This window comes from Bacteroidales bacterium (genome assembly GCA_035342335.1).
Taxonomy (GTDB): domain Bacteria; phylum Bacteroidota; class Bacteroidia; order Bacteroidales; family JAGONC01; genus JAGONC01.
Genome location: DAOQWY010000009.1, coordinates 10,165 through 116,821, shown reverse-complemented (window position 1 = coordinate 116,821; position 106,657 = coordinate 10,165). Strand labels below are relative to the sequence as shown.

Below are 106,657 nucleotides of genomic sequence, written 5' to 3'. Positions count from 1 at the left end.
ACCCATCACCCCTTCCTGAACAAGTACCTCCCCACCCATCCGGCTGCGATCGCGCCGCAAATAGGGGCGACCCAGAACAGCCAGAGCTGTGAAAGGTATGCACCTCCCGCAAAAATGGCCTGACTCGTGCTGCGGGCAGGGTTAACGGATGTATTGGTCACCGGGATGCTGATGAGGTGGATCAGCGTCAAAGCAAGACCAATGGCCAGGGGAGCAAAACCTTTGGGCGCCCTTTCGTCAATGGCACCGATGATCACCAGGAGAAAGAAAAAGGTCATGACAAACTCCGTGATCAGAGCGGAGACCAGTGAATATCCGCCCGGAGAAAGTTCACCATATCCATTGGCTGCAAATCCGCCGACTTCCGTAAATCCTTCCTTGCCGGTCACTATCAGGTAAATGATGACTGCAGCCGCGATGGCTCCAAGAACCTGGACAATGATGTACCCCCATAACTCTTTCAGTTGAAATTTTCCTGCGGCCCAGAGTCCGAAAGACACTGCAGGATTGAAGTGGGCACCGGAAATGTGTCCGACCGCATAGGCCATTGTCACCACCGTAAGGCCAAAGGCAAGGGCAACACCGGCGAAGCCAATGCCCAGCTCAGGAAAGGCAGCTGCGAAAACAGCGCTGCCGCACCCTCCGAGTACAAGCCAAAAGGTACCGAAGAATTCAGCGAATAATTTTTTACTCATGGTTTTTCAAATTAGGTTGGTAAAAAAATTGAATGAAACTTGGTTACTAAGCGAATTTAGGATGATTTACCCTTCTCTCCCACAAAATAATCATCTTTTTCTTCAAACAACAGGTTAAAGGAAGTCAATGAGCCGTAGATGCGTGTAATGTACTGCTGCAACTCTATCTTTTCCACTTCGGGGATCGTACTGCTGTTGATCTTCTGCTCCATCACCCTTACCCTGTCGCGGATCAGGACGATCTTGTGAAAAAGCGCATCAATGGGCATGTCCTTGTTCTGTATGTTCCTGTCTCCGGGTTCAAGAATGAGGCGCCCTCCCTCCCATTTCCTGCCGATCCTGACGGTTTCCTGGATATCGGTCAGCCGCCTTATCAGCTTGATAAAGCTTCTCTCCACCTGTTCATAACTGATCAGATCCATCTCAGGAGCCACGTAGTCCAGAACCTCAAGGTCACTGAAGGTCTTCAGGATCTGTTTCCTTCCATAATCGATGAAGGTAATCTCATAGGAATCTGCATACACTTGTATGACGACACCTTTACCAAACTCCGGATGCTGAACCCGCGATCCGATGCCCATTGTAAGTTCTTCCATAATAATTGTCGATTGTCAGTGGTCAATTTATAATTTTCGATTTGATTTATTTTTTTTGATCTTTGATCTTTGATCTTCGATCTTTGATCTAAAAAGAAGTTCCTCGTGTATCCTGAGTACCTGAGGTATCACCAGGTGCCCGCCGTCGTTAATAATCACGAAATCGGCTTTGCTTGCTTTTTCTTCGTCGCTCCACTGGTTTTTCATCCGCGCAAGCACTTCATCCCTGGTAATCCGGTCACGTGCCATCACCCGTTCCAGCCTGAGCTCCTCAGGTGCTGACACGGTAATGACCGCATCACAGTCGCGGCTGAAACCGCTCTCAAAAAGAATGGCTGCTTCCTGCAAGGTATACGGAACCGATATCCTTTCTGACAGCCAGCGTGCAAGCTTCTGTTTTACCCTTGGATGAATGAGCTCATTTAGTACCCTCAGGGAATGAGGATCATTGAAAACGATTTTGGCCAGTTGTTTTCTGAGGATCCGGGAATTTTCATCCAGGACCCTTTCACCGAAAAATTGAACGATTTCCGACCTGACCTCAGGCTCCTGCAGCAGCAACCGGGCCTCGGCATCCGCGTAAAAGACATCCACACCAATTACTTCGAAAATCCTTGCCACTGTGGATTTTCCGCTTCCAATGCTTCCGGTCAGTCCAATTTTCAACATACGACATTACAAATTGCTTTCCTGCCGTTTCATCAATCCGATATAGACCGTGTCGGGAGAGATCCCGTTTATGGCATTGGCCATCCCAAGCTGTTTTTCAACCTCCCTGATAAGGGGAACAGTGGGGATGCGGATCAGATCAACGGCCCCTGCTTTTTCTAAAGGTAAATCCTTGATGCTGATCAGCAACGGCTCGTGGGACCTGAAAAACCTCTGTCGGATCAGGTCTTTGCCCATCAATTCAACATTCAGCAGCAGGTAATTTGCAGATGCAGATGCAATCGCCTTTCCTTCAGGAAGATCAATGTAGCTGACAGGATACTTGATCAATGAGTAATCTTCTCTTGACAGCATGACACCGATCCACATCATGGAAGCGATGATGAGGCATACCATGAACACCGGAAAATCATCCTTGAAAATATGCCGGATGAACTTTCTCAGCCTGATTCGCAGGGATTCCTGATCTTTTCTCAAAACAGGCGGGTTTAACCGAAGGAATGCGGACTATTTTTTTGTTTCGTCAAGATGAGCGGCTTGATCCATGGCTACCGCTGATTTCTCAATTTTCAGTCTGGTGCCTTCAGAGTCGATGATGAAGGATGTGTCCCTCACCTCGATGATCTTGCCGTGGATGCCTCCGATGGTAACGACCCTGTCGCCGTTTTTCAGGTTTTCCCTGTATTTTTTCTGTTCTTTGGTCCGCTTCATCTGCGGGCGGATGAAGAAAAGATAAAAGATAACGATGATCAGCACCAGGAAAATAAGTGAGCTGTACCCCCCACCCTTCGCTCCCTCCTGAGGAGCAAAAAGTAAAATGCTTAACAGAGTTGTCATAATCATAATTTTTTGGTTTATAATGAATTATCGTTCCGGGATCTCAATTTTTGCTTTGACGGTCAGCGTATGTTTGTTGGGTTGTGCATTGGTGAGCACCGTGACGGTCTTGCTCTGAAATCCTTTTCGGCCTTCGCTGTTGAATGTCACCTGGAGAACGCCCTGTTCCCCCGGCCTGACCGGTTCTTTTGAATATTTCGAAACGGTACAGCCACAGGAACTGCTGACGGAGGAAATGAGCAGGTCACTTTTGCCGGTGTTTCTGAACTTGAATGCATACGTCACGACTTCTCCCTGGATGATCCGGCCAAAATCATGTTCATCCGCATCAAAGGTAATGACCGGTAAGTGATCCGGTTTCGCATCCTCCACAGCAGAATTGGGATTATAGATCATATCCGTGGGGAGCTTGCTGTCGTCCTTTGATTGGCATCCACCCAGGGACGACATCATGAGGATCAGGAATATCAGGGTCCAGGGGTATCGCATAGGCCGTAATTGAATGCAAAAATAGCATTTTTTAACAATCTACCGGTCGAGCAGCCCCCTGCCCGACTTATTTATCCGGTTTTCCAGGGTCAGCTCGCTGATAAGCTTATCGAGGATCCCATTGATGAAGACCTTGCTTTTGGGTGTGCTGTACTCTTTGGATATTTCTATGTATTCATTGAAGGAGACCTTGACGGGAATGGAGGGGAATTCAGTGATCTCGGTCAGGGCCATTTTCAGCAGCAGCATATCCAGCATGGCGATCCGTTCGGTGTCCCAGTTCAGTGTACGCGCGGAGATCAATTCTTCATATTCATCGTTGTGCCTGATCGTCTGTTTATAGAGCACGACGGCAAACTCCTTGTCCTCCTCTTCCGGTAAAGGAGTCAATCCCGGCAGAAGGTCAGTCCGGGCCGCATTTTCCTCCAGGGCTTTGATCGTCTTTTCAATGTAATAGTAGGCCACGTTACAATCGTTTGCCCAGTGCATGTACTTTTCTTCATAAAAGCTCAGCAGGGCTTCGTCGTTCTGGAGGAACTGCCTGAAAAGATCAAGCAGGAACGTCCTGTCGCTCTCATAGGAATCGAGGGGAGATGACATGTAATCCTTATACAGGTCGCTGGTCCGGATCGACTGGTAGAGTCTTCTGACAAGCTCTTCCTCTTCTTTCCAGGATATTTTCAAATGATCCGAGCGACGGTAATAGTCCAGGCTCCCGGCCAGTTGCTGGATGATGCGGTTGTCGACAAAACGTGTATTCGGATGCAGATCCTCTTCCGTCGGAAGGTATTTCTGTTTGGCCTCTTCGAGGCGGTGGAGTGCAAAGTCAAAAATTTCAATCAGGAACGACAGCTGGTAAACATAAAGCTCATGAAGCCGTTGAATGCTTCGCACCAGCTCATCTTCCCCCCTGAGAATGTCCGGATCATTGTTCAGGGTAAAAGCGTACAATGCCTGCATCACTTTGATCCTGATATGTCGGCGGCTTAACATAAATGATGTGAATGAACTCTGTTGAAAGCCGGGCAAATGTAATAAAAATGTAAATATTAACAAAAATCCCTTTCATTTTTGATGGAAATGTTTATTTTTGTAGGTTGATAAAAAAGTATTGGTATGGAAGAGTATGATAATACAGGCAGAAAAGAGGAGATTTTTTCGTTGGCGATCCGGGCAGGCAAAAGAACCTATTTCTTTGATGTGAAAGCTACGAGATCCGACGAATATTATCTGACGATCACGGAAAGCAAGCGTAAATTCAACAACGAAGAGGGTAAGTTTTTCTATGAGAAACATAAATTGTTTCTTTACAAGGAAGATTTCGATAAGTTCCAGAACGGACTTCAGGGAGTGATCGAATTTATCCAGACAGGGAAAAAGCCAGAATTACCCGACCTTGATTCAGGTAGCGCTGTTCACCAGGAACCCGGCAATGATCCTCCGGATTCTCACACAGACGTAACCTTTGAGGATCTTGATCTGGAAGGTGGTCCTGACAAGGCCTGAAATGTTCATAAGTTAATCGGTCAGCTGTCCTTCCGGACAGCTTATTTCGTAATTTTATCCCCGGCAGATGCATCCCTTTTGAATCATCATTTCCCGAAACTGGATCGGCTGAAATGAAGGTGCACCAGAGACCTCAAACCCCCTGGCAATGCCATAAACCAACAAGGACGTTCAATTAGGTGACCATGGGTAAGGTAATAACCATTGCAAATCAAAAAGGCGGTGTGGGGAAGACTACCACCGCGATCAATCTGTGCGCAAGCCTGGCCGTTCTGGAATATAAAACGCTCCTGATCGACGCTGATCCCCAGGCCAATGCCACCTCCGGCGTGGGCTTTGATCCCAGGAACATCAAGACCAGCATCTATGAATGCATCCTCGATGAAGTCGAACCTGCCAACATTATCCTGAACACCCGCACACCCTACCTGGACCTGTTGCCGGCACACATTGACCTTGTCGGCGCTGAAATTGAGCTGATCGACATGCCCAACCGGGAAAAGATGATGCGACGAGTCATCGAAAAGATCAAAAGCAACTATGCCTTCATCATCATTGATTGCGGCCCCTCCCTGGGATTGATCACGGTCAATGCGCTCACCGCCGCCGACTCCGTCATCATCCCTGTACAATGCGAATATTTTGCGCTGGAAGGCCTCGGCAAACTACTCAATACGATCAAGATCGTGCAGACCAGGCTGAATCCGAAACTCGACATCGAAGGGATCCTGCTGACGATGTACGATGCCCGGCTGAGGCTCTCCAATCAGGTCGTCCAGGAAGTAAAAACACATTTCCAACAGATGGTCTTCGACACGGTCATATTTCGGAATATACGTCTGAGCGAAGCGCCCAGCTTCGGAGAGACCATCATCATGCATGATGCTGACAGCAAGGGCGCAATCAATTATCTCAACCTGGCACGGGAACTCCTGCAAAAGAACGGATTGATTTCCAGTCCCGGCCAGGGTATCATGGAACACAATAAATGAAAGAAAAACGAAAAGCCCTGGGCAGAGGATTGGAGGCAATCCTCGATGTGCCCGATACAATGATTTCATCAAAGGACCGGACAGGACAACCTGCCATCGGTGCGGTGACGAACATACTGATCGCAAACATCGAAGCAAATCCTTTCCAGCCAAGGGATTCAATGGAAGAAGCCAGCCTGCAGGAACTTTCTGAATCCATCCGTACACTCGGCATCATTCAGCCACTGACGGTCAGAAGCCTTGGGTACGATAAATACCAGCTGATCGTGGGCGAAAGAAGACTGCTCGCAGCAAAACGGGCCGGACTGCACGAAGTACCTGCCTACATCCGAGTGGCCAACGACCAGGAAATGCTCGAAATGGCCCTTGTTGAAAACATTCAGCGAAAAGAGCTCAATCCCGTCCAAATCGCCATCGGATTCCAGCGCCTGATCGAAGAATGTAACCTGACACAGGAACAATTGAGCCAGCGTGTGGGCAAGAACCGGACTACCATCAGCAATTTCATCCGCCTGCTGAAACTACCCCCTGAAATTCAACTGGCCCTGCGAAATGGAACCATCACCATGGGCCACGCACGGGCATTGATCAGCATTGAAAATGCTGATGATCAAGTAAATATGTTCAGGGTGATCCTCGAAAAAAATCTTTCTGTCCGGCAAGTGGAACAACTTGTGAGGGAGTTGCGAATCCCGGTGACTCCTCCCGTGAAAACAACAAGAGCCCCTTTACCTCAAAAATATGCCGACCTGATGCAATACCTTACCGGAAAGCTGTCGGCAAAAGTTGATCTTCAATGCAATACTAAGGGCAAAGGTTCGATCGTTATTTCATTTGATTCCGATGATGAACTGGAGAGGATCATCTCCCATTTTTCATGATCGCCTCAACGAACTTTGACCGGCTTGATGAAGGCTTACCCAAATAATCATCCTGTTACCAGCTCACGAAGCAGCCAGACGGTCTGCAGATTACAGATCATTTTTCTGCTGGTTCTGTCCTTCTGCCTTTCATCATCCCTTTCCCTGGCCCAGGATACGCTCACGGCTCCTTTACCCGGCAAAGAAACACCTTTGCAAAAAACACACTCCCCTAAAAAAGCATCCATCTACTCGGCGGTGTTGCCGGGGCTCGGGCAGGCCTATAATCACAAATACTGGAAAATACCCATCATTTATGCAGGCTTCGGTGCCTTCGCCTATTTTCTTCATACAAATTTCAACGAATACGAGAAATTCCACGAGGCCTATCTCTGGAAAGTCAAAGGCGACACGATCCCCATAGATAATGAGTACATTTATAAGTACGAAACTGCAGACCAGCTAAAAAATGGAACTGATTACTACCGGAGGAATTTTGAGCTGACCTGCATTCTCACAGGCGTGTGGTATCTCCTGAATATTCTGGATGCAACAGTGGATGCGCATCTGATGGACTATGACATCAATGAGGATCTGTCGGTACATGTTCAGCCAGGCCTGGCCCGGCCAACAACAGCTCCCCGGCAACCCATCGCAGGGATCACGATGACCCTGCGTTTTAAATGACGCCTCCTGAAGTTAACATAAATTAACACGTCTGAGACTTGATGTTTGAATTATTCTCTGTTATTTTGACTGTTTAAACCTCATAAAATGGACCAATCACTTATTCTGTTGCTGATCTTTATCTTTACACCTGTCTTTTGCTGGAAGGTCTTTGAAGATGCAGGTTATCAGGGGTGGACATCAGTCATTCCCTTTTATAATTACTATATCTGGCTGAAGGTCATCAAGAAACCCCTCTGGTGGTACATCTTTCTGATCATTCCTTTTATCAATTTCTTCATGGTTTTCCTTATGTACGTGGAAACCGCCAAGTGCTATCAGAAATACGATCTTGGCAACCAGGCGCTTGCCGTGATTTTCCCGTTCATCTATCTGCCCTATCTGGGCTGGTCGAAGAAAGAAACCTACCTTGATCCCGACAAGCGCCCGCCAATAAAAAGGAGTTCAGCCAGGGAATGGGTGGATGCCATCATTTTTGCCGTGGTGGCAGCTTCGATCATCCGGATGTTTCTGATTGAAGCCTACACTATACCGACCTCTTCCATGGAAAAGTCATTGCTGGTGGGCGACTTTTTATTTGTGAGCAAATTTAACTTCGGGCCTAAACAGCCCACTACACCCCTTTCCTTTCCATTTGTCCACAATACAATGCCCTTTTCAAAAACCGCCAAATCCTACCTGGAATGGATGAAACTACCTTACTATCGCTTTCCCGGACTGGAAAAGATCCAGAACAACGACGTTGTTGTCTTTAATTATCCCAACGGCGATACGGTTGCCATCAAGATCCAGAACCCTGATTATTATGCGTTGGCCAGGCAATATGGCAGAAAAAGGATCTGGAACGACCAGGTGAATTTTGGCAGGGTGATCTACCGGCCAGTCGACAAACGTGAAAACTACATTAAAAGATGCATCGGCATCCCCGGTGACACGCTGCAGATCATTGACGACGTCGTCCATATCAATGGCAAGGAGCTGATCTCCCCGGGAGTCAGACAGTTTAAGTTTATCGTCACCACCAATGGAGACCCCATCAATCCCAAACGACTGGAAAAGCTCAGGGTCACCGAAGAGGTTCGGACCGTCGGCCGGAATCAGTACGAGATCACACTGACCGAAAAAGCATTGGAGGAGATAAAGGGCTATTCCAATGTTCTCAGCATCGTTAGGTCCAACGCTCCCAGGGATAATTGGGCACCCTATATATTCCCTTATGACTCCGCTTACAAGTGGAATGAAGATAATTACGGACCACTGGTCATCCCCAGAAAGGGCATGACCGTGTCCATCAATCTGACGAACCTGCCGCTTTATGAAAGGATCATCGACGTTTTTGAAAACAACGACCTGGACATTGCAGGAAACAAGATCTACATTAACGGTGAGGAAAAAAGTTCCTATACATTTAAAATGGATTATTACTGGATGATGGGCGATAACCGCCATAATTCTGCAGATTCCCGTTTCTGGGGATATGTCCCGGAAGATCATGTCGTAGGCAAAGCCGTATTTGTCTGGTTATCGCTCGATAAGAACAAACCGCTCTTCGGAGGGAAGGTCAGGTGGAACAAACTGTTCAGGGTCATCCGGTAAGGATCACCATAAAATCTTATATCATTGGCTTTAAAAGAAAATAACAGCAGAAAAAACACACTCAGGGAAGAGAAAAAGCCTGCTGCTTCGACAAAAAGCAGAAAATCAAAGTCTGCCGGTAAGGAGAAGGGGCCTGCTTTCTTCCACAATGAAAAGGTGCACCAGGCAGCAGGGGTCATCCTGCTTGCATTTGCGCTCTTCCTTGCCTTTGCATTCGTCTCCTACTTTTTTTCATGGGTAAGGGATGATGCATTAGGAGATATTTCCTTCAAGCGGATACTGAGCGACGACACGATCCATATCAGCAACTGGACAGGCCGTCTGGGGGCAGCACTGGCGCATCAGTTCATCAAGGAATGGTTCGGGGTCGCTTCCTTTTTGTTTATCCTTATCCTTCTCGCCATTAGTCTGAAACTGATCTTTAAAACTTCCATCCTCCCCGTAGCTAAAACGATCATCTATTCGGTGTTTGGCATCCTCTATGTCTCCATCGCAATCGGTTTTTTCATGGATCAGCAGCACGAGCTGTATACAGTACTTGCAGGCTCCTTCGGTTATTGGTCAGTTCAATGGTTCAAAGGTCTGATAGGCAATCCGGGAATCATCCTGATGCTGACCGGGCTTTTGCTCATCTTCCTTATTGTGGCCATTAATCTCCAGATCAAAGAATTCTTCAGACGCAAATCCCGTGAGGAAGGATCTGGATGGCTGAACGGAAAGGAAGTCACTGCCACTGGGCTGGTCCCCGGCAGTGATACTTTGTCAGAAGGTTCAGCTGAAGAACCAATCCGGCAGGAATGGGACCCTATCCGCGAGCGGGAAGAAGAATCAGAGGAAGCGGCTGCCGGAGTGGATGTTAAACCAGCGGTGGAATTCGAGATACGGACTCCACAAGCCGAAAACGAATCTGCTGCCAAAAGCGACAATGGTGATCTGCCTCACTACACAATCGATACCCTTTATGATCCCACACTGGACCTGGCTCATTATCAGTTCCCTCCGCTTAGTCTGTTAAATGACTACAAGGAGCAACAAGCAGGGGTCAACAAAGAAGAGCTGGAAGCGAACAAGAACAGGATCGTCGAAACCCTGAACAATTACCTGATCAGCATCGATAAGATCACGGCCACGATCGGTCCGGCCGTCACACTTTACGAAATCGTTCCCAGCCCGGGTATCCGAATCGCCAAGATCAAGAACCTGGAAGATGATATCGCCCTGAGCCTGTCGGCCCTGGGTATCCGAATCATTGCTCCCCTTCCCGGAAAAGGAACCATCGGGATCGAAGTCCCCAATAAGAACCCTGAGATCGTATCCCTTAAGTCCATTCTGTCGTCGGACCGGTTCCAGAGCAGTAAATTCAATCTCCCCTTCGGTATCGGCAAGACCATTTCCAATGAAAGTTACATTGCCGACCTGACCAAAATGCCCCACATCCTGATGGCAGGAGCTACCGGGCAGGGCAAATCCGTGGGATTGAATGCCATCATTGCATCCCTGCTTTATAAAAAGCATCCGTCACAGGTGAAGTTTGTTCTGGTCGACCCAAAAAAAGTGGAACTTACCCTGTTCTCAAAAATCGAGCGGCATTTCCTTGCCAAACTGCCGGATGTGGAGGATGCCATCATCACCAACACAAGGCAGGTGGTAAGGACACTGAACTCGCTCAACATTGAGATGGATAGCCGCTATGACCTCCTTAAGGATGCACAGGTCAGGAACCTGCAGGAATACAACAACAAGTTCATAGAACGCAAACTCAATCCGAATGATGGACACCGGTTTCTCCCCTACATCGTGGTCGTGGTGGATGAGTTTGCTGATCTGATCATGACGGCCGGTAAAGAGATTGAAACGCCGCTGACCAGGCTGGCACAGCTTGCCAGGGCCATTGGCATACACCTGATCCTGGCCACGCAGCGTCCCTCGGTGAACATCATTACCGGAACCATCAAAGCCAATTTCCCGGCCAGGATCGCCTACAGGGTAATATCGAAGATCGATTCGCGGACCATCCTGGATTCCAGCGGCGCCGATCAGCTCATCGGCCGTGGCGATATGCTGCTCAACACCGGAAATGACCTGGTCAGGCTGCAGTGCGCATTCGTTGACATCGAAGAGGTGGACCGGATCACGGAATTCATAGGCTCACAGCGTGGCTACCCCGATGCGTTCTACCTTCCCGAATACCTGGATGAGGAAGATGAAGCCAACAAGGATTTCGACCCTTCCCAGCGGGATGAAATGTTTGAAGATGCAGCCCGTACCGTCGTTCAGCATCAACACGGGTCCACATCCCTGCTGCAGCGCAAATTAAAACTGGGATACAACAGGGCAGGACGCATCATCGACCAGCTGGAGGCCGCCGGCATCGTAGGCCCTTTTGAAGGCAGCAAGGCCAGAGAAGTTAAAATTAAAAATGAAATGGCTTTGGAACAATTATTGAAAGAACTGCGGGAGAATATTTAAGAGATGAAAAAATCAATCCGGTTCATTGCAGCCTGCATCCCTTTCCTGGCCATTACCTTGTCATCAGCAGCCCAAGGTGACAAAGCCGGTGAGATCCTTGAGGCGCTGAAGAAAAAATCCCAGGCGTATCAGACCGTTCAAGCCGAATTTACCTATGCGATCATCAATCCAAACGAAAACCTGGACGAAACCTTCCCCGGCATCCTGTACATCAAGGGAGACCGTTACCGCCTTGCCATTGCCGGTCAGCTGGTGATCTGTGACGGCACGACAACGTGGACCTATCTTGAAGAAGCACAGGAGGTTCAGATAAACTCAGTCGAAGAAGACGACGAATCCATAACACCAGCAAAGATCTTTACCTCTTTTTTCGATGCGTACAAGCCGACTTTCCTCGGAGAAATCAACAGGGAAGGTAAAATAATCCAAAAGATTGAACTTATCCCACCCGAGGAGAAATCTTTCTCAAAAATGATCCTGGAAATCGAAAAAAACAAACTGGAGATTGTTCAGTTCGCGATTCTGGATAAAAGTGGCAATACCTTCACGTACATCATGAGCAGGTTCGTTACGGACATCCCCATCGGTGAAGACAAATTCACGTTCAACACCCTGGCTTATCCGGATGCGGAAATCATTGACATGCGTTAATGAATCCTTACCTGACCCTGACCAGCCGGTAATTCTCAAACCTGAAAACACTGACATGTTCATTTTCAAATCCACCTTCTCCCTGCCGGTGAAAATCAAAACCTATCTGTAAGCCATCATAAGACAGGAACGGCAGGCAAGCCGTAAAATCAGGACCGAATTCCATCAGCGCTTTCAGGAAATAGAAAACAATGTCAAATCCTTCATAAGCATGCCCATCGGCTGATGGCTCATTTTCATAGGCGTACCTGAAATTAACAATGTAACGTTTGACCTGCTCATCCGAAAAATCAACGAATTCAGAGGCAAAAAGATGCAGGTTCAGTTTCATGGCATAATCCAGGTCAAGATTGTAATCCATCCATTCAGGCATCCCGGTCAGCAAAATCTTATAGGTTCGGCTCAGCGGCTGAATGTACGACATGATATTCGCAACGAAGACCCGTTGGGTTGAAACACAGATCAGGATGTTATCCCGTTCTGCAGATAGCTTTGCAGTCAGTCCGCTGATACCTTCAAGATGATAAAACAGGTCCGTCACCCTGCCACTAGCACCAAGGCTGTCCTCCCTTCCGGCCCAGGAGGGCAAATCCGTGTAAAGTCTGGCCAGGAGCTTATCCTTTAAAAACTGAAGTGTATCCAGATCCCTTGTCTTGGTTTGATGAACAAAGATGTAATTTGCTTCCGGATAGGTAGTTGCCAGGTACTCGGCCATTTGGTTCAGCCGGCCATAGAAGGACGGTTGCACCTTAAACACCCACGGGTTGTCCAGGATCACGTCGTTACGCTTTGAAAAAGGATTGACAATGGGTATTCTTTGCTTCCGTGCAAAATCCGCCACAATTTCAAAGGGTCCTTTGAAAACCGGCCCGATAATCAGATTCATTTTATCGAAACCCTGACCTGAAAGAATGTTATTTACCGGAGTAATATCCTCTGTGACATCATAAACAAATAACTTAACGTTCAGTCCTGATCTTACCAGCGAATCCAGCGCAATACGTGCTCCCTCATAGAATTGTATGAACCTGAAAGCCTTGTACTCCTTCTCAGTTACGGAAACAGCAACCGAGTCATCCGTTTCAATAAAGTCCGTTTCGCCAAGGTATAACGGTAACAGAAGGGCCACACGAAAATAATCCCCGCCATAAACATACTTGTCGCAATGACGATCAGCAACGGAGGCTTCAACAGCAATCTCTTCCTGCACCTCCACAGGCTGTACAGTTGCCCTGGATTTTATGACAAGCGTTCCTGAAGAGGCTTTTTCAAATTGCCGGGGATCTTTGACCGGGATCTTGATGGTTTGCCCTTTTTTAATCCCGTTCCGCAAGATGGGATTGAGCAGAAAGAGCTCATCAATCGTAACATTGTACTGCTTTGACAGGCCATAAAGTGTCTCTTTTTTCTGAACCAAATGGTTGCGGTAATATACCAGGGTATCTTTTTCAACCAGTTCACCCTGATGCGACACAAGGTTCAGGTCACCGGATTCAGAACCCGGACCGGCAGTGGCGGTTGGACTTTTATCCTGTGCAAATGCAGGAACCAACAGAAATTCAAGAAACAACACGAATGCGAAGAGCTTATTTCTCATGCCGAAGTTATCTTCTTATTCCCATTCAATGGTGGCGGGTGGCTTGGAGCTGATGTCATACACAACCCTGTTGACACCTTTCACTTTGTTGATGATCTCATTGGATATTGAAGCCAGAAAATCATACGGTAACCGCGACCAGTCAGCAGTCATCCCATCCGTTGAAGTCACAGCCCTCAATACGACCACATTTTCGTACGTACGCTCATCTCCCATCACTCCAACTGAGCTGACGGGCAACAGAATCGCTGCAGCCTGCCAAACCGTACCGTACAATCCATTTTTCTTCAAACCCTCCACATACAACCAGTCTACCTCCTGCAGCATTTTCACCTTCCCCGGAGTGATCTCTCCGACGATCCGGATGCCCAGACCGGGTCCCGGAAAAGGATGACGGCCCAGCAACTCCTCATCAATGCCCAGGATCGCTCCCACCCTCCTGACCTCGTCTTTGAAAAGGCTTTTCAAAGGCTCGACCACTTTAAGTTGCATAACGTCAGGCAGCCCTCCAACATTGTGATGCGACTTGATCGTGGAGGACGGACCTTTTACGGAGATGGATTCGATCACGTCAGGATAAATGGTTCCTTGCGCTAACCATTTAACATTTAATATTTTACGAGCTTCTTCATCAAACACTTCAATGAACATCCTGCCAATGATTTTTCGTTTTTGTTCAGGATCAGTCGCTCCTTTCAATGCCTGAAGAAAACGGTTGCCAGCATCCACTCCTTTTACGTTGAGTCCATAGTGACGATAGGAATGCAGCACCATGGCAAATTCCTTTTTCCGGAGAAGACCATTGTCAACAAAAATGCAGTGCAGGTTCTTACCGATGGCCTTATGCAGCAAAAGAGCGGTGACCGTTGAATCAACGCCTCCTGAAAGTCCGAGAACGACCTTGTCGTTTTTCAGCGTCGCCTTCCATTCCCTGACTTTTGACTCAACAAAGGAGTCGGGGGTCCAGGATTGCCGGCAGCCGCAGATGGTCACGACAAAATTCCTGAGCAGCGTCATTCCTTCCGTTGTGTGATAGACCTCCGGGTGAAACTGGATTCCAAAGGTCTGTTCACCTTCCGCCTCAAAGCCCGCAATCTGAACATCCGGTGTACTTGCAATGGATCTGAATGCCGCCGGAAGGCTCAAAATGGTATCTCCGTGCGACATCCAAACCTGGCTGCCTTCGTGCATGCCGTTCATCAGGGGACTGATGCTGTCGATATGCGAAAGTTTCGCCCTGCCATATTCTCTGTGGGAAGAAGGCATCACATTGCCGCCTTCGTGAAGCGCCAGGTATTGTGCCCCATAGCACACGCCCAGCAGGGGTACCTTCTTCCTGAGCAAAGACAGGTCGGGTACCGGTGCATTTTTATCCCGGACAGAAAAGGGACTGCCTGAAAGAATGACTCCTTTTACAGCCGATGTCAGGGCAGGAACCGCATGGCAGGGATGGATCTCGCAATACACATGGAGTTCCCTTACCCTTCGGGCGATCAGCTGGGTGTACTGAGAACCGAAATCCAGGATCAGGATCATTTCTTGCATGGGAGCAAAGATAAAATTTATATCAACACCCTTAGGGCATCCACGGGCCTTTCCAGATCGAATTTGATGACCGCCAGCTCCGGTTTATCCCACGACGCATTAAACGCCACCGTACGGCCGATCTGCTGGCTCCAGGAACCTGTCAGCCTTGATGATTCGTGGATATGCCCGTGCAGGGTTAACCAGGGCTGTCTTTTCTCAAGGAATTCCTTGATGGCCATGCTCCCGACGTGGACATCCATGGGTACGTGATCAACCATGATCCCATCCAGCGCAGCCCGGTCCAGGCAGGTGTCATAGGGCGGTGAGTGGAAAAGGAAAACCGCCCGTTCCATTTCTTCTCCGCCGGCAAGCAATTCAAGGTGTTTGCGGATAGTGCTGTGCTCAACATCCTCCCTCTCTTCGACGGTGCGAAAGCCCTCGGTCGGGGAAATGCTTCCTGGATCCACAAATCTTGAAATATCATAGCGCTCCCAGTCCTTCAGGTGGAAAGGAGTGGGTGGAACAAATGAATAACCGAACAGGCTGTAGCCCAGGAAAGATGCTCTTTTGAAGTGGAGGTAATTCCATAGTGAGCTTGATTCACCCTGGATAAAATAGGGTTCCTCTGAACGGGGATCATCATTGCCCATGATCAGGAAAACGGAAGGATAATCCTGATCCAGGTCCACCCTGAGCTGTTCAAACTGCGGAATGAGAAATTCCGTGCTGAAATGACTGATCACGCCATCCCTGTAGTGCATCGGGCGCAGACGATGGGGAAGCAGATCACCGCCCATAAAGACCGCCAGGGGCCTCTCGACCCGGATGAGCTGAAATAATTTTTCGTAGCGGTCAATATGCCCGTGCAGGTCGGATACAAAAAAACATGGGACCATAACCTTATCCATTTCTTAATCTCACAGGTCTTGCCGGGTCGTCCACCGCATTGATCCTGACTGCGAAACTGGTTCTGTCTTTAATGTCCTGATCGGTGATCAGGTGAAGATCAATGATCCCTCCCTGCGTTTTGTAACCTGTCTTCAAAAAGTTCATTTCGGCCAGGCATAAGCTCCACCCTTCGATCCAGGCTCTCAGGATCTCCATTTTACCAGGATCGTCCTGGACGTGTATCATCAGATCAATATCGCTTCCCGGTCCGGCAGTTGCATTTTTTGTACTTCCCAGCACATAGATGCCCATCACTCCGAAACGGTCAAAATCCATTTGACCGGCGATCTGCTCCACCATGTGTAACCTCCAGCGCCAGTGTTCATCCGAATGTTTCACGGTAACAGAATTTGTTTGCGGATTGGTTCAATTCAATAGGTGACCGTGGCTTGATACACCCGGGTATTGTTTTTCCGGTCAGTGACCTCAAGCCGGAACACATTGCTGCCTTTCAGCAGATAACGGTCAAAGTCATAGATCAGCAGGTTGTTCTTTTCATCATATTCCATCAGGATCCATTCTCCATTCAATGTAGGATTGTACGATTCAATTCCACTCTGGTCGTCCTTAATTTCGACCTTAAGCTGCTTCATCCCGGCCAGGCTCTTTTTATCTGTGAAATTGACCGGTTTGATCACTGGCCTGATGGTATCCACCATCAGGCTGAAATTTCCAAACCGAGCCGATTTACCGACCACAAATCCATCCTCGTAAGAACTGCGGATCGCATCAGCCTTCCCATTCTCATCCAGCTGAACCATATAGAGCTTATCCTCCAGTCCTTTTGCCTTTTCCAGGGGCTTTATCCGAAGGGTCATGGATTTGTGCAGGGGCGTGAACCTGTTGTGAACCTTATGCACTTTGGCGACCGTATTTTTCCAGGGACCGGCAGTGGCGTACTGCAGTACAAGATCCGTGTAAAGCGCCCCGGATGGAATCTCAACCTTGAAGTCATCGGTTTCATAGGAATTCGGCAAGTAATACATAAAATGAAAACTGTCGAATTTATCCGGAAAAGGTATAAAAGGCTGAATTGAAGTCACTTTCATGCCTTTGGCATAAAATTCAAGGTGAGACGTATTTCCCTGTACATCCTTGACAATAAAAATCAAATCATAGATCTTATCATCATCAAAGTAGATGATCCCGTTTTCTTTTACCTCATCGTATTCACTGAACTTATTGTTTGGATCAATGGCTGTCCGGATATAGCGCCTGCTGTTTTTTTTGTATTCACTGTAATCATACACGCTGTTAACATAACGGGTTTCCTCAAAGGAGAAGGTTGTGGTGGTGTATTTGAAAATACGTTCATCATCCATCAGGAGTTCGACTGAATAAATGCCATACTTTCTGTCCGAATCGCTCAGCAGATCATAGGTTTGCAATCCAAAACTGATCTTCCCTTTCAGCTTCAGTGTATCCTGCCCGGCAAGGGTGTACCTCTGCCCGGCCTTTTCAGCGGCAATGACAATGGTGTCCGTTTTTCCGTCAATGGTACTGTAGTCATCCATGGCATAGACCTTCAGTGAAGTGATGACCGGTTTGACCAGATCGTTGACAGGTAAACCGAAAAGAAGAGGATTCAGTGGTTGCTGAGTAGCATCGTCCCTTATTTCGAAGTGAAGATGAGGTCCGAATGAATATCCGCTGTTACCTGAGGATGCGATCACCTGTCCCTTCGTAACGGGAAACATCTCCCTGTCGGGAAAAACATCAATCTCGTAGGAGCGTTGATCATATTGCTTTTCGATGACATACTGGCGCACGGCCGGGTTAAAATCACGCAAATGTCCGTAAACGGAAACAAATCCATTGGGGTGCGTCACATAGATCGCCTTGCCATATCCCGAAGAGGTGATCTTGATCCGGGATATGTATCCGTCGGCGATGGAATAGATGGAGCGGCCTTCTACTCCTCCGGTCCGGATATCGATCCCCGAATGAAAATGGTCGGAACGGAACTCCCCGAAGGTGGCCGACAACGACAACCTGAAATCAACGGGAGAACGGAAATAATCTTTTGGAAATTCAGGATTCTGGCCGAAGGACAACCTGGCTGAAAACAAGATGGGCAGCAGCACTCCGAACCACAATAAAAATCTTAAAAAATTCCGGTTAACAAACGGGGCCGTACAGCGCATTCTTATCGACATAAATGTTGGCATCTGCGAAAATAGAACAAATTTTTTGAAATTACCCTGGATCTGATTAATTTCGAAGGCAAATACATCAGTGTCATGAGTCAGTTTTACTTTAAAGAAACACAACGGTTCCGGCAACCCTGGGTGTGGCTGATCGTCCTGCTTACGGCTGCGATCATTGCCTTTTTCTTCGTTACGATGTTTGCGCAGGATGGATCCACGACTGCTGAGGACAAAGCGCCTGTCTTCATCTTGATCCTCATTCCCCTGATCCTGATCGGAAGCTGTGCCCTGCTGCTTATAACGAAGCTTGAAACGGAGATTCGCCGGGATGGGATTCATTACCGTTTCCCCCCGTTCATCAACCGGACACGGATCCAGAGGTGGGAAGACATCAAGGAGTACCGCGTCAGAAAATACAGTCCCATTGGGGAATATGGCGGCTGGGGCTACCGTATGGGAGGGAAAAAAGCCGGTGTGGCTTACAATATAAGCGGAAACATGGGATTGCAGCTGGAGCTGAAAAATGGGAAAAAGATCCTGCTGGGCACCAGAAAGCCCACTGAATTGGAAGACGTACTTAAAAAAGTGCAGAGAACCGAAAATCAATCCTTCTGACTTAAATGATGCGGGAAACGTCCCTGATGTAGTCCCCATCAAGTACCGGGACCACATCGGTACTATCCAGCGTAAAGGTATGCTCCAGGACGTCATCGGCGCCGAGCAGCTTCAGCCGTTTCCGGTGAGAAGTTTTTTCGATGTATTGAAGAAGGTTACCTTTTGCAACGGACCAGAGATCAAGTGCTGCGGATGACGAATCGCACCCGGTGACATACTCTTTCTGTGCAACCAGGGATTCGATCAGGGAACCGCAAAAAACGGCATCCTCCAGGTTGAACTGATTTTTCCAGCCCGCGCACAGGATCACCACCGGTTTTGCCTGCCGTACGATCCATTTGCTCAGCGCGTGACGGTTGACAAAACTTCCGATGGCCACTGTCCCCGCTTCCCTGGCGATCTCTATGGCCCGGGTGCCATTGGTGGTGGTATAGACAAGGATTTTACCCTTCAGTTTATTGGGTATAAAATCGAACGGGGAATTTCCGAAATCGGCAAAGTCAACCTTAGCACCATTTCGTTCCGCGGCCACCAGCAGACCCTTTTCTTTGAATTTCATGGCTTCCTGCAACGTGGCCACTGGCAGGATCTTGATGGCCCCGTTCCGAAGGGCCGAGCAAATGGAGGTAGATGCCCTGAGGACATCAGCAACAACTACGATGCAGTCCTCCCGTGTTTGTATGTACTTGAACAACCTGGGAGAGAAACATACTTCAATGGTAAAGGAGGTTGTGGCCATATTAGGATGCAGATTTCGCGGTTTGCCGCAGTTTATGACTAGGGTTGATAAAAGGGCAGTTTCACGATCTTCGCTTTTAGCGACTTTCCACGGATGTCAATGTAAATCTCCTTGTCCTGGTCCCAGTATCCGTTTTTCACGTATCCCATTCCAACGGCCTTTTTAAGTGTGGGCGCCATCGTTCCGGAGGTCACCTCACCGATCCTTTCCCCTGCTTCATTCAGGATCGGGTAATGCTGCCTGGGAATTCCCCTGTCGATCATTTCAAAGCCTTTCAAGCGCCGTGTCACTCCTTCCTGCTTTTGTCTGAGGAGATATTCCTTATCAATGAAGTTCTTATAATCCGTAAATTTCGTAATCCATCCCAGGCCAGCTTCAATGGGGCTGGTGGCATCATCGATATCGTTGCCATATAAGCAGAAGCCCATCTCGAGGCGCAGCGTGTCGCGCGCTCCCAGACCAATGGGTTTGATCCCGAATTCTTTCCCTGCTTCAAAAACTGCTTCGTAGATCAGGGGAGCGACTTCGTTTTTCATATAGATCTCGCACCCGCCTGATCCGGTGTACCCTGTGGTTGCAAAAAGTACATCCTTCACACCTGCAAATTCAACCGTTCGATGGGTATAATACTCCATATCAACGACAGGTTCAGGCGTCAGTTTCTGCATCGCCTTCATTGCCAGCGGACCCTGGACAGCCAGCTGTGCATATTCGTCAGAGGCATTCACCATCTCCGTACCGGTCTTCAGCCCCATCTTCTCACCATGCAGTTTCACCCAGTTCCAGTCTTTTTCGATGTTGGCAGCGTTCACAACCAGCAAGTATTCCTGATCAGCCATACGGTAGACCAGCAGATCATCCACAATTCCTCCTTTTCCATTCGGAAAACAGGAGTACTGAACTTTTCCGTCCGTTAATCTGGAAGCATCGTTGGAGGTGATGTACTGAATGAGGTCAAGGGACCTTGGTCCCCGGATCCAGAACTCTCCCATATGCGAAACGTCAAACACACCAACACCATTACGAACGGTTTCGTGTTCCACATTCACCCCTTCAAACTGAACAGGCATCCAGAAGCCGGCAAACTCAACCATCTTTGCTCCCTGCTGCTCGTGGAACTTTGTAAAAGCTGTAAATTTCATAATAAGGATTTTAAAGGTTTCTTCAGCAAAAATAAAAAAAATCCCCAAGCCTTTTCAAGAGAGATTTTTCTTAAAGAAACCGGGTCACATTTCCCTGTGTTTCGGGATTAACCAGTATGGACCAAAATGATCAGTAATGACTGTAACATCCCCGAAGCGATCCCGGAAGCAAGCTCAAAGTTCCGTGGAGAAAAACACACTCACGGCCCTCCTGCCCTGCATCCTTATTTTCTGCACGCTCCTGACCTTTTTGCCTGTCATCCGCAACGACTTTGTCAACTTCGATGATGTCAGGTTAATAACCAGCAATCCATTGGTAATCAATGGAAAAGATGTGCTGGTAAAGGATTTTTTTCTAAAGAACCTGTACAGCCCCCATTATAAACCACTGGTCTTTCTTTCCTGGAACATCGAATGCAGGCTCTTTGGCCTGAACCCGAAAGTTTTCCATCTTAATAATCTTCTGTTGCACATCTGCAATGTCATTCTCCTCTGGTACCTGAGCCGTTTACTCATCACCCGGATCCCATACCGGGGCCGGAAAATGACAGTCCGGGAGCATAACCTGCTCCATAAGGGTCTTCCTTTCCTGATGGCACTCTTGTTCGCGCTGCATCCTCTCCACGTGGAATCCATCGCCTGGGCATCGGAAAGAAAAGACCTGCTCTGCACTTTTTTTTACCTTATGTCACTGATTTTCTACACCCGACAGGGGTTGGCCAAAAAGCCGGTCCTGTTGATCCTCTCGGCTTTGTGCTACCTGTTGGTAATTGGTTCAAAGGCAATGGGGATAACGTTGTTTGCCGTCCTTTTCCTTGTTGACCTGATCATTGATAAAAAATTCTCCGCAGGATATATTTTCGAGAAACTCCCCCACCTGGCAGTGCTTATCACGGCACTGTTTCTCTATGGGTTATTGGGCAACTTCACCGCCTATGCCAATGGTCTGACCGATGGCATCGTGAATGACGGCAGTAAAGCATATCCCACCCATCTGGCCGGTCTGTCACCCGGCTATTTAAGGGTGCTGGTCATCTCCACCAGGATCATGCTCTGGTTGCAGCACATCATCCTGCCGGTCAAACTCTCGCCATTATATATGCAGAAAACCATCGTTGAAATGCTGGGCTACGGGATCCACCTTCTGCCGCTTTTACTGATGGTCATCATTCTCCTGACCCTTCTGTACAGAAAAAAGTCGCCTTACTTGTGCATAGGATTCTTGTTTTTCCTGATCACACTAACCCCTGGTCTGGCCATTGATGAGCGTGGGGTGGGCGTTTACATCCCGGATCGTTATACCTACATCCCCTTGATCGGCATTCTGGCATCAATGACAGGGATTGCAGGTCATTTGATTCTGATGAACACAAAGCTTCGTCCCATTGTTCTGGCAACCTGCCTGTCCGTCATTGTCCTGTACGGTATTTCCTCCCATCGCCTGTGCCATATGTGGAAGAACGGGGAAACCCTGTGGTCACACGTGCTGGACAGGTATCCCGGAGAGGCGGCTGCCTGGAACGGAAGGGGCAATTATTACAACCAAAAAGGAGACACTCTTAAGGCATTGAATGACTTCAACCGGGCCATTGCGCTTGATCCGGCCTGCTACTGGGCGTATAACGGCCGTGCCAGGATCTATTGCAGCAGAGGCGAACTTGACAGCGCGCTGCAGGATTATTTGCTGATCACACGGGTCGATCCCTGGTTCACGGAAGGCTTTACAAACCTTGGCGCCGTCTACGGAATGAAAGGGCAATATGAAAAGGCATTGAAAGCACTGGAAAGGGCGCACCGGCTAAAACCCTCCGATCCTGATATATTGCTAAACCGTGGCGTGACCTACCTGAACCTGAAGGACTATGTTCGCTGTATTATTGATCTGCAAGCCTATCTTCAGTACAAACCAGGCAATGCAGATGTCATCAACACGCTGGGTGTTTGCTATCTTCGACTGGGGCAGGTTGATGAAGCGGTGGCGGAATTTCAAACTGCCCTGCAGCTAAAACCGGACTTTGAAATATGCAAGAATAACCTGCGGCTGTGTCAAAGAGAGGAGAAAGGAGAGAGGAGAAATGAGAAATGAGAAATCATCATTTATTTCTCCTCTCTCCTCTCTCCTCTCTCCTCTCTCCTCTCTCAATGTCCGCCTTTCTGGCAGCACTTTGGAAGTTTTGCATAGGCGGTGGGATCCGCTGGAACGTCATCAGCATCATAACCAATCTTTGAAATGGCTACCCGGATCTTTTCTGGTGTCGTCTTATCAGAATTATAGTGAACAGTTACCGTCTTTTCTTCAACATTCACCAGAACATCTTTCACGCCTTTTTCAAATGATAAATCATTTATAATCCTTTCTTTACACATATCACATTGAAGTGATGTTTTAACGATAATTTTTTCATTCTTCTCCTCCTTCTGAGCATACAAATCTCCTGAAATCATCATAAATAATTCAATAATAATCATTGAAATAACTAATCTGTTTTTCATAATCTGCTTTATTTAGATATGTTTTTACTGTGTGTTATCATTAATCTGCAATCGGCAATCTGCAATCTAAAATCAAAAAACTTTGTGCCTTTGTGCCTTTGTGCCTTTGTGCCTTTGTGCCTTTGTGCCTAAAACTTCACCCTCACCCCCGCATACACCTTCCTGCCCACGATCGGCCCCCAGACCTGGGAGGCGTCAAAGTATTCCCCGAAAGGCTGATCTGCAGCGATGATGGGATCTTTCTGTGTAAAACCGGTCAGGTTCTCCACCCCCACGTAAAGGTCCCACTTCCGGAAGAATTTGGATACCTGCGAGTTCAAAATGACATACACAGGCGATTCCCCCGGTCGCCGATACTCCTCAGGGTTGCCCTGCGTGTCATTAAGACGGCTGTCGCCATTGAGCTGCGCCGTGACATCGAACTGCCATTTGTTCAGATTCGTTTTGTAACTGGCAGTGAATAGTCCTTTGTACCTGTTGACCAATGGTTTACGCAGAAGTTCACCGTCATACGTCGCTTTCACGTCATTCAACCTGTAGGCAACTGTTATGTCAAGCCTGTCCACAGGATTGACCGTGACCTCGATTTGAAGGCTATTGGAATACGATTTCCCGTCGAGGTTATAGAAATAGATATGTTGCCGGTCCCTTTCCATATCCATGATGACCTGGTTCACGAAGCTGGTCCTGTAAAAATCTGCGCTCAGTGTCAGTTCCCTGCTGCCGATCTCGAAATGCCGGTTGACGGATATACCAGCAATCCAGGCAATCTCCTGCTTAAGTGGTTCACTGACGGTAACATATCGGGAAGAGAACAGAATGGATGTATTCTCAGCAAAAATATGGGCCGTACGGGAGCCCCGTCCAGCCGAGATCCGCAGCGTTGTATGCTCATCCGGATGGTATTTCAGATGCAGGCGCGGTGTAAAGAATGTACCGTAGCGCGAATGAAAGTCAACGCGCAACCCTGCCAGCAGAGTGAATTTGTCAGGAACAAGGAATGTATACTCCGTAAATAGTCCCGGAACCACTTCTTTGCTCCGGAAGATACTGTCGTTGTATGACTCATTGAAATCGTCGTAGTTCACGCTCCAGCCTGCGTTGATCTTATGGTCAGCCGTACGGATAAACGTACTGAAAATGAAATTGGAATGCCAGCTCACCTGGTCACCAACGTAGGTGTTCAATCCGGAACGCGTTTGCTGGTCGTGATAAGAGAAGCTGTTAATGAAGCCAAAACTCGTTTCCCTCCGTTGTTCAAAAACCCGCCCGATCTTGGCAAAAGCTTCATAACGTCGGGTATCGATTTCGATTCCATAGACATCCGGCTGTTCCTCCTGAGGAAGGTTCTTGTCGTACTCCATCTGGCCGCTTAACCGGTCTTCGTCGAGGATCTTTGCGCCGAACTGGATATGCCAGGGGGTGGAACCCTGGTATTCCCAGCGGTTGAAAAAGCTGAACTGCCTCACCAGCGGCTGGTCAATGAACGCATCGTGGTTCATGTCCTGCCTCACAAAACGCTCGTCATAATGTCCGAAGACTGCTGTGCTCCAGTGGTCGCTCAGCTTTACAGCCCCGTTTGCGTTGGCTTCCAACCTCCCCATGTGATCTCCGAACAGGTTAAGGTAAAATTTTTCACTGCCGGATGGTTTCTTGTACTCAACATTGATTTGCCCGGTGATGGACTCATAGCCATTCAAGACAGAAGACGCACCTTTGGAAACCTGGATGGACTCCATCCAGGGGCCAGGAACGTACCCGAGTCCAAATGCAGATGCCAGTCCCCTAAGATTGGGAAAATTTTCCGACATCATTTGGGTGTAAATACCTGCCAGCCCAAGCAGTTGAATGGTTTTGGCGCCGGAAACGGCATCCGCATAATTCACATCCACTGATGCGTTCGTCTCAAAACTTTCGGAAAGGTTGCAGCAGGCCGCTTTGAGCAGTTCCCTGCTGGTGATGACCTCGGTGGCGACCGGGTTCATCCTTGATATGTACTTATCAGGTTGCCAGCCGGTTATGATCGTTTCAGGCAGGCTTGTCACTACCGCAAGGATGACATCGACGTATTGCTGGTCCGCTTCAATGGCAAGGGTGTCATTCTGGTAACCCACGTAGCTGATCACTAGCGTATCATTCTTCTGATCAGGCCGGGGAATCTCAAAATACCCACGCAGGTCGGTAGCGCTGCCCTGCAGAGTTTCCAGCCAGTAAACATTTGCCCCGGGCAGTGGATTCTTTTTGCTGTTTTCATCCAGCTCAAAAACCGTCCCCGTAAGATTCTGGGCCCGGAGGGGAAGGGCTGGTTGCGTTGTCAGGACGATTGACAGGAAAGTGATGATCAGGTGTTTCATGGTTATCAGAGGCACAAAGGCACAAAGGCACAGAGGCACAAAGTTTATTTGATTGAAGATTTTTAATTGAAGATTTCGATGGCCGATAGCCGATCGCAGATAGCCAATTGATTTAGCAATCTGCTCGCAGCTGATGAAGCGTGATCAGCAGGAATTTTCCATATGATCGAACAGGAATGGACGAATAATCTTTTACGAAGGTGGTTGACAAGAAAGTAGCTGCAGGATCTTCGGCTGATAAATCAGCAACAGCGACAGAAGTTGGATGTATGGGATTCTGCTTAACCTGGAAATCGAGATCGGTATTCAGTTTGAGGTAGATAAGCTGTGTGGAGCAACATTCTGGTCTGTTCAGATGTTCCTCCGTGCAATCCGTACTTTCATTGCTGCAGCAGGAGGTTGCGTTCGGGGATACCTGACAGCAGGCGGCCTGGTCCTCGCGATGGTCACAGCAGTCTGGCCCGGCAAGGGCAGTAACGTACCGGATACCTTCGCACGAACAGTGATGCAGGTACAGGTTGAATCCACTGACCGACGTCAGCAGTGTCACGGCCAGGAGAATGAACAGGCTATTTTGGAGAAATCGTTTCATTTCTTATACGCCACAAATATAACAGATCAAAACAGAATAAGTTGTTATCAGATTGTTAACATTTTAAAAAACCTGCATATTCCATCACCCCAGGTTGACATAAATGAATAAATCGTTAATTTTGCAATTCTTTTGAAAGCAAGCCAGCATTATCATTTGCGGATGTGGCGGAACTGGCAGACGCGTCAGACTTAGGATCTGGTGCCGAAAGGCGTGGGGGTTCGAGTCCCTTCATCCGCACAGGGGAAAAAAGCTGCTATCGGCGATCGGCGATCTGTAATCGGTTAGCTTGCAGTTTGCAGTTTGTAGTTTGCAGCTTGTCTCCCCTAATGCACAAAATCGTAAAACCCATACCATGAACATCACCCAGGAATCAACCGGTCAGCTTACGGCAACGATCCACATAAACCTTGAAGAAACCGACTATCAGGAGAATGTCGAAAAAACGCTGCGTGAACACCGCCGGAAAGTGACCATGCCGGGTTTCCGCCCTGGCATGGTGCCGTACGGGATGATCAAACGCATGTACGGGAAGGCAATTCTGGCAGAGGAGATCCAGAAGCTGATCAGTGAAAACCTGGAAAAGTACATCAAGGATCATCAGCTGGATATCCTCGGTCAGCCGCTTTCAAGCCAGGAGCGAAACGAAAAGATCGACTTTGAGAACCAGACATCCTTTGATTTCTACTTTGATATTGGCCTGAGCCCTGAAATTGACCTGGAGTTGAACGACAGCCTGGAAGTTCCGTACCATACCATAGCGGTAGATGACAAAATGGTGGATGATTCCGTCAGCGACATACTTCGCCGGCACGGAACCCTGGTGGATACGGAAACCGCCGGGCAGGAAGATACGGTCAGGGGTGAGATCACTGAGCTGGATGAAAACGGGGAGCCAAAACGGGATGGGATAATTCATAACACAATCATTGCAGTGAATTATGTCAAAGATGACAGCATCAGGGAACAGTTCATCGGAAAAGGCAAGGGAGACGTGATCGTTTTCAATCCGCTGACAGCGACGGGTGATGCCGTTGAAACTGCCCAGATGCTCGGGATCAAGAAAGAGCATGCAGAGATCCTTACCTCCGATTTCCGGCTGACGATCGACCAGGTCCAGCGCCTCCAACCCGCGCAACTGAATGAGGAATTATATCAACAGCTCTTTCCCGCGGAAAAAATCGCCACGGAAAAGGAATTCCGTGAACTGCTCCGGAAAGACATCGCCCGGTCGATGACACCGGAAACCGACCAGCAGTTCATGAACGGCGTCATCCGGATGTTGATGGAACGATCGAATATTCAACTGCCCGATGAGTTCCTGAAACGTTACCTGCTTGAAGCCAACGAAAATAAAGCCAGTAAGGACGATATTGAAAGAGATTACGATAAATACGCCAAAAGCCTTAAATGGCAACTGCTTGAAAACAAGCTGATCCGGGAGCACAACCTTGGGGTATCGGAAGAGGAGATCCGCGACTACATCCTGGGCTATTTTAAAGCACGGTACCCGGAGGAAAAACACGAGCACGAACACGGGCACGAACATGAAACCGGACTCGAGGAAGAACCGGCAGCTGAATCCATAAGCCCCGGGGAAAAAGATGACGATGCAAAGTATCGTTCCCTGGTGGATTATGTAATGAAAAACGAAGAGGAAGTCCGTAAGATCAACGACCACCTCTTCGATCTTAAACTGAGGGAACTGTTTAAAAACAAACTGAAGGTCAATTACAGTGAAGTACCTATCAGTGAATTTATTCGTTTGACCGAGGAAACAAAAAATCAAAACACACGCCTATGAACAAGGATGAATTCAGAAAATATGCAGTCGGACACAAGGGAATAAACAGTCTTGCCCTAGATAAATACGCCTCAACAATCGGGAATTACATCTCCCCCACGATCATCGAGGAACGGCAGCTGAACATCGCCACGATGGATGTTTTTTCCCGGCTGATGATGGACAGGATCATTTTCCTGGGTGTACCGATCGATGACTATGTTGCCAACATCATCCAGGCACAGCTGCTGTTTTTGGAGTCAGTGGATTCCCGCAAGGATATCCAGATCTATTTGAACACCCCGGGGGGACAGGTCTATGCCGGGCTGGGCATTTACGATACGATGCAGTACATTGCCCCGGATATTGCCACCATCTGTACCGGGATGGCAGCTTCCATGGGAGCCATCCTGTTATGTGCCGGTACCAAGGGAAAGCGCACCGCGCTGAAGCATGCCCGTATCCTGATCCATCAACCTATGGGCGGCGCACAGGGACAGGCTTCGGACATCGAGATCACGGCGAAGGAGATCCAGAAGATCAAGAAGGAGCTCTACGAGATCATTGCCCTGCATACCAATCAGCCCTTTAAAAAGATCTGGAAAGATTCAGACAGGGATTACTGGATGACGGCTGAAGAGGCAAGGGTCTATGGCATGATTGACGAAGTGCTCATTAAGAACAAGAGCTGAACCGGCGGGGAACCTTAATCATTTTTTTACGTATTACGGATTATGGCCAGGGATTACGAAAAATGCTCTTTCTGCGGCAGGTCAAAGCGCGAGACCAACATGCTCATAGCGGGGATGGATGCCCACATCTGTGATTACTGTGTAGCACAGGCGCAGGCCATCATTGCCGAAGAAATGACCAGCCGAAGCCAGGATCAGATCTCCTCGCTGGAAGTCCACAAGCCGGCAGAGATCAAGGCCTACCTCGACCTGTACGTCATCGGCCAGGAAGAAGCCAAGAAGGTCATCTCCGTGGCGGTCTACAATCACTACAAGCGCATCATGCAGCAAAGGGGTGCCAAGGAGCAGAGTGATGTGGAGATCGAGAAGTCCAACATCATCCTGGTCGGGGAAACCGGTACGGGAAAGACCCTGCTGGCCCGGACCATTGCGCGGTTGCTGCGGGTCCCTTTCTGCATTGCCGATGCAACCGTGTTTACGGAAGCCGGATACGTGGGGGAAGATGTGGAGAGCATCCTCACGCGCTTGCTGCAGGCCGCCGACTATAACGTTGCTGCCGCAGAGCGTGGCATTGTTTTTATCGACGAGATCGACAAGATCTCCCGCAAAAGCGACAATCCCTCCATCACACGCGACGTTTCAGGCGAAGGCGTGCAGCAGGCCCTGCTTAAACTGCTGGAAGGTTCCATCGTTAACGTTCCGCCGCAAGGCGGACGTAAGCACCCTGAACAAAAAATGATCGCAGTCAATACGCAGGACATCCTTTTCATTGCCGGCGGAGCGTTTGACGGTATCGATAAAAAGATCGCCTCCCGGCTCCAGACCAACCTGATCGGCTATAACGTCAGCAAAGAAAAAGAATCCATTGACCGCGATAACATCTTGCAGTACATCGCCCCCCCGGATCTGAAAAGCTTTGGTCTGATCCCGGAGATCGTCGGACGGCTCCCGGTGATTACCTACCTTAACCCGCTCGACAGAGAATCTTTGCGCCGCATTCTCACAGAGCCGAAAAATGCGATCATCAAGCAATTCGTTAAGCTCTTCGAAATGGATCACATCCGGCTGACCTTCGAGGAAGCCGTTCTGGATTATATCGTGGATAAATCAATTGAGTTCCGGCTGGGTGCCCGTGGTTTGCGTTCCATTCTTGAGGCCATCATGACCGATGCCATGTTCGAATTGCCTTCCGACAAATCAATCCGGCAACTCAATGTCACAGCAGCCTATGCTGAAGAAAAGCTCAGGAAGACGAATCTATCCCGCCTGAAAGTGGCATAAAAATTGGTAATCCTGTCCTAATAATCTTTTTTAGTGTCAAATGAAGAGATCACTCTTTTTTCTTTCAATGGCAATGATCATTGTAACAACAGGTTACGGACAGGGAACCAAACAACTTATTGCCAGGGCAACCGTTGAAAATGGCGATACGATCATCGTGATGAACCTGCCCACTGTTTTTATTTATGCTGACTATGCGTGGGGCCGCAAGCATCAGAAACTAATACGAAATATCCGGAAAGTTTACCCCTATGCGCATCTGGCCGGTCAAAAACTCAATGAATACAGCGTGATCCTGGCCGCTGCCACCGATGAAAAACAGGTCAAAGAGATCACTCAGCAGGCTGAGGAAGACCTCAAGAAACAATACAAGCAAGAACTTGAAAAGCTGACCATTTCACAGGGCAAAATCCTGATCAAGCTGGTTGACCGCGAAACAGGGCACTGCACCTATGAACTGGTGCAGGAATTGCGCGGTGAGTTCAGGGCCTTTTTCTGGCAATCCTTCGCACGCATCTTCGGCTATAACCTTAAGACAGACTATGATCCGCTTGGAGAGGACCGCGACATAGAAGAGATCGTCTGCCTGATAGAAAAAGGACTCCTATAATTGAGAGGAGAGAGGAGAGAGGAGAGAGGAGAGAGGAGAGAGGAGAGAGGAGAAATGAGATATATTTAATTTAATTTATTTCTCATCTCTCCTCTCTCCTTTCTCCTTTCTCCTCTCAGAATCATTTCCCCCTACCCTGAATTACGATCATTACTGTGTAAATCAGTATCTTAAGGTCCGTTGCGATGGACATGTTTTCGATGTAAAGGATGTCGTATTTGAGTCGTTCGATCATCTGTTCTACGTTTTCCGCGTATCCGTACTTCACCTGCCCCCAGGAGGTTATGCCGGGTTTTACCTTGTGAAGCACGCGGTAATGAGGGGCGCGCTTCACGATCTGGTCAATGAAGAACTGCCTTTCAGGCCGCGGCCCCACCAGACTCATATCACCGATGAGCACGGAATAGAACTGGGGAATCTCATCCAGGCGAACCTTGCGCATGAACTTGCCAAAGGATGTGATACGGGAATCGGATTTCGATGAAAGCATGGGAGTACCCTTTTCTGCATCGCGTAACATTGAACGAAACTTATGCATGCGAAATGGTTTGCCATGCAACCCGATCCGCTCCTGAGAATAAATGATGGGACCAGGAGAGGAAAGCAGGACACCTATGGCCGTAAAAATGTAAAGAGGGCAGAGCAGCGTCATCGCCAAAAGTGCCACTGCAATATCCATGATCCGTTTGATCGACACCTGCCAGGCGGGCATAAGCTCCGTGGTAACCTGAATCAGCGGAGCGCCCCAGATGGCCGAGGTCTTGACAAATCCCATCAGAATGTCACGCATATCCGGGATGATCTTGATAATGACCCCGGTTTCCCCCAGCAGGGAAATGATGTCATCCACACTGTCCTTTTCAGAACGTTCATTGGCAATGATCACCTCCTCAATCTTATTTTGCCGGATAATTTCCCTGAGATCCCCTATGTCACCCATACAGGGTAGGATGCCCGTCAGATGGTCGGGTTTGTCACCGGAGATCCGAACAAATCCGTTGAACCTGTTACCGCTTGATTTTACCTGGTTCTCCACGTCGTGGTAGATATTCACCGCATTCTTCCTGCTCCCAATGAGAAGGGTATTGAACCCGATCTTCTTGTTATGGATCCTGCGTACCGTTATGGTCGTCAGGATCAGCCGGAAAAAATACGTCAAGCAGAAATGCAGCCCGTACAACACCAGAAAAGATTGGTAATAGGTCCGGTAGGAAATGATCAAATCGTCGAGGATGAAGGCAAAAAAGATGCAAATGGCCCCCACCAGCGTGGTCAGCAAGGTCTGACCGAGTTCGTGCAACCGTGATTTTCTGTAAACATCCTTGTAGGCGCCGCTGAGAATGTACAGGATCAGCCAGAAAAGCGGTATGATGACAATACCCAGGTAAAAATTCGGATCCGAAAAAATAAGGTCAGGTTCCTTAAAAACATACGCATAAAATGAATATTTTCTGTAAATAAAGAATAAGCTCCATGCCAGGACTGCTGCAATGAAATCAGCAATCACATATTTTGCAACCTGTGCTTTCTTGCTCATCGTCTCCCCTATTTATGGATCAGTTTCACATTATCGATCAGGATCAGCGACGCCTGCAGCTCATCCGGTTTTTGGGCTGAAAAAAATACATTAAAGCTAATAGCCGTCGTATACGTACTGACAGCATTTCTCAGGCTGACATAGATCTTTTTCCACTCGTCGGTCTCATTCAGGATAACGACAGGAGCCAGGGTGGATTCCGTCAGAAAATTGACCATCAGCCCAACCACAACTTCCGTATTGGTCCTGAAGTCCATCTCAAGGTAGACTTCGGTGCCCTGACCGGGAAGATCAAAGGCCTGGGAGGAGTAACCTTCGTAAAAGAACCGCTCGCTGTCCAGCGAAACCTTTCCGGAGTACTCCTGCTCAAAGACTTCCCCGGGTTGAGAGGTGACGGTCAATGCCGTATCGCTCCTGCTTGAGCTTTGGACCGACACAGTGGCGTCCTCAAAATCTTCGAGCCAGACGAATGAGCAGAAATCAGCATATTTAAAAGAAGGCCGTATGTCAAGAATACTGTCCCTGACCAGATTGACCTGTGTCCTGAAATCCGTATAAAACGGGTACTCGCCCCTGGTTTCGGCGATTCCGTTCACCTTGATCCCTGCCCGGATCAGGAGTGTCCAGGCCCCCTCTTTCAGCACGGGGAATGTTACCGGTAGTTCAAAGGCACCGATGAATTCCTGTTTTGTCTGGTCTTCAACATAAACCCAGATATCGGTGATCTGGTGCGACAGCGAACCATGCAGGTATTGATTCGAAGGATCGGGAAGCAACACAACCTCGTTGACGCTTATATATGAAGGAATGAGCGAATCATCATCCTGGTTACAGGACACCAGCCAGGGGGTTGTTGCTGCAAAGATCGCCACGCAAAGGGCTCTGAATGAAGCCGTTGATGAAATTCTTGTCCTGTTCATAGGCTGATGGAGGCGTGGTTGATCTTATCCATGATCCGGTGTGCGATCTCAAGTGCGTTGTAACCATCAATGATGGTCACAGGAGGAGGGGTGTCATTGATAATGGAAAGTGCAAATGTTTCCAGTTCGTACCGGATAGCATTGACCGGTTTGATTTCCGGTTTTTCAATCAGCAACTCCCTTGAGCCCCTGTCAGCACCCAGGTCGATCACCATGGCCAGGGGATGGGTGTTTGCGGGGTCCATATCCCTCATGCGGATGATCTCCAGTGATTGTTCCAGAAAGTCAACCGAGATATAGGCATCACGCTGAAAGAAGCGTGATTTTCGCATTTTCTTCATGGAAATCCGGCTGGCCGTAAGATTGGCCACACATCCGTTGTCAAACTCCAGCCGCGCGTTGGCGATGTCGGGCGTGTCGCTTAAAATGGGCACTCCGCTGGCACTGATCTTTTGCACGTTCGACCTCACGACGCTCAAAACAATGTCAATGTCGTGGATCATCAGATCCAGAACCACGGGTACGTCCGTACCCCTGGGATTGAAAGGTGAAAGCCGGTGTGTTTCGATGAACATAGGGCTCTGGATGAATGGGCGGGCCGCCAGGAAAGCAGGATTGAAGCGTTCAACGTGACCCACCTGCACTTTGACATTGGCCTCCCGGGCTATTTTGATCAGCTCCATGGCTTCCCACGGAGTGGTCACGACCGGTTTTTCAATGAAAACATGTTTGGATTGCTTCAGCGCCAGGGAAGCACACTGAAAATGACTGACCGTGGGCGTGACAATGTCAATGACATCCGACTGCGCGATCAATTCCTCCAGCGACATATACGGCTTAACTTGAAACTCCCCGGCAACTTCTTTCGCATTCGACTCATCCGGGTCATAAAATCCCAGCAGATCATACTTATCAATCTCACGGATACACTTCAGGTGGATCTTCCCAAGATGTCCGGCACCCAGAACACCAATCTTCAGCATGTTTATAATTTTTTACAAATGTACCTTTTTGCTCCTTGAAATTAGTAAATTCGCCCAAAAAATGTCAATCCTGCCCGGTTATGATCGATTCCTTCAAGCACCAGGGACTGCGCAAACAACTGATCGAACTTATTCGGCGCAAGGGAATACGTGATGAAAGAGTGCTGCAGGCCATGGAAAGCGTCCCCCGTCATTTTTTCTTTGATTCCTCTTTTCACTCCTTTGCCTATGATGATAAACCGTTCCCCATCGGTGCAGGGCAGACGATCTCTCAACCCTATACCGTAGCCTTCCAGACCGAATTACTCGACGTCCGCAAAGGAGACAAAATACTGGAAATTGGTACCGGTTCGGGTTACCAGGCCTGGATCCTGTCAAAAATGGGGGGACGTGTTTATTCCATCGAACGCATCAAGAGCCTGTACCTGAAAACCAAGGCCTTCCTGCCAACCATCGGCTGTACGCATGTCAAGGTCTTTTATGGTGACGGCTATAAAGGTTTGCCGGCCTATGCTCCTTTCAATAAGATACTGATCACCGCCGCAGCCCCCTATGTTCCCGACGCTCTCATCACTCAGCTCACCGTCGGCGGGATCCTGGTCCTGCCCCTGGGAAACTCCGATGTGCAGATCATGACAAGGATCATCAAGGCTCCCGATGGCAGTTACAAAACGGAAGACCACGGATATTTCAGGTTCGTGCCGCTGCTGGAGGATAAGGAGGATGACCAGGGGAACCTTTACAACTAGGCATTCAACTTATTTTTCACCGCTGAGGCACAAAGGCACAAAAATCATTGATCCTTCCTGGGAAGAGAATGGTAAAAGAGCTCGTGAATCCCTGTACGTAACTGTTGATCAATCAGTTTGTTGTTGGAGATATCAGGATACACGCGGTTTGACAGGAATACATAGGCCAGGTTATTCTCAGGATCAGCCCAGATATAGGTACCGGTGAATCCTGAATGGCCAAAACTACTATCCGAAGTGCTCGGGCACGCCGGACCGTTTGTAAGCCTGTCAGTTTCCGGTTTATCGAATCCAAGTCCCCGCCTGTTATTGTTCAAAGGGAACTGATAACGGGTGAATTCCTCGATGACCTCCGCATCAAGGTATCTTTTCCCTCCGTACTCGCCTTTCTGAAGAAGCATCTGAAGGATGACAGCCAGGTCACTGGCATTGGAAAACAATCCTGCGTGGCCCGAAACGCCACCCAACAGAGCCGCACCCTGATCGTGAACATCACCGTGCACCAGGCAGTGCCGGAACTCCCTGTCGAACTCGGTCGGAACGATTCGGGAGAGCGGGAACCGGTCCCTTGGACGAAAGGTCATCGTCGAAAGTTCCAGCGGCGCATAGAAATACCGGTCTACATAATCCTCAAACGGTATGTTCGTCACGTTCTCAATGATCTGGAACAGAAGATAAAAACCCAGGTCACTGTACTTGTAGCCTTGACTTTTCAGCAGGTCTGACCTGACAATCGAATCAAAGATCATATTGGAATAGTCCCTGTGGATGTAAAGTCCCTCACAGACCCGTACGGGAAACTCTTCCGAGATCGTATGGCTGAAAACGCTGGTATCGGGCAGCCCGTCCTTCAGAAGGCTTCTGTAGAACGGTATCCAGGGAACGAATTGTGCCTGGTGTGCCATCACATCACGAATGATGATCTGGCTCTTATCCGTACCCCTCAAATAGGGCAGGTACTCTCCCAGCATATGGTCAATGTCGATCTTGCCCTCCTGGTAGAGTTTCATGACCGCCAGGGTCGTTGCCAGAGGTTTGGTCAGTGAGGCAAGGTCATAAAGATCCGTCGGCTGCACCTTACGGTCGCCATCATACGTGTGGTATCCAAAACATTTGTCGTAGAACACCTTCCCGTCTTTCATCGCGAGTACCTGGCAACCGGGGAATACCTTTTCCCGGATCGCCTGTGCCAATACAGAGTCAATCCTGCGCAGCGTGTCCAGGTCAATGCCCAGTTCCTCAGGTTCAACATACGTTATCTTGCCGTTCGCAGCCGTGCTCAGTCCGGTCTGGACAGGGAATTGTCCTGAAGCAGAGACCGGCAACTTACCCCTGAACGGCAGGCTGCCAAAGATCATCTGCGCTGTGATCTCCTGTGCGGCGATTCCGTCCTGATAAGCCACAATCATACCCGAAATGTTATCGAGATCCCTGACAGAAGATAAATAGTACGGATGACCAAATACGACCAGAATGACCGGTTTTCTTTTGGTTAGGGTCTGAAGGACAGTAAGTACCTGATTAGTAAGGTTCTTGTTCCAGGCCGACAGGTTATGCAGTCCGACGATGACCGCGTCGCAGGTAGGCAGGTTGCGTATGAGCGGATCATTCAGCGAGAGAGCTGAACCTTCCGGAAGGACAAAATGTTCCACATCCGCATAGTGATCCATCATCCGTTGGAAAGCGGTGATCCTGGAAGCGCCGATGCTCAGGGAAGCCAGGTGAAGATCGCTGAGATTGTTCAGTGGAAGCATTGTATCGGGATCCCAGACAAGAGTGACCCCTTCTCTGTAAACGGCCCGTTCGATCATTACGTTCTCAGGGCCGTTCAACCGGTCGTTCAGTCCTGTGATGACTAAAGGCTGATATTGGCTGAGTCCTGCCCTGTACTTGTACTGCAGGATCTTCCTGCAGTGTCCCTCGATCATTTCCAGCGTTACCTCGCCATCCTTGAGAGCCTTCAGGATTCGGCTGATGGCCAGGGGCACATCAGCAGGCAGCACCAGCAGGTCGTTGCCTGCCTGAAGTGCCTTCAGTTCCACCTCCCCACCCGGAAAAGCGCCGGTGACACCTTTCATATCCATGGCATCTGTCAGGATCAATCCGTTAAATGTAAGAGAATTACGTAATAAGCCGGTAACGATCTTTTCAGAAAGTGTAGATGGAATCCCCGATGATGTGTCGATCTGCGGAATGGAAAGGTGGGCAACCATTGTTCCCTCCAGGCCGTGGTGTATCAGTTCGCGAAATGGGTACAATTCCACCGTATCGAGCCGCTGCCGGGTATGAGGTATGACCGGCAGGGTGTGATGCGAGTCGGAGTCCGTATCCCCGTGCCCGGGGAAGTGCTTGGCCACGGCAATGACGCCGTTGTCCTGCAGACCGTTCATATAAGCGATGCCTTTCCGCGCGACATTGGACCGGTCTTCCCCGAACGAGCGAATATGGATGACGGGATTGGCGGGGTTGTTATTGATATCCACCACCGGCGCCAGGTTCATGTGGACGCCGATGCTTTTCAGCTGCCGTGCAATTGCCGCTGCCATAAGAGCTAAGGGTTCCTCGGTGGTCATGGCGCCGAGGGTCATCTGATACGGAAAGCTGAATGTGCTGTCGAGGCGCATGCCCAGTCCCCATTCGGCATCCAGTGAGACGAGCAGCGGTATGCGGGAAATTCCCTGGTAGAAGTTGGTGAGCTGGGCCTGCCGTACCGGTCCACCCTGGAAGAAGGTCACCCCTCCGATGCCATAGTTGCGCACAAGGTCAGCGATGGCATTGATGTGATCCTGATCCCTGTTGGAATAAGCCCGTACGCTCATCATCTGTGCAACTTTTTCCCCGGGTGTCATCGTCGAAAGGACCGAATCCACCCAGTGCTGTTCCGAAGGTGATGCGAACCAGGTGGTTTGGGCGGTGGAGGACTGGGAAAGTGCCATCAGGAGTGCACTGAATAAAAGCGACAGGATGTTATGGGATCTAAGATTCATACAGGTCAGGTTTGGTGCAAAGGTAGGAAAATTTTACCCACCCCCTCGAGTCGTACCCACCCCCTCAATCCCCCTCCCTGCGGGCAGGGAGGGGGAGGAATGAAAAATTTAATACCTTCCCTGCTGCCATTCTACGAAATATTGTAATTTGCAGACCGTTATTATATTAAACCTCATTTTGCTGTGATGAAGCTGGCCCGGTATGTTCTGGTTCTTATTTTAACACTTTCGGCAATGGTGTGCTGGCCGCAGCAAACTCAGCCCGGACAGGAATTACCAAAACCCACGACCAGGATACTGTTCGTATTTGACGCTTCCCAGAGCATGTACGGGCAGTGGCAAAGCGCTGAAAAGATCAAGATCGCCCGTGAACTGATGATCCACATCCTCGACAGCCTGAGGACCACCCCGAATCTGGAGATGGCCCTGCGTGTCTACGGGCACCAGAAGCCATACCCGCCGCAGGATTGTGACGACACCAGGCTGGAGGTGCCCTTTGGGCAAAATAATGCCGGAAAGATCATCAATGTGCTGAAAACACTCATTCCAAAAGGAAGCACACCCATTGCCCGTGCACTGGAACAGACACAAAACGACTTTTACCCCTGCGATAATTGCAGGAACATCATCGTGCTGATCACCGACGGCATTGAAGAGTGCGGTGGAGATCCCTGTGCCGTTTCACAGGCTCTCCAGAAGAATGGCATCGCAATGAAACCTTTCATCATTGGCATAGGCAGGAATTTCCGGAGTGACTTTGAATGCGTGGGGACCTATTATGATGCCTCCAATGAAGAAGAATTCCAGAGTGCCCTGAACATCGTCATCTCACAGGTCCTGAATTCAACAACAGCACAGGTCAACCTGCTCGACACGCAGGGCAACCCGACGGAAACCAACGTAAACATGACCTTCTACGACCACGTTTCAGGGCAGGTGAAGTATAACTTCATCCACACCATTAACAACAAAGGTCTTCCCGATACGGTCAGAATTGACCCTTTGCTGACCTATAACCTGGTGGTCCACACGCTTCCCCCGGTCACGCTCGACAGCATCAACCTGACCCCGGGCAAACATACGATCATTGCACTGGACGCTCCGCAGGGCACACTGGATCTGCGGGTCGGAAAAAACGACCGGACGATCAAGGACCTGTACTGCATCGTGAGAAAGGCAGGAGATATGCAGACACTCAACATTCAAACTTTCGGCGTCCCATCGAACTACCTGACCGGCCTGTATGACCTGGAAGTACTTTCTCTCCCGCGCATCCACATCAAAAATGTTTCCATCAGGCAAAGTCATAACACCCAGGTGGAGATCCCACAGCCCGGCATCCTGGTCGTGTCGAAATCCGTCAATGGGTACGGAAGCCTCTATCTGGAAGACGGAAATGAGTTGAAGTGGATCTATGAACTGAAAGAAAACAAACTGCAGGAATCGCTCGTCCTGCAACCTGGAAGTTACCGGATCATCTTCCGGTCAAAGTACCTCAACCAGACACTCTACACGATCGAGAAAAAATTCAGGATCGAACCGGGGGTGACGTTGAATCTCAAGATCTACCAGGCTTACTGAGTATGACAGATACCGAGCTTCTTTCTCTTATACGCAACCAGCAAACGAGCCGCTACGGTTTTTCGCTTCTGGTGCAGCAGTACCAGAAGCAGCTGTACGGACATATCCGCCGGATGGTGATGGACCACGAGGATGCCAACGACCTGGTGCAGGAGGTCTTTATGAAAGTGTGGAAAGGGCTGGGAACGTTCAGGGAGGATTCCACCCTGTCCACTTGGTTGTACCGGATCGCCACGAATGAATGCCTTAGCTTCCTTAGGAAAAAAAGGCTGCAAACGGTGTTGCCTATGCTGGAGCCCTTCCGGCAAAAAGCCGAATCCCTGGCCGATGATCCCTTTTTTACCGGTGACCAGATCCAGCTGAAGTTGCAAAAAGCGTTGATGAAGCTTCCGCCCCGGCAACGGCTCGTGTTCAACATGCGCTATTACGATGAGATGCCGTATGAGGATATTTCGGCAATACTGAAAACATCTGTTGGTGCGCTGAAGGCCTCCTATCACATTGCTGCAAAAAAAATTGAGGATTCACTGAAAAAGGATTAAACCCCGGGGAAGATCCAATGTCTAACAAAGAAATGAAGAATTCAGAAGACAAGGCCATTTTGAGGAAAGAGGACAAGGATGAAAATCCGTATCCGCTCCTTGAAGGATTGCGCGGAAAAGATCCGTTCGCTGTCCCGGAAGGTTATTTCGACCGGCTTCCTGCTGAAATACTGGATAACATATCCGAAAAAGATGATACCGGGAGGGATGTCATCCGGACGGTCATTGAATGGAAATGGCCCTATAAGGTTGCGCTGGCCGCATCCGTGATCTTCATCGCATTTACGATCGCCTACATTGCACAGCGACCTCAACCCCTACAGCCGCTGATCAGTGAACTTCAACAGATCACCGCAAGGGAGCTGATGGAGTTCGACGGCTACCTGGTGGACCTGGACGAATCCCTGTTTGACGACTGGATCGCCCAAAAGGGAGAGCAAGTCAGCGCCGAAATGCTCTCCATGGAAGGGCTTGACGAACTGACTAGCGATGATATCGAAGAGTACCTGCTCTCTGCGTACGCACCGGAGGAATTGATGATTGAAGAACCATACTGAAACTTAACCAACAACAGATAAAATAAGATGAAACGAGCCTTTTTAACCGCAATGCCCGGCCTGTTTTGCCTGGCGTCATTCTTACTGACCGTCACCGTTGCCGGTCAGACCAGCGACAAACCCGACACCAGGCGGGAGGTCGTACAGACACACAAGATCGCATTTATGACGGACCGGCTATCCCTGACCCCGGCGGAAGCCGAGCGGTTCTGGCCGGTTTACAACGAATACCAGGACAAACGCGAAATGGTCATGAAAGAAATGTTCAAAGGTTATGACATCCGGGGCCTGGACATTGATGCGCTGACAGACGAAGAAGCAACAGAGATCGCTGATAATCAGATCATTAAATCACAGAAACTCCTGGATGTCCAGAAAGAGTATTACATTCATTTCAAGGAAGTTCTTCCGATCAAGAAAGTACTGAAATTGTACCAGGCTGAAAAGGATTTTCAGCACGAGCTGCTTCGGAAGATCCGTGAGGACCGGTCACCCAGGGTACCGCAGCAACCTGAACAGCGGTGGTAAAAGTTCCTATTGGTTCTTCTTCCACGCTTCATAATCCCCCGCCAGACTGACGGTGGTCTCATCGGGCTGTGTCACCCCGGTAGTCACCGTCATCAGGGATAATCCCTCGGGCCAGAAGACCACCGGCATAGCGTCGCCTCCGAAATCACCGTTGGAAGCAATGAAGGTCTCCGTATCGAGGAACGAACCGATGTTCAGCATAAATGGGCCGGCCGACTTGTAGCGGAACAGTTTCACCGCCGACAGGTCGTTGAATTCCATGACGAGCTTTCCGCACAGGACACCGTTTTCCACGAACAGCTGTTTATCGACGAGTACTGCATCGGGATAATCCGTTTCAATGGTCTCACCGTAGAGGTAATTGGTTAGCAGCCCTTCAAAATCTTCGCCGGAAACATCCAGGGTGTCGTCCATCACCGACATGATGTTGATGTATTTGATGGTAAGTTTCCCCGAATTCGTGCCCGTGAGCTCAAAGGTGTACTCTTTCTGTTCAACCGTAAGGCATCCGCTGAGAGTGAAAACAAGGAGTGCGATAAGCATGAGAAGAAAGCCTGTTTTTTTCATGGGGAGGAATTTAAATTAAGATTGTAATTTTGATGGATCAAAGGTAGTGAAAATTTTCAATACCTATACCCCTCCCCCGTCCCCTCCCCTGCGAGCAGTGGAGAGGTGCCGGAGCAGGGTACATTGATCAGACTTAGATGAACGATATAATCAGTGAATTGACTCAAAATATCCTCGATACCAGCTGGATCGAGTATGTTGCCGTCATCTTCGGGATCCTCAGCGTATGGTATGCCCGGAAGGAGAACATCCTGGTCTACCCTGCCGGCATCATCAATGTGCTGATCTTTGTCTACTTGTGTTACGATGCCGGCCTTTACGCCAATATGGGCATCAACGTGTTTTATTTTGGGATGAGCGTTTATGGCTGGTACGCCTGGACAAGGAAAGATGCAAATGAAAAGGTGCTTGCCATTTCACGTTGCAGCCTTCCTTATGGTGTGGTCATGATGGCCCTGCTGATCATTTTTTTCTTCCTGCTCCGGTATGTCCTGATGCACCATACGGACAGCACGGTTCCCGGCATTGATGCCTTTACCACGGCCATTTTCATCATTGGCATGTGGCTCATGGCGCGCAAGAAGGTTGAAAACTGGATTGCCTGGATCATCGGGGACGTCATTTGCATTCCACTGTACGCCCACCAGGGGCTCATCTTTTCCAGTCTTCAGTTTTTGATCTTTCTGGTCATTGCCATCCTTGGTTTCATTTCGTGGCGCCGGAAGCTACGTTCAGCAGACATCAGATGATGCGGCGCATTTCCATCACCGGTCCCGAGTCGACAGGCAAGTCGATGCTGGCGCAGCAGCTTGCCGGGCGTTATCATACAGCCTATGTACCCGAGGCAGCAAGGTCGTATCTGGCTTCACTCGGGAGGTCCTATTCCTACGATGATCTTTTGCTCATCGCACGGGAGCAATACCGTCTTGAGCAGGAGATGGCCAGGAAGGCCAACCGCTACTTGTTCTGCGACACGGATTTCATTGTGCTGAAGATATGGAGCATCGACAAGTTCCAGCGGTGTGATCCGTGGATCCAGGAGATGGTGCTGCATCACCGGTACGATCTTTACCTGCTGATGGACACCGACCTGTCGTGGGAGCCCGATCCGCAGCGCGAGGATCCCGACAGGAGGGAATTTTTATTCAGCCTGTACCAGGCGGAACTTGACAAATTGGGGGTAGATTATTACATTATTTCAGGGATGCAGGAGGAGCGCGTAAGGAATGCGGTGCGGGTGATTCCCGCTTTGCAATGACAGGCTTCCCGCTACCCTTTAAGCACTCCCCTCTTAATCCTGGCCACATGCCCCCGCCCTAACGCTTTAATTTCACAGCCAAGCTCGAAATACCGCCTGATCTGTGCATCTGTCAGAATGCCAAATCCGTCAATGACTGCCACCGGCCCACCTGCCCAGGCAACGATATCATCGGGATTAAGGTTAAGGTAATGTTTGTGCGGCACAGCGAGGATCACTGCAGCAACGCCTTTCAAGGCTTCAGGAAGGTCCTTCTGGACGGTGATGTCCTTCAGCTTTTCCTGGTTCAAAAAGAACCGCTTCCAGCTTGATCCCGATGCCGGGTATTCATCTTGCTTTTCGAGCTCAAACCAGTGGTCCACATATGGATCATGGACGCTAACCTCAGCGTTCATTTCAGTGAGCTTGCGTACCACCAGCTCGCTGCCGCTGTACCGTGTATCGCCCACATCCTGTCGATAACTGGCGCCGCAAAGCAGCACCTTCAGTCCGGCGATGTGACGGCCCATGTTGCGCAGGGCATCCCGGGTAAGACTGGCCACGTGGAGGGAACGGGTGTCGTTGATGTCAATGGCAGTTGGTGTAACCCGAAAGATCTTGTCACCATCGTCAAAACCCAGGATGTGTTCGTAGGCCCAATAGCCCAGCCCGCCGTCCTTGGGGAGACAGTAGCCTCCGATGCCGGGGCCGGGGAAGATGATGTTGCTATGGGTTGGGCGTATTTTGATCGCATTGATCACCTTGATCAGGTCAACGCCGTTGCGCTCGGCAAAGAGGCTCCACTCATTCAGGAAAGCGAGAATGGTTGCACGATAGGAATTCTCCACAATCTTGGTGGTTTCCGATTCGATGGGACGGTCCATCACCGTCAGGGGAAAGTCGCGGGTGTTGAGCACCTCACGAAGGAACTTCTCAACGCGCTGACGGGCCTCGTCATCGCAGCCTGAACAGACACGCCAGAAGTCACGGATGCTCGATACGTAATGTTTCCCTGGCATCACCCGCTCAAAGCTGTGGGCCAGCAGAGGAACGTCCTTGAGGCCCCGGTCACGGAACGCTGTCTTCAGGATGGGCCAGGCAACGAACTCGGTCGTACCGGGTGCCACGGTGGTTTCAATTAACACCAGGCAACCGGGTTGTATCTTTTTGCCGATGGTACGAATCGTGTCTTCCAGGGCGGTCATGTCGGCTTCACCGGTGCGCATGTTGCCCAGCTCCTTCTTGACGAAGTCGCACTGAACATCAACCACCACGCAGTCGGCAAACTGCAGGCAATCGTCGTTGAAGGTGGCGCTCATGGTTTTGTCATGAACGACGCAATGGTCTATCAGCACGGCCACTTCGGGATCCTCGGCCTTGACCGGAGAGATGCCTTTATTGATCATCGGGATCTTCCAGAAGGAACGCGTGCTCGGCCGCTGGCAGCCGATCACGAATTTGGTCTTACGGCCCGAAGCATCAGTGGTATTTGCCACAATGGCGGCCATCACCACGCCGACAAAGCCCAGGCCCATGACGACAACGATCTCCTTGTTATCCTCCCGGGCATCTTTGACCAGTTGTTCCAGGCGGGAGAACTCGGATTGGTAATCGGATCCGACAGGGAGAGGGAATTTTTGTCCCTCCGGAGAAACTGAATATAGTAATGTATCGTGCATAAGAAGCGATGTTGATTTTTAAGGATACGTTTTAATTTTAAAGAAGGCAACAAAAGTAAAAATTAATACAAATCATCCTGACTCCTTTAGTTTAAACGAAGATACGTATTTTTACAAAAAAGAACGCCATGATATCCCAGCGCGAACTATTTTTCCGGCACGTCGGGCTGCCTTCCCGCAGGCCTCTGGCTTTGGAGATCGAACGGGCGGAGGGCATCTACCTGTACGATACGGAGGACAGACGGTATGTCGACCTGGTTTCGGGCATATCCGTGAGCAACCTCGGTCACCGGCATCCCGTTGTCATAAGAGCCATTGAAGATCAGCTCGGAAAGTATATGCACCTGATGGTGTACGGCAAGTACATACAGTCCCCGCAGGTAAAGCTCGCCACACGGCTCGCCGACCAGCTACCTGAGGACCTGAAGACCTGCTATTTCGTCAATTCCGGCAGCGAGGCCATCGAGGGTGCCCTGAAGCTGGCCAAGCGATACACCGGCCGAACGGAGATCATTGCTTTCAGGAATGCTTACCACGGCGGCACGCAGGGAGCGCTGAGCATCCTGGGGCACGAATCGCTCAGGAACGCCTTCCGGCCTTTGCTACCCGATATCCGTATGCTGACCTACAATTCGATCACCGATCTGGACAGCATTTCGGAACGAACGGCCTGCGTGGTGGTGGAGCCCATCCAGGCCGAAGCGGGGATCATTCTTCCCGTACCCGGTTTCCTGCAGGCACTCCGGGCGGAATGCAGCCAGACGGGAGCCCTGCTGGTCTACGACGAGATCCAGATGGCTTTTGGCCGGACCGGCAAATTATTCTGCCTGGAGCACGAAGGCATCGTTCCCGACATCCTTTGCCTGGCCAAGAGCCTGGGCGGCGGGATGCCGCTGGGAGCCTTTGTTTCATCACGTGAGGTGATGCAATCCCTGTCCTGTGATCCCGAACTCGGTCACATCACCACCTTCGGCGGGCACCCGGTATGCTGCGCTGCAGCCCTGGCCAGCCTGGAGGTGCTGACATCCGGAGATCTCATCCGGCAGGCACAATCCAAAGGGGAACTTTTTTATCAGCTTTTGAACGATCATCCCCTGATAAAGGAGATACGGTTTAAGGGATTGATGATGGCGGTGGAGCTTGGTGATGAGGAAATTACGAATAAGGTTGTGCATTTGTTAGCGCAGAATGGTTTAGTCGTTGACCAGTTTCTTTTTCGCCCCGCTGCATTCCGCATCGCACCGCCTTTGATCATTGAAGAAAATCAAATCAGGGAAGTCTGTAAGGTTATTTTGGAGTGTTTGGATGAAGTTGGATCTCGATATTGAAATATTTCAATGTTTTAACATTTGTCCATTCATCTTATTCTTAGACCTCTTACTTTTCTTTGTCTTGAAACAAAGAAAAGTAACAAAAGAAAATTCAAGGCTGCTTGAAAATTGCCTGAAATCCAGTTCGTGTCGCTAAAATTCAGGAACTCACTCGCTCCGCTCGTTCAAACAGCCTGAATTTTTTAACGCTCCACTCACTGAATTTCCGGGCGGCAATTTTCAAGAGGCCGGTCCTTTTTTTCTTTTGTATTTGTATTTAAAACGGCCTTGGACTTCGCAGGCGGGGTACCCACACGGCGAAAATGACGTGGCCGAAGGGCAAATGAAAATATGTTTGAGCCCCGACTGAAAGGAGGGGCGAGTTTATTTTCATTTAGTCATTGAGCCGTATGTGGGTCGCCGAGAAGTCCAGCCTTGAATTTTCTTTTGGTACTTTTCTTTGTTCCAAGACAAAGAAAAGTACATGCTTAAAAATAAACTCTTCCCATTAATTGCAACAAAGTAAAGAAAAGCAAGTAAAAAAGGAATAGATAATTTTGCAGAATGAACGAAAAAGAAAAAACCTATATGCGCGAGGCGCTGCGCCTTGCCAAAGAAAACGTCACAACCGGTAAAGGCGGCCCGTTCGGGGCCGTCATCGTCAAGGACGGCACCATCATCGCCCGCGCCGCCAACGCCGTGGTCCGCACCAACGATCCCACGGCCCACGGCGAGATCGTCGCCATCCGCAAGGCCTGCGCCAAACTCGGCACCTTCCACCTCGACGATTGCGAGCTCTACACCAGCTGCGAGCCCTGCCCGATGTGCATGGGCGCCATTTACTGGGCGCGCATTCCGCGCGTTTACTTTGCCGCCTCAGGCGAAGACGCCCACAAAGCCGGTTTCGACGACATAGCCTTCTACGAGCAGATCGCCCTCCCCTACCCGGAACAAAAAACGGAAGTCAAACAGATCCTCCGCGATGAGGCAAGCCATATCTTCGATGAATGGAACAACTCGCAGAATAAACAGGGATACTGAAGCGCAAAGCCGAAATGAACAATCTAAGAAAGAAAGATTGCCCGCTTTGCCTCAGTCCGCAGCATACACCTCCTCACCTGCAATGAATGTCTTGAGCACCTGTGTCCTGAGGAGATCCTGCCCCGGACAGGTCGTGATATCCCTGTCCAGAACCACCATATCCGCCCATTTTCCCGGCTCAAGGCTCCCGATTTCGTTTTCCCAGAAACTTCCCCTGGCCGCCCAGATCGTCACGGACCGAAGTGCCTGCTCCCTGGTCAGTGCATTTTCCATCTGGAATCCTTCCGGGGGGTAACCCTGATGATCTTTTCGTTCGACCGACGCATAAAATGTATGGAGGGGATCAATGGATTCGATGGGAAAATCGGTGCCATTGGGCAGCCAGCCATTTTCACCCAGCAGACGCTGGTAGGCATACGCACCCTTGATCCGTTCGGCTCCGACGCGCTCTACCGCCCAGGTCATATCCGAAGTGGCATGGGTGGCCTGGATCGAAGGAATGATGGAATGCGCTCCGAACAGGGCAAAATCATCCGGATGGACGATCTGCGCGTGTTCGATCCGCCAGCGCCGGTCGTTTTTCCCCTGGAGAAAGGAAGCATAAACATTCAGCACAAACCGAACGGCCGAATCACCGATTGCATGCGTATTAACCTGATAACCACTATTATAAGCTCTCTGACACATCTCCCGGAAAAAAGCGGGGTCCGTAACCATCAATCCGGTCTTTCCGGGCGAATCCGAATACGGTTCCAGCAAACAGGCACCCCGCGAACCCAGCGCCCCGTCGGCGTACAATTTGACGGATCCGACCCGAAGCCGCTCCGTGCGATAGATCCCTCCCGGAAAATACGCCTGCAGGTTGTCCTCACCGGGACTCAGCATCGCATCCAGACGGATCATCAACCGCAGGGACTGCTGAAGGGAATCAATGAGGCCGATGATGTCTTTATCCAGTCCGGCATCCACAACGGCGGTCAACCCCGCTGCCAGACAGTTTTCCTGCGCTGCGAGCAAGGCATTGACCTGTTCCTGCTGATCCGGGGAGGGAATCACTGCTGACACCCTGTCCATCGCATTATCGATCAAAATGCCGGTCATTTTGCCGTCCTTAACCTCCACCTCACCGCCGGAAATCTTCATTTCCGGTGTAATACCTGCCCTCCGAAGCGCTTCGGAGCTTGCCAGGGCAGCGTGTCCGTCCACCCTGCGGATGTAAACGGCAACGCCCGGAAAAAGGCTGTCCAGCCGTGCGTTGTCCGGAAATTCCTTCACCGGCCAGTCATTCTGATCCCAGCCTCTCCCCTGCAGCCATTCGGAAGGATGCTCCCGGTAATGTTCCATTAGACGTTGCAAAACCTCTTCAAACGACTTCGTTCCATCCAGGTCGGCCGTGTGGAGTAATTTATGGCCATAACTGCAAAAATGGCAGTGTGCATCGATAAAGCCCGGATAGATGAACTTTCCGGTCATATCGGCCTGGTTGACCGAAACATACTGATCCAGGATTTCACGGTTCGATCCAGTGGCCAGCACCTTTCCGTTTCGGATGGCAATGCTTTCAGCGGTCGAGAATGCCGAATCAACCGTGTACAGGGTTGCGTTATGCAGGATCAGGTCAGCTTCTTTCTTCATTTCGTTGCAGGAAAAAAATAAGGGTACAAAAATTGCAAGGAGGGCCGTTCGATTCATATCCATAAATGTTGGGGATCAAAAATAGTCATTAAACCTGAACGGTGAATTTTTAATTCACGGGCAGGCATCACGATATCGTAAATGATTCCTATATTTGTTCATTCAAAAAAACAGAAAACGTATGTTCAAAAAGATCTTCACCACCCGGTTGGCAGTCATCGCAGGCATCATTCTGGCAGCGGCCCTGTTCCGTCTGGTCCCTCACTGGCCCAACTTCACGCCTGTGGCGGCCATCGCCCTTTTCGGAGGAACGTATCTCCATAAGAAATACCTTGCTTTCCTGGTGCCGCTCACAGCGTTGTTCATCAGTGATCTGATCCTTGGATTCCATCCGGTAATGGGATGGGTCTACGCTGGATTTACGGTCACCGTTGGGATCGGACTTCTGTTAAGGAGAAATGTCACCGTCCTGAACATTGCCGGTGCTTCGCTGCTTTCCTCCGTGCTGTTCTTTCTTGTAACCAACTTCGGCGCCTGGCTTGCAAGCCCCTTCTACCCGGATACGTTTGCCGGACTGATTCAATGCTACGTTGCCGGACTGGCCTTCTTCAATAACGGCAGTTACGGTATTTCATTCTTTTTGAATGAAGTGGCCGGCAGCCTTTTCTACAACACGATCCTGTTCGGAAGCCTTTACCTTTTGGGACAACGGTTTCCTGCACTGGCAAAAGGCTGACCTATGGCTTTTACATTCTTCCATACCCCAAAACCAAAGCAATTCGAGTTCAAGCCAAGGTACTATGATCCGAAGAAAGAAGAACTTGAGCAGCGCAAAAGAGCGCTGGGACTATCGGGCACGGGTGATGCGGAATCAAGGCTGAGGTCTCAGATGCAGCAAAAATGGAGAAATGACCGAAGGGAAACAAAAAGGAAGGCCAGTTCCCAGCGGCTGATCTTCTTCATCCTGCTTGCCTTCCTGTTGATTTATCTCCTTTTCATCCGGAAATAATGCCCGATATCATTCAACTGCTACCCGACGGCGTTGCCAACCAGATTGCAGCAGGGGAAGTCATCCAGCGACCGTCATCGGCCCTGAAAGAAATCCTTGAAAACAGCATTGATGCCGGCGCGACGGACATTCAGGTCATCATCCGTGATTCGGGCCGGACACTGATACAGGTGACCGATAACGGGTGCGGAATGAGTCCCACGGATGCCCGAATGTGCTTTGAACGGCACGCCACTTCGAAGATCCGGGATGCGAATGACCTGTTTGCCATTCGGACCATGGGATTCCGGGGTGAAGCCCTGGCCTCCATCGCCGCAGTCGCCCAGGTGGAACTGAAGACCAAGCGGGTGGAAGACGAAACCGGAACCTGCATCCTGATCGAAGGGTCCCGCGTGAAGGAACAGGCCCTGTGCGCGATGGGCAACGGCACCTCCGTCGCGGTGAAGAACCTGTTCTTTAATGTACCGGCCCGGCGAAAATTCCTGAAATCAGATGCAGTGGAGCTGAGGAACCTGATGGAGGAATTTCAGCGCGCTGCCATCGCACACCCGGAAATCATCCTTTCTTTCTATCAGGATAACAGGATCACCTACAGGTTGCCGGTTTCCAACCTCAAAACCAGGCTGGTCAACATTTTTGGGTCCCCTTACAATGAACGCCTTGTGCCGGTGAAGGAAGACACCGAACTGATCCGGATCGGGGGCTTCATCGGGAAGCCGCAGTTTGCCAGGAAAACCCGGGGAGAACAGTACTTTTTCGTCAACCGCCGCTATATCCGGCACCCCTATCTTCATCACGCCGTTGATGAAGCCTACGCGGAACTGATCCCCGATGAATCATTCCCTTCGTATTTCATAATGCTGGAAGTTGCTCCGGAGACCATTGATGTGAACATCCACCCCACCAAGATCGAGGTCAATTTCCTGCACCAGCAGGTGATCTATTCCGTTTTGAAGGCTGCAGTCAAAAAAGCACTGGGCATCCATAACCTCACACCATCACTCGATTTTGAACAAGAACAAAGCCTGCCGTTTACCTCCGCACCATCCGGAGGTGCGATCAAACAACCCGGGATCACCATCAACCCGGATTATAATCCTTTTAACAGGCCATCGCCGGCCGAAACGGCACCGGGCACTTTTCAAAAGCAGGACACACGTAACTGGGAGCAGCTCTATCAGCAGCAGGACCAGGAAACCGACGACATCAGAAGGACGTTGCAGATTCAGGACCAGTTCATCGTAAGCAGCATAAAATCCGGTCTGCTGGTCATGGACCAGCAGGTAGCTCACGAACGGATTCTTTTTGAGCGTTACCTGTACCTCTTTTCTCAGCAAAAAGCTGTATCCCAGCAACTTCTGTATCCCCAAACCCTGCACCTGTCACCCCAGGACTTTGAGTTGATCCATTCCCTCCTGGCCGAGATCCGGCATATTGGCTTTGAGATCAGCGAGTTTGGAAGGAACATGTTCGTGATCACCGGCGTACCGGCAGGCATGGGAAGTCAGAACATAGAAGAGCTGATTGAAGCCGTACTGGAAAATTTCAAAAAAAATAAAGACGACCTGGTACAGGATAAAAAGATTAATTTTGCTCGCTCCTTATCACGGCAGCAGGCAGTGAGGGCAGGGAAAAAACTTTCAAAGGAAGAAATGAACAATCTGATCGACGAGTTGTTTGCCTGTGATGTACCGGAGATAGGACCTGACGGGAAAAAGACCTACATCACACTGAGCTTTGATGAGCTCTCCCGGCGATTCAAATAAGAGAGACCGAACGCTATGGCATACGAACAATACCGGCCAACGGGTTTCAGAGTCCTGCCGCCCGTCGTAAAGAACCTGATCATCATCAATGTGCTGATGTTCATGGGCACCTACGCCGTGGGTTATGCCTTCGACATCAATCTGGTCGATTATCTTGGCCTCCATTATGTTCAGTCGGAAAAGTTCAATCCCTTTCAGTTCATCAGTTACATGTTCATGCACGGGGGATTTTCGCATATTTTCTTTAATATGTTTGCCCTGTGGATGTTTGGCAACGTGCTTGAAAATGTCTGGGGAGGAAAGCGCTTTCTCACCTATTACATGGTGACAGGCATTGGAGCTGCGCTGATTCAGACCTTCGTCACCTGGCTTGGATTCAACGGAATTGACCGGGATGTCAGCAACTATTTAGTGTCACCGGGGCCAGACGCATTTGTTGCTTTTGTCAATGAGCACTTTCCGCTCTACTACAATCAGATCAGCGGATTTGTTTCGTCCTGGAATGCGAACCCTGCTGATGGCGCAATGGTCCAGAATTCCATCCAATACATTCACGAACTGATCCAGTTGAAAATGGACATTCCCACCGTTGGCGCGTCCGGTGCCATTTTCGGGGTTCTTCTGGCTTTCGGCATGATGTTTCCCAATTCCCTCCTCTACGTCTTTTTCGCCATACCCGTCAAGGCAAAGTATTTCGTGATGGCTTACGGAGCACTGGAAATCTATCTCGGCATTGCCAATAATCCAGGTGACAATGTGGCACATTTTGCCCACCTGGGTGGAATGGTCTTCGGATTTTTCCTGATCAAATATTGGAACAAACGTATCCGGTACCGATAAAAACCATGCCTGCTCCTTATTCTTCCCCCTTTGATTCGATCAGGACCTTCTTTAAAAGAAGGTCCGCACTGTCGACCCTGATCATCATCAATGTTGTGGTTTTCATTGCGGTGAACCTGGTCAACCTTTTTCTATGGCTGTTCACCATAACCGTTGAAATGGAAGGGATCACCGGGGCAACACGGATCACGCGCTGGCTGGCCGTTCCCTCGCACCTGGATGCCCTGCTGCAGAAACCGTGGACCCTCTTCACCTATATGTTCACGCAGGAAAACTTCATGCACATCCTCCTGAACATGGTGATGCTTTATTTCGGAGGCCGTATCTTTCTGGAATACCTTGACGAAAAACGGCTCGTGAACACCTATGTCTGGGGCGGCCTCGTCGGAGCCTTATTTTACATTGCGGCCTTCAACATCTTTCCGGTTTTCCGCGACAGCGTTGTTCTCTCGGTGGCATTGGGATCCTCCGCATCGGTCCTTGCCATTTTAATTGCCATCGCCACCTTTGTGCCAGACTACAGTGTCAACTTATTGCTTCTTGGAAGGATAAAGCTCAGATACATCGCCATCCTTTTTGTCGTGCTGGATATACTGAGCATCAACCGGGGCAATCCCGGCGGGCATATTGCCCATCTCGGAGGAGCATTCTGGGGCTATCTTTCCATCATCCTCCTCAAAAAAGGACATCCGAATCCCCTCCTGATCAACTGGTACGGGATAAGGAACATGACAAGGTGGTTCAGGAGGGGACCAAGAGTAACGTATTACCATAAAAAGACGGGAAGCGGGAGGCAGGAGGCAGGAGGCGGTAGGCCGGTGACCGATGAGGAATACAACCGTATGCGCGCGGAAAAACAAAAAAGGATCGACATAATTTTGGAAAAGATTTCCCGTTCAGGATACGATAGCCTCTCCAGGGAAGAAAAAGAACTTCTTTTCAAGGCAAGCAATAAAGATCAGTGACCAGGCAAAAAAAACAGCATAAAAAAAAGGGAGTGCTGAAAGGACTTCTCCTCTCCATCAATCTGGTTCTTGTTCTTGCTTTACTGGTCGCATACGCAGCTCCCTTCATCAATCCTGAGAAATTATGGGTCCCTGCCTTTTTCGGACTGGCTTTCCCCTACCTGGCACTGCTCAATGGACTTTTTGTTCTGATCTGGATGATCGCAGGAAAATGGCAGCTTCTGATCTCACTGATCACCCTCCTTGCCGGAATCCCGCAACACGCACTCTATGTCCGGTTCGAGCATAAATGCACGGTTGACCCGGTCAGGTCGGAAGTTAAAATACTGTCTTTCAACACCCATAACCTGACGGAGAATCCACTTCCCGCATCCGACAATCCTTCCAAGGTGGCCATTTATGATTTTCTGGACCTGGCCGATGCCCAGCTGGTGTGTCTTCAGGAATTTACGACAACAGGAGCAGGTCACCTGGATGAGATCAAGGCGCTCGGCAAACGCATGGAACTGCCTTACCATTACCTGTGCAACTATTATAAAAGCAATCCCAAAAAAACAAACGGATTGATCACCTACTCGCGCTATCCGGTCTTAAACACCGGAACCCTGCGCGATAACAGGAACAAGGCTTTTTCCATCTATACCGACATCCTGATCGAAAGGGATACCGTACGGATCTACAACGTCCACCTTGAGTCGGTCCATTTTCAGCGTGAAGATTATGACCTCGTAAAAGACATCACGACACCCGGCCGGACTGACCAGAATATCAGGAAGCGATCCGTCACCCTTTTAAAAAAGATGAGAGAGGCCTTTCAGAGAAAAGTAGGACAGGTCGGGCTTTTGAGGGACCATATGGACCTTTGTCCCTATCCGATCCTGTTATGCGGTGACCTCAATGTCACGCCAACCTCCTATACATACAGGCAGATCAAAAAGGGAATGAAAGACATGTTCTGCGAATGCGGGCAGGGATTTGCCCGAACGTTCCGGAATTCCATCCTCATACCCCTGCGGATCGACTTCATCATCACCGACAGGTCATTTTCCTGCTGTGGTTATAAAACGGAAAAATTTTCCATTTCGGACCATTTTCCCATTTCCGTTCGGGTTTTTATCCCTGAGGGAAATCGTTCCGGCAAATAAGCTAATTTTGCCTTATGCTATTCCGTCTGACTTCCGAATTTGATCCCACCGGCGATCAGCCTGAGGCCATACAGCAGCTTTTAGAGGGGCTTGAGCGCGGAGATCCCTTTCAGACACTGCTCGGTGTGACCGGTTCAGGGAAAACATTCACCATCGCCAATGTCATCGCCAGGATCCAGCGGCCCACGTTGATCCTCAGCCATAACAAAACCCTCGCGGCGCAGCTTTACGGTGAATTCAAACAGTTCTTCCCGGATAATGCAGTAGAGTATTTCGTTTCGTACTACGACTATTACCAGCCTGAAGCTTACCTTCCCGTTACGAACACCTACATCGAGAAAGACCTCTCCATCAACGACGAAATCGAGAAACTGCGCCTGAGCGCCTCATCCTCCCTCCTTTCGGGACGCAGGGATGTCATCGTGGTGTCGTCCGTTTCCTGCATCTATGGCATCGGCAATCCGGATGACTTTTCGTCCAATGTCATCTACATCCAGGTTGGTGAAAAAACAGAACGAAACCGGTTCCTGCACAACCTGGTCGATGCGCTGTACGCACGCACCGAGGTGGATTTCCACAGGGGCACCTTCCGGGTAAAGGGCGATACGGTCGACATCTTTCCCGCCTACGCGGATTACGCGTTCCGGGTGGTATTCTGGGGCGACGAGATCGAAGCCATCGAATCGTTCAATCCGGTGACAGGGCAGGGGATCGACAGCTTTGAAAGCAAGACCGTGTTCCCTGCCAATATCTTCATCACCTCCAAGGAAAAAATGAAGGAGGCCCTTTTTGAAATCCAGCAGGATCTGTTCAGGCAGGCGGACTACTTCAGGGAAAATGGCCGGCCCCTTGAAGCCAAGCGGCTGGAAGACAGGGTCACCTATGATATTGAAATGATGCGGGAACTGGGGTACTGCTCAGGTATCGAGAACTATTCGCGGTACTTTGACGGGCGCGAGCCGGGAACCCGCCCATTCTGCCTTCTGGATTATTTCCCCGACGATTTCCTGGTGGTCATTGACGAAAGCCACGCCACCATTCCGCAGATCAGAGCCATGTATGGCGGCGATCGCAGCAGAAAACAGGCCCTTGTGGAATATGGCTTCCGTCTGCCGTCGGCCATGGACAACCGGCCCCTGAAATTCGATGAGTTTGAGGCCCTCCTGAGCCAGGTGATCTTTGTCTCAGCGACACCCTCGGATTATGAACTCAATATGAGCGAGGGCGTTCTGGTTGAACAACTGATCCGTCCAACCGGGTTGCTTGACCCAACCATTGAGATCCGTCCCAGCCTCAACCAGATCGACGACCTGTTGGAAGAGATCGACCTGACCATCAGGCAGGGTGACCGCGTGTTGGTGACCACCCTGACCAAACGAATGGCCGAGGAGCTGACCAAATACCTCCTGAAGATGAACATCAAATGCAGGTATATCCACTCCGAAGTCCAAACCCTCGACAGGGTGGAGATCATGCGTGACCTGCGCCTGGGGGCCTTTGATGTGCTGGTGGGCGTGAATCTGCTGCGCGAAGGACTGGATCTCCCTGAGGTGTCGCTGGTGGCCATCCTGGATGCCGACAAGGAAGGATTCCTGCGGTCGGCCCGATCCCTGACCCAAACGGCAGGAAGGGCAGCACGTCACCTGAACAGCAGGGTCATCATGTATGCAGATACGGTGACCGACTCGATGAAAAAAACCATCGAAGAAACCGAACGCAGACGCGAAAAGCAGCTGAGATACAACGAGGAGAACCATATCACACCGCGGCAGATCGTTAAATCCACCCAATCCATCCTTGGCCAGACTGCCGTAATGGATGTGAGCGGGAAATTATCCAGGGCTTATGTCGAAAAGGAATATGCGGATGCTGCCGCCGATCCGGTCATCAGCTATATGGATGAAGGCCAGATCCGGAAGGCCATTGACAAGGCCCGCAAATCGATGGAAGCCGCGGTGAAGGAACTGGATTTCATCGCCGCAGCCAAATACAGGGATGAGGTTTTCGCGCTGGAGGAGCGATTGAAGGGGGAAAAAGCCCAGGGCTAAAGCCCCGATTTTGTTGTACTTTTCATACCCCACCCCCGTCCCCTCCCCTGCTGGCAGGGGAGGGGTACATCAAGACGAATGGATAAGTCATACATTAAATACCTCAATGTCGCCCTGACTGCCACCCTGAAGGCAGGGGCGGCCATCCTTGACATCTACCGGCAAGGTGACTTCCAGGTGGAGATGAAAGCCGATTGCAGCCCGCTCACCCTGGCAGACCGCAGATCACATCAAATCATCACGGATCATCTCCGGCGGACCGACCTTCCGGTCCTGAGCGAGGAAGGGAAAGAGATCCCTTATGGGACCAGAAAAAACTGGGAACTTTTCTGGCTGGTCGATCCACTCGACGGCACAAAGGAATTCATCAGCCGGAACGGGGAGTTCACCGTAAACATTGCGCTGATTCACCAACAGAATCCTGTTGCAGGCCTTATCTTCGCCCCCGTGCCGGACCTCCTTTACGCTGGCATTGCAGGCAAAGGAAGTTACAGGATGACGAATGCGTCCGGAGCGCCTGCCGGATTTGACCTGGACCATTTTCAACAGCAAGCTGAAGCGCTGCCACTGGTGCAGCCCGGTAAAAAATTCACTACAGTTGCCAGCCGCTCCCACTCGAACGAAAAGACTCAGACATTCCTTGAAGCTCTGCGAAGGGAACACGGTGAAATTGAAATAAAATCAGGAGGAAGCTCGCTGAAATTCTGCCTGATAGCCGAAGGCTCCGCCGATGTCTATCCACGGTTTGGTCCGACTTGCGAGTGGGATACCGGTGCGGGACAGGCGATCGTTGAGGCGGCGGGCGGACGGGTCTGTGAGGCAGGGAGCGGAAAATACATGCTCTATAATAAGCAGAATCTATTAAATCCGGGTTTTATTACGTATGGGAGCCGGTAGGATGGTCTTCAGGTTCTCGGGTCTCCGGGTCTTAAGGTTGCAGGAAGCGGCAGGCGGGACGCGGTATTGGAAGATAATAAGGAGAGGCTGCTGAATCCGGAGTTTATGGCGTACTTTAGGCAACTGGCTGAGAGTGGGTCTCCGCTTTCGCGGAGATGACGGTTCCAGGATGTAAAACAAAAGGCAGGGCTTTAAAGTACAAGCACTTTATAGCCCTGCCTTTTCTCTCTACAAATTAACTGCGTCATCCCCGCGTATGCGGGGATCTCAATCCTGTGCTCTGAGCCCTGCAACATGAGCCTATTTAAACAGCGAATCTACAAACTCTTCCCGGTTAAAGATCTGCAGATCCTCCAGCTGCTCCCCGATGCCGATATATTTCACCGGAACCCTGAACTGATCTGAGATGCCGATGACCACGCCACCTTTGGCGGTTCCGTCGAGCTTAGTGATAGCCAGTGCATTGACATCCGTGACCTCCGTGAACTGCCTGGCCTGTTCATAAGCATTCTGTCCCGTGGACGCATCCAGGATCAGCAGGACTTCCTGGGGGGCCGTGGCGACCACTTTCTGCATCACGCGCTTGATCTTGCCCAGCTCGTTCATCAGGTGTGCCTTGTTGTGCAGCCTGCCGGCCGTATCGATGATCACCACCTCTTTCTGCTGCGCAACGGCCGACGAAAGGGTGTCGAAGGCTACAGATGCCGGGTCGGAGCCCATCTGCTGGCTAACCATCGGCACCCCTACCCTTTCTGACCAGATCCTGAGCTGGTCGATGGCTGCAGCACGGTAAGTATCGGCTGCGCCCAGCAACACCTTGTAACCGCTCTTTTTGTACTGGTAGGCCAGCTTACCGATGGTTGTCGTTTTCCCGACACCATTGACCCCCACCACCAGGATGACATAGGGTAGGTCGGCGGATGGAATGGAAAAATCCGTAAACCGCCGCGACTCGTTCTCTGCCAAAAGTCCGGCGACTTCCTCCTTCAGGATCGTGTTCAGCTCAGCGGTGCCGACATACTTATCCCGTGCGATCCGATCCTGGATCCTGTCGATGATCCGCAGCGTGGTATCCACTCCCACATCGGATGTTACCAGGATCTCTTCCAGGTTGTCCAGCACATCGTCATCCACCTTGGATTTGCCCACGATCGCCTTGGATATCCTGGAAAAGACGCTTTCCTTGGTCTTGGATAGACCCTGGTCGAGTTGCTGTTTTTTTTCCTTATTGAAAATGGAGAAAATACCCATGATGAATTTATATACCGTTATTCATGACCCCACCCCTATCCCCTCCCCTTAAGGGGAGGGGCTGAAGAGAGGTAAAAAAAAAAGCTCCTTCTGCGTCAGAAAAAGCTTTTCAGGTTCCCGGAGCAGGGATGGATCATTTCTCTGAAAGGAATTCCTTTACCTGGTCGTTGGGGACAATGCTTTCCTTAAAACTATATGCGCCCGACTTGGGAGATTTCACCATCCGGATCACCCTGGCAAAATCCTTGCCGGTGGATGTTTTCAGTGTTGCAACAACTTTCTTTGCCATGGCTTCGCTTATTTAATTTCCTTATGTACGGTTACCCGCTTGAGAATGGGATTGTACTTTTTCAGTTCCAGCCGCTCGGGTGTGTTCTTTTTGTTCTTGGTCGTAATGTACCTTGACGTTCCAGGCAGACCACTGTTCTTATGCTCGGTGCATTCCATGATCACCTGGATGCGGGCATCTTTTGACTTCTTCGCCATTTTTCAGCTTTTTTTTGGAGCGGCAAAATTATATATTTTACTTGAAATATCAAAATTTACAGAATAACTTTTTCGCTACAAACTTCAAGCCTCAAGCTAATGACTATGAATAACGCGAAGCGCGAAGCGCCGGGCAAATAACTACAAATGACTATTAAGCACTTTGTCGTACTTTTACGCCATGGGATCCTGGGAATCGTATATCAAAGGATACAAGGCGTACCTGCAGCTGGAAAAGTCGCTTTCAAAAAATTCGGTGGAAGCGTATCTGCACGACATTGAAAAGCTGCAGCACTATATCGGTTTTGTCGCTGCCGATGTTTCACCAGCACAGGTCACCAACGACCATTTGAAAGATTTTCTGAACCAGATCAATGAAATAGGGTTGGAAGCCAGGAGTCAGGCACGGATCCTGTCGGGCCTCAAAGGATTTTACAAATACCTGCTTCTGGAGAACGCAATCGCAAAAGATCCCACCGAACTGATCGAATCGCCAAAGATCGGGCGCAAGCTTCCCGAAACACTTACGGTGGAGGAGATCGACCGGATGATCGAGGCCATTGATATGAGCAAACCGGCCGGCCACCGCAACAAAGCACTGATTGAGACGATGTACGCCTGCGGATTGCGGGTCTCCGAATCGGTCAACCTCCGCATCACTGACCTTTACTTCAACGAGGGATTTATCCGTGTCACAGGGAAGGGCGACAAGGAAAGGCTGATCCCCATCGGGCAGTCGGCCATCAAGTTCATTGCGATCTACCAGGAAGAGACCCGCCGCCATCAAACGGTGGTGAAAGAAGCGAAAGATATCCTGTTTCTGAACAAGCGGGGCGGCAAACTGTCGAGGGTCATGGTCTTCAAGATCATCAAGGACCTGGCGGCGAAATGCGGAATTCAGAAGACCATCAGTCCCCACACCCTGCGCCATTCCTTTGCCACCCACCTGGTGGAAAGGGGAGCTGATCTGCGGGCCGTGCAGGAGATGCTGGGGCACGAATCCATCACGACGACCGAGATCTATACCCACCTCGACCGCAGGTATCTGCGGGACACGATCATCAGTTACCATCCAAGGTATAAATAGGCGGAAGGAACCTGATAAAATCTAAATTCCAGCAGCCAAATTCCAAACCTGCCACTCGCTTCCCGCATCCTGCTGGCTGCTGACACCAGACTGAAAAATATTTTACTTTTGTATTGCTTTTAGCCTTTATTTATCGTATTTTTATCAATTATTTTCATTTTCGTGACCATCACAATTCGCTCGGAAAATAAATGGTCTGATTAGACTGGTCGATAGTCATTTCTGTCGTGGTCGTATTTCTTAAAAAAGTAAATCCATGAAAACAAAACGGCTTCTTATCATTATGAGTGTCTTGGTTGCTGCCTTGTGCACGAAGGAGGCCCGTGCCCAATGGTCCTATAACGGGGTTAACATTTACAACACCAATTCCGGCTATGTGGGGATCGGGAACAGCACGCCCGGATCCTTGCTCTATGTAGCCAAAAATATGGGCGAACCGGCCATCACCATCCATAACCTGGGAGGAGGCGGGGGTGCAACCTATTCGATGACGGATGATCTCAGCGGCGCTGACTGGAAATTCAAGGCAACCACTTACGGAGGCTTTAAGATCCGCGACCACGCCAGTTCACTGGATGTGATCACCATTGAGAAGAACAGCGCTGCCAATTGCATTTATATCAAAGCAGGAGGCAATGTAGGTATTGGAACAACAGGGCTAAATCCACCTGCTAAACTTACAGTCTATCAGACTACAGGCACGAACTACAGCATATATGGGTTGCATGAATCCACAGAGGGAGCTGCAGGTTATTTTCATGCTGACGACAATGATGGAACAGCTGCAGGTGTTTTAGGAAGAGCTGATAGCGATGATTCCTACGGTTTGGCCGGGCATGCATTTTATGCCGGCACCGGTGTGGGGGCCTGGAGTTATTCAGGTAGACTGATAGAAGCCTATGCTGGCGACTACCCGGGTGGAACACTGAAGTTCTATATTACCGGAGTCGGGAATGTATATGCCGATGGAGGATACAATACCTTCAAAAAAAGCAGGATGCCCGGGGAAGAGAATGTGTATCGGGCATTTAACTCTCTCCAGGCAACGGAAAGCTGGATAGAGGACATCGGTTCTTCCGAACTGAGGAATGGAGAAGCCACTGTCGCCATCGATCCTGTTTTTGCGCATACAGTCGATCTGCAGGATGACTACAAGGTCTTCCTCACACCTGTTTCGGAAGAAATGGTCTTTCTGGTCGTCACCCATAAAAGTCCCGACCACTTCCGGGTCAAAGGCACAACCCCTGACGGAAGGCCCGCTTCCTGCAGTTTTGATTATCGGATTGTGACAAAAGACCACGAAAACCGAACTGCAAGGATGGAAATCGTGCACATTCCGGATCCCGTTGAGGTTCCGAGAGACGAATGAAGGTGAAAAAGCAAAGAGCTGAAAGCAAAGATTAATCATTTATCATCATTATTCGAGTAAATCCTTCGATTATGAAAAAAAATGCATCAAAGATCACAATACTCATCGCTTTGCTGATCTGTTTAATGAGTTACACTGTACTGTCCCAGGCACCGCAGTCCTTCAAGTACCAGGCTGTGGTGCGGGACAGGACGGGACAGGTCCTGCCCGGCCAGGACATCAGCCTGCAGATCAGCATTCTGCAATCCAACACGGAAGGACCGGAGGTATACCGTGAAATGCATTCCGTTACGACCAGCGAACTGGGCATGGTCAATATTGAAGTGGGTAAAGGTAAAAGCCTGGCAGGCAGTTTTACCGCCATCAACTGGAGTGCGGGCAATCATTATCTTCGCATTGATATGGATCCCGCAGGGGGAACCAACTTTGAGCTAATGGGCTTTTCCCAGTTATTATCCGTCCCGTATGCCCTGTATGCCGATAGGGCAGGCAGCGGGGAGCGTGGAAACGACTTTGACTGGCAGATACTTGGCCCCGACGTGGTCACCGGCCACGGGGGAGACTATCCCGGCGGGTATGTGGGCGTTGGGAACAATGCGCCCCAGACATTGCTGTATGTTGCGAAAAACATGGGCGAGCCCACAATCACCATCCGGAACCTGGGAGGTGGCGGCGGAGCAACCTATTCCATGATTGATGACCTGAGCGGGGCGAACTGGAAATTCAAGGCAACCACCTATGGAGGCTTCAAGATCCGCGACCAGGCCTACGGATTGGATGTGCTCACGATGGAACCCAACAGTGCGACCAATGCACTGTATATTAAAACAGGCGGTTATGTGGGCATTGGGAAAAATACACCCAACGAAAAATTGGATGTCGCCGGCAGGGTGCGTTCTGATCAGGGATTCAATGTCAATGGTACGAACGGATTGAACGACACCAGTAATCTGGTGACAGCCTTTGATTTAGCAAGTAATAAGTTGAAATACAGGACCTACATCCATTCCGGAGGTATTTTGATATATGTAAGTGTGGAATCGGCTTGGGTTTCTGGTGTGGGTAATTATATATTGCCATCACTACCTTTCGTGTGCGGAAGCTCTTTAGTTGACGCCCGCGACGGGCAGTCATACGCTACCGTTCTGATCGGCTCCCAATGTTGGATGGCTCAGAACCTGAATGTGGGGACGAAGATCAATAGCACAGTCAGTGGATCCCTGCAAACAAATAATGGTACTGTGGAAAAGTATTGTTACGATAATGACATAACCTATTGCGATACTTATGGTGGTTTGTATGAATGGACGGAGGCAATGCAGTATGTAATCACGGAAGGGGCACAGGGTATTTGTCCTGATGGTTGGCACATACCTACAGATAATGAGTGGAAGATACTGGAAGGAGTTGTCGACAGTCAGTATCCTGTCGGTGATGCCGAGTGGGACGCAACAGGTTTCAGAGGATTGGATGCAGGAGGTAATCTAAAAGAAGCAGGTTTAACGCATTGGCTTACGCCCAACACAGGTGGTGTCAATACCAGTGGCTTCACGGGCCTTCCCGGAGGGGTTCGCTATAAAGTTTCAGGGAACTTCAGCGCTCTTGGCCAATATGGTAATTTTTGGTCCTCTACACAGTATAATTCAAATGACGCCTGGGACCGTTATCTGTGGCACCAAACTGCTCTCGCGGGACGGGCCAGCACTAATTATAAAGAAAACGGATATTCCATACGTTGCCTGAAAGATTGATCTACGGAGGATTAGGCTCATCTTCCTGACTTCGATCGTTTACCTGTTTACGTTAAACTTTTTTATTCACTGGTCATTGTCAGATGTGATCAGTTTACGGAAATATTTTATTTTTACCAGGAGTTAAACGGTCATGAAGTCATGGTGCTGATCGTCAATTTATGTAATGAATTCGTTCATGAGTTCCCACAAGTATGAAACGATTCCTCTGCTGGATCATTCCGGGCATACTTTTATTTGCTGACACCCTGAATGCCCATACGGTGGACAGCGCTGCGGTTCTGACAGTTGCGCAACATTTTTATTATGAATACACCGCATTGGCAAAAAACAGTTCCCTGGAATCGGTGACTCCACGGATCCATTCTGTGAAAAGAAACAGGGAACTGAAGCCGCTGTTGTATTTTGTCAACATCGAAACCGGCGGATTTTTAATCATCGCGGGTGATACCAGGGCTTATCCGATCCTGGCGCATAATGAATACGAAACGTGGACGGATGACCGTATGGAGAAAATAGCCCCAGCTGCAAGAAGTCTGATCCTTTCCTACGCTGATCAGATCGAGATGATCATTGATTTGGAACTTCCGGAGGACGAAATGACCCTGCAATTATGGTATACATACCAGAATGGGCCGGGCCGTGTCCAGCGGGACTATCCTTTATCAGAGCTGCCGGGGATGGAGAGCATGCACTGGAATCAGAATATGTATTATAATCACCTGTGCCCCAACACCGGAGGCATTCACCCTCCGAGCGATGAGGGCTTTGATAACAGGGTTCCAACTGGTTGCGTGGCTGTCGCCATGGCACAGATCATGAATTACTGGGACTGGCCGACCAGTACATTGGGGTTCACTGGATATTGGGATCCGGATAATGCCGGCAGATCCGGATGCCAGCTCGCGGATCCATCCTATGGATACTTAAGCTTTGGCTTTTCATCGTATGATTTTTCAAACATGCCGGATGAGTTGAATGATTTTGATCATGATGATGTGGCCCTCTTAATTTCTCATGCTGGTCAAGCTGCCAAAACAGATTATGTCTATTGCTCTTCGGGTTCTAACATCAATAAAGCGCTGGATGCCTTGGTCAATATATTTAAATTTGCATCAGTTGCTGATATAAAAGAGAAGGACTGGTATGAAAGCTGGATGCATTGGGAAGGACTTATGGTGAATGAAATAGACTGCGGGCGCCCCTTTTATTACCGGGGTACCAGGGACAATGGCAGTGGTCATGCATTTGTGGGCTATGCATACAGATATATTGATTCCTTCTTTCAATTCAAGTTCAACTGGGGCTGGGGAGGATATGATAATCCGACATGGTATACGATCAGGAGCGTAGCTGGTTATGAATTAATTAACTACCACAATGACCAGATGATGATTACGGAATTGTACCCCATCTGCCTGAACTGTCCCTTTTGGAATTACCATATCTATCCCACCACCAGCTGGCAGACACATTTATCTTCCACCCAGTGGTATGGATGCATGGTATATAAGGTTAATGTTATCGACGGCACCAGTGTCACCCTGGTCGCCGGGAGTCAGATCTTTCTCAAACCCGGCTTCCACGCCCAGAACGGTAGCTACTTCCATGCCTATATCAGCGAGGAAGGCTGCAGCGAACCACTGAACCCGGTCACGATCATTTCGGCAATGGATGATCAGGCGAACGGTGGTGATACACTATCGGAATACATATTGGGAACTGAACACCCTGCTTCTGAACGATCAGTAATAATCTATCCAAAACCCACAAATGGACTTGTCAACGTTGGGGTCCAACCGTTGGATCCAGGACGAAAGTTCATGATCTTATTGTATGATCTCAGGGGAAGGATTTTATTCCGGCAGGAAATGATGAGCCCCGGGAAAACTGAACTCAACTTATCCTCCTTTCCGCGTGGCATGTACATAATGAAGATGAACATTGGAGAAAAAACAAAAACTGTCAAAGTGTTGAAATACCCCTGATCCCAAATGCTGCTCCGCAAGATCCTCCTGGTTTTTCCCCACAATCCCTTCGAATTGAGAAGCGGGATTCATAAGCGGTATTTTGAACTGATAAAGTACCTGAAAGAACGGGATTTCTCAGTTGATCTTCTTGGCCTGAAAAATTTTGAAAGCAAATGGGATCCGGCATCCTATCCTCCTGATTATAATCTTATTGACCATCTTTTTCTTTATGATCACCGGAAAGGATTACTGAAAGATCCCGTGGAAGCTCAACGGTCTTTTCCTGATTTCTTCCGCAAATATTTCAGCGTGTATACACGATCAAACCACCTGCATGATTTTGCTTTTAGAAGTCTCCGGAAATATTTCGATTCGCTGATGAAAAAGGGAGAATACCATTTTATTGTGATCAGTTATGTTTACTGGGCTAACCTTGTACGAACAAATGTTCCTGAAGGTATTGTGAAGGTTCTGACACTTGAAGATTTTCTTACGTTGACCCAATTTGACGCACTGCACGGGAAAATCAATACCGGCAATTACCTGGCAGAGGAAACTGAGCGCGTTAATCTGTTTGATAAGGTAATCTGCGTTTCGGCGGAGGAAATGCAATTCTTCTCCCGGTTTGCCAGGAATCCTGAATACTATCATATTCCTGTGTTCATGGAACCGCATTTTTCAGCAAGTCAGGACCCGGAATATGATATGGTTTTCATAGGCTCAGCCAATTACAGCAATAAACGGGGAATGGAGTGGTTTTTCAGGGATGTTTACCCGCTGCTGGATCCCTCCCTCCGGTTGCTCATCGTCGGTAGCATTACGGAATCCATCCCACAGCAGCCGAACGTGACCTGCATAAGGTACGCAGAAAATCTCAGCAGTGTCCATTCCAGGTCGCGCATCAGCATCAATCCGTTGCTGGATGGAACGGGAATGAAGGTAAAGGTGGTGGAGGCACTGTCGTTCGGGATTCCGGTGGTGAGCACGGCCAGAGGATTGACCGGCATGCCGTATGAAGTACGGGAGAAATTGCTGGTTGCGGATCAGGCAAAGAATTTTGCGGAGGTGATCCATAAGCTGATCAGCGACAATACATCATATCAACAACAAATAAAAATATCAAAAGAATTATTTAATAAGTATTTTGATAAAAAAATTATATATAAGGAATTGGATAAAATCTTTTTGCATCCCTCCACTGCACCCCTCCACTGCTAGCAGTGGAGGGGACGGTGGAGGGATATATTTCCAATGCTTACACAGGAAAATGATTCCCGTCCCGATATCAAACAGATTGCCCCGGGGCTTATATCAGGAATTACTACAGCTCATTGTCATGGATTAAAAGCATGGTTTGTGGTATGTATATGATGCATCTTTTACGCTCCTACCGGGCGAAGATCCTGTATGCCCGGGCGATGAGTTTCATTAACCGGATGTCAGGCCGGTCGTCAGGATCATCAGAAACGCTGTCCTCTCAACCATCTCTTCAGGGAATATCGTGTAAAAGGATCGCTTTCATTGATCATTCACTGCATCAGAAAACGGGCTCCTCAGATTTTTTGATCCGCCTGTTGAATCAGAAGCATCAGATTGACCTTTACCAGGATCCTTCCTGGAAGGGAGGACCTGCTGTCAACTGGAAAGGGCTGGATGCCAACTCAACCGATGTCGTCATCCTGTTCCAGACCTTCTATTATCATCCCCCTCACAAGCTGGAACAGTTGAACTGCCAAAACATCGTTCTTGTCCCTATGTACGACGACACCCATAATTTTCCTGATAAGGTCTGGAAAAACTACCATCGCTTCAGGTTCATCAATTTTTCGGAGCACCTGCACAGTAAGCTTGTATCGCTGGGATTGACTTCCCTCCATTTGCACTATTTTCCTGATCCGGGACTTCTGCCAGCCGGTAAAAATGATTTCGCTGAGCTTCACGGCTTTTTCTGGCAGCGAACCAATGATATTACCTGGGATCACATCCGGCAGCTGATCCGTGGTACGCCGTTCAAAAAATTCCATATTCACCTTGCCCTGGATGCAAAGTGGTACAAAGAAGTATTACCTACCCGGCAGGAAATGGAAAAGTACAACATCACGCTCACGCACTGGTTCGACAGGAGAGATGCCTATCTGGAAGCCGTGAACCGGGCCAATGTCTTTTTTGCCCCGCGTTTGTTTGAAGGGATCGGGATGCCGTTCCTTGAAGCGATGGCCATGGGAAAGGTAGTGGTGGCCGCCGGTCAGCCCACGATGAACGAATACATACGGCATGGCGAAACCGGCATCTTCTACGACATCCGAAAGATCGTTCCTGTCGATCTGAGCGATGCTGCCAGACTATCAGGAAATGCAGAGGAACATTGCCGGGATGGATTCGGTCAATGGAAGAATCAAAAAGAAGATCTCCTGCAATGGATCATTGATCCCAACTTGTAGCACACGAATTTAATGCCCGGGGTGCCTGGGTTATCAGAATGGATAAAAGCAATACCATTCCAATTAGTAATCGTGTTCTTTTCGTGGCATAGGATTTAAAGCTCCATCCACTGATGGCCAACGTCAATTCTTCAGGCATCGGATGGAGAAACCGTTATCTGAATACCAGAAATACCTGTCCACACGGGCCTGTGCATTGTAAAGTCTCCGCATATATGCACCAAAGTTACTCCAAGGTGTAGAAGACCAGAAATAACCTTCAATGCCAAGGTTATCGAAGTTCCCAGTGAAGCTGGCGCGATACCCCCATGGAAGACCAGTAAAGCCACTGGAATTCGTGGCGCCCTCATTGGGTGAATTCCAATGTGTGGTACCTGCTTCTTTCAGCTTACCTCCCGCATCCAATCCTCTGAAACCTGTTGCATCCCACTCGGCATCACCAACAGGATACTGACTGTCGACAACTCCTTCCAGTATCTTCCACTCATTATCTGTAGGTATGTGCCAACCATCAGGACAAAGTCCCTGAGCCCCTTCCGTGGTGACGTATTGCATTGCTTCACCCCATTCATACAGGCCTCCATAGGTATCACAATTCGCATCAGTGTTGCTGAAACAATATTTTTCAATGACTTCATTGTTAAATTGCTGAATCCCGGGATGAGTGCTGTTGATCTTTGTTCCCACATTCAGATTCTGAGCCATCCAGCATTGTGTTCCAATAAGAATAGTAGCGTATGCTTGCTGGTCACGGGTATCGATCAACGTATCCCCGCAGGTGAAAGGTTGCACAGACAGCAGATAATCACCCACACTGTCAACCCACGCGGATTCCACACTTGCGTACATCAAGATACCTCCGGAATGGATGTAGGTCCTGTATTTCAACTTATTACTTGTAAAATCAAAGGCTGTCACCTGATTAGTGGTGTCGTTCCATCCGTTCGTACCATTGACATTGAATCCCTGATCAGAATGCACTCTGCCGGCGACATCCAATCTCTCGTTGGGTGTATTTTTCCCAATGCCCACAAAACCGCCTGTTTTAATATATAGTGCATTGGCCGTACCGATGGGTTCCATCGTGAGCACGTCAAGTCCCCAGGCATGGTCACGGATCTTGAAGCCCCCATAGGTGGTCGCCTTGAATTTCCAGTTCGCCCCGCTCAGGTCATCCACCATCGCATAGGTTGCCCCGCCGCCACCTCCGAGGTTCCGGATGGTGATGGTGGGCTCGCCCATGTTCTTGGCAACATACAGGAGCGACCCGGGTGCATTGTTCCCGATGCCGACATTACCAAGAGGATAGCTTCCTCCGTGACCTGTCACCACATCGTAACCGATCACCTCCCAATCAAAATCTGCATCCCGCTTCCCGCTTCCCGACTTCTCCGCATATAAGGCATAGGGAACCGATAATAATTGAGAAACACCCATCAGTTCAAAGTTGGTTTCCCCTGCGGGATCCATCTCAATGCGAAGATAATGACTGCCGGCGCCCCAGTCAATGGCCGACAGGCTGCCTGTCGGATTTTTACCGTTTCCGATCTGGATGCTGATCAGGCCCAATTCGCTGGTCATTACGGTTTGCAGTTCACCGTAAACCTCCGGTCCATCAACTGCCGATTGTAAAATGCTAATCCTCAGATTAACGTTCTGGTTACTTAGAACCTGCCCGGATTGTTCCTTTATCACCGCCTGGTATTTAAAAGCCTGGGGTGCCTGGGCCATCAGAACGGATATAAGCAATACCATTCCAATTAGTAATAATGTTCTTTTCATGGTGGTGTAAGGAAAACGAAGCAATATATTCAAAATATTCCAAAATTCCAAAATTTTGGAGGTGTATTTAAGATTGCAAACACGAAACCTGGTTCAGGTACGACAGGGCAGTGAGGATTTGGTTTCCGGGTGTCAGGATTCAGAAAGGCTGAAGGCTCTTGTAAATTTCCGACTCCAACAGGCTTCTGCGAAAATGTTCCCCGGAGAGTTTTTCCTTCAGTGGATGCTCCAACAAATAACGATGCGTCCGGTAAATGAGATCTTCATCCTCTGCCTTGGCAGCTGCCTCTTTCAGCGTTGTAAAATAAAACGGATAATCCAGCCCGAGGTGCTCCACAATGGGCCCGATCGGGTTGACCAGAACCGGCGTACCACGGACAATGCACTCCACGATGGCATTGTTGGCGCTGGAATCATACAGATCCAGAAAAACAATGCTTTCAGCCAGCAAACGGTCGTAATTCCTGTTTGAAAGATAATGGACGGTCTGCACACTGCGGAGAATGTCATCCGTGATCTGCTCCCTGTTTTCCATATTGACCAGCTCGGCCTTCATCAACGCCACCATGTCGCCGTCCTCTTTCCGCAAAAAGACCTTTTTCGACTGCTTTACAGGCAAAAGATAGATCGAATACAATTTCCTGAGCCACCACCCCACCTGGACGACCTTCTTTTCGCCACTTCTGCGGTAATTTTCCAAACTCCATTTCAGTGCCGGCGTTTCGGTAGGATGAATGAGATGATTGACCGGAAGATCGAATTTCGGCTCAATGTATTTTTTATGGTAAGCGGATAATGTAAACAAACCGCGGCAGTACGGCAAACTCTGCTTCCAGGTCTCCTGCTGAAAGATCGCCTGGTTGGATTGCCGCTGATCAAACCATTCGGGAATATGTGGCGGAACGTGGAGGAATCCGATCCATGGCTCCAGGTGAGGGCGTTTTTCCCGGTTTGCGTACCAGGTGAACGACCGTTCAATGAATGCATCCAGGTAAACGCCCCGCGGATTGTGAAGATCACGGATGGATCGCAGGGCATATCCCCAACCGCTTCGGTGCATGCCGTACAGCACATCGGCCTGCTCCCGCAGATTGATCCTTCCCGTATATTTTTTGTGCAGGATATGAACGTCCACAAAGGTCTTTGCGGGGTACTTCAATGCAGCCAGCCGGTCGGTCCAGATGGTCCGAATGATCTGTGCCATTTTTCGGATACCTGACATAAATTGAATTTGGCAGCGAACCACGAAATAATTTTCTGTCTGTAAAAATACACCGGAATAAGGAGATTCTCAGTGCTTTTCTTATTTTTGGTGATAAGATGGATAAAAGAATACAATCTTTCATTGACCAAAATTTCACTGAAAGCAAATCAGACCAGAGATATAGGGAGATCCCCCTCATTCTGCTAACGGGCAACCCAAAGACAGGAACAACAGCGTTATTTTACTCAATTAAGAATGCTTTGCCGCAAAATTCTGTTTGCATCTTCGAACCGGAAAACAGTGGCGCCAGACTTCCGGAAAAAATTACCGTTCCCGTGCTGGTCAAATGCTTTATGGGCTTAGCCCGGGAGTACGACCATTTTAACAAAAAAATACTGATCACCCGTGATCCCAGGGACCAGATCATTAGCCAAATGCTTTACACACCCTACAACCTCATCACACGAAAATTAATCACTCCTGAAGATAAACTTGAAAGGGCATTGGACCGTGCCGTTCAATTATTGCTGCAAAAAGAAAAAAACCCAGCCGGAGTCACCATACAAGAAATCCGCGAACTAATGCTGCTTGACGAAGGCATAAGCCCACAGGAAAAACTGATCAACTATCATTATCACCATCCAGATATAATGGTCTTTAGATACGAAGATTATGTTGACGGGAATTTTGACCGGTTAAATAAATACCTCGGTCTGAATATCGAAAAAACAGATGATGTAGCTGAAAAACGCGTTATTCGCTCGAAATCGTACGGATTCTGGAAGGACTGGTTCACTCCATCAGATGTTGACCATTACAAAGCTCGTTTCGGGTCCTATATGAAACTCTTTGGCTATGAAGATAACTGGAAAATAAATCCGCTGCAAACCATTGATCCTTCAGTTAGTTCACACTATGTAAGAAACCTGATCGACGAGGCAAAGAATTCTTTAAAATCATAAGATAACCAAAGAAACAATTGCCGCAAGAGCCCAAGGATCAGAAAGCAGCAAGTAAATTAATCAAGTGATCTCATCAGGAAAAAATCCTTTTCAGTTCCTCACAGGGCCTCCGGTTGTAGGCGGTAGCAAACCGGATGGCGCCTGCAGCTATTTCCGAATGATAACCGGGTATGCTGAATAACTCCTGAAGATGTGTCCTGAATCGCTCCGGGTCATCGGCAACCAGAAAAGCATTGCCCGCACCCGATTCAAGCCCCTCGGCTCCGACACTGGACGATATCAGCACCTTTCCAAACCCAATGGATTCGATGTTCTTTATCTTCAGCCCGGTACCGATGGTGATCGGATTGACGACAAGGTCGGCCACGCGGTAAATGTTACTTATGTCATTGACTTCGCCCATTTTGATGATCCCCGGCCGATCCTCCACCCTTTCACAGATGTTACCCGCAACATACAGCTCGATCCCGGGAAAATGCTCCAGCAGGGATGGCCAGTAGAATTGAATGAAATCCGTGATCGCATAATAATTGTTCGGATTATTGGACCCCAGAAACAAGAGTCTTTTTCGGGGAATGTCAATTTTTTCGGGACGAATGACGCTGACAAGATGCCCGATCGTTACCACTTTCTTACGTGTAAGCTTCCTGTAAAAGGCAGCTTCCCTGTCCTGGATGGCCATGACGACATCAGCACGGTCAACGCCTTTTTTTTCCTCTTTACGTGGAGTGGAATACCAGACTGGTTGCTTCCCTGCCTGCTGCCAGAGCTTGTGCCGTTTGGTCATCCTGTCGTGGGTGTCGACCAGCTTCAGCACTTCAGGGCCGAAATTCAGCAGACCCCTGGTGTTGAAGATATACTCCGCGATCACGGCTGTAAAGCGATGTTCCTTATGCAGTTTACGGATCTCCCCATCCAGGGATACGTTGTAGTGATCATCCACCCTGGAATAATACCGGTAGTTGGAATTCAATGCGGTCAACCATACGGGATATGGCCTCGGTTCAGGTTTTTGGTAGGGCAGGTAGTGGAACCGCTCTCCCCAGAAGGACTGCATCGCCTGCAGATCCCCTCCTTCCTGATCGGAATACAGGAAATGCACCTCATGTCCTTCTTCGGTCAGAAAAGTGGAATAAACGAGGATCCGTGCCCGGTTGCCTGCATTCGTGGGATGGGTGGGTGTGGGGGAAATGATCAGGATCTTATGTCGCATCATTCATAGGATTTAGATTGCGGTCGGTGTGTTTTTAACCTCCCGGATGGCCTCCAGGTATCCCCTGCCCCACAGGGCGTCCGGCTCCAGGTAATTGCCTTCCGCCCACTCGTTCCAGGATTTCACAAGGATCATCTTTTCCCCGGCCGTCCGCCTCAAAACATACTGAACTCCTTCGAGCAGATGCTTTTTAAAGGATTCCGGCGTTGACCCCTGAAACACCACCCCTCTCCTTCCACACCGCGGTGTGTTGTCCCAATTCGGTATAAGGGTGGGGATGAAATCCTTGCCTGAAAGCAGGCTGAAATCATACGCTTCTATCAATTTCCGATAGTGGTATACTTCCGGCCATCCCAGCAGCACCCGCCTCTTCACAATGCCAGCAAGCCGGCGAGACAGCTTTCGCTCATACGTATGAATGTAATGGAAAGGCTGGTGTATGGTCTTTTCATCAAAACCATCCTTTTGATGGTCCCAGTCAATGTAATGGACACCGATGAAGTAGATTCCAGAAAAACCATTTTTCACCGCCAGTTCGTTCCAGAATTCCGTAAAAAAATTAGGATCAGGAAGTTGATCAGGTATGTACACAAAAACCAGTGGCTTTGACCGGATCTTGATATAACGCGCATCTTCAAAGGCAGGAAGAAGGTGATAGAAATGCTTCTCATCATCATCCCTCCCCGGATAGGTCTGTTCGACGATGATCTGGTCATTCAGTCCATGCCATTTGCCGGTCCACGACTGGTTGGCCCAGGCCACGCAAAACGGAAAATCCGGTTTCCCCGATGCGAGCACTTCCCGCAGGGGTCTCTCCAGCAATGTTTTTCCGCCGCCAAACCAGTAATGCCAGTAACAAAATCCATCAATGCCAAATAACTTCGCCAGCTGAGCCTGGGCCTCCCTGGCTTCAGCATCCCTGAGATCGTAATAACCAAGCCCGGCGGGTATCCTGGGCTGAAGATGCCCCCTGTACAATGGCCGTGCCTTCTTCACATTCGTCCATTCCGTAAATCCTTCTCCCCACCACTGATCATTTTCCGGGATCGGGTGGTACTGCGGTAGGTAAAAGGCCAGTATTCTTACGGGGATCGTTTCGCTGTTCACGGGTTATCCTCTAAGTCGTTTTGAATGATCGAATACGCTTTTTCTTTTGAAAAATTATCCCTTACGTACATCACCGAGGCTTCAGCGAGCTTTTGCAGTTCGCCTTCATTTTCATAAAGACCAATGATCTTCCTGGCGAAAGCCTCTGCTTCATCGGCGACCTGGAGAATGGATCGCGCCCCGTCCAGTCCCTCAGCGCCAATGGTTGTCGTAACCACCGGCATTCCGTAGTACATGGCTTCCACGATCTTCCCTTTCAACCCGGCGCCATAGCGCAGTGGCGCCACCACGAGCCTGCAGGTTTCATACAGAATTTCCAGTTCTTCGTCGCTTACCAGTCCTACAACCCGGATGGTTTCTGACTGTCGTTCCAGGATGGCTTCCGGGGGATCGGAACCTGCAATATAAAACTGAATTCCAGGCAGTTGCGCAGCCACCTCAGGCCAGATGTCGTTCAGGAACCAGTTCACGGCATCCACGTTGGGCGGATGGTGGAATCCTCCCAGAAACAGAATCCCCTTCTTTTTACTCCAGTCGGCTTGCCTCTGGGGAAACGCATCGTAAATATACGGAACAATGGCCCTCACCGGCCGCGTTATGTGAAATTCCGAGCGAAGGATATCAATTTCCGACTGCGATGGATAATAGATTACATCACACGACTCAAAAAGTTTCTTTTCCATCGCTCTGAACCTTTCGGCCTCTTTCAGCTGCCCTTTTCCGCGCTCGAGCTCGTAACGTCGAAATGCCCGCAGGTAATGAAGATCGTGACCGTAATAGATGATCTTTCCGGTCGTGAATTCTTTTACCCATCCCAGGTACTTATCGGCTATGACCGGCCGGCTGAGGAATATGACCGAAAAATTCTTTCCATTATCGGAAAGCCATTGACGCAAATTCGCCTCGTAAAAGGCCCCGTGAAGGACTTCCGTCCCCTGCTGTTCCATCGGTGATACCAGCCTGGCAGGAGGATAGAAGTAGTCGCTGACAAATTTGATCAGATATCCCTTCTCCGTGAACAGCTGAATATAGCACTGCATCGTTCTTGATCCTGCCGAAACATCGTACATCGGAACATTGTAATCGATCATCAGCAGGTACTGTCTGTCCTGGCCGCGCTCCCTGGCAATGAAAACATTTTCGGGACCCTCCGTCAAATGGTGTTTCTCCAACTGGGTTTTCCAGCGGTTACAAAATAGTTCCGAAGCCTGTATACCTGATGTATTTTGCTGCTGATCACCCAGTAGCAGCCGTGCAAGTGGTTGATAAACGACTTTTTTTTCCGATGCACGGGATTTCATGGCCAGATCGTGCACCGAAAAAGGCCAGGCACTGAAGGGCAGTGGCGCGTCCTGGATCCATTCCAGGAGCAGCTCCCTGTCAACCACAGCAAAATGATCGGAGGAATCCACTTCTTTGAGATAATTGAATTCGGGTGCCCCGGGATCCCCTCCCTGCCCGTAGCGGGTATAAACGCCGTCGTTCCATAGGATGGCCCCTGCGGACTCCAGGGTGTACTGATCAACTAACACCCGGGGAACGACCATCCCGGTCTTTTTGTCCCTGCCCAGCGTTGTCAGGCAGGTCTGGACGGTTTCCGGCTGAAGGACACTGTCCCCGTCCAGCAATCCTATTGAGTGGAGGGATGGATGATGAAGGACATAGGATGGCAGCATTTGTTCATCAAGGTACCGGATCCCGCTCAGAGCCTGGCCTGGCGCAAATTCCCTGCAATCCCCCGAGAGAATGATCCTGTAAGGAATGGAGACGGTCTGCACCAGTGATTTTATCGAGTTGAACAAGGAATTGGCGGAGCCAGGGTGAGCATAAATGAAAAGGATTTCCGGTTGTTCGTGGTCAGGAATTTGAAGTCTTTCCCCTGGAGAGTCTTCCATTTCAGGGGCCGTTTCTGCAACCGCCATCGTCTCTTTGCCGGGATTCAGTGCTTCTGTGGCTTTCCGATCGTACTGGATCCTGTTCTCATTGAACAAGGCACGGATATACCCCCCGAAATCCTGCCATTTGAATGATTTCACATAATGCCAGGGGTGCCGTAGGATCCTGAATGCCGACTTCAGTAGCATCCACCGCCTGGATCCGTAGGGAAAAAATACGTATAATGCCCTTAGAACGATCGGTGACACATTATAAACAGGTTTAAGACATCCAACGAATATATTGGTCAGACTGACGCAATCCTTCTTCAAAAATACCTAAATTTTTACATTATGCGAGATAAAACTACGGCCGGTCCAATTCAGCAATTTATTATCTTAGCACCAGATTCATTTCGTCGTCACAACATGCCCCAGCCAGGAATATCGGTTATCACCCCGACCTTCAATGCAGCCAAAACACTGGAAAAATGCATTTTAAGTGTTGCACGTCAGAATTACCCTGCAATTGAACATATCATCATGGATGGAAATTCGACCGACGAAACAGTTGCCCTGATCCGTAAACTCCAGAAGCAGTTCAGCCACATCCGGCTGTTCTCCGAAAAAGACAGCGGAGTGTATGATGCCATCAACCACGGAATGGAGCAAAGTAAAGGGGAATGGCTTTATTTCCTGGGCGCTGATGATCTTTTATATAACGACACCGTTCTGAACGACCTGGCCCGCGAAGGGGTGTTTGCAACGGAAAGGGTGATTTATGGTAATGTATACGTTGAAGGACAGACAAGCTGGGCAAATGACCAGGCCGTGTATGACGGGCCCTTCACACTGGAAAAACTTCTAAGGAAGAACATCTGCCACCAGGCATTATTCTACCCCCGAAGTGTCATTCAAACCGTCGGGTATTTCAATACAAAGTATTCAACCACAGCCGACTGGGATTACAACCTGCGGTGTTTTACCAGGTATGAATTCTTTTTCGTTGACCGGATCATCGCTTTCTTCCACGCAGGCGGCATATCAACAGACAAAACCGATGATTCCATTACGGGAGACTTTCCGGAGAACCTGATCAGCTATTTCGGCATCAATCCGTGGAACGGTGAACAGTACGACCGGGATTCTCCCTTCTTCTACCATATGGCACAATACAGGGAGAAGGCGTATCAAGACAGGATCAAAGAGCTTATACAAAAAAATTCTGATCTTGAAGATGATCTGGCAAAACTGCAGAAATCCTGCTTGGAAAAAACCAATCACCTAAATGCGGTGATCAGTGATCTGCAGGAACAAGTACGATCATCCCAGCAGAAGAACAAATTGCTTCAGGACGAACAGAGCGATCTCCTGGAACAAATAAAATCATTACAATTAAATATCCAAGGGCTTCAGGACGAACAGAGCAAAATGAGCAGGCAAAATCTCTTCCTAACAGGTGAACTCGACCGAATCCGTGCGAAAATGGGCGAACTGAATGCATTGATCGAAGAAAGGCAAAACAGGATCGAGACGATCCTGAAGTCCTACACCTGGAAAACCGGAAACCTCATCCTTGCTCCCCTGAAATATCTGTCGGACCACACGAAAAAGAACAAAGGGACGTAAATGTGCCAGGTGGTTGCCCTACCTTCTTTTTTTTGCAACCAATCCCAAAAAAAGCCGGAGAGGGACCGCAATGATGCTGACAAGGACACGACCGATCCTCCACGTCCAGGACCGATGCAGCTGGTTGATTTGATCTTCAAGGTTCACGACCCTCTCTTTTTCCACTTCAAAATCAGCACTGACAGCTTTCAGTTCACGCTCAACACTTTTCAACAATTGTTGGAGCGTGGCAGCCTCCTGGCTGTAATGGTGAAGCTTATTTTCAATGGCATGCAAAACCGTTTTAACGGTGCCGCCTTTTTCATCACTTATGTAAAGGTGATAAAGCTTTTCAAGACCGCCATCTTCATCGCCGGAAAAAATTTCAGGCAAAAGGCTGAATCCCAGCTGGTTCATCCGGTCTTTGACTGCAACGACCCTGCTGATCTCCCAGAGTTCAGGAGGGATCACCCTGTTGTCATCTATAAGAGGATCGCATAGAATATGATTATCCCCCCGTTGTTCCATTCTGAAATCCCTCATCGTTTGTTTTGACGACCAGGGTTCCATCTGCCGGCTGATGTATCGGTTCATCAGGATCTGAATGACAGCCCGTTCGGAGTCGGGTAGCGAAAACAGAGCCCGTGTTGCATCCTGGTGAATGGTGCGGTGCTCGTGTTCGATATGGTGCAAGGTATCGTTGCTGATGTCCACACGTTTAAGTCTTTGTGCCTGCAACCGCCCGTACAGGTCGTCGTCGTCCCACCCGTACATCTGGATGAACTCGTTGTACCCGTTCACCCTGAAAAAATCATCCCGGTACAAGTAGACCATTCCGTTGAGGTACTGCTCGTTTTCATTCCGCTGGTTGATCCAGTTGCCCGCATAGAAAATTCCCGGCTGAAGAATGTGATGTTCAAAAAATCCGGTCAGGATCTCAACGTCTGCATCGATCTTGAAGATTTTATCGCAGGTCGTGAGCCGTGCTGCAAGGTTGAAGGCCTGGGTGAGGATCCATTTTTTCTGGTTACTGACAACGGCCAGGACGATCCTGCCGTCCTGGTAACGTTCAACCAGAGGTTCCAGGGACAGATCGGAGGCCCAGTCGACAAGGATGATCTCATCGATCTCCGGAAACCTCAGCCAGGTTTTCAGCGCCTTTTCAAGGTTCTCGCCACGGTTCTTGCAGGCGGTGAACAACGAGATCCCCTCACGGATTTTAACGGTCGTACTCTTTATGCTCTCGGTCATCTCTTCTTTCATTCAGTCAGGATCTGTACCCAAGGGCAAGTAATTCGCGAGTTCACATAATCTTCTGTAAACAGACACTGTCCGGGCCGGCACCCTCCCCGACGCCACCGTCCGGTTCAATTTTTCATCGATCCAATCCTTTTGAAGGTCACAATCCAGGAAATCCTCTGTTTTAGGCAATATATCTCCTGAAAGCAACTGCCGGTAATGAACATAGAGAATATCCATACGTCCAGTAAAATTACTGAGAATATGCGAATACAAATTATACAGCAATCGGAATGCGCTCTTTCTTGTGATGTATAGATCGCCAAGGTATTCATGTCTGGCACATGCATCGAGTATGCTCTGCACCGTAACATCCGGTTCCCTGAACACACAGATGAAACGTGTACCCTGCGGCAGGAATTTTTCCCAGACCGGATAGGTATAACTGAATCTGGGATCCTTGAAACAAAAGGGCTCTTTCCGGAGAGCCGACTGGATCCTTTCTTCAATGGAAGCATCCTCACAGGTGATGGTAACGGCCGGAGGGACCGAGGTCAGCCAGCGCTGGTCCCTGACCGGGAATTTATTGCGGGACCTTGGAAACACTGAATAATAGAAATTCCTGTCGGGCCTGACATTGTATTTCGCCAGGATATCCTCATTGATGCCGTTGATCTCGGCACATTCAAAAAACCCCTTTGGATTGGATTCCAGGGGGGCGTACAGTTCCTCTCCCATATAATAACCTGCATTGTACAGCAGTCCACCCATCAGGCTGGTGCCACTTCTGCCGGAACCCATGATCAGGCAATTTTTCATCGTTTGAACCACTTTGCGAATGAAAAAACACAACGCCTGGCGGCCGGTGCATATCCCAGGTCCTTCAGGTACAACGCATTTTCGTGTTCGATCTCCCGGATCTCTTCACTTGTGAGCCCTTTCCTCCAGGCATTTGCCCTTCGTCCGGAAACGGGCTTGAGGGTCATTGCGTGCCAGCCAAGTCGGTGCCTGGGCACCAGTTCCCTTTCACGGTTGATCCTGTGAAAATCCAGCATCGAAGGATCGTAATCTACCCTGAGGAACGAACAGACCTCTTTCATCATCTTTTCAGGATGTCGAACCAGCTCCTCGTAATGCAAACTGAAATAATTGCGGTCACCCAACAGGCCCGTATGAACTTTGTGAACCTGCTGATAGCGTTGCCGGACAAAATCGGTCAAGGGCTCACTGATCTCCCATTGCTTGCGGATGGTCTCATCCTTCAGTGAATGATAGACGGCACGGACATCCCGGATGATATGAAGGATCCTGGCTTCCGGAAAATGCCGCTTAATGACGGATACGTGGAAAAGGTTGTACGGATTCTTGTCGCCCCAGATCAATGCCCCGGGGGCATTCATCTCAACGTATAAAAGGTAAACGTTCTTAACGACCGTCGCATAATCAGGATCGCTAAGGCCGTGAAGCCTTTCTGCCAGGCGATCCCTGTCCAGTTTCCAATCCCTGAATTTCCCATCCTGGTAAAGGGATGTGATGAATTCTTCCAGCTGACCGCTCATTTGCAGGCTGCCGGCGAAGCGGGACTCATTGAGCGGGAAGAACAGGCTCTCCGGAGGGATGCAGATCAGCGGGTGTGAAGTCAGCAGCAACCTCAGCAGCGTGGTTCCGGAGCGGTCGGCACCGATGACAAAAACGGGTCTGTCCTCCATCGTCCGTTCATTCATAACGAGAACATATTACCGTGAACATTGGATTGCCGCATTGACCTACATTTTAATGCGTTTTATGGTAGCCGACTGGTGGAAATGGGTAATGCCGCAGAATTTTCTCTCCCCGTCGGGGAGCACCTTGAATACACAGGCATCCAGGATCCTGTTCAGTACGACCGGTTCACCGCTTTCGTGGCTCCTGACGCCGATGTTGATGTAATAGTTGGCCGGCAACAGTTGGCAAAAGAAGTTCCACTCAATCTCCACGGCCTCACCCGCGTTGATCTCATCCATATACTTATTTTCCGCAGGTGTGTTCACACCGGAAATCAAAAGTCCCGTTTCGGTCCTGATCGCAAGGCTGAAATTGACCTGCCTGACCGTGACATCGAACTTCACCTGGCAGGAGATCGCGTACTCGCGGTTCATCACCAGTGCATTCACCTTTTCACCTCCCAGTGTACGGATCGCGATGTTCTCAATATCCACGTCATAGTTCCGGGTCACGACCGGCTCCTTCGAAAGAAAATCCGGGATATAAAGCGGCGACTGAACGTATCCATCGTCATTATCAGCAAGCCGGAACGACTCTGTGGTAGAAAAAGGTGATCCCGACCTCCTTTTCTCACTGACCGAGGAAATGACCTTGGGTGCCGATCCGTCGGCAGCAAGATCACGTATCTCCTGCCTGATCCGTGTCCTGTCGGACTTTTTGGAAAAAAGCAGCTTCTGGTACTGGTTGGTCACGAATTTAGGCTCACCGTCCAGAATGAGTTCCCCGTCATCGAGAAGGATCACCCTGGTGCACAGTTCGTTGATGGAATTGATCATATGGGATACATAGATGATCGTCTTCCCCGAATGAAAGAATGCTTCCATCCTGGCAAAGCTTTTCCGGCGGAAAAGCTCATCGCCAACCATCAGGATCTCATCCAGGATCAGGATATCCGGATCAATGTTCACCGACACGGCAAAGGCCAGCCTGGCTTTCATTCCGCTCGAATAGGTCTTCAGGGGCTGGTTGATGAACTCGCCAACCTCGGCAAAACCGAGAATATCGTCCAGCTTTTTTTCAATTTCCTTCCGTGAAAAGCCAAGCAGGGAGCTGTAGAAAAAGATGTTCTCCATACCCGTGAATTCAGGGTTGAATCCGGATCCCAGCTCCAGCAGAGGAACAATGTTTCCGTTGGTGGTTATCTTCCCGGTGGTTGGAGTCAGTACACCGGCGATGATTTTGAGCAGGGTGGATTTTCCGGAGCCATTTTTTCCGACAATGCCCAGTATCTCACCCTTTTTAATGTTGAGGTTGATGTCGTTCAGTGCGTAAAAATCCCTGTAGTATTTCTTCTTGAGGGGATTGAACGCTTCCTTCAGCCGGTCGGTCTTGTTTTGATACAGCCGGTACTTCTTGAAAACTCCCTCGAGCTGGACGGCGTAAGTGTCTTCGTAGATGGGCTGTTCGTTCATTTGTACAGGCTAAGGATCGATGCACTATCAGACTACATCCGCAAAATGGGGCCGTAACTTCTTGAAAACCATCGTGCCAATGACCAAAAACAGGAAGGTCAGTCCCCAGAAATAAGGCGTCAGCACAGGGTGTTTCCAGAAACCGACCTGGAACAGAAAACTATCCCTGTAACCGTTCACAATATAATATAGCGGATTCAATTTCAATATATTAACATACGTCTCCGAAAATCCCCAGGTATACCAGAAGACAGGGGTCAGGAAAAATAACAGCATCGTAACGATGCTGATGATATTTTTCAGATCCGGGAAAAAAAGGCTCACGGAGGATGTGATCCAGGCCAGACCCAGCAGGAAGGCAAAAAGTGAAAGAATGTAATAGAATACCTGCAGCCAGTACCAGGAAGGGTAAACATGATTGAAGAGCAAAAAGATCACGGCGATGACCAGGATCACGGCGTGGAGCATCAGGTTCGACAGGATCTTGACCAAGGGCAGGATCGCCACCCTGAAGTTGACCTTGTTGAGCATGAACGAATAGGCGCTGATGCTGTCGGTGGCCTGTTCGAGTGTGGCCGAAAAGAAATTGAAGGCAATATAGCCGGTGATCAGGTAGGCAACATACGGAGTCCCTTCGACGTCGCTGCTGCCGAATTGTACGGAGAAGACAAAATAGAGGATCAGGATGAAGGCAAGCGGTTCAAAGATGGCCCAGACGATGCCGAGGTAATTTTTTATGTACTTGTTCAGGAAGTCGTGCCGTGTCAACTCCAGGATCAGATCCTTGTTGACATAGATCTGGTGAATGAAATCCCTGGTTTCGGCAAGAATGGTCCGTAGCGTCATAGCCTTGCATCTTGGTAGTCAAAATTAAGAAAACTATGGTTTTTGGGAAATAAAAAATGCAAATTACGTCCGGAAATAAAAAAAGCTGACCTGAAGCAGGCCAGCTTTTTCATTCATTCTTTTTATTTTAGCTGACTTTATGGATGGAGACATAGGTAAAAACCCCGTGCGGGTCACCCTTGACAAAGACCGGGAAGGGAACCCACCATTGACCCGGTCCGGCTAATCCCACCAGAAAGACACAGATCTCGATATAATCGTTTTGACCGTTACAGTAGACCACATCGCTGACATTGGGGGCGTTCATGAACCAAAAAGCCGAGAATTCGTGCGTGGGTTCCATCATTCCAGGATAAAAGACCTGGTACTCTGAATTCAACTGGAAATTATTCCCCTGAGCGTACAGTTGTCCATTCAGGAATATACCGATCGACAAGAATATGGGCCACGGAGGTGTCATCAACCGGGAGCCTCCGCCGTCCTCGCGGATGGGGCCACCGCCCTCGGGGATCAGTTCCCAGATCCACCCTGAGGAATCGATGGGTATCTCAAACCGGGCATTGACCTGATAATATCCTTCCTCCTTAGGCATAAAGAAGGAAGTCAGGAACCCGGGTGGAGGAGGAGGAATGGGTGGAACTGGAGGAGGCACCATTATGATAAACTCCGAGTGTTCATCAAAGGCAGGCTGAGGAGCTATGACCTGAAATGGAATCGGGAGCCAGGGCCGGCCGTACCAGTCCCAGTAATAAAAAAGCGGAGGCCCAGGCATGCCGAGTGGAAAATTCGCGGGCATAAAAGCCCTTGCCCTTGACTGATGGTTAAAATCGACGATCCCGTTGTTCGCCGAGGTACTGTGGATCCGCATCATCGTATTGCCATCACCGTACAGTGTACCGGTCAGCTGGTTGGTGTTGGTGATCTTAAAACACTGATTATCGTCATTGTCGATGCCGAGGCTGATGTTGGCCGGGGGATTGAAGAACCGCAGAGCTGCATCACCGGTGGCATTGGCGTTATTGATCAGCAGCTGTGGAGTCGTCGTCGCCGTATTCTGGAAGAGGTGCAGCCTGGTTGATGGCGTTGTGGTTCCCATTCCGATATTGCCGCCGGTCAGAAAGTACAGGGCATTGGCGGCACTGTTGGCCTCTATGGTAATGACATCCAGCGCATTGGCCTGGTCACGGATCTTAAATCCACCGTAGGTGGTCGCCTTGAATTTCCAGTTCGCCCCGCTGAAGTCATCCACCATGGAGTAGGTTGCCCCACCGCCGCCCCCGAGGTTGCGGATCGTGATGGTCGGCTCGCCCATGTTCTTTGCCACATAAAGCAATGTTCCGGGCGCATTATTCCCGATACCGACATTTCCGGAGGGGTAACTCCCGCCGTGGCCGGTGACCACGTGGCCGCCTGTGATCTCCCAGTCATAATCATTGCCCTGCTCCCCGCTGCCGCTCTTTTCAGCGTACAGGGCATACGGAACGGATAACAGCTCGGAAACCCCCATCAGCTCAAAATCAGTTCCCCCTGACGGATCCATTTCGATACGCAGGTAATGACTTCCGGATCCCCAGTCGATTTCCGACATATTGCCAAGAATCGTACGACCCGAACCTACCTGAAGGTTGATCAGACCAAACTCACTGGTGGTAACGGATTGGTGTTCCCTGTAAATCTCCGGGCCACTGTTGCCGGATTGCAAAATACTGATCTGCAGACTGACGTTCTGATTCGACAGCACCTGGCCTGCCCTGTCACGGGCCACTGCCTGGTACTTGAAAGCTCGGGGTGCCTGAGCGAAGAGGGTAATAGTCAGCACCCCCGTCAAAACGAGTGTAAGGAAAGCTTTTTTCATAACGAGAAGATTTTAGTAATTGACCTTATGGATCTTAAAGGACTGAGTAAGATGCGAATTCAGGTTGATGACCCTCAGAACGAACAGTGATGAGCTGAATGGACTGACATCCAGTTGTTCTTTGTGCGTCTGGGATCGGACAGTTTGATCATAGATCCGCTGACCGACAAAATCGAACAGCTCAAGCTGGATCTGCGGATCTTTCTCAAGGGAAGTAATTTCAACGGTCAAAAGGTCATTCACAGGATTGGGATATACGGCAACATCCACATCGGGATCTTCCGGAGAGTCAACTTTCAGGATCTGCAGGAAAGATTGCTGAAATCCCTGCGTGAGCAGGCTGTTTTCAGAAGAAATGGTCTCGGTCACCGCCTCGCCCAGTGTCCAGCTCAAGGAACCGTTTTTTGAGGTAAAAATATCCCCGGCACTGGCAATGACTTCGGGGATCAAGGATTGTGCCTGTGAAAAGAAGGCCAGGCCAGCAATCAGAAACAAGGAAAGGATTGAATGTTTCATCTGGATTGAGTTTAGGAAATAATGAACGGGATCAGATCAGGTATAAATAAAGTATGTAAAAATAATCACTCTGAAAACAGAAAGCAATAGGGAACGTTAAATTGAGGAAAAAAAGTGCCTCTGAGGTATTAAGGATCATTATTTTTTCAGCGTGGATATTCTGGCTTTCAGCGCCTCATTCTCTTTCTGAAGTTCGATCAGGTACAGTGTCAGCTCTTCGATCTTCTGCAACAGGATTGCGTCCATCTGACCCAGCTTTATGCCATTCGATCTCACTTCCTCGGCTGATGGAACACCCGGAAGGCGCCCGTGTTGCTGTATATATTGATCCAGCTCGGTTAATGATGGAAGGTCGTAGCCTTCATCAAAGACAAAATCCGACCAGCCGGTCTCCTTTACCTCCACTTCCTTGCAGGTGATGCTGCCGTTGACAGCCAGCTTCGAGGAAGGATTCACCTCGCCAATGCCAATGTTGCCGGAACCATTGATGTAAAGGACATTCGCTGCACTATTGGCCTCAATGGTAATGACATCCAGCCCATTGGCCTGGTCACGGATCTTAAATCCACCGTAGGTGGTCGCCTTGAATTTCCAGTTCGCTCCGCTGAAGTCATCCACCATGGAGTAGGTCGCCCCGCCGCCGCCCCCGAGGTTGCGGATCGTGATGGTCGGCTCACCCATGTTCTTGGCCACATAAAGCAATGTACCGGGCGTATTGTTCCCGATACCGACATATCCGGAGGGGTAGCTCCCGCCGTGACCGGTAACCACGTGGCCCTCCGTGATCTCCCAGTCGTAATCATCGCCCCGCTCACCGGTGCCGCTCTTATCGGCGTACAGCGCATACGGAACGGATAACAGCTCGGAAATCCCCATCAGCTCAAAATCTGTTCCCCCTGACGGATCCATGTCGATACGCAGGTAATGACTTCCGGATCCCCAGTCGATCTCCGACATATTGCCAAGAATCGTACGGCCCGCACCTACCTGAAGGTTGATCAGGCCAAACTCACTGGTGGTAACGGATTGGTGTTCCCTGTAAATCTCCGGGCCACTGTTGCCGGATTGCAAAATACTGATCTGCAGACTGACGTTCTGATTCGACAGCACCTGGCCTGCCCTGTCACGGGCCACTGCCTGGTACTTGAAAGCGCGGGGTGCCTGCGCGGAAAGGGCAAAGGCCAGCACCGCCGTGAAAATGAGTGCTAGTAAAGCTTTTTTCATAACAAGAAGATTTTAGTAGTTGACCTTGTGGATCTTAAAGGACTGAGTAAGATGCGAATTCAGGTTAATGACCCTCAGAACAAACAGCGATGAGCTGAATGGACTGACATCCAGTTGTTCTTTGTGCGTCTGGGATCGGATCGTTTGATCATAGATCCGCTGACCGACAAAATCGAACAGTTCAAGCTGGATCTGCGGCTCTTTCTCAAGGGAAGTGATTTCAACGGTCAAAAGGTCCTTCACGGGATTGGGATATACGGTAACACCCACATCGGGATCTTCCGGAGAGTCAACCTTCAGGATCTGCAGGAAAGATTGCTGAAATCCCTGCGTGAGCAGGCTGTTTTCAGAAGAAATGGTCTCGGTCACCGCCTCGCCCAGTGTCCAGCTCAAGGAACCGTTTTTTGAGGTGAAGATATCCCCGGCACTTGCAATGACTTCGGGAATCAAGGATTGTGCCTGTGAAAAGCAGGCCAGCCCAGCAATCAGAAACAATGAAAGGATTGAATGTTTCATCTGGATTGAATTAAGGAACCAATGAACGGATTCAGGTCAGGTATTTAGTATACAAATATAATCACTTAAATAGCGAAAAGCAATGCATCAATAAAATAAGTGTAAATTTATTTCAAATTCAGACGATTGCCGGTGGATACCCCTCTTCAGCCCGCCTCCTTAGCGCTGTCATGATCATGCCCAGCGATACCTTGGTCATGTAGTGGGGACTGTTGAAGATCGTTATGGAAGAGATCCCTCCCTGGCGTTTCTCCCGACTTTGACACTTTGATTTTGTAACTATTTTGTTAACAACACAGAAGGACCACCAAACCAGGTTTGTGCTACTACATTTTTTGAATTTTCAGAGTATTTTAGGGGGTATTCTCATATTCATCACTTTCAATAAATTTTGAGCATTTACTGGTATATCCGTCCTCACCCAGATCGTATGCGATTTTATATTTACAGGTATTGTCAGGACGTTATTTAATTCTTCCATGACCATTGCTACTGTCAGTGGTCTTGTTTTAATGGATTGTCCTTCAATCGCTTTTGATTCTAATCTGTCATGTTGTTCCCGAAGGGCTTTGGTCATAGTAGCTTCACACAAATAGGAAAGGAAGCAAATCATCAGATGTCCGATGATCCGATGATCGGTCCAGTGCAAAACCGGGCGTGATCTCAGGCTGCCCTTGAGTTCTCCAAAAGCGCCTTCGATTTTCCACAGTTGCTTGTAATTTAACACAATGTCTTTGGCTGAATTATTGGTTAAATTGGTGATAATGCCAAAGAAACCATCTTTTTCAAAGGTGTTTCCCGGATGAACCTCAAAACTTAACGGAATGCCATCTGTATCGGTTAACAATCCAAAAACCACCTGCGTTCAATCTGTCCGCATTTCCTTGCTGGATCCAAACTTACGCAATTGCCCCAGGTCTTCACGGGTACTTTCAAAGCGCAGAGTGGTAAAATCATAAAGCACGATGTCAACATGCATACTGAAGAGATCCTTTTTGTAATGATACAGGACCATCTCCATTTCTTCTTTATGTCGGGCCAATAGATCCAGGCTGCGGTAAATATGCTGAAGGGACAGATGGTGATTTACCATAACCGGATAAAGTCTTTCTATCCATCGCTCGTATAAAGCAAGCTTGGAAACAGGCTTGACAAACCTGGACGATACCAGGGTAAAGATCACTTTCTTCAGATCATATGAAAGCCTTTTATGCTGCCTTTACACTTCATCCAGCACTTTGGTTATGCCAAGCTCCTCCATCAACCTGTCCAGAAGAAGCAAAGAACCATAAAAATAGGCTTGCTTTATATCAAATTGCTGTAATTTTATCACGATGCTTAAATATATAAGACATAATCAAAAAGTACTATTAACAATCATTTTGTTAATGAAATGTCCACTGCATTCTCAGAAAATTAAAACAAGAAATCCGCATTTTCAAGGGTTTCAGAGCATTAAAAGCTCAACAAGTGTCAAAGTCGGGATTTACTGCTAACCTTCAGAGGACATGTGCTTCGCATGCGTATCATACCACCCGGGTACTGGCCTTTGTAAACGTTTCGACAAGACATTCTGAATAGTATGACCAGCCTTAAAATCCTTCAGGATACCATAATCGCCAAATAATTTGTACAGCAAGAATATGCCTCTGTATTCATTTATAATATTTCTATAATTTTTCCACTCACCTGGAAGTTCCTCGCCAAAAAGGCCACTTGAACCTTCCTGAAAGTGGTAATCCACGTAAGGCCCTACTTTTGTATCAAAAGGCACCAGCTGTTTTGAAATGCCCTCCTGCTGAATCGCCTTGAACCGGTCGTAACCGAGCCGTCTTAAAAGAGCAAATTCTACCTTAAGCTTCTTAAAATGTACTTTTTCAGATTCTATCGACACATAACTTGGCTTAAGGGTAAAAGTCAACAATGTTTTCAGACACACTGTATCCATACCCTCAATATCAATCTTTAAGTAGTAGGGAATGCCATATTCTTCAATACATTGTGAAAAGCTGATGACCGGAACATCAATTATTTCAGAAGATGTTCCTAACGTAGCATTTCGGTCAGCCCATTCACTGGAAATGGTTCCCCATACACTGTTGTTTATGTTTTTATAAAATTTTACAGTTGTACCCATCGTTTCTCCTGCAGGCATATCCGTAATTGCACCATCGACAATATGAAGCTGTGAAGCTTTAATTTCTTCTGCAAACTTTGCCTTGCAATGCATAACGAGGTCGGGATCCGCCTCAAAGCCAATTACCCTGAATCCACGTTTAAGGTAATAGGCTGTGTCTTCACCTCTGTGCATTCCAACATCAAATATAAGATCATTGTATTTTTTAATATATTGTTTATTAGACATTTATGATATCATTTTTATAAGTATTCTTTTTGTTTGGAAAATGCCCTGCTCCTGCCTTCCTCCGGTAAACCTGTGATAAAGAGCATTTCTATCTGGCGATTCCCGGTCTCAGCGCCGTCATGATCATGCCCAGCGAAACCTTGGTCATGTAGTAGGGACTGTTGAAGATCGTGATCGAAGAGATCCCTCCCTGGCGTTTCTGCATTGAAGTGGAAACTTCTTTGATACGGAAATGATTCCTCCCCAGCAGAACGACTGCCTCGGGCTCGGGATAATCACCGGGATAACGGTCGGCAAGGAATTCGATGGCCCTTCGGTTATAGGCGCGAAATCCCGACGTGGGATCCGTGATCCGCTGATGGATCAGCAATAAACCTAACCATTCAAAGATGCGGATGCCAAACCGCCGGCTCCAGGTGGACCTGTACCCGTCGTTCTTTTCCAGAAACCTCGACCCGATCGCAACATCGGCCTCATCACTCAACACGGGCCCCAGCAGCTTGCTGATCTCCTCAGCCTGATGCTGTCCATCGGCATCAAACTGAACGACATACGAATACCCGCTCCGGCAGGCATATTTAAAACCGGTCTGTATCGCCCCCCCAATGCCCAGGTTGAAGGGCAAATCAATCACCCCGGCCTTTCCTCCTATCCCTGCCAGCTCCCCTGTCCGGTCTTCCGAAGCATCATTGATCACCAGAACGTCCCACCCTCTCCCTTCCTCCGTGAGCATTTCCAGCACCTGCACGATGTTTGCCTCTTCATTGAATGCCGGGACCAGTATCAGAATCGGATTCATAGGTTTCGATCAACAGAATGAATGTTTTAACTTCCCTTCCGTTCTTCCAGCTCTTTGATCTTTAAACGCAAAATGCCCACCTCCTGGTTCAGCTTTTTGCTCTGATCGGAAAGCCTGGAAATGATGACGGAAAACTGAATCAGGATAAAAAAAATCGCGATCAGCAGCAACAGGAACAGGGCCGCGGGCGCATAGGCAATGCCAACCACCCGGGCCAGGATCTCCAGTGCTTCCCTGAAAACGGAAAAAACCAGGAAGACAATCCCGAAGATCAACCATAAAAGGGAATATTCCTCTTTAATCTTTTTGTTCCGGATCAGTACAAGTATCAGTGCAAGCAACAAGATACTGCCGGCGATGGCAATGTACTGGATCCTGCTGGTTTGAACCTCCGAGAGGATCAGCATCTCATTCATGGCAATGTATTTGGTCAACTACCGAAAAACTTCATGATCCGATACAATCCGATGATCTTCACCGTGTTCAGCTTATGGATGAAGCACACGAACCAGCCCTTGTCCATTTTTTTCACCACCTCGTACCCTTCGAGAAACTGCTTCCGGAAATCCATCTCACTTTTGGTGCCTGCATGACGACGAAAACAGGCCAGGTACGAATGGATCACGCCGGCAGGATAAATGGCTCCCATACGCAGCCACATCTCGTAATCCATCGTATAATGCAGGTCAGGATTGGTATGCCCCAGTTCTGCCAGCACCTCTTTCCTGAAAAATACGGCAGGCTGTGAGATATAGTTTTCCATCAGCAACCATTTATAGCTGAACTTTCTGGAAATCAAGTTTTTATAAAAAGTAACCATCCGGCGGATCTCCCGGTCATTTTCATCAATGATCCGGCACCGCCCATACACCCATTTTTTTTCAGGATGCTTTTGAAAAAAATCCTTCACTTTTTGCAACGTCCCCGGCAGATAACAGTCATCCGAGTTCAACCATCCGATGATCTCCCCGCCGGATAGGGCCAAACCCTGGTTGATGGCATCCGACTGCCCATTGTCCCTGGCAGAAAACCACCGGATCCTCCCCTCGTAACGCTTTAAAATATCCAGCGTCCCGTCGGTGGATCCCCCATCCATCACAATGTATTCAACCCCGTCATCCGCGGCCTGGTCCAAAACGCTCCGGATAGTTCTTTCAATATACCGTTGCTGGTTGTAGGAAGGCGTTATAATGGTTATCATAAGTTCCGCTGGCACTTTCAGGATGCATCGTTCCAAATCCGTCACGAAAACTAAACGTAAAGGTATAACATTATTTTTTCGCCAGGCAAAAAACACATCGCGGAGGTAAACGATTTCCTGCGAAGCCTTCACCCGTGATCGATCAGAGTGAAACAAAAAAATTTTACATTTGACACGACGTAAATGAATTGGCAATAATCAGTCTTTTCTCTGAATAACGATCACCGTGGTTAAGACATTGGCAATGAACAAATGGATCGTTCTGTTCCTGTTGACCGCCGCAGCATTTATGATCTATGCCACCACCATCCGTTCGGAGTTCCTTTTTGATGACATTTCGGGGATCACCGCCAAACCGAGGCTGACCACGTTCAAAACCTTCACCGAACTCAGCTACTGGACGAACCTCGACCACCGCCCGGTGTCGGAGCTGACTTTTGCCGTGAATTATTTTTTCGGTAAATACAATGTTACCGGTTACCACCTGGTGAACATCCTGATTCACATCCTCAACGGATGGCTGGTTTACCTGCTTTTGTCAAAGCTGCTGTCTTTTAAAACACTGATCGATAAAATACCCTTTCAGCACAGGCACCTTGTCGCACTTTTCATCGCCCTGTTGTTCATAACGCATCCCATTCAGACACAGGCCGTCAGCTACACCATCCAGCGAATGACCATCCTCTCGTCGTTGTTCTATCTTCTGGCAGTTTACCTTTACCTGCAGGGACGGCTGGAGTACCTGCAAAATCAGAAACGGGCCAAAAGCGTTGCAATGCTCGTTCTCGCCTTGTTTTCCGGCTTGCTGGCCATCCTTTCCAAACAGGACGCCATCACGTTCCCGGCTGCCTTTGCCCTGGTGGAGCTGTTCTTCATCCGGACAAAAGACGGAAAGCCCTGCCGGAGGTACCTCACCGCATTCCTTTCCTTCATTGGCCTGGTACTGCTTCTGATCGTCATCACCGGTCATCTCCCCTCCGAAACGGAAACGATCACGCGAAAAGATTACCTGCTGACCCAGTTCCGGGTGATCATCAAATACATCCAGCTTCTATTCGTTCCTGTCAATCAGAATATTGACTACGATTTAGAGCTTTCGACGACCTTATGGAGCTTCCCTGTCATCGCCAGTCTTTTGTTCATCCTTGCGTTACTGGCAGCAGGAGTGATCCTTTACAGGAAGAAAAGGCTGATCTCCTTCGGGATCATCTGGTTTTTCCTGACCCTTTCCGTCACCTCTTCGTTCATACCGATCAATGATGTCCTGTTTGAGCACAGGTTGTACCTGCCCATCATTGGCTTCAACATTGCCGTGGTGTATGCCGGTGCATATTTCCTGGCCGCGAAACACAGAACGCTCCTGGTGGTCCTTCTGACACTGATCGTGCTGGCCTGTTCCGCCGGATCAAACCGAAGGAACCAGGTTTGGAAATCAGAATATGCCCTCTGGAAAGACAGTGCTTCAAAATCACCGCGGAACCCAAGGCCCTGGAATAACCTGGGAGTGGCGCTTCAGCATATGGGCAGGACCGGGGAAGCCAAAAAAGCTTTTAAACATTCACTTCAGGTTGACTCATCTTATACATTGGCAATCAATAATCTGGGATATCTTTATTATACAGAAGGAGACCTGCAGACTGCCTTCAATCTGTTTTCCAGTGCCATCCTCCTGGATTCAGCCTACACCGATGCATTGAACAACGCCGGAGGAGCCCTGGTCAAATTGAAACGCGCACAGGAAGCAATCGTCTTATACGAAAGGGCGATCCGGTCGGCAGCCGATTATGGCAATTCCTACCATAACATGGCCATAGCGTATATGCATATGAATGAATTCGGGAAAGCCCTCGAAACCATCAACCGGTATCTCGCCATCAAGCCCGATGATCCCGACGGGCTCGTCTGGCTTGGTGAATGCTACTATTATATGCAAAAATTCCCGGAGGCAATTCAGGCATACGAGCGATCCATTCGGCTGGCACCGGAATCCCCTGCCGGCCTCACCGGTCTGGGCAATGTGTACAGGGCGATGGGAGATACCGGTAAAGCGCGTGATTGCTACATCCGTGCCCTGCGGATCAATCCCACCTACGAGCCTGCGCGGTCGGGGTTGGAGCGGATGGGGAAATAGTTGGCGGTCGGCAGTCAGGCTTAACGCGTGGCGTAAATAGTCATGCGGTGCAGGATGGGACATCATTTAAAAGGCGAATCGGGCTCCTTGGCCATATGCTCGTAGGCCAGCCTGTCGACCAGGGAAGGGCAGAACTTGTTGAGGAACACGGTAAACTTACCTTCCAGGAATGTCAGGATCAGCGACCGTTTTCGTTTTTCGATCGCCCGCACGATCCGCCGCGCCGCCTCTTCCGCGGTCATCATCTTTCCTTCATCGCGTGGCGTCGTCCCCTGTGGCGTTCCATCGGCGGTAAGCGACAGGTTTCGGATGTTGGAACTGGTAAACCCCGGAGCGGCCACCAGCACGTGCAGCCCCTTTTTACGGTTCTCGCACCGCAGCGTATCCAGAAAACCGCGTATGGCAAATTTGGAAGCCGCATAGCCTGTGCGCCCCGGCAGCCCTATGTACCCCGCAACCGAAATAATGCCAACGACCGATCCCCTTGACTGAAGCAAATGTGGCAAGGCGTACTTGGTACAATAAACTGTTCCCCAAAAGTTTACATCCATCAATTGATGCAACACTTTAAGGTCCAGATCCTCAAACAGCGCCCGCATGGAAATGCCCGCGTTGTTGATGAGCACATCTACGCGTCCAAAGGCTTCGACCGTTTTCTGCACCAGGTTCCGGCACTCGTCTTCCCTGGACACATCGGTTGGAACGGCAATGGATGTGACGCCCCGGCGGGAGAAGTCGCGGACCATTTCCTCCAGTTTTTGGCCGTTTCGGGCTCCCAGGGCGAGTACGGCCCCCCTTTGGGCCAGTTCACTGGCCAGCGCGAAGCCGATGCCCGAGGAGGCACCGGTGATGATGATCACGTTATCCTTCATAGAAGATCAAATAGCAAAGAGTAAAGTTCAAAAATCAAAATTTATATAGTCACGATATACTTCCCGGATTCCCTCTTCGAGTCCGATGCTCGGGTGCCAGCCGAGGTTGTTTATTTTCGAAACATCCATAAGCTTTCTTGGTGTACCGTCGGGTTTAGAGGGATCGAAACGGATCTCTCCCCGGAATCCGATGGTTTCGCTGACCAGGAGCGCCAGTTCTTTGATGGTCAGGTCGGTGCCGCTTCCGATGTTCAGGTGGCTGTACACCGCTTCCGGCCGCCCGTCCCTGTCCCGTATCACGGTCCGGATGTCGCCCGCGTGGAGCTTTTCCATCACGAACAGCACCGCTCTTGCCAGGTCGTCCACGTGGAGGAATTCCCGCCGCGGCGTCCCCGTGCCCCATAGCGTCAGCGTCACCGCGCCGCGGGGATCTTTCCGGATGCCATAGGCCGATAGTGTCACAAGGATGTCTTCTGCATGCTGCAGATCCTTTGTCGCTGCACTCCTCAGGACACGCTCCTGACTTCCGGCTGCTGATCCCGACTTTCGTCGGGACGTCGCTTCGCTCCGCTGCTGACCTGCCGACCGTTGACCTGCTGACCGCTGACCTGCCGACCGCTGACCTGCTGACCGCTGACCTGCCGACCGCTGACCTGCAAGATCTCTTTGGATTGCGGTAAAATCACCTTCCTCCAGGCACCGTGCAAGGTAGATCTTACGGATGAGGGCGGGGAGGACGTGGGAATGCTCGAAATCGTACTGATCGTTCGGGCCGTAAAGGTTGGTGGGCATTACCGGGATGAAGTCACAGCCATATTGATCGTTGTAGGCCTCGCACATCTTGATGCCTGCGATCTTGGCAATGGCGTAGGGCTCGTTGGTATATTCCAGCAGTCCCGTAAGCAGTTGCTCCTCGCTGATCGGCTGGGTGGCATATTTGGGATAGATGCAGCTGCTGCCGAGGAACAGGAGTTTTTTCACTCCGTGCACATAGCTCTGGTGAAGGATGTTGTTCTGGATCATCAGGTTCTCAAAGATGAACTGAGCACGGTAGGTATTGTTGGCCACGATCCCCCCCACCCGTGCTGCTGCCAGAAAGACATATTCCGGTTTTTCCTTTACAAAGAAAGCCGCCACTGCCTGCTGATCGGTCAGATCCAGCTCAGGGTGGGATCGCATCACCAGGTTCCCGTAACCGCTGCCGGCCAGGCACCTGACGATCGCCGACCCTACCATTCCCCGGTGTCCCGCGATGTATATTCTACTTCTGTGATTCATAGCAGTCTTATGTTCAATCGGCAATCGGTAATCTGCAATCGGTAATCTGTAATTTCTCTCTCCTCTCTCCTCTCTCCTTTCTCCTTTCTCCTCTCTCCTCTCTCCTTTCTCCTCTCTCCTTTCTCCTCTCTCCTTTCTCCTCTCTCCTCTCTCCTCTCTCCTCTCTCCTCTCACTCAAAGTATCCCATCACCTCGTACCCGTGATCTTTCAGGAACAGTTCTTTCTTCATCAGGGCAATGTCCGATTCCATCATTTCCCGCACCAGGTCCGCAAGCGTGCATTCCGGTTCCCAGCCGAGTTCACGGCGGGCTTTCGAGGCGTCGCCCTGGAGGATATCCACTTCCGTGGGACGGTAATATTTTTTATCAACCTCAACGACAACGGTGCCTTTATCCAGCTGATATTCAGGATTATGACAGGCAATGACGATCCCGGTCTCCTCCTCACCCCTGCCGGTGAATTCAAGCTCGATGCCTATTTCGCTGAAAGCCATCCTGACAAGTTCTCTAACCTCCGTAGCGACGCCCGTGGCGATGATGTAATCATCCGGCTGGTCCTGTTGCAGCATCAGGTGCATTGCTTTCACAAAATCCCTGGCGTGGCCCCAGTCGCGCCGTGCCGAAAGGTTGCCCACGAACAGCCGGTCCTGAATTCCGAGTGCGATGCGCGCCGCGGCGCGGGTGATCTTACGGGTGACAAACGTCTCGCCGCGGATGGGTGACTCGTGGTTGAACAGGATCCCGTTACAGGCAAAGATCCCGTAGGCTTCCCGGTAGTTCACCGTGATCCAGTAGGCGTAGAGTTTGGCCACGCCATAGGGGCTGCGGGGACAGAAGGGCGTTGCCTCGGTCTGGGGGATCTCAGCTGCATTGCCGAACAATTCCGATGTGGAGGCCTGGTAGAAGCGTGTCTTCTTCTCCAATTTCAGCAGCCGGATGGCCTCCAGCAGGCGGAGTGTCCCCAGTGCGTCGGCATTCGCCGTATACTCCGCCGTTTCAAAGCTCACCTGGACGTGCGACTGGGCGGCCAGGTTATAGATCTCATCCGGCTGTATCTCCTGTACGATGCGGATCAGGTTGGTCGAGTCCGTCAGATCGCCATAATGCAGGATGAAGTTCTTATTATCCAGGTGCGGATCCTGGTACAGGTGATCGATGCGCTGGGTGTTGAACATCGAGCTCCGGCGCTTGATCCCGTGAACCGTGTAATTCTTTTTCAGAAGGTATTCTGCCAGGTACGCGCCATCCTGGCCAGTTATTCCGGTGATCAGTGCCACTTTCATCAGTGCGGTTTTTTGGGGATGAAGGCGCTAAGATACGAAAATAATGAAAGAACCTGGTTTCGCGTTTCGGGTTTCGTTTTCAGGATATTGCGCAGGGTGCAGGTGTTATCTTACAGGATTTCGACGCTATTATTTCATTGCAATAAAAAGAGGCCTGAGCCCTCCTAAATAACCAAATCTCGATGACCAATAAAAAATTACCTCCACGCTTTCAAATCCTATTGCATTGGTGTCGTATATGAATTGCCAGCCAAAATTATGAAAGCAAAGACTGCCTGTACTTATTGGATCACCGTGCCATTCCTCAGGGAGTATATGAACAATATTGCCATCATCATCCAAATATGCTCTTAAAATATTATTTTCCTGATAGGGATAAAAAGGAATGGAAAAAAAAAGTGTGCCATCTTTCTTTAAACACCGGAAGCACTCCTTCAATGCTTTTTTATAATCGTAGATATGTTCAAAACAATCAAAGGTCAGAATATAGTCAAAGGCATCCCGGTCGAACGTGAGGTCACAAAGATCCTCATTTCTGATTCCCGGAAAATTGTCAGCGATGAATTTCCCTGGCTTACCCAGAAACTCACTCCCTATTACATAAGGAAATTTTCTTTTCAGTAATCTGAATAAGGGGGTTGTTTGTTCGGTTATATAGATGCTGGAAGTTGTGTCAGGATTTATTTTGGTACATAAGAAATGATAAATTGACCGCACTCTGGCATATAGGAGACAATGGGGACAAATTAACCGCTCTCTTAAATTTGGAATGAAGATCCCATTACGAAGAAATGAATATTCATAATCAACAGATAAATCGACTGCTTCATTGCAAACCCAGCAAATCCCATTAAAAGTATATTGATCATTCTTATTTTCTAACAGGGTATTTTCAAGTTGCTCAATTTTATTGATTAAATCTTTTTCTTTCGAACACAGCATCCTGAATTCAGCAAAATCATGAACACTGAATGCATATAATTCATCATTTATACAATCAAAATATTGATTTTCATTCAATTGCATAAATTTGAATTTGGTTTGATATTGTTTTCCACCAAACAGTAGCACAAATATACATTGATTCTATTTTAAGATGCCACGCAAACTTTTAATCCCGGACAAGGACGAGAATCGGGTCACATTTCTCCCTTTTCCGTATTAACAGTTATAAAATCGGCTATCTGCTATCAGCAATCTGCGATCTAATCGGCGATCTAAATCGGCAATCGGCTATCAAATCGGCAATCGGCAATCGGCTATCGGCTATCTAAATCGGCCATCGGCTATCAGTAATCTGAATTGACAGACTGCAAGTTACCCATAGCCGATTGCAGATTTAGCTTGCCGATTGCAGATTTAGATTGCAGATTACAGATTTAGATTGCTGATTACAGATTGCTGATCGCCGATTCAGATTGCCGATCGCCGATTAACAGGGTCACATTTCCCCCCCTTTCCGTATTAACAAATATAAACCGGGTACAATTATTCCAAGTCCTGTGAAGAAAAAAAACGATAACACGAATAAGTTATCATTTAAGTACGTATATTTGTACTTATTTAATAACTTATTGAAAAAGAAAATGAAAGCGACCAATTTCACAGAGTTCAGGACTCAGCTGAAAAAATACCTCGATGAGGTTGAAAATGATAATGAAATCCTGATCATTAAGCGAAGCAACGGCGATGGCGCTGTCCTGATCTCGTTAAATGAGTACAATTCGTTAATGGAGACCGTTCATCTGCTGAGTTCAAAAGCCAATGCGGATCGGTTATATGAATCTATACGGCAAATGAAGGAAGGCGATGTTGTTCACAAAGATTTAACAACAGACTGATGCGAATCACCTTTGCCCTTAATGCATGGGAGGATTACACCTCATGGCAGTCGGAGGATAGAAAGATCCTGAAAAAGGTCAATGAATTAATTAAGGATATTGAACGATCTCCTTATGAAGGCCTGGGAAAGCCGGAGCCACTGAAATATGACCTGGCCGGATTATGGTCACGCCGCATCGACCGGGAGCACCGGCTGGTTTACAGGGTGAATGACAATGAGATCCTTATTTACAGCTGCAGGTTTCATTACGATTGACCCCGGGGAACATTTCCCACTCTTTCCGGATTAACAATTATAAAACTGTTAACTGTAAACATGACACAGGATAAAAGTCGACTTATTGTACCGGATGAAGTCGTAATGACCAAAATATACTTCATCCGAGGAGAAAAGGTAATGATAGACAGCGACTTAGCTCAACTATACGAAGTTGAAACGAGACGCCTTAATGAACAGGTCAGAAGAAACAGGGATCGATTTCCTGAAGATTTTATGTTCCTACTGACACAAGAGGAATTTGACAACTTGAAGTCGCAAATTGCGACTTCAAGTTGGGGAGGCAAACGGAAATTACCCTATGCGTTTACAGAACATGGGGTACTTATGTTATCCAGTGTCCTGAACAGCGACAGAGCAGTGAAAGTTAATATTCAGATCATGCGCATCTATAGCAGATTACGTCACTTGCTGCTTACACATAAAGATGTTTTGTTAAGACTTGAAAAAATTGAGCACACACTTGTGGGTCATGATCGTAAAATTCTCTTGATATTCAACTATATCAAACAATTAGAAAAATCACGGCAACAGCAGGAAGATCAAACCAATCGTAAAAAGATTGGATTTAAGCGGTAATAAATCGGCTGTCAGCAATCAGTAATCAGCAATCAGCTATCAGCAATCTGCGATCTAATCGGCGATCTAAATCGGCAATCGGCTATCGGCTATCAGTAATCTGAATTTCCAGATTGCTGATTACTGATTACTGATTACTGATTGCAGATTTAGATTGCCGATTACAGATTGCCGATTGCAGATTTAGCTTGCTGATTACAGATTGCAGATCGCCGATTGACAGGGTCACATTTCCCCCCTTTTCGTATTAACAGATGTAATTAACTGCGAACAGCAAACCTCGATTTCGCAGTTTTAAATAAAGTATTACAGATGAGATATTAACTAATTAGTTAATTTTGTTATGAAACGATCTATTTACGTTTTCAAAAATTACTTTCTGGAGTTCTTTGAAAAACAAGATCTTAAAACACAAAGGAAAATCGAGATCACGATGGATTTAATCCGGTATGAGGAACGAATTCCGGCGAATTTTTTCAAACACATCCGAGGCACAAATGGAATTTATGAGATCAGGATTTCAACATCCCATCGGAATATCCGGATATTCTGTTTTTTTGACAAGGATGACCGGATTATTATCATGAATTGCATCGTCAAAAAATCAGGAAAAATACGTACAGGTGAACTGAAACAGGCAATTTTAATCAGAAGGAATTATTTCATGGAACAATCCAATATTGACAGAAAATGAAAAAAATTACAGATTTCGAAGAATTGTTAACACGAAAATACGGACCCAGAGGCACACCGGAAAGAGAGCTTTATGAAAAAGAAGCACTCGCGTTTCGACTGGGAATTATGCTTAAAGAAGAACGTAAGAAAGCGAAACTCACCCAGCTTGATCTTGCTAATCGAACCGGCACCAGGAAAAGCTATATTTCAAGAATTGAAAGAGGGAAAAGCGACATCCAGGTATCTACTTTTCACAGGCTGGTAGAGTACGGACTGGGAAAAAACCTGGTAATTGAAATTGTATAAATCAGTGTCAATCCGCCCAACTGATCAGGATGGCTCAGGGTAACATTTTCTATCTTTCCGGATTAACAGATATGAATAATTGCGAACTGCAATCCTCGCTTTCGCGAGGACAAGCAGCAAACTGCAAATCGAAGCGAATCGGAGATCCCGACTTGCCGGGATTGCAAATTGAAGTTTGACGTTTGTCGTTTGCAGTTCGCTGTTCACCGTTTTAAAAATAGTTATTGTTAAATTGTAACTTATTAGTTACATTTGCAAAGGAGCCGAGTTGGAAAGGATACGGCATATTGTCGCTTATAAGGACCATTTTGAAAAATTCCTTGTCAAGCAACCAGAAAGAGTCAGGATTAAGATTTATAAAATCTTAAATCTTATAGAGTATGAACAAAAGGTACCAGAAAAATATATTAAACATATTGAAGGAACAAATGGTCTTTATGAAACCAGGGTTTCAATTGGGAATCAGCAATGGAGAGTGTTTTGTTTTTTGACAGTGGTAAGCTGGTGATTCTTCTAACCGGCTTTCAAAAGAAATCTGCAAAAACCCAAAAAAGAGAAATTGAAAGGGCTTTGCGACTTAGAAAAGAGTATTTTAAAGAGACAAGAAATGAAAAATAAAAAATCAAACGTAACCACTTGGTCAAAGATCAAAGATCGTCAGTTCGGTAAAATCGGCACACCGCGTCGTGATGAGTTAGAACGGGACTTTGAATCGTTCAGGATAGGGATACTCTTGCGGCAAGCCAGAGAATCAAAACTCATGACTCAGGAACAGTTGGCACAACGAGTGTCCAAAAAAAGAAGCTACATTTCACGTATCGAAAACGATGTAAGCAATATCACGATTAAAACACTTTACGAAATCGTAGAGATCGGACTTGGAGGAAAAGTTCGGATAGAGATTGATTGGAACGAAATTGACCGTTTTAAACTTCAAACTGCGAATAGCGAATAAGAAACGCACCCCTCCCTCCCGCCGTTATCCTTATTTTGGCCGGTTATTACCAGATAGAAGATGGTTGCGGTTGACATTTTGTGCCCCTTTCCAACTCCCGGCTTCAATCGGGACAGGCGGCGATCCCCGCTTCCGCATTAAACTCAATCGGAAGATTATGACAAATGCTATTCTTTCAAGAAACTACATTCCATTGATTTTTGAGCTCAGGGGAATGTTCGTCATGCGGGATGCTGATTTAGCCGTTCTGTACGGGGTTGAAACAAAACGGTTAAAAGAGCAGGTCCGCCGAAATCTCAAGCGATTCCCTGCGGATTTTATGTTTGAGCTTAATAAGGACGAAATTGAATGTTTGAGGTCGCAAATTGCGACCTCAAAACGCGGAGGGACACGGTATGCGCCAATGGCATTTACCGAACAGGGAGTTGCCATGCTTTCTTCCGTTCTGGATCAGAAACTGAACAGGGTTTTTTAAATACCTGCTGGACAAGATCTACGCACTGCACCAGAGAAGTACTGAAAGGAAGCCGGTTGGATTCAGGATCAAAAAATGACGGTCGGCGGTCAGCGGTCAGCGGCCTGTCCCGAGGAACGCAGTGACGAGGGATCAGCAGTCGAACTACCGCGTAGCGGTTAAAGTATTGTAGTCAGCGGTCAGCAGTCGAACTACCGCGTAGCGGTTAAAGTATTGTAGTCAGCGGTCAGCGGTCAGCAGTCGGATTACCGCGTAGCGGTTAAAGTATTGTAGTCAGCAGTCAGCGACCGAACTACCGCGTAGCGGTTAAAGTATTGTAGCAGCAAAAGCGAATAACCCAACCATTTGTATTCCCCGGAGGGGATGGAGAAGGACAGAAAATTATCAGAACTACTCCAACAGCTACGGGATATTAACTATTTCTTTCGTAAAAATATCAGGAACACTATCAAGATATAATGTGTCTGGACACAGATCAAGTTCATTGCTCCACTGGATGCTGCCAAGAAATGGCCGTACTGAATTAAATATATGAAGATCCTTTAATTCAGTAAATTTCCCCCTGTCAAGATAAGGCTTCAGGTCAAAGATTTTAACTTCCTCATTATCAAAAACAAGCAATAAGCGATAGTTTATTTGCGGTTTGACACTTTTAACTCTTGGGAGCATTGAACAGATTATTTTAATGGTTCTATTTTAAAAATATTTTCACCTTTCATCGCCAGTTCCCAGTTTGCCAGAAGTTCTTCCTGATGTATCTCAATCCAGGCCTGAACAAGTTTCATTTTGTTTGATTTAAGTGTTCCTTCTATCAGGGTTCCTTCCGGAATTGAAATAATCGCCTCTTCTTCCTGGTATTTTACATGAATGTGAGGAACATGGTGACGTCTGTTATCAAAGAAATAAAGCGAAACAATAATTCCATAGAACATTGAAATAATGGCCATGTAATAATGATTAATACACAAAATTAAGTATAAAATCAATTTTTTATGAAATATGTCCGGAAAAATTCTGTTTCGACCTTGCATGTCCGAATGCTGGTTATTCAGGGAGGGGTAACATTTACCCCCTCGTTCCAGATCAACAGGTGTATGATCAGCGTTCGGCGGGAGGCAGGAAGCGGGAAGCGGTAGGTGGCCAGCAAACCGAACTACCGCGTAGCGGTTGAAGTATTGTAGAACCAAGCGTCGGATCATTCCATGTCATTCCCCGGAGGGGATAAAGAAGACACATAAAAATCGCAAATTCCATCCCGATTGCAATCGGGATCAAATTCCAAACAAATCACAAGATCCAAATTCCCTGGCTGCTTCATTTTTGCTCCACGGCCGCTTTTTAATTCGTACTTTTTTGAGACCAAAAAAGTACCAAAAAAGTCTTTTTCAGGGCGAGGTTCTCCCGACACCTGGCGGTGTCGGGACCGGGCAGCTCACCCTGCCAAATCCCCGTCGCATGGCTCCGGGTATTTGGTACCACCAGGGCTTCGCTGCCCTGAACTGCGCCCTGAAGTTCAATACATTTCTTGTTCTTTCATCCTTCCTTTCGAATTTCTCCCTGGCCTTCACCTCGATGAATATCCATAGCTGATTGCCGAGGGAGAGGTGGAGCGAGAAGTAGAAGGCGATTTGCGAAAGGAGATCAGATATCAAAAATATTTCTGATCTCCTATTTCCTTTGGAATCTCTCCCTCGCCTTCCACCTCGACTTCTATCTCTGCAATCGTTGATGGACATTCGCTCGGGCCCTGCGGCCGTGGAGCAAAAATGAAGGCTGCCTCGAATTATGAGTCAGCACTCAGCGGCCTGTCCCGAGGAATCCCGCCTGCGGCGGGATGACGAGGGATCAGCAGTCGGCGGTCGGACTACCGCGTAGCGGTTAAAGTATTGTAGTCAGCGGTCGTGCTACCGCGTAGCGGTTAACGTATTGTAGAACAAGGGCGTCGTTTGGAAAATCTCACAATCGGCTATCGGCAGGGTAACATTTTTCCCTTTTTCGTATTAACAGAAAGAAACCTACCGGTAACCATTTTGAATTTTACTTCAAATGTCACTTGAGGCAAGGTGTTGATTATTTTTGCATAAATTACAAATGTCATGGATTCGTCAGAATTAAAAATCGAATTATTCAGAAAGATTGATTCGCTCAGCTCAGAACGATTAAAAAAAGTTTATGGGAAGATCCTCAATTTTCTGAACAGTCAGGATGACACGGAGGAGTGGGATGCACTCACAGGAAGTGAACAACAAGCTCTTCTCGATGGAATCCATCAGCTGGAACAAGGAAAGGTAGTTCCACACGAACAAGTCATAAGGGAAGCCAGGGAAAAATATCAGAAAAATGAAGAGGAAAGTTGAAACGAGCATCGAAATTATCCGGCTCTTCGATACCCGGCAGGATCCCCGGGAACTTAAGTTCAAATAGCGTTTTGCCACGCAGCGCTATAAAATCCCAAATTCCATCCCGATAGCAATCGGGATGGAATTTGTAATTTTCTTATGGATTTGTATCAATAAAGTAAATTTTTATTTACTTTTGCATGAAATGTTCAGAATTATACCGGATTCTGATAGATGATGGCTGGTATGCGATTTCACGGAAAGGATCGCATATCAAAATGAGGCATCCAGTAAAGAAAGGAATCATTGTTTTTTCCGACCATGGCAGTCAGGAAGCCGGTAAGGGCCTTGTACGAAAGACTTTGAAAGTGGCAGGGATCGCCAGACGAAAAGAATCTTAAGAATCACAGACGTGAAGAAACAAACATTCATCATTGAAATAACCGGCACTGGTTTTTCAGCATATGCAGCCGATCTGCCTGTATTCACTACCGGCCGGAATCTCCATGAGTTAAAACTGAACTGCCTGGAAGCTCTTCAGTTATACTACGAAGACATCCATGAGTCCTGTTCCCTTCCAGATATCTCCCTGGAAGTCGATCTGCAACAATTCTTTAAATATTACCATATCATCAATTCCCGGTTTCTTGCCCACCGCATCGGAATGAATGCATCGCTCCTGTCACAATATGTCATGGGGCATAAACACCCCTCTGCAAGACAGACTGAGAAGATCCTTCGTGGTATACAGGAAATTGGGAAGGAGCTGTCGGATATCGGTGCGTTGAGAAGATCCCGGGTGTAATCCCAATAGTGCCGGTGGGCAAATCGCAAATTCCATCCCGATTGCAATCGGGACCAAATTCCAAGCAAATCACAAAATCCAAATTCCCTGGCTGCTTCTTTTTTGCTCCACGGCCGCTTTTTAATTCGTACTTTTTTGAGACCAAAAAAGTACCAAAAAAGTCTTTTTCAGGGCGAGGTTCTCCCGACACCTGGCGGTGTCGGGACCGGGCAGCTCACCCTGCCAAATCCCCGTCGCATGGCTCCGGGTATTTGGTACCACCAGGGCTTCGCTGCCCTGAACTGCGCCCTGAAGTTCAATACATTTCTTGTTCTTTCATCCTTCCTTTCGTAACTCTCCCTCGCCTTCAACCTCTATTTCTACCTGGGTAATCGTTAATGGCTATTCAAGGAGGCCCGTCCTTATGCTTATTTTAGCCGGTTATTGCCAGGATGTTGAATGGCACACCGGGAACATATGTCGCACGTCGCTTTATGAAACAAATCCCGCTGTTGGCCGTAAAAACAGCAGGGCTCGTAAAAAAAATCACGGAATATTTGTATCAGTTGTCAAAATATCTTACTTTTGGCTAAGAAAGTATCACGAATCGAACTTATAAAGATTGATGAGTTGATTTTTGTTATTCATCCATGGGCATGGTGGAGCAAAATGTCAGTCTGACAGAATCGCAGAAGCAGTAGTAGGCAAGAAGTTGGTCATCATTTAACGCACTGTATCGAAGAAAAAAGGACGCACATCGGTTTTTTATCTTCTGTCGTTCCGCATTTTGATTTGCCGGAGCCTTCCAACAATTCAGTGATTTCAGCGTATTTACCGTTGGAGTCGTTGAGAAAGGCATCATGAGGCAAATTGGTCATCGGTATTTATTCCGCACCCGTTTTTCCGGTGGCTTTCCCATCGTTTTCCCGTGGAGTATTTTTGCACGCACGCGTGATCGTTTCCGCCATGCCCGGCGCGCGAACCGATTAATCTGCAATCGGCAATCGGCAAGCGGCTATCTAAATCGGCAATCGGCTACATGTCCTGAGGGCGAAGCCCGAAGGATCAGCAATCGGCGATCTGAATTAACAGATTGCAGATTACAGATTGCCGTTGGCAGATTTAGATCGCTGATCGCCGATTGCAGATTGCAGATTAGATTGCTGATCGCTGATAGCAGATTGCCGATTTATATTGCTGATAGCAGATTGCCGATCATTTAATTCATCCGCCCCTTGTCCACCACCCAACATACGAAACACTCAATCGGGAATCGAGCAGACGGACGAAATAGATCCACTAAGATCGGTTGGGAATATTTTGTTATTTCAGTTTGGGTAGTTTTAATTTTTATAGTATTGCCACCTAGGACTCTTGGGTATTCTAGTATTTTAAAACATAATTGGATTACTAATGATCGATTAAGAAAAGAAATAAAGATAAATTATTTTGATTACTACCTTGGTAACAATAAAGGTGATGATTGTTCTGTTGATGCCGGCGAGGGAGGAATAATTGGGGAATGTAGCGATCAAATTTTCCAAATCAATGCTTCAGTTACAGGTACGGAACCATATACATATGAATGGACAGGGGATGGAGTCAATTACCTGAACTTCACAACGATCGAAGACCCTATCTTTGGCCCTGCCCCAGATGGATCCTATACCCTCACCCTGACTGTAACCGATGATTATGGATGTACAGCCTCCGATAATGTCACAATCATCGTTGCCCCTGCTCCAACAGTTGAGGCCGGTACCGGAGGAACCATTGGCGAATGCGCTTCGGAAACATTCCAGATCGCTGCCTCATCAAGCGGAACAGGACTCGAATTTGCCTGGACAGGTACGGGCACGGCATACCTGAGTTCAACAACGATCGAAGACCCTATCTTTGGCCCTGCCCCAGATGGATCCTATACCCTCA

General features: G+C 48.8%; 101 protein-coding genes, 1 tRNA gene and 2 pseudogenes. 52 read left to right on the top strand and 52 right to left on the bottom strand.

Annotated features, from left to right (window positions below; all coding sequences use genetic code 11):
* Positions 1–5: 5 nt before the first annotated feature.
* The 7 genes from aqpZ to nusB are packed head-to-tail and all read right to left on the bottom strand — an operon-like array spanning position 6 to position 4,279.
* Positions 6–695, bottom strand: coding sequence for an aquaporin Z (gene aqpZ / locus PKI34_06575; protein ID HNS17467.1), 690 nt, complete (start codon positions 693–695; stop codon positions 6–8).
* Positions 696–751: 56 nt separating this feature from the next.
* Positions 752–1,291: a hypothetical protein gene (locus PKI34_06570; protein ID HNS17466.1), complete on the bottom strand. Its 540-nt coding sequence runs from the start codon at positions 1,289–1,291 to the stop codon at positions 752–754.
* A gap of 27 nt (positions 1,292–1,318) precedes the next feature.
* Positions 1,319–1,960 (bottom strand): dephospho-CoA kinase, encoded by a 642-nt coding sequence (gene coaE, locus PKI34_06565; protein HNS17465.1) that lies wholly within the window; start codon positions 1,958–1,960, stop codon positions 1,319–1,321.
* A gap of 6 nt (positions 1,961–1,966) precedes the next feature.
* Positions 1,967–2,437, bottom strand: a complete 471-nt coding sequence (locus PKI34_06560) for a hypothetical protein (GenBank protein ID HNS17464.1) — start codon at positions 2,435–2,437, stop codon at positions 1,967–1,969.
* Positions 2,438–2,467: 30 nt separating this feature from the next.
* Complete coding sequence (gene yajC / locus PKI34_06555; GenBank protein HNS17463.1) at positions 2,468–2,797, bottom strand: preprotein translocase subunit YajC; 330 nt, start codon at positions 2,795–2,797, stop codon at positions 2,468–2,470.
* Positions 2,798–2,824: 27 nt separating this feature from the next.
* Positions 2,825–3,286 carry a DUF1573 domain-containing protein gene (locus PKI34_06550; GenBank protein HNS17462.1) on the bottom strand — a complete coding sequence of 154 codons (462 nt, stop codon included), beginning with the start codon at positions 3,284–3,286 and terminating at the stop codon, positions 2,825–2,827.
* 39 nt (positions 3,287–3,325) lie between these two features.
* A complete protein-coding gene (gene nusB, locus PKI34_06545; GenBank protein ID HNS17461.1) occupies positions 3,326–4,279 on the bottom strand; it encodes a transcription antitermination factor NusB in 954 nt (317 codons plus the stop codon).
* 123 nt (positions 4,280–4,402) lie between these two features.
* On the opposite strand from nusB, the gene PKI34_06540 reads away from it, so the two are divergent.
* The 7 genes from PKI34_06540 (at position 4,403) to PKI34_06510 (ending at position 12,047) form a co-directional block, all read left to right on the top strand.
* Positions 4,403–4,792, top strand: coding sequence for a DUF3276 family protein (locus PKI34_06540; GenBank protein HNS17460.1), 390 nt, complete (start codon positions 4,403–4,405; stop codon positions 4,790–4,792).
* Between the two features lie 185 nt (positions 4,793–4,977).
* Entirely contained in the window at positions 4,978–5,784 is an 807-nt protein-coding gene (locus PKI34_06535; protein HNS17459.1) for an AAA family ATPase, read from the top strand.
* Complete coding sequence (locus PKI34_06530) at positions 5,781–6,665, top strand: ParB/RepB/Spo0J family partition protein (protein ID HNS17458.1); 885 nt, start codon at positions 5,781–5,783, stop codon at positions 6,663–6,665. The genes PKI34_06535 and PKI34_06530 overlap by 4 nt, the downstream gene beginning before the upstream one ends.
* 27 nt (positions 6,666–6,692) lie before the next feature.
* Positions 6,693–7,331 (top strand): DUF5683 domain-containing protein, encoded by a 639-nt coding sequence (locus tag PKI34_06525; protein HNS17457.1) that lies wholly within the window; start codon positions 6,693–6,695, stop codon positions 7,329–7,331.
* Between the two features lie 87 nt (positions 7,332–7,418).
* Complete coding sequence (lepB, locus tag PKI34_06520; protein ID HNS17456.1) at positions 7,419–8,927, top strand: signal peptidase I; 1,509 nt, start codon at positions 7,419–7,421, stop codon at positions 8,925–8,927.
* Positions 8,928–8,951: 24 nt separating this feature from the next.
* Positions 8,952–11,396 carry a DNA translocase FtsK gene (locus tag PKI34_06515; protein HNS17455.1) on the top strand — a complete coding sequence of 815 codons (2,445 nt, stop codon included), beginning with the start codon at positions 8,952–8,954 and terminating at the stop codon, positions 11,394–11,396.
* A 3-nt stretch (positions 11,397–11,399) separates the two neighbouring features.
* Positions 11,400–12,047, top strand: a complete 648-nt coding sequence (locus PKI34_06510) for an outer membrane lipoprotein carrier protein LolA (GenBank protein HNS17454.1) — start codon at positions 11,400–11,402, stop codon at positions 12,045–12,047.
* 7 nt (positions 12,048–12,054) lie between these two features.
* On the opposite strand, the gene PKI34_06505 is transcribed toward PKI34_06510, so the two are convergent.
* Genes PKI34_06505 through PKI34_06485 form a run of 5 tightly spaced genes read right to left on the bottom strand, consistent with a single transcriptional unit; the run spans position 12,055 to position 18,203 of the window.
* Entirely contained in the window at positions 12,055–13,644 is a 1,590-nt protein-coding gene (locus PKI34_06505; protein HNS17453.1) for a LysM peptidoglycan-binding domain-containing protein, read from the bottom strand.
* Between the two features lie 15 nt (positions 13,645–13,659).
* Positions 13,660–15,189, bottom strand: a complete 1,530-nt coding sequence (guaA, locus tag PKI34_06500) for a glutamine-hydrolyzing GMP synthase (protein HNS17452.1) — start codon at positions 15,187–15,189, stop codon at positions 13,660–13,662.
* Positions 15,190–15,206: 17 nt separating this feature from the next.
* A complete protein-coding gene (locus tag PKI34_06495) occupies positions 15,207–16,067 on the bottom strand; it encodes a metallophosphoesterase (protein ID HNS17451.1) in 861 nt (286 codons plus the stop codon).
* A gap of 4 nt (positions 16,068–16,071) precedes the next feature.
* Positions 16,072–16,458, bottom strand: a complete 387-nt coding sequence (locus tag PKI34_06490) for a nucleotidyltransferase domain-containing protein (protein ID HNS17450.1) — start codon at positions 16,456–16,458, stop codon at positions 16,072–16,074.
* Between the two features lie 32 nt (positions 16,459–16,490).
* Positions 16,491–18,203, bottom strand: a complete 1,713-nt coding sequence (locus PKI34_06485) for a M23 family metallopeptidase (protein ID HNS17449.1) — start codon at positions 18,201–18,203, stop codon at positions 16,491–16,493.
* Positions 18,204–18,359: 156 nt separating this feature from the next.
* Between PKI34_06485 and PKI34_06480 the strand changes: the two genes are divergently transcribed.
* Positions 18,360–18,881, top strand: coding sequence for a hypothetical protein (locus PKI34_06480; GenBank protein ID HNS17448.1), 522 nt, complete (start codon positions 18,360–18,362; stop codon positions 18,879–18,881).
* 1 nt (position 18,882) lies between these two features.
* Here PKI34_06480 and PKI34_06475 read toward each other — a convergent pair whose 3' ends face one another.
* Positions 18,883–19,620 (bottom strand): 2-phosphosulfolactate phosphatase, encoded by a 738-nt coding sequence (locus PKI34_06475; protein HNS17447.1) that lies wholly within the window; start codon positions 19,618–19,620, stop codon positions 18,883–18,885.
* 38 nt (positions 19,621–19,658) lie between these two features.
* Positions 19,659–20,762, bottom strand: a complete 1,104-nt coding sequence (gene gcvT / locus PKI34_06470; GenBank protein HNS17446.1) for a glycine cleavage system aminomethyltransferase GcvT — start codon at positions 20,760–20,762, stop codon at positions 19,659–19,661.
* Positions 20,763–20,898: 136 nt separating this feature from the next.
* Between gcvT and PKI34_06465 the strand changes: the two genes are divergently transcribed.
* Positions 20,899–22,848: a tetratricopeptide repeat protein gene (locus PKI34_06465; GenBank protein ID HNS17445.1), complete on the top strand. Its 1,950-nt coding sequence runs from the start codon at positions 20,899–20,901 to the stop codon at positions 22,846–22,848.
* 53 nt (positions 22,849–22,901) lie between these two features.
* Here the strand turns inward: PKI34_06465 and PKI34_06460 are convergent, their stop codons facing one another.
* The 3 genes from PKI34_06460 to PKI34_06450 form a co-directional block, all read right to left on the bottom strand.
* Complete coding sequence (locus PKI34_06460; GenBank protein HNS17444.1) at positions 22,902–23,255, bottom strand: heavy metal-associated domain-containing protein; 354 nt, start codon at positions 23,253–23,255, stop codon at positions 22,902–22,904.
* 128 nt (positions 23,256–23,383) lie between these two features.
* Positions 23,384–25,609, bottom strand: a complete 2,226-nt coding sequence (locus PKI34_06455; protein HNS17443.1) for a TonB-dependent receptor — start codon at positions 25,607–25,609, stop codon at positions 23,384–23,386.
* Between the two features lie 112 nt (positions 25,610–25,721).
* Entirely contained in the window at positions 25,722–26,201 is a 480-nt protein-coding gene (locus tag PKI34_06450) for a hypothetical protein (GenBank protein ID HNS17442.1), read from the bottom strand.
* 158 nt (positions 26,202–26,359) lie between these two features.
* Between PKI34_06450 and PKI34_06445 the strand changes: the two genes are divergently transcribed.
* From PKI34_06445 to PKI34_06425, 5 genes are all read left to right on the top strand, one after another.
* Positions 26,360–26,441 (top strand) — tRNA-Leu (locus PKI34_06445).
* Between the two features lie 115 nt (positions 26,442–26,556).
* Positions 26,557–28,005 (top strand): trigger factor, encoded by a 1,449-nt coding sequence (tig, locus tag PKI34_06440; GenBank protein HNS17441.1) that lies wholly within the window; start codon positions 26,557–26,559, stop codon positions 28,003–28,005.
* A complete protein-coding gene (gene clpP / locus PKI34_06435) occupies positions 28,002–28,676 on the top strand; it encodes an ATP-dependent Clp endopeptidase proteolytic subunit ClpP (GenBank protein HNS17440.1) in 675 nt (224 codons plus the stop codon). The genes tig and clpP overlap by 4 nt, the downstream gene beginning before the upstream one ends.
* Before the next feature lie 42 nt (positions 28,677–28,718).
* Entirely contained in the window at positions 28,719–29,957 is a 1,239-nt protein-coding gene (gene clpX / locus PKI34_06430) for an ATP-dependent Clp protease ATP-binding subunit ClpX (GenBank protein HNS17439.1), read from the top strand.
* Positions 29,958–29,997: 40 nt separating this feature from the next.
* Entirely contained in the window at positions 29,998–30,567 is a 570-nt protein-coding gene (locus tag PKI34_06425; protein ID HNS17438.1) for a DUF4294 domain-containing protein, read from the top strand.
* 121 nt (positions 30,568–30,688) lie between these two features.
* Here PKI34_06425 and PKI34_06420 read toward each other — a convergent pair whose 3' ends face one another.
* The 3 genes from PKI34_06420 to PKI34_06410 are packed head-to-tail and all read right to left on the bottom strand — an operon-like array spanning position 30,689 to position 34,007.
* The gene (locus tag PKI34_06420; protein ID HNS17437.1) at positions 30,689–32,104 is read right to left on the bottom strand and encodes a sugar transferase; all 1,416 of its coding nucleotides are present in this window, start codon (positions 32,102–32,104) and stop codon (positions 30,689–30,691) included.
* A gap of 8 nt (positions 32,105–32,112) precedes the next feature.
* Positions 32,113–33,024: a hypothetical protein gene (locus PKI34_06415; GenBank protein HNS17436.1), complete on the bottom strand. Its 912-nt coding sequence runs from the start codon at positions 33,022–33,024 to the stop codon at positions 32,113–32,115.
* Entirely contained in the window at positions 33,021–34,007 is a 987-nt protein-coding gene (locus PKI34_06410) for a Gfo/Idh/MocA family oxidoreductase (GenBank protein HNS17435.1), read from the bottom strand. The genes PKI34_06415 and PKI34_06410 overlap by 4 nt, the downstream gene beginning before the upstream one ends.
* 80 nt (positions 34,008–34,087) lie before the next feature.
* Here PKI34_06410 and PKI34_06405 point away from each other — a divergent pair, with 80 nt between their 5' ends.
* Entirely contained in the window at positions 34,088–34,756 is a 669-nt protein-coding gene (locus tag PKI34_06405) for a protein-L-isoaspartate(D-aspartate) O-methyltransferase (protein HNS17434.1), read from the top strand.
* A gap of 44 nt (positions 34,757–34,800) precedes the next feature.
* Here PKI34_06405 and PKI34_06400 read toward each other — a convergent pair whose 3' ends face one another.
* Positions 34,801–37,743, bottom strand: coding sequence for a glycoside hydrolase family 3 N-terminal domain-containing protein (locus PKI34_06400; GenBank protein ID HNS17433.1), 2,943 nt, complete (start codon positions 37,741–37,743; stop codon positions 34,801–34,803).
* 186 nt (positions 37,744–37,929) lie between these two features.
* On the opposite strand from PKI34_06400, the gene PKI34_06395 reads away from it, so the two are divergent.
* Genes PKI34_06395 through PKI34_06380 form a run of 4 tightly spaced genes read left to right on the top strand, consistent with a single transcriptional unit; the run spans position 37,930 to position 40,951 of the window.
* Positions 37,930–39,324 carry a VWA domain-containing protein gene (locus tag PKI34_06395; protein HNS17432.1) on the top strand — a complete coding sequence of 465 codons (1,395 nt, stop codon included), beginning with the start codon at positions 37,930–37,932 and terminating at the stop codon, positions 39,322–39,324.
* Between the two features lie 2 nt (positions 39,325–39,326).
* Positions 39,327–39,866, top strand: a complete 540-nt coding sequence (locus PKI34_06390) for an RNA polymerase sigma factor (GenBank protein HNS17431.1) — start codon at positions 39,327–39,329, stop codon at positions 39,864–39,866.
* A 17-nt stretch (positions 39,867–39,883) separates the two neighbouring features.
* Complete coding sequence (locus tag PKI34_06385; GenBank protein ID HNS17430.1) at positions 39,884–40,423, top strand: hypothetical protein; 540 nt, start codon at positions 39,884–39,886, stop codon at positions 40,421–40,423.
* 27 nt (positions 40,424–40,450) lie between these two features.
* Positions 40,451–40,951, top strand: coding sequence for a hypothetical protein (locus PKI34_06380; GenBank protein ID HNS17429.1), 501 nt, complete (start codon positions 40,451–40,453; stop codon positions 40,949–40,951).
* 6 nt (positions 40,952–40,957) lie between these two features.
* Here the strand turns inward: PKI34_06380 and PKI34_06375 are convergent, their stop codons facing one another.
* On the bottom strand, positions 40,958–41,518 hold the full coding sequence (locus PKI34_06375; GenBank protein ID HNS17428.1) for a hypothetical protein: 561 nt from the start codon (positions 41,516–41,518) through the stop codon (positions 40,958–40,960).
* Positions 41,519–41,655: 137 nt separating this feature from the next.
* On the opposite strand from PKI34_06375, the gene pnuC reads away from it, so the two are divergent.
* Positions 41,656–42,267, top strand: a complete 612-nt coding sequence (gene pnuC, locus PKI34_06370) for a nicotinamide riboside transporter PnuC (GenBank protein ID HNS17427.1) — start codon at positions 41,656–41,658, stop codon at positions 42,265–42,267.
* Positions 42,264–42,776, top strand: a complete 513-nt coding sequence (locus PKI34_06365; protein ID HNS17426.1) for an ATP-binding protein — start codon at positions 42,264–42,266, stop codon at positions 42,774–42,776. The genes pnuC and PKI34_06365 overlap by 4 nt, the downstream gene beginning before the upstream one ends.
* A gap of 11 nt (positions 42,777–42,787) precedes the next feature.
* Here the strand turns inward: PKI34_06365 and PKI34_06360 are convergent, their stop codons facing one another.
* A complete protein-coding gene (locus PKI34_06360) occupies positions 42,788–44,434 on the bottom strand; it encodes a UDP binding domain-containing protein (GenBank protein ID HNS17425.1) in 1,647 nt (548 codons plus the stop codon).
* A 128-nt stretch (positions 44,435–44,562) separates the two neighbouring features.
* Here PKI34_06360 and PKI34_06355 point away from each other — a divergent pair, with 128 nt between their 5' ends.
* Complete coding sequence (locus PKI34_06355) at positions 44,563–45,762, top strand: aspartate aminotransferase family protein (protein HNS17424.1); 1,200 nt, start codon at positions 44,563–44,565, stop codon at positions 45,760–45,762.
* Positions 45,763–46,308: 546 nt separating this feature from the next.
* Positions 46,309–46,785 (top strand): nucleoside deaminase, encoded by a 477-nt coding sequence (locus PKI34_06350; protein ID HNS17423.1) that lies wholly within the window; start codon positions 46,309–46,311, stop codon positions 46,783–46,785.
* 51 nt (positions 46,786–46,836) lie between these two features.
* On the opposite strand, the gene PKI34_06345 is transcribed toward PKI34_06350, so the two are convergent.
* On the bottom strand, positions 46,837–48,420 hold the full coding sequence (locus PKI34_06345; protein HNS17422.1) for an amidohydrolase: 1,584 nt from the start codon (positions 48,418–48,420) through the stop codon (positions 46,837–46,839).
* A 181-nt stretch (positions 48,421–48,601) separates the two neighbouring features.
* Between PKI34_06345 and PKI34_06340 the strand changes: the two genes are divergently transcribed.
* From PKI34_06340 to cysQ, 8 genes are all read left to right on the top strand, one after another.
* On the top strand, positions 48,602–49,156 hold the full coding sequence (locus tag PKI34_06340; protein ID HNS17421.1) for a hypothetical protein: 555 nt from the start codon (positions 48,602–48,604) through the stop codon (positions 49,154–49,156).
* A 3-nt stretch (positions 49,157–49,159) separates the two neighbouring features.
* A complete protein-coding gene (locus PKI34_06335; protein ID HNS17420.1) occupies positions 49,160–49,429 on the top strand; it encodes a hypothetical protein in 270 nt (89 codons plus the stop codon).
* Entirely contained in the window at positions 49,429–51,195 is a 1,767-nt protein-coding gene (mutL, locus tag PKI34_06330; protein HNS17419.1) for a DNA mismatch repair endonuclease MutL, read from the top strand. The genes PKI34_06335 and mutL overlap by 1 nt, the downstream gene beginning before the upstream one ends.
* A 15-nt stretch (positions 51,196–51,210) precedes the next feature.
* The gene (locus tag PKI34_06325; GenBank protein ID HNS17418.1) at positions 51,211–52,035 is read left to right on the top strand and encodes a rhomboid family intramembrane serine protease; all 825 of its coding nucleotides are present in this window, start codon (positions 51,211–51,213) and stop codon (positions 52,033–52,035) included.
* A 5-nt stretch (positions 52,036–52,040) separates the two neighbouring features.
* The gene (locus tag PKI34_06320; protein ID HNS17417.1) at positions 52,041–53,000 is read left to right on the top strand and encodes a rhomboid family intramembrane serine protease; all 960 of its coding nucleotides are present in this window, start codon (positions 52,041–52,043) and stop codon (positions 52,998–53,000) included.
* The gene (locus PKI34_06315; protein ID HNS17416.1) at positions 52,997–54,145 is read left to right on the top strand and encodes an endonuclease/exonuclease/phosphatase family protein; all 1,149 of its coding nucleotides are present in this window, start codon (positions 52,997–52,999) and stop codon (positions 54,143–54,145) included. The genes PKI34_06320 and PKI34_06315 overlap by 4 nt, the downstream gene beginning before the upstream one ends.
* Before the next feature lie 14 nt (positions 54,146–54,159).
* Positions 54,160–56,193, top strand: coding sequence for an excinuclease ABC subunit UvrB (gene uvrB, locus PKI34_06310; protein ID HNS17415.1), 2,034 nt, complete (start codon positions 54,160–54,162; stop codon positions 56,191–56,193).
* A gap of 78 nt (positions 56,194–56,271) precedes the next feature.
* Entirely contained in the window at positions 56,272–57,090 is an 819-nt protein-coding gene (gene cysQ, locus PKI34_06305) for a 3'(2'),5'-bisphosphate nucleotidase CysQ (protein ID HNS17414.1), read from the top strand.
* Between the two features lie 300 nt (positions 57,091–57,390).
* Here the strand turns inward: cysQ and ftsY are convergent, their stop codons facing one another.
* The 3 genes from ftsY to rpmG form a co-directional block, all read right to left on the bottom strand.
* Complete coding sequence (ftsY, locus tag PKI34_06300) at positions 57,391–58,341, bottom strand: signal recognition particle-docking protein FtsY (protein HNS17413.1); 951 nt, start codon at positions 58,339–58,341, stop codon at positions 57,391–57,393.
* 133 nt (positions 58,342–58,474) lie between these two features.
* Positions 58,475–58,630, bottom strand: a complete 156-nt coding sequence (locus tag PKI34_06295) for a DUF4295 domain-containing protein (protein ID HNS17412.1) — start codon at positions 58,628–58,630, stop codon at positions 58,475–58,477.
* 8 nt (positions 58,631–58,638) lie between these two features.
* Entirely contained in the window at positions 58,639–58,827 is a 189-nt protein-coding gene (gene rpmG, locus PKI34_06290) for a 50S ribosomal protein L33 (GenBank protein ID HNS17411.1), read from the bottom strand.
* Between the two features lie 181 nt (positions 58,828–59,008).
* Between rpmG and xerD the strand changes: the two genes are divergently transcribed.
* The 6 genes from xerD (at position 59,009) to PKI34_06260 (ending at position 67,445) form a co-directional block, all read left to right on the top strand.
* A complete protein-coding gene (gene xerD, locus PKI34_06285; protein HNS17410.1) occupies positions 59,009–59,914 on the top strand; it encodes a site-specific tyrosine recombinase XerD in 906 nt (301 codons plus the stop codon).
* 256 nt (positions 59,915–60,170) lie between these two features.
* Positions 60,171–61,283 (top strand): hypothetical protein, encoded by a 1,113-nt coding sequence (locus PKI34_06280; protein HNS17409.1) that lies wholly within the window; start codon positions 60,171–60,173, stop codon positions 61,281–61,283.
* Between the two features lie 71 nt (positions 61,284–61,354).
* Positions 61,355–63,034: an FISUMP domain-containing protein gene (locus PKI34_06275; GenBank protein HNS17408.1), complete on the top strand. Its 1,680-nt coding sequence runs from the start codon at positions 61,355–61,357 to the stop codon at positions 63,032–63,034.
* Positions 63,035–63,228: 194 nt separating this feature from the next.
* Positions 63,229–65,022 carry a C10 family peptidase gene (locus PKI34_06270; protein HNS17407.1) on the top strand — a complete coding sequence of 598 codons (1,794 nt, stop codon included), beginning with the start codon at positions 63,229–63,231 and terminating at the stop codon, positions 65,020–65,022.
* Between the two features lie 6 nt (positions 65,023–65,028).
* Positions 65,029–66,222, top strand: a complete 1,194-nt coding sequence (locus tag PKI34_06265; protein ID HNS17406.1) for a glycosyltransferase — start codon at positions 65,029–65,031, stop codon at positions 66,220–66,222.
* Between the two features lie 143 nt (positions 66,223–66,365).
* Entirely contained in the window at positions 66,366–67,445 is a 1,080-nt protein-coding gene (locus PKI34_06260; GenBank protein ID HNS17405.1) for a glycosyltransferase, read from the top strand.
* A 123-nt stretch (positions 67,446–67,568) separates the two neighbouring features.
* Here PKI34_06260 and PKI34_06255 read toward each other — a convergent pair whose 3' ends face one another.
* Positions 67,569–69,227: an FISUMP domain-containing protein gene (locus PKI34_06255; GenBank protein HNS17404.1), complete on the bottom strand. Its 1,659-nt coding sequence runs from the start codon at positions 69,225–69,227 to the stop codon at positions 67,569–67,571.
* Positions 69,228–69,366: 139 nt separating this feature from the next.
* A complete protein-coding gene (locus PKI34_06250) occupies positions 69,367–70,431 on the bottom strand; it encodes a hypothetical protein (GenBank protein HNS17403.1) in 1,065 nt (354 codons plus the stop codon).
* 260 nt (positions 70,432–70,691) lie between these two features.
* On the opposite strand from PKI34_06250, the gene PKI34_06245 reads away from it, so the two are divergent.
* Positions 70,692–71,393 carry a hypothetical protein gene (locus PKI34_06245; GenBank protein ID HNS17402.1) on the top strand — a complete coding sequence of 234 codons (702 nt, stop codon included), beginning with the start codon at positions 70,692–70,694 and terminating at the stop codon, positions 71,391–71,393.
* 73 nt (positions 71,394–71,466) lie between these two features.
* Here the strand turns inward: PKI34_06245 and PKI34_06240 are convergent, their stop codons facing one another.
* From PKI34_06240 to PKI34_06230, 3 genes are read right to left on the bottom strand one after another with little or no spacing between them, the layout of a single operon-like run.
* Entirely contained in the window at positions 71,467–72,609 is a 1,143-nt protein-coding gene (locus tag PKI34_06240; protein HNS17401.1) for a glycosyltransferase family 4 protein, read from the bottom strand.
* Positions 72,610–72,618: 9 nt separating this feature from the next.
* On the bottom strand, positions 72,619–73,713 hold the full coding sequence (locus PKI34_06235; protein HNS17400.1) for a glycoside hydrolase family 99-like domain-containing protein: 1,095 nt from the start codon (positions 73,711–73,713) through the stop codon (positions 72,619–72,621).
* The gene (locus PKI34_06230; protein HNS17399.1) at positions 73,710–75,920 is read right to left on the bottom strand and encodes a glycosyltransferase; all 2,211 of its coding nucleotides are present in this window, start codon (positions 75,918–75,920) and stop codon (positions 73,710–73,712) included. The genes PKI34_06235 and PKI34_06230 overlap by 4 nt, the downstream gene beginning before the upstream one ends.
* Before the next feature lie 96 nt (positions 75,921–76,016).
* Here PKI34_06230 and PKI34_06225 point away from each other — a divergent pair, with 96 nt between their 5' ends.
* Positions 76,017–77,216: a glycosyltransferase gene (locus tag PKI34_06225; GenBank protein ID HNS17398.1), complete on the top strand. Its 1,200-nt coding sequence runs from the start codon at positions 76,017–76,019 to the stop codon at positions 77,214–77,216.
* An 18-nt stretch (positions 77,217–77,234) separates the two neighbouring features.
* Here PKI34_06225 and PKI34_06220 read toward each other — a convergent pair whose 3' ends face one another.
* From PKI34_06220 to PKI34_06150, 15 genes are all read right to left on the bottom strand, one after another.
* The gene (locus PKI34_06220; protein HNS17397.1) at positions 77,235–78,458 is read right to left on the bottom strand and encodes a galactosyltransferase-related protein; all 1,224 of its coding nucleotides are present in this window, start codon (positions 78,456–78,458) and stop codon (positions 77,235–77,237) included.
* A complete protein-coding gene (locus PKI34_06215; GenBank protein HNS17396.1) occupies positions 78,459–79,253 on the bottom strand; it encodes a hypothetical protein in 795 nt (264 codons plus the stop codon).
* Complete coding sequence (locus PKI34_06210) at positions 79,250–80,158, bottom strand: sulfotransferase (protein ID HNS17395.1); 909 nt, start codon at positions 80,156–80,158, stop codon at positions 79,250–79,252. Before PKI34_06210 ends, PKI34_06215 begins: the two co-directional genes overlap by 4 nt.
* Before the next feature lie 42 nt (positions 80,159–80,200).
* On the bottom strand, positions 80,201–81,610 hold the full coding sequence (locus tag PKI34_06205) for an ABC transporter ATP-binding protein (GenBank protein HNS17394.1): 1,410 nt from the start codon (positions 81,608–81,610) through the stop codon (positions 80,201–80,203).
* Between the two features lie 27 nt (positions 81,611–81,637).
* Positions 81,638–82,456, bottom strand: coding sequence for an ABC transporter permease (locus PKI34_06200; GenBank protein ID HNS17393.1), 819 nt, complete (start codon positions 82,454–82,456; stop codon positions 81,638–81,640).
* Positions 82,457–82,583: 127 nt separating this feature from the next.
* Positions 82,584–84,311 (bottom strand): hypothetical protein, encoded by a 1,728-nt coding sequence (locus PKI34_06195; GenBank protein HNS17392.1) that lies wholly within the window; start codon positions 84,309–84,311, stop codon positions 82,584–82,586.
* Positions 84,312–84,323: 12 nt separating this feature from the next.
* Positions 84,324–84,827, bottom strand: coding sequence for a T9SS type A sorting domain-containing protein (locus PKI34_06190; GenBank protein ID HNS17391.1), 504 nt, complete (start codon positions 84,825–84,827; stop codon positions 84,324–84,326).
* A 138-nt stretch (positions 84,828–84,965) separates the two neighbouring features.
* A complete protein-coding gene (locus tag PKI34_06185) occupies positions 84,966–86,051 on the bottom strand; it encodes a hypothetical protein (GenBank protein ID HNS17390.1) in 1,086 nt (361 codons plus the stop codon).
* Between the two features lie 12 nt (positions 86,052–86,063).
* A complete protein-coding gene (locus PKI34_06180; protein HNS17389.1) occupies positions 86,064–86,567 on the bottom strand; it encodes a T9SS type A sorting domain-containing protein in 504 nt (167 codons plus the stop codon).
* Between the two features lie 343 nt (positions 86,568–86,910).
* On the bottom strand, positions 86,911–87,426 hold the full coding sequence (locus PKI34_06175; protein ID HNS17388.1) for a hypothetical protein: 516 nt from the start codon (positions 87,424–87,426) through the stop codon (positions 86,911–86,913).
* A 6-nt stretch (positions 87,427–87,432) separates the two neighbouring features.
* Complete coding sequence (locus tag PKI34_06170; protein ID HNS17387.1) at positions 87,433–87,750, bottom strand: hypothetical protein; 318 nt, start codon at positions 87,748–87,750, stop codon at positions 87,433–87,435.
* Positions 87,751–88,059: 309 nt separating this feature from the next.
* Positions 88,060–88,932 (bottom strand): FkbM family methyltransferase, encoded by an 873-nt coding sequence (locus tag PKI34_06165; protein ID HNS17386.1) that lies wholly within the window; start codon positions 88,930–88,932, stop codon positions 88,060–88,062.
* A gap of 88 nt (positions 88,933–89,020) precedes the next feature.
* On the bottom strand, positions 89,021–89,731 hold the full coding sequence (locus PKI34_06160; GenBank protein ID HNS17385.1) for a glycosyltransferase family 2 protein: 711 nt from the start codon (positions 89,729–89,731) through the stop codon (positions 89,021–89,023).
* A 26-nt stretch (positions 89,732–89,757) separates the two neighbouring features.
* The gene (locus PKI34_06155; GenBank protein ID HNS17384.1) at positions 89,758–90,147 is read right to left on the bottom strand and encodes a DUF2304 domain-containing protein; all 390 of its coding nucleotides are present in this window, start codon (positions 90,145–90,147) and stop codon (positions 89,758–89,760) included.
* A gap of 14 nt (positions 90,148–90,161) precedes the next feature.
* Positions 90,162–90,932 carry a glycosyltransferase family 2 protein gene (locus PKI34_06150; protein ID HNS17383.1) on the bottom strand — a complete coding sequence of 257 codons (771 nt, stop codon included), beginning with the start codon at positions 90,930–90,932 and terminating at the stop codon, positions 90,162–90,164.
* Between the two features lie 244 nt (positions 90,933–91,176).
* Here PKI34_06150 and PKI34_06145 point away from each other — a divergent pair, with 244 nt between their 5' ends.
* The gene (locus PKI34_06145; GenBank protein ID HNS17382.1) at positions 91,177–93,063 is read left to right on the top strand and encodes a tetratricopeptide repeat protein; all 1,887 of its coding nucleotides are present in this window, start codon (positions 91,177–91,179) and stop codon (positions 93,061–93,063) included.
* A 62-nt stretch (positions 93,064–93,125) separates the two neighbouring features.
* Here PKI34_06145 and PKI34_06140 read toward each other — a convergent pair whose 3' ends face one another.
* From PKI34_06140 to PKI34_06125, 4 genes are all read right to left on the bottom strand, one after another.
* The gene (locus tag PKI34_06140) at positions 93,126–93,935 is read right to left on the bottom strand and encodes an SDR family oxidoreductase (GenBank protein ID HNS17381.1); all 810 of its coding nucleotides are present in this window, start codon (positions 93,933–93,935) and stop codon (positions 93,126–93,128) included.
* Between the two features lie 27 nt (positions 93,936–93,962).
* Positions 93,963–95,213: a GDP-L-fucose synthase gene (locus PKI34_06135; GenBank protein HNS17380.1), complete on the bottom strand. Its 1,251-nt coding sequence runs from the start codon at positions 95,211–95,213 to the stop codon at positions 93,963–93,965.
* A 170-nt stretch (positions 95,214–95,383) separates the two neighbouring features.
* Positions 95,384–96,499, bottom strand: coding sequence for a GDP-mannose 4,6-dehydratase (gene gmd, locus PKI34_06130; protein ID HNS17379.1), 1,116 nt, complete (start codon positions 96,497–96,499; stop codon positions 95,384–95,386).
* A gap of 126 nt (positions 96,500–96,625) precedes the next feature.
* On the bottom strand, positions 96,626–97,516 hold the full coding sequence (locus PKI34_06125; GenBank protein HNS17378.1) for a class I SAM-dependent methyltransferase: 891 nt from the start codon (positions 97,514–97,516) through the stop codon (positions 96,626–96,628).
* 566 nt (positions 97,517–98,082) lie between these two features.
* Here PKI34_06125 and PKI34_06120 point away from each other — a divergent pair.
* From PKI34_06120 to PKI34_06090, 7 genes and pseudogenes are all read left to right on the top strand, one after another.
* Positions 98,083–98,337 carry a type II toxin-antitoxin system prevent-host-death family antitoxin gene (locus PKI34_06120; protein ID HNS17377.1) on the top strand — a complete coding sequence of 85 codons (255 nt, stop codon included), beginning with the start codon at positions 98,083–98,085 and terminating at the stop codon, positions 98,335–98,337.
* A complete protein-coding gene (locus PKI34_06115; protein HNS17376.1) occupies positions 98,337–98,594 on the top strand; it encodes a Txe/YoeB family addiction module toxin in 258 nt (85 codons plus the stop codon). Before PKI34_06120 ends, PKI34_06115 begins: the two co-directional genes overlap by 1 nt.
* A gap of 60 nt (positions 98,595–98,654) precedes the next feature.
* Positions 98,655–99,194, top strand: coding sequence for an ORF6N domain-containing protein (locus PKI34_06110; GenBank protein HNS17375.1), 540 nt, complete (start codon positions 98,655–98,657; stop codon positions 99,192–99,194).
* A gap of 690 nt (positions 99,195–99,884) precedes the next feature.
* On the top strand, positions 99,885–100,175 hold the full coding sequence (locus PKI34_06105; protein ID HNS17374.1) for a helix-turn-helix transcriptional regulator: 291 nt from the start codon (positions 99,885–99,887) through the stop codon (positions 100,173–100,175).
* A 268-nt stretch (positions 100,176–100,443) separates the two neighbouring features.
* Positions 100,444–100,793: pseudogene (locus PKI34_06100) on the top strand (type II toxin-antitoxin system RelE/ParE family toxin).
* Positions 100,783–101,130: a helix-turn-helix transcriptional regulator gene (locus PKI34_06095; GenBank protein HNS17373.1), complete on the top strand. Its 348-nt coding sequence runs from the start codon at positions 100,783–100,785 to the stop codon at positions 101,128–101,130. Before PKI34_06100 ends, PKI34_06095 begins: the two are co-directional and overlap by 11 nt.
* Positions 101,131–101,287: 157 nt before the next feature.
* Positions 101,288–101,587: pseudogene (locus tag PKI34_06090) on the top strand (ORF6N domain-containing protein).
* A 695-nt stretch (positions 101,588–102,282) separates the two neighbouring features.
* Here the strand turns inward: PKI34_06090 and PKI34_06085 are convergent.
* On the bottom strand, positions 102,283–102,552 hold the full coding sequence (locus PKI34_06085) for a DUF4160 domain-containing protein (protein HNS17372.1): 270 nt from the start codon (positions 102,550–102,552) through the stop codon (positions 102,283–102,285).
* A 406-nt stretch (positions 102,553–102,958) separates the two neighbouring features.
* Here PKI34_06085 and PKI34_06080 point away from each other — a divergent pair, with 406 nt between their 5' ends.
* From PKI34_06080 to PKI34_06060, 5 genes are all read left to right on the top strand, one after another.
* The gene (locus tag PKI34_06080) at positions 102,959–103,195 is read left to right on the top strand and encodes a hypothetical protein (protein HNS17371.1); all 237 of its coding nucleotides are present in this window, start codon (positions 102,959–102,961) and stop codon (positions 103,193–103,195) included.
* Positions 103,196–103,701: 506 nt separating this feature from the next.
* Positions 103,702–103,962 carry a hypothetical protein gene (locus PKI34_06075; GenBank protein HNS17370.1) on the top strand — a complete coding sequence of 87 codons (261 nt, stop codon included), beginning with the start codon at positions 103,702–103,704 and terminating at the stop codon, positions 103,960–103,962.
* 394 nt (positions 103,963–104,356) lie between these two features.
* Positions 104,357–104,749: a hypothetical protein gene (locus PKI34_06070; GenBank protein ID HNS17369.1), complete on the top strand. Its 393-nt coding sequence runs from the start codon at positions 104,357–104,359 to the stop codon at positions 104,747–104,749.
* Positions 104,750–104,884: 135 nt separating this feature from the next.
* Complete coding sequence (locus tag PKI34_06065; protein ID HNS17368.1) at positions 104,885–105,082, top strand: hypothetical protein; 198 nt, start codon at positions 104,885–104,887, stop codon at positions 105,080–105,082.
* A gap of 881 nt (positions 105,083–105,963) precedes the next feature.
* The coding region (locus tag PKI34_06060; protein ID HNS17367.1) for a hypothetical protein at positions 105,964–106,657 on the top strand (694 nt) is incomplete at its 3' end.

Excerpts from the sequence above, each read along its gene's own strand:
- PKI34_06395 (HNS17432.1), top strand. The coding sequence starts at position 37,930 with ATGAAGCTGGCCCGGTATGTTCTGGTTCTTATTTTAACACTTTCGGCA.
- PKI34_06275 (HNS17408.1), top strand. The coding sequence starts at position 61,355 with ATGAAAAAAAATGCATCAAAGATCACAATACTCATCGCTTTGCTGATC.
- cysQ (HNS17414.1), top strand. The coding sequence starts at position 56,272 with ATGGATAAGTCATACATTAAATACCTCAATGTCGCCCTGACTGCCACC.
- PKI34_06455 (HNS17443.1), bottom strand. The coding sequence starts at position 25,609 with ATGAAACACCTGATCATCACTTTCCTGTCAATCGTCCTGACAACGCAA.
- aqpZ (HNS17467.1), bottom strand. The coding sequence starts at position 695 with ATGAGTAAAAAATTATTCGCTGAATTCTTCGGTACCTTTTGGCTTGTA.
- PKI34_06095 (HNS17373.1), top strand. The coding sequence starts at position 100,783 with ATGAAAAATAAAAAATCAAACGTAACCACTTGGTCAAAGATCAAAGAT.
- xerD (HNS17410.1), top strand. The coding sequence starts at position 59,009 with ATGGGATCCTGGGAATCGTATATCAAAGGATACAAGGCGTACCTGCAG.
- PKI34_06375 (HNS17428.1), bottom strand. The coding sequence starts at position 41,518 with ATGAAAAAAACAGGCTTTCTTCTCATGCTTATCGCACTCCTTGTTTTC.
- PKI34_06200 (HNS17393.1), bottom strand. The coding sequence starts at position 82,456 with ATGACGCTACGGACCATTCTTGCCGAAACCAGGGATTTCATTCACCAG.
- PKI34_06380 (HNS17429.1), top strand. The coding sequence starts at position 40,451 with ATGAAACGAGCCTTTTTAACCGCAATGCCCGGCCTGTTTTGCCTGGCG.
- PKI34_06400 (HNS17433.1), bottom strand. The coding sequence starts at position 37,743 with ATGAATCTTAGATCCCATAACATCCTGTCGCTTTTATTCAGTGCACTC.
- PKI34_06540 (HNS17460.1), top strand. The coding sequence starts at position 4,403 with ATGGAAGAGTATGATAATACAGGCAGAAAAGAGGAGATTTTTTCGTTG.
- PKI34_06250 (HNS17403.1), bottom strand. The coding sequence starts at position 70,431 with ATGGCACAGATCATTCGGACCATCTGGACCGACCGGCTGGCTGCATTG.
- PKI34_06270 (HNS17407.1), top strand. The coding sequence starts at position 63,229 with ATGAAACGATTCCTCTGCTGGATCATTCCGGGCATACTTTTATTTGCT.
- PKI34_06225 (HNS17398.1), top strand. The coding sequence starts at position 76,017 with ATGCCCCAGCCAGGAATATCGGTTATCACCCCGACCTTCAATGCAGCC.
- PKI34_06420 (HNS17437.1), bottom strand. The coding sequence starts at position 32,104 with ATGAGCAAGAAAGCACAGGTTGCAAAATATGTGATTGCTGATTTCATT.
- PKI34_06410 (HNS17435.1), bottom strand. The coding sequence starts at position 34,007 with ATGCTGAAGATTGGTGTTCTGGGTGCCGGACATCTTGGGAAGATCCAC.
- PKI34_06185 (HNS17390.1), bottom strand. The coding sequence starts at position 86,051 with ATGAAAAAAGCTTTACTAGCACTCATTTTCACGGCGGTGCTGGCCTTT.
- PKI34_06140 (HNS17381.1), bottom strand. The coding sequence starts at position 93,935 with ATGAAGGATAACGTGATCATCATCACCGGTGCCTCCTCGGGCATCGGC.
- nusB (HNS17461.1), bottom strand. The coding sequence starts at position 4,279 with ATGTTAAGCCGCCGACATATCAGGATCAAAGTGATGCAGGCATTGTAC.
- mutL (HNS17419.1), top strand. The coding sequence starts at position 49,429 with ATGCCCGATATCATTCAACTGCTACCCGACGGCGTTGCCAACCAGATT.
- PKI34_06480 (HNS17448.1), top strand. The coding sequence starts at position 18,360 with ATGAGTCAGTTTTACTTTAAAGAAACACAACGGTTCCGGCAACCCTGG.
- coaE (HNS17465.1), bottom strand. The coding sequence starts at position 1,960 with ATGTTGAAAATTGGACTGACCGGAAGCATTGGAAGCGGAAAATCCACA.
- PKI34_06360 (HNS17425.1), bottom strand. The coding sequence starts at position 44,434 with ATGCACGATACATTACTATATTCAGTTTCTCCGGAGGGACAAAAATTC.
- PKI34_06495 (HNS17451.1), bottom strand. The coding sequence starts at position 16,067 with ATGGTCCCATGTTTTTTTGTATCCGACCTGCACGGGCATATTGACCGC.
- rpmG (HNS17411.1), bottom strand. The coding sequence starts at position 58,827 with ATGGCGAAGAAGTCAAAAGATGCCCGCATCCAGGTGATCATGGAATGC.
- PKI34_06475 (HNS17447.1), bottom strand. The coding sequence starts at position 19,620 with ATGGCCACAACCTCCTTTACCATTGAAGTATGTTTCTCTCCCAGGTTG.
- PKI34_06465 (HNS17445.1), top strand. The coding sequence starts at position 20,899 with ATGACTGTAACATCCCCGAAGCGATCCCGGAAGCAAGCTCAAAGTTCC.
- PKI34_06150 (HNS17383.1), bottom strand. The coding sequence starts at position 90,932 with ATGATAACCATTATAACGCCTTCCTACAACCAGCAACGGTATATTGAA.
- pnuC (HNS17427.1), top strand. The coding sequence starts at position 41,656 with ATGAACGATATAATCAGTGAATTGACTCAAAATATCCTCGATACCAGC.
- PKI34_06325 (HNS17418.1), top strand. The coding sequence starts at position 51,211 with ATGGCATACGAACAATACCGGCCAACGGGTTTCAGAGTCCTGCCGCCC.
- PKI34_06425 (HNS17438.1), top strand. The coding sequence starts at position 29,998 with ATGAAGAGATCACTCTTTTTTCTTTCAATGGCAATGATCATTGTAACA.
- PKI34_06535 (HNS17459.1), top strand. The coding sequence starts at position 4,978 with ATGGGTAAGGTAATAACCATTGCAAATCAAAAAGGCGGTGTGGGGAAG.
- PKI34_06215 (HNS17396.1), bottom strand. The coding sequence starts at position 79,253 with ATGAAAAATTGCCTGATCATGGGTTCCGGCAGAAGTGGCACCAGCCTG.
- PKI34_06255 (HNS17404.1), bottom strand. The coding sequence starts at position 69,227 with ATGAAAAGAACATTATTACTAATTGGAATGGTATTGCTTATATCCGTT.
- PKI34_06570 (HNS17466.1), bottom strand. The coding sequence starts at position 1,291 with ATGGAAGAACTTACAATGGGCATCGGATCGCGGGTTCAGCATCCGGAG.
- PKI34_06105 (HNS17374.1), top strand. The coding sequence starts at position 99,885 with ATGAAAAAAATTACAGATTTCGAAGAATTGTTAACACGAAAATACGGA.
- ftsY (HNS17413.1), bottom strand. The coding sequence starts at position 58,341 with ATGGGTATTTTCTCCATTTTCAATAAGGAAAAAAAACAGCAACTCGAC.
- PKI34_06155 (HNS17384.1), bottom strand. The coding sequence starts at position 90,147 with ATGAATGAGATGCTGATCCTCTCGGAGGTTCAAACCAGCAGGATCCAG.
- uvrB (HNS17415.1), top strand. The coding sequence starts at position 54,160 with ATGCTATTCCGTCTGACTTCCGAATTTGATCCCACCGGCGATCAGCCT.
- PKI34_06405 (HNS17434.1), top strand. The coding sequence starts at position 34,088 with ATGATCGATTCCTTCAAGCACCAGGGACTGCGCAAACAACTGATCGAA.
- PKI34_06135 (HNS17380.1), bottom strand. The coding sequence starts at position 95,213 with ATGAATCACAGAAGTAGAATATACATCGCGGGACACCGGGGAATGGTA.
- PKI34_06295 (HNS17412.1), bottom strand. The coding sequence starts at position 58,630 with ATGGCAAAGAAAGTTGTTGCAACACTGAAAACATCCACCGGCAAGGAT.
- PKI34_06550 (HNS17462.1), bottom strand. The coding sequence starts at position 3,286 with ATGCGATACCCCTGGACCCTGATATTCCTGATCCTCATGATGTCGTCC.
- PKI34_06450 (HNS17442.1), bottom strand. The coding sequence starts at position 26,201 with ATGAAACGATTTCTCCAAAATAGCCTGTTCATTCTCCTGGCCGTGACA.
- PKI34_06415 (HNS17436.1), bottom strand. The coding sequence starts at position 33,024 with ATGAACAGGACAAGAATTTCATCAACGGCTTCATTCAGAGCCCTTTGC.
- clpX (HNS17439.1), top strand. The coding sequence starts at position 28,719 with ATGGCCAGGGATTACGAAAAATGCTCTTTCTGCGGCAGGTCAAAGCGC.
- guaA (HNS17452.1), bottom strand. The coding sequence starts at position 15,189 with ATGCAAGAAATGATCCTGATCCTGGATTTCGGTTCTCAGTACACCCAG.
- PKI34_06115 (HNS17376.1), top strand. The coding sequence starts at position 98,337 with ATGCGAATCACCTTTGCCCTTAATGCATGGGAGGATTACACCTCATGG.
- PKI34_06190 (HNS17391.1), bottom strand. The coding sequence starts at position 84,827 with ATGAAACATTCAATCCTTTCCTTGTTTCTGATTGCTGGCCTGGCCTTC.
- PKI34_06530 (HNS17458.1), top strand. The coding sequence starts at position 5,781 with ATGAAAGAAAAACGAAAAGCCCTGGGCAGAGGATTGGAGGCAATCCTC.
- PKI34_06320 (HNS17417.1), top strand. The coding sequence starts at position 52,041 with ATGCCTGCTCCTTATTCTTCCCCCTTTGATTCGATCAGGACCTTCTTT.
- PKI34_06220 (HNS17397.1), bottom strand. The coding sequence starts at position 78,458 with ATGAAAGAAGAGATGACCGAGAGCATAAAGAGTACGACCGTTAAAATC.
- PKI34_06075 (HNS17370.1), top strand. The coding sequence starts at position 103,702 with ATGGATTCGTCAGAATTAAAAATCGAATTATTCAGAAAGATTGATTCG.
- PKI34_06525 (HNS17457.1), top strand. The coding sequence starts at position 6,693 with ATGAAGGCTTACCCAAATAATCATCCTGTTACCAGCTCACGAAGCAGC.
- tig (HNS17441.1), top strand. The coding sequence starts at position 26,557 with ATGAACATCACCCAGGAATCAACCGGTCAGCTTACGGCAACGATCCAC.
- PKI34_06260 (HNS17405.1), top strand. The coding sequence starts at position 66,366 with ATGTATATGATGCATCTTTTACGCTCCTACCGGGCGAAGATCCTGTAT.
- PKI34_06195 (HNS17392.1), bottom strand. The coding sequence starts at position 84,311 with ATGAAAAAAGCTTTCCTTACACTCGTTTTGACGGGGGTGCTGACTATT.
- PKI34_06085 (HNS17372.1), bottom strand. The coding sequence starts at position 102,552 with ATGGCCATTATTTCAATGTTCTATGGAATTATTGTTTCGCTTTATTTC.
- PKI34_06160 (HNS17385.1), bottom strand. The coding sequence starts at position 89,731 with ATGAATCCGATTCTGATACTGGTCCCGGCATTCAATGAAGAGGCAAAC.
- clpP (HNS17440.1), top strand. The coding sequence starts at position 28,002 with ATGAACAAGGATGAATTCAGAAAATATGCAGTCGGACACAAGGGAATA.
- PKI34_06505 (HNS17453.1), bottom strand. The coding sequence starts at position 13,644 with ATGAGAAATAAGCTCTTCGCATTCGTGTTGTTTCTTGAATTTCTGTTG.
- PKI34_06350 (HNS17423.1), top strand. The coding sequence starts at position 46,309 with ATGAACGAAAAAGAAAAAACCTATATGCGCGAGGCGCTGCGCCTTGCC.
- PKI34_06120 (HNS17377.1), top strand. The coding sequence starts at position 98,083 with ATGAAAGCGACCAATTTCACAGAGTTCAGGACTCAGCTGAAAAAATAC.
- yajC (HNS17463.1), bottom strand. The coding sequence starts at position 2,797 with ATGACAACTCTGTTAAGCATTTTACTTTTTGCTCCTCAGGAGGGAGCG.
- lepB (HNS17456.1), top strand. The coding sequence starts at position 7,419 with ATGGACCAATCACTTATTCTGTTGCTGATCTTTATCTTTACACCTGTC.
- PKI34_06340 (HNS17421.1), top strand. The coding sequence starts at position 48,602 with ATGTTCAAAAAGATCTTCACCACCCGGTTGGCAGTCATCGCAGGCATC.
- PKI34_06265 (HNS17406.1), top strand. The coding sequence starts at position 65,029 with ATGCTGCTCCGCAAGATCCTCCTGGTTTTTCCCCACAATCCCTTCGAA.
- PKI34_06510 (HNS17454.1), top strand. The coding sequence starts at position 11,400 with ATGAAAAAATCAATCCGGTTCATTGCAGCCTGCATCCCTTTCCTGGCC.
- PKI34_06180 (HNS17389.1), bottom strand. The coding sequence starts at position 86,567 with ATGAAACATTCAATCCTTTCATTGTTTCTGATTGCTGGGCTGGCCTGC.
- PKI34_06205 (HNS17394.1), bottom strand. The coding sequence starts at position 81,610 with ATGAACGAACAGCCCATCTACGAAGACACTTACGCCGTCCAGCTCGAG.
- PKI34_06145 (HNS17382.1), top strand. The coding sequence starts at position 91,177 with ATGAACAAATGGATCGTTCTGTTCCTGTTGACCGCCGCAGCATTTATG.
- PKI34_06280 (HNS17409.1), top strand. The coding sequence starts at position 60,171 with ATGAAAACAAAACGGCTTCTTATCATTATGAGTGTCTTGGTTGCTGCC.
- PKI34_06165 (HNS17386.1), bottom strand. The coding sequence starts at position 88,932 with ATGTCTAATAAACAATATATTAAAAAATACAATGATCTTATATTTGAT.
- gcvT (HNS17446.1), bottom strand. The coding sequence starts at position 20,762 with ATGAAATTTACAGCTTTTACAAAGTTCCACGAGCAGCAGGGAGCAAAG.
- PKI34_06110 (HNS17375.1), top strand. The coding sequence starts at position 98,655 with ATGACACAGGATAAAAGTCGACTTATTGTACCGGATGAAGTCGTAATG.
- PKI34_06345 (HNS17422.1), bottom strand. The coding sequence starts at position 48,420 with ATGAAGAAAGAAGCTGACCTGATCCTGCATAACGCAACCCTGTACACG.
- PKI34_06210 (HNS17395.1), bottom strand. The coding sequence starts at position 80,158 with ATGAATGAACGGACGATGGAGGACAGACCCGTTTTTGTCATCGGTGCC.
- PKI34_06390 (HNS17431.1), top strand. The coding sequence starts at position 39,327 with ATGACAGATACCGAGCTTCTTTCTCTTATACGCAACCAGCAAACGAGC.
- PKI34_06385 (HNS17430.1), top strand. The coding sequence starts at position 39,884 with ATGTCTAACAAAGAAATGAAGAATTCAGAAGACAAGGCCATTTTGAGG.
- PKI34_06355 (HNS17424.1), top strand. The coding sequence starts at position 44,563 with ATGATATCCCAGCGCGAACTATTTTTCCGGCACGTCGGGCTGCCTTCC.
- PKI34_06365 (HNS17426.1), top strand. The coding sequence starts at position 42,264 with ATGATGCGGCGCATTTCCATCACCGGTCCCGAGTCGACAGGCAAGTCG.
- PKI34_06240 (HNS17401.1), bottom strand. The coding sequence starts at position 72,609 with ATGATGCGACATAAGATCCTGATCATTTCCCCCACACCCACCCATCCC.
- PKI34_06335 (HNS17420.1), top strand. The coding sequence starts at position 49,160 with ATGGCTTTTACATTCTTCCATACCCCAAAACCAAAGCAATTCGAGTTC.
- PKI34_06460 (HNS17444.1), bottom strand. The coding sequence starts at position 23,255 with ATGAAAAACAGATTAGTTATTTCAATGATTATTATTGAATTATTTATG.